This is a genomic window from Streptomyces sp. Je 1-79 (assembly GCF_025195125.1).
Taxonomy (GTDB): Bacteria; Actinomycetota; Actinomycetes; order Streptomycetales; family Streptomycetaceae; genus Streptomyces.
Genome location: NZ_JAMGSL010000012.1, coordinates 1 through 112,925, shown reverse-complemented (window position 1 = coordinate 112,925; position 112,925 = coordinate 1). Strand labels below are relative to the sequence as shown.

The 112,925-nt window shown below is 71.2% G+C and carries 106 protein-coding genes, 3 tRNA genes and 2 pseudogenes (1 of these 111 running past the window's edge); 71 read left to right on the top strand and 40 right to left on the bottom strand.

Annotated elements, in window-relative coordinates:
• Together M5362_RS24530 and M5362_RS24525 are read right to left on the bottom strand one after the other, a co-directional pair.
• A protein-coding gene (locus M5362_RS24530; RefSeq protein WP_260229887.1) for a hypothetical protein crosses the window boundary here: on the bottom strand, window positions 1-352 show its 5' portion. The gene continues 128 nt to the left of window position 1, outside the view; 352 of the gene's 480 nt are visible here — the first part of the coding sequence; the start codon lies at window positions 350-352; its stop codon lies off the left edge, out of view.
• 49 nt (window positions 353-401) lie between these two features.
• Window positions 402-464: transfer RNA gene (locus M5362_RS24525), tRNA-Ser, on the bottom strand.
• A 316-nt stretch (window positions 465-780) separates the two neighbouring features.
• Here M5362_RS24525 and M5362_RS24520 point away from each other — a divergent pair.
• From M5362_RS24520 to M5362_RS24505, 4 genes are all read left to right on the top strand, one after another.
• Window positions 781-1,062, top strand: coding sequence for a hypothetical protein (locus tag M5362_RS24520; protein ID WP_260230023.1), 282 nt, complete (start codon window positions 781-783; stop codon window positions 1,060-1,062).
• A gap of 353 nt (window positions 1,063-1,415) precedes the next feature.
• Complete coding sequence (locus M5362_RS24515) at window positions 1,416-2,378, top strand: hypothetical protein (RefSeq protein WP_260229886.1); 963 nt, start codon at window positions 1,416-1,418, stop codon at window positions 2,376-2,378.
• Between the two features lie 322 nt (window positions 2,379-2,700).
• Entirely contained in the window at window positions 2,701-4,344 is a 1,644-nt protein-coding gene (locus M5362_RS24510) for a cell wall-binding repeat-containing protein (RefSeq protein WP_260229885.1), read from the top strand.
• A gap of 42 nt (window positions 4,345-4,386) precedes the next feature.
• Entirely contained in the window at window positions 4,387-4,773 is a 387-nt protein-coding gene (locus M5362_RS24505; RefSeq protein ID WP_260229884.1) for a hypothetical protein, read from the top strand.
• Between the two features lie 8 nt (window positions 4,774-4,781).
• On the opposite strand, the gene M5362_RS24500 is transcribed toward M5362_RS24505, so the two are convergent.
• The 4 genes and pseudogenes from M5362_RS24500 to M5362_RS24485 all read right to left on the bottom strand — a co-directional run bounded on the left by M5362_RS24500 (window position 4,782) and on the right by M5362_RS24485 (window position 7,937).
• A complete protein-coding gene (locus tag M5362_RS24500) occupies window positions 4,782-5,156 on the bottom strand; it encodes a hypothetical protein (RefSeq protein WP_260229883.1) in 375 nt (124 codons plus the stop codon).
• 26 nt (window positions 5,157-5,182) lie between these two features.
• A pseudogene (locus tag M5362_RS24495) lies at window positions 5,183-5,542 on the bottom strand (transposase); the annotation flags it as partial.
• A pseudogene (locus M5362_RS24490) lies at window positions 5,535-6,908 on the bottom strand (cell division protein FtsK); the annotation flags it as partial. The pseudogenes M5362_RS24495 and M5362_RS24490, both read right to left, overlap by 8 nt.
• Window positions 6,909-7,001: 93 nt before the next feature.
• On the bottom strand, window positions 7,002-7,937 hold the full coding sequence (locus M5362_RS24485) for a DUF2637 domain-containing protein (protein WP_260229882.1): 936 nt from the start codon (window positions 7,935-7,937) through the stop codon (window positions 7,002-7,004).
• Window positions 7,938-7,998: 61 nt separating this feature from the next.
• Here M5362_RS24485 and M5362_RS24480 point away from each other — a divergent pair, with 61 nt between their 5' ends.
• The 4 genes from M5362_RS24480 to M5362_RS24465 all read left to right on the top strand — a co-directional run bounded on the left by M5362_RS24480 (window position 7,999) and on the right by M5362_RS24465 (window position 10,278).
• Window positions 7,999-8,139, top strand: coding sequence for a hypothetical protein (locus M5362_RS24480; RefSeq protein ID WP_260229881.1), 141 nt, complete (start codon window positions 7,999-8,001; stop codon window positions 8,137-8,139).
• Between the two features lie 234 nt (window positions 8,140-8,373).
• The gene (locus tag M5362_RS24475) at window positions 8,374-8,805 is read left to right on the top strand and encodes an SMI1/KNR4 family protein (protein ID WP_260229880.1); all 432 of its coding nucleotides are present in this window, start codon (window positions 8,374-8,376) and stop codon (window positions 8,803-8,805) included.
• Between the two features lie 273 nt (window positions 8,806-9,078).
• The gene (locus M5362_RS24470; protein WP_260229879.1) at window positions 9,079-9,375 is read left to right on the top strand and encodes a hypothetical protein; all 297 of its coding nucleotides are present in this window, start codon (window positions 9,079-9,081) and stop codon (window positions 9,373-9,375) included.
• A gap of 591 nt (window positions 9,376-9,966) precedes the next feature.
• Window positions 9,967-10,278 (top strand): tyrosine-type recombinase/integrase, encoded by a 312-nt coding sequence (locus M5362_RS24465; RefSeq protein ID WP_308354906.1) that lies wholly within the window; start codon window positions 9,967-9,969, stop codon window positions 10,276-10,278.
• 71 nt (window positions 10,279-10,349) lie between these two features.
• Here M5362_RS24465 and M5362_RS24460 read toward each other — a convergent pair.
• The 7 genes from M5362_RS24460 to M5362_RS24430 all read right to left on the bottom strand — a co-directional run bounded on the left by M5362_RS24460 (window position 10,350) and on the right by M5362_RS24430 (window position 17,567).
• Window positions 10,350-10,422, bottom strand: a tRNA-Arg gene (locus M5362_RS24460).
• Between the two features lie 275 nt (window positions 10,423-10,697).
• A complete protein-coding gene (locus M5362_RS24455; RefSeq protein ID WP_260229878.1) occupies window positions 10,698-11,522 on the bottom strand; it encodes an ABC transporter permease in 825 nt (274 codons plus the stop codon).
• The gene (locus M5362_RS24450; RefSeq protein WP_260229877.1) at window positions 11,519-12,532 is read right to left on the bottom strand and encodes an ATP-binding cassette domain-containing protein; all 1,014 of its coding nucleotides are present in this window, start codon (window positions 12,530-12,532) and stop codon (window positions 11,519-11,521) included. The genes M5362_RS24455 and M5362_RS24450 overlap by 4 nt, the downstream gene beginning before the upstream one ends.
• Before the next feature lie 349 nt (window positions 12,533-12,881).
• A complete protein-coding gene (locus tag M5362_RS24445) occupies window positions 12,882-15,134 on the bottom strand; it encodes an MMPL family transporter (protein WP_260229876.1) in 2,253 nt (750 codons plus the stop codon).
• 259 nt (window positions 15,135-15,393) lie between these two features.
• Complete coding sequence (locus M5362_RS24440; RefSeq protein ID WP_260229875.1) at window positions 15,394-15,957, bottom strand: hypothetical protein; 564 nt, start codon at window positions 15,955-15,957, stop codon at window positions 15,394-15,396.
• A gap of 107 nt (window positions 15,958-16,064) precedes the next feature.
• Window positions 16,065-16,901: a DUF4097 domain-containing protein gene (locus M5362_RS24435; protein ID WP_260229874.1), complete on the bottom strand. Its 837-nt coding sequence runs from the start codon at window positions 16,899-16,901 to the stop codon at window positions 16,065-16,067.
• Between the two features lie 129 nt (window positions 16,902-17,030).
• Window positions 17,031-17,567 (bottom strand): hypothetical protein, encoded by a 537-nt coding sequence (locus tag M5362_RS24430; protein ID WP_260229873.1) that lies wholly within the window; start codon window positions 17,565-17,567, stop codon window positions 17,031-17,033.
• Between the two features lie 296 nt (window positions 17,568-17,863).
• Between M5362_RS24430 and M5362_RS24425 the strand changes: the two genes are divergently transcribed.
• Complete coding sequence (locus M5362_RS24425; RefSeq protein ID WP_260229872.1) at window positions 17,864-19,627, top strand: class I adenylate-forming enzyme family protein; 1,764 nt, start codon at window positions 17,864-17,866, stop codon at window positions 19,625-19,627.
• On the opposite strand, the gene M5362_RS24420 is transcribed toward M5362_RS24425, so the two are convergent.
• A complete protein-coding gene (locus tag M5362_RS24420; RefSeq protein ID WP_260229871.1) occupies window positions 19,614-20,888 on the bottom strand; it encodes a M6 family metalloprotease domain-containing protein in 1,275 nt (424 codons plus the stop codon). The two genes, M5362_RS24425 and M5362_RS24420, sit on opposite strands and share 14 nt — an antisense overlap.
• 322 nt (window positions 20,889-21,210) lie before the next feature.
• Between M5362_RS24420 and M5362_RS24415 the strand changes: the two genes are divergently transcribed.
• Window positions 21,211-21,885 (top strand): TetR/AcrR family transcriptional regulator, encoded by a 675-nt coding sequence (locus tag M5362_RS24415; protein WP_260229870.1) that lies wholly within the window; start codon window positions 21,211-21,213, stop codon window positions 21,883-21,885.
• 131 nt (window positions 21,886-22,016) lie between these two features.
• Window positions 22,017-23,528: an MFS transporter gene (locus M5362_RS24410; protein ID WP_260229869.1), complete on the top strand. Its 1,512-nt coding sequence runs from the start codon at window positions 22,017-22,019 to the stop codon at window positions 23,526-23,528.
• Window positions 23,529-23,669: 141 nt separating this feature from the next.
• On the opposite strand, the gene M5362_RS24405 is transcribed toward M5362_RS24410, so the two are convergent.
• Window positions 23,670-24,173 (bottom strand): MarR family winged helix-turn-helix transcriptional regulator, encoded by a 504-nt coding sequence (locus M5362_RS24405; RefSeq protein ID WP_260229868.1) that lies wholly within the window; start codon window positions 24,171-24,173, stop codon window positions 23,670-23,672.
• 105 nt (window positions 24,174-24,278) lie between these two features.
• Between M5362_RS24405 and M5362_RS24400 the strand changes: the two genes are divergently transcribed.
• Entirely contained in the window at window positions 24,279-25,067 is a 789-nt protein-coding gene (locus M5362_RS24400) for a dioxygenase (RefSeq protein ID WP_260229867.1), read from the top strand.
• Between the two features lie 55 nt (window positions 25,068-25,122).
• On the opposite strand, the gene M5362_RS24395 is transcribed toward M5362_RS24400, so the two are convergent.
• Complete coding sequence (locus tag M5362_RS24395) at window positions 25,123-26,145, bottom strand: questin oxidase family protein (protein WP_260229866.1); 1,023 nt, start codon at window positions 26,143-26,145, stop codon at window positions 25,123-25,125.
• Window positions 26,146-26,233: 88 nt separating this feature from the next.
• A complete protein-coding gene (locus M5362_RS24390) occupies window positions 26,234-26,773 on the bottom strand; it encodes a GNAT family N-acetyltransferase (RefSeq protein ID WP_260229865.1) in 540 nt (179 codons plus the stop codon).
• 147 nt (window positions 26,774-26,920) lie between these two features.
• Between M5362_RS24390 and M5362_RS24385 the strand changes: the two genes are divergently transcribed.
• Window positions 26,921-27,928, top strand: coding sequence for an RNA polymerase sigma factor RpoD/SigA (locus M5362_RS24385; protein ID WP_260229864.1), 1,008 nt, complete (start codon window positions 26,921-26,923; stop codon window positions 27,926-27,928).
• 79 nt (window positions 27,929-28,007) lie between these two features.
• Here M5362_RS24385 and M5362_RS24380 read toward each other — a convergent pair whose 3' ends face one another.
• Window positions 28,008-28,970: a YafY family protein gene (locus M5362_RS24380; protein WP_260229863.1), complete on the bottom strand. Its 963-nt coding sequence runs from the start codon at window positions 28,968-28,970 to the stop codon at window positions 28,008-28,010.
• Window positions 28,971-29,032: 62 nt separating this feature from the next.
• Here M5362_RS24380 and M5362_RS24375 point away from each other — a divergent pair, with 62 nt between their 5' ends.
• A complete protein-coding gene (locus M5362_RS24375; protein WP_260229862.1) occupies window positions 29,033-30,574 on the top strand; it encodes an MFS transporter in 1,542 nt (513 codons plus the stop codon).
• An 89-nt stretch (window positions 30,575-30,663) separates the two neighbouring features.
• Here the strand turns inward: M5362_RS24375 and M5362_RS33040 are convergent, their stop codons facing one another.
• Window positions 30,664-31,842: a hypothetical protein gene (locus tag M5362_RS33040; RefSeq protein ID WP_261366359.1), complete on the bottom strand. Its 1,179-nt coding sequence runs from the start codon at window positions 31,840-31,842 to the stop codon at window positions 30,664-30,666.
• 278 nt (window positions 31,843-32,120) lie between these two features.
• Here M5362_RS33040 and M5362_RS24365 point away from each other — a divergent pair, with 278 nt between their 5' ends.
• Together M5362_RS24365 and M5362_RS33195 are read left to right on the top strand one after the other, a co-directional pair.
• Entirely contained in the window at window positions 32,121-33,218 is a 1,098-nt protein-coding gene (locus M5362_RS24365; protein WP_260229861.1) for a glycosyltransferase, read from the top strand.
• A gap of 7 nt (window positions 33,219-33,225) precedes the next feature.
• Window positions 33,226-34,848 (top strand): glycosyltransferase family 39 protein, encoded by a 1,623-nt coding sequence (locus tag M5362_RS33195; protein WP_308354905.1) that lies wholly within the window; start codon window positions 33,226-33,228, stop codon window positions 34,846-34,848.
• 130 nt (window positions 34,849-34,978) lie between these two features.
• Here M5362_RS33195 and M5362_RS24355 read toward each other — a convergent pair whose 3' ends face one another.
• The 3 genes from M5362_RS24355 to M5362_RS24345 all read right to left on the bottom strand — a co-directional run bounded on the left by M5362_RS24355 (window position 34,979) and on the right by M5362_RS24345 (window position 38,177).
• Window positions 34,979-35,755, bottom strand: coding sequence for a DUF6227 family protein (locus M5362_RS24355; protein WP_260229860.1), 777 nt, complete (start codon window positions 35,753-35,755; stop codon window positions 34,979-34,981).
• A gap of 134 nt (window positions 35,756-35,889) precedes the next feature.
• Complete coding sequence (locus M5362_RS24350; protein WP_260229859.1) at window positions 35,890-36,972, bottom strand: P1 family peptidase; 1,083 nt, start codon at window positions 36,970-36,972, stop codon at window positions 35,890-35,892.
• Window positions 36,969-38,177, bottom strand: a complete 1,209-nt coding sequence (locus M5362_RS24345) for a low temperature requirement protein A (protein WP_260229858.1) — start codon at window positions 38,175-38,177, stop codon at window positions 36,969-36,971. The genes M5362_RS24350 and M5362_RS24345 overlap by 4 nt, the downstream gene beginning before the upstream one ends.
• A gap of 214 nt (window positions 38,178-38,391) precedes the next feature.
• On the opposite strand from M5362_RS24345, the gene M5362_RS24340 reads away from it, so the two are divergent.
• The 9 genes from M5362_RS24340 to M5362_RS24300 all read left to right on the top strand — a co-directional run bounded on the left by M5362_RS24340 (window position 38,392) and on the right by M5362_RS24300 (window position 48,779).
• A complete protein-coding gene (locus M5362_RS24340) occupies window positions 38,392-39,816 on the top strand; it encodes a NarK family nitrate/nitrite MFS transporter (RefSeq protein WP_260229857.1) in 1,425 nt (474 codons plus the stop codon).
• A 211-nt stretch (window positions 39,817-40,027) separates the two neighbouring features.
• On the top strand, window positions 40,028-42,307 hold the full coding sequence (pflB, locus tag M5362_RS24335) for a formate C-acetyltransferase (RefSeq protein WP_308354904.1): 2,280 nt from the start codon (window positions 40,028-40,030) through the stop codon (window positions 42,305-42,307).
• An 84-nt stretch (window positions 42,308-42,391) separates the two neighbouring features.
• Window positions 42,392-43,249, top strand: coding sequence for a pyruvate formate-lyase-activating protein (gene pflA / locus M5362_RS24330; RefSeq protein WP_260229855.1), 858 nt, complete (start codon window positions 42,392-42,394; stop codon window positions 43,247-43,249).
• A 67-nt stretch (window positions 43,250-43,316) separates the two neighbouring features.
• Window positions 43,317-44,414: an MFS transporter gene (locus M5362_RS24325; RefSeq protein ID WP_374214520.1), complete on the top strand. Its 1,098-nt coding sequence runs from the start codon at window positions 43,317-43,319 to the stop codon at window positions 44,412-44,414.
• Window positions 44,411-46,729: a molybdopterin oxidoreductase family protein gene (locus M5362_RS24320; protein WP_260229854.1), complete on the top strand. Its 2,319-nt coding sequence runs from the start codon at window positions 44,411-44,413 to the stop codon at window positions 46,727-46,729. The genes M5362_RS24325 and M5362_RS24320 overlap by 4 nt, the downstream gene beginning before the upstream one ends.
• Window positions 46,730-46,737: 8 nt before the next feature.
• Entirely contained in the window at window positions 46,738-47,334 is a 597-nt protein-coding gene (locus tag M5362_RS24315) for a 4Fe-4S dicluster domain-containing protein (RefSeq protein WP_260229853.1), read from the top strand.
• Window positions 47,334-47,990: a Rieske (2Fe-2S) protein gene (locus M5362_RS24310; protein WP_260229852.1), complete on the top strand. Its 657-nt coding sequence runs from the start codon at window positions 47,334-47,336 to the stop codon at window positions 47,988-47,990. Before M5362_RS24315 ends, M5362_RS24310 begins: the two co-directional genes overlap by 1 nt.
• Window positions 47,987-48,430: a hypothetical protein gene (locus M5362_RS24305; protein ID WP_260229851.1), complete on the top strand. Its 444-nt coding sequence runs from the start codon at window positions 47,987-47,989 to the stop codon at window positions 48,428-48,430. The genes M5362_RS24310 and M5362_RS24305 overlap by 4 nt, the downstream gene beginning before the upstream one ends.
• A 127-nt stretch (window positions 48,431-48,557) precedes the next feature.
• Window positions 48,558-48,779, top strand: coding sequence for a hypothetical protein (locus M5362_RS24300; protein ID WP_260229850.1), 222 nt, complete (start codon window positions 48,558-48,560; stop codon window positions 48,777-48,779).
• Window positions 48,780-48,798: 19 nt separating this feature from the next.
• Here M5362_RS24300 and mscL read toward each other — a convergent pair whose 3' ends face one another.
• The 6 genes from mscL to M5362_RS24270 form a co-directional block, all read right to left on the bottom strand.
• Window positions 48,799-49,317 (bottom strand): large conductance mechanosensitive channel protein MscL, encoded by a 519-nt coding sequence (gene mscL / locus M5362_RS24295; RefSeq protein ID WP_261366358.1) that lies wholly within the window; start codon window positions 49,315-49,317, stop codon window positions 48,799-48,801.
• 135 nt (window positions 49,318-49,452) lie between these two features.
• Complete coding sequence (locus M5362_RS24290) at window positions 49,453-49,830, bottom strand: hypothetical protein (RefSeq protein WP_308354903.1); 378 nt, start codon at window positions 49,828-49,830, stop codon at window positions 49,453-49,455.
• A gap of 375 nt (window positions 49,831-50,205) precedes the next feature.
• Window positions 50,206-51,057, bottom strand: a complete 852-nt coding sequence (locus tag M5362_RS24285) for an S-methyl-5'-thioadenosine phosphorylase (protein WP_260229848.1) — start codon at window positions 51,055-51,057, stop codon at window positions 50,206-50,208.
• Between the two features lie 76 nt (window positions 51,058-51,133).
• Window positions 51,134-51,463 carry an FmdB family zinc ribbon protein gene (locus tag M5362_RS24280; protein WP_260229847.1) on the bottom strand — a complete coding sequence of 110 codons (330 nt, stop codon included), beginning with the start codon at window positions 51,461-51,463 and terminating at the stop codon, window positions 51,134-51,136.
• A gap of 68 nt (window positions 51,464-51,531) precedes the next feature.
• Window positions 51,532-52,755 carry an MFS transporter gene (locus tag M5362_RS24275; RefSeq protein ID WP_260230020.1) on the bottom strand — a complete coding sequence of 408 codons (1,224 nt, stop codon included), beginning with the start codon at window positions 52,753-52,755 and terminating at the stop codon, window positions 51,532-51,534.
• A gap of 486 nt (window positions 52,756-53,241) precedes the next feature.
• The gene (locus tag M5362_RS24270) at window positions 53,242-54,804 is read right to left on the bottom strand and encodes a potassium/proton antiporter (protein ID WP_261366372.1); all 1,563 of its coding nucleotides are present in this window, start codon (window positions 54,802-54,804) and stop codon (window positions 53,242-53,244) included.
• A gap of 271 nt (window positions 54,805-55,075) precedes the next feature.
• Between M5362_RS24270 and M5362_RS24265 the strand changes: the two genes are divergently transcribed.
• The gene (locus M5362_RS24265; protein WP_260229845.1) at window positions 55,076-57,799 is read left to right on the top strand and encodes a penicillin acylase family protein; all 2,724 of its coding nucleotides are present in this window, start codon (window positions 55,076-55,078) and stop codon (window positions 57,797-57,799) included.
• A gap of 6 nt (window positions 57,800-57,805) precedes the next feature.
• Here the strand turns inward: M5362_RS24265 and M5362_RS24260 are convergent, their stop codons facing one another.
• Window positions 57,806-58,402, bottom strand: a complete 597-nt coding sequence (locus tag M5362_RS24260; protein WP_260230019.1) for a 5-formyltetrahydrofolate cyclo-ligase — start codon at window positions 58,400-58,402, stop codon at window positions 57,806-57,808.
• Window positions 58,403-58,506: 104 nt separating this feature from the next.
• Between M5362_RS24260 and galU the strand changes: the two genes are divergently transcribed.
• The 8 genes from galU to M5362_RS24220 all read left to right on the top strand — a co-directional run bounded on the left by galU (window position 58,507) and on the right by M5362_RS24220 (window position 65,054).
• The gene (gene galU / locus M5362_RS24255; protein ID WP_260229844.1) at window positions 58,507-59,433 is read left to right on the top strand and encodes a UTP--glucose-1-phosphate uridylyltransferase GalU; all 927 of its coding nucleotides are present in this window, start codon (window positions 58,507-58,509) and stop codon (window positions 59,431-59,433) included.
• A 103-nt stretch (window positions 59,434-59,536) separates the two neighbouring features.
• Window positions 59,537-60,853, top strand: a complete 1,317-nt coding sequence (glp, locus tag M5362_RS24250; RefSeq protein WP_374214522.1) for a gephyrin-like molybdotransferase Glp — start codon at window positions 59,537-59,539, stop codon at window positions 60,851-60,853.
• A gap of 57 nt (window positions 60,854-60,910) precedes the next feature.
• The gene (gene moaC, locus M5362_RS24245; RefSeq protein WP_260229843.1) at window positions 60,911-61,402 is read left to right on the top strand and encodes a cyclic pyranopterin monophosphate synthase MoaC; all 492 of its coding nucleotides are present in this window, start codon (window positions 60,911-60,913) and stop codon (window positions 61,400-61,402) included.
• An 80-nt stretch (window positions 61,403-61,482) separates the two neighbouring features.
• The gene (locus M5362_RS24240; RefSeq protein ID WP_260230017.1) at window positions 61,483-61,998 is read left to right on the top strand and encodes a molybdenum cofactor biosynthesis protein B; all 516 of its coding nucleotides are present in this window, start codon (window positions 61,483-61,485) and stop codon (window positions 61,996-61,998) included.
• Window positions 61,995-62,618: a GNAT family N-acetyltransferase gene (locus M5362_RS24235; protein ID WP_260229842.1), complete on the top strand. Its 624-nt coding sequence runs from the start codon at window positions 61,995-61,997 to the stop codon at window positions 62,616-62,618. Before M5362_RS24240 ends, M5362_RS24235 begins: the two co-directional genes overlap by 4 nt.
• 142 nt (window positions 62,619-62,760) lie before the next feature.
• On the top strand, window positions 62,761-63,864 hold the full coding sequence (gene glpR / locus M5362_RS24230; protein ID WP_260229841.1) for a gephyrin-like molybdotransferase receptor GlpR: 1,104 nt from the start codon (window positions 62,761-62,763) through the stop codon (window positions 63,862-63,864).
• 94 nt (window positions 63,865-63,958) lie between these two features.
• Window positions 63,959-64,032: transfer RNA gene (locus tag M5362_RS24225), tRNA-Ala, on the top strand.
• A 311-nt stretch (window positions 64,033-64,343) separates the two neighbouring features.
• On the top strand, window positions 64,344-65,054 hold the full coding sequence (locus M5362_RS24220) for a DUF4232 domain-containing protein (RefSeq protein ID WP_260229840.1): 711 nt from the start codon (window positions 64,344-64,346) through the stop codon (window positions 65,052-65,054).
• Window positions 65,055-65,173: 119 nt separating this feature from the next.
• On the opposite strand, the gene M5362_RS24215 is transcribed toward M5362_RS24220, so the two are convergent.
• On the bottom strand, window positions 65,174-66,079 hold the full coding sequence (locus tag M5362_RS24215; RefSeq protein WP_260229839.1) for a serine protease: 906 nt from the start codon (window positions 66,077-66,079) through the stop codon (window positions 65,174-65,176).
• A 98-nt stretch (window positions 66,080-66,177) separates the two neighbouring features.
• Window positions 66,178-66,666: a GNAT family N-acetyltransferase gene (locus M5362_RS24210; protein WP_260229838.1), complete on the bottom strand. Its 489-nt coding sequence runs from the start codon at window positions 66,664-66,666 to the stop codon at window positions 66,178-66,180.
• 50 nt (window positions 66,667-66,716) lie between these two features.
• Between M5362_RS24210 and M5362_RS24205 the strand changes: the two genes are divergently transcribed.
• On the top strand, window positions 66,717-67,514 hold the full coding sequence (locus M5362_RS24205; RefSeq protein ID WP_260229837.1) for an exodeoxyribonuclease III: 798 nt from the start codon (window positions 66,717-66,719) through the stop codon (window positions 67,512-67,514).
• Window positions 67,515-67,526: 12 nt separating this feature from the next.
• Here the strand turns inward: M5362_RS24205 and M5362_RS24200 are convergent, their stop codons facing one another.
• Window positions 67,527-68,144, bottom strand: a complete 618-nt coding sequence (locus M5362_RS24200; RefSeq protein ID WP_260230016.1) for a MerR family transcriptional regulator — start codon at window positions 68,142-68,144, stop codon at window positions 67,527-67,529.
• Window positions 68,145-68,335: 191 nt separating this feature from the next.
• On the opposite strand from M5362_RS24200, the gene M5362_RS24195 reads away from it, so the two are divergent.
• From M5362_RS24195 to M5362_RS24175, 5 genes are all read left to right on the top strand, one after another.
• Window positions 68,336-69,862: an NAD(P)/FAD-dependent oxidoreductase gene (locus tag M5362_RS24195; RefSeq protein WP_260229836.1), complete on the top strand. Its 1,527-nt coding sequence runs from the start codon at window positions 68,336-68,338 to the stop codon at window positions 69,860-69,862.
• Window positions 69,863-69,870: 8 nt separating this feature from the next.
• The gene (locus M5362_RS24190; RefSeq protein ID WP_260230015.1) at window positions 69,871-70,830 is read left to right on the top strand and encodes an alpha/beta fold hydrolase; all 960 of its coding nucleotides are present in this window, start codon (window positions 69,871-69,873) and stop codon (window positions 70,828-70,830) included.
• The gene (locus M5362_RS24185) at window positions 70,827-71,717 is read left to right on the top strand and encodes an SDR family oxidoreductase (protein ID WP_260229835.1); all 891 of its coding nucleotides are present in this window, start codon (window positions 70,827-70,829) and stop codon (window positions 71,715-71,717) included. Before M5362_RS24190 ends, M5362_RS24185 begins: the two co-directional genes overlap by 4 nt.
• A 109-nt stretch (window positions 71,718-71,826) precedes the next feature.
• On the top strand, window positions 71,827-72,015 hold the full coding sequence (locus M5362_RS24180; protein WP_260229834.1) for a hypothetical protein: 189 nt from the start codon (window positions 71,827-71,829) through the stop codon (window positions 72,013-72,015).
• 99 nt (window positions 72,016-72,114) lie between these two features.
• Window positions 72,115-72,621 (top strand): GNAT family N-acetyltransferase, encoded by a 507-nt coding sequence (locus tag M5362_RS24175; RefSeq protein ID WP_260229833.1) that lies wholly within the window; start codon window positions 72,115-72,117, stop codon window positions 72,619-72,621.
• Here M5362_RS24175 and M5362_RS24170 read toward each other — a convergent pair.
• Complete coding sequence (locus M5362_RS24170) at window positions 72,615-75,899, bottom strand: S41 family peptidase (RefSeq protein WP_260229832.1); 3,285 nt, start codon at window positions 75,897-75,899, stop codon at window positions 72,615-72,617. The two genes, M5362_RS24175 and M5362_RS24170, sit on opposite strands and share 7 nt — an antisense overlap.
• Window positions 75,900-76,053: 154 nt before the next feature.
• Here M5362_RS24170 and M5362_RS24165 point away from each other — a divergent pair, with 154 nt between their 5' ends.
• Both M5362_RS24165 and M5362_RS24160 read left to right on the top strand, forming a co-directional pair.
• Window positions 76,054-76,626, top strand: a complete 573-nt coding sequence (locus tag M5362_RS24165) for a TetR/AcrR family transcriptional regulator (protein ID WP_260229831.1) — start codon at window positions 76,054-76,056, stop codon at window positions 76,624-76,626.
• Between the two features lie 127 nt (window positions 76,627-76,753).
• A complete protein-coding gene (locus M5362_RS24160) occupies window positions 76,754-78,916 on the top strand; it encodes an MMPL family transporter (protein ID WP_260229830.1) in 2,163 nt (720 codons plus the stop codon).
• A gap of 172 nt (window positions 78,917-79,088) precedes the next feature.
• Here M5362_RS24160 and M5362_RS24155 read toward each other — a convergent pair whose 3' ends face one another.
• Window positions 79,089-79,988, bottom strand: a complete 900-nt coding sequence (locus tag M5362_RS24155) for an endonuclease/exonuclease/phosphatase family protein (RefSeq protein WP_260229829.1) — start codon at window positions 79,986-79,988, stop codon at window positions 79,089-79,091.
• A gap of 59 nt (window positions 79,989-80,047) precedes the next feature.
• Window positions 80,048-80,407, bottom strand: coding sequence for an SsgA family sporulation/cell division regulator (locus tag M5362_RS24150; RefSeq protein ID WP_260229828.1), 360 nt, complete (start codon window positions 80,405-80,407; stop codon window positions 80,048-80,050).
• Between the two features lie 133 nt (window positions 80,408-80,540).
• On the opposite strand from M5362_RS24150, the gene M5362_RS24145 reads away from it, so the two are divergent.
• Genes M5362_RS24145 through M5362_RS24120 form a run of 6 tightly spaced genes read left to right on the top strand, consistent with a single transcriptional unit; the run spans window position 80,541 to window position 85,828 of the window.
• The gene (locus M5362_RS24145; RefSeq protein WP_260229827.1) at window positions 80,541-81,608 is read left to right on the top strand and encodes an energy-coupling factor ABC transporter permease; all 1,068 of its coding nucleotides are present in this window, start codon (window positions 80,541-80,543) and stop codon (window positions 81,606-81,608) included.
• 1 nt (window position 81,609) lies between these two features.
• Entirely contained in the window at window positions 81,610-82,374 is a 765-nt protein-coding gene (gene cbiQ, locus M5362_RS24140) for a cobalt ECF transporter T component CbiQ (RefSeq protein ID WP_260229826.1), read from the top strand.
• Window positions 82,371-83,123: an energy-coupling factor ABC transporter ATP-binding protein gene (locus tag M5362_RS24135; protein ID WP_260229825.1), complete on the top strand. Its 753-nt coding sequence runs from the start codon at window positions 82,371-82,373 to the stop codon at window positions 83,121-83,123. Before cbiQ ends, M5362_RS24135 begins: the two co-directional genes overlap by 4 nt.
• Window positions 83,124-83,168: 45 nt before the next feature.
• A complete protein-coding gene (locus M5362_RS24130) occupies window positions 83,169-84,383 on the top strand; it encodes a serine hydrolase domain-containing protein (RefSeq protein WP_260229824.1) in 1,215 nt (404 codons plus the stop codon).
• A gap of 56 nt (window positions 84,384-84,439) precedes the next feature.
• Window positions 84,440-85,210: an SDR family NAD(P)-dependent oxidoreductase gene (locus M5362_RS24125; protein WP_260229823.1), complete on the top strand. Its 771-nt coding sequence runs from the start codon at window positions 84,440-84,442 to the stop codon at window positions 85,208-85,210.
• A gap of 45 nt (window positions 85,211-85,255) precedes the next feature.
• The gene (locus M5362_RS24120) at window positions 85,256-85,828 is read left to right on the top strand and encodes a GNAT family N-acetyltransferase (protein WP_260229822.1); all 573 of its coding nucleotides are present in this window, start codon (window positions 85,256-85,258) and stop codon (window positions 85,826-85,828) included.
• Between the two features lie 25 nt (window positions 85,829-85,853).
• On the opposite strand, the gene M5362_RS24115 is transcribed toward M5362_RS24120, so the two are convergent.
• Together M5362_RS24115 and M5362_RS24110 are read right to left on the bottom strand one after the other, a co-directional pair.
• The gene (locus M5362_RS24115) at window positions 85,854-86,069 is read right to left on the bottom strand and encodes a MerR family transcriptional regulator (protein WP_260229821.1); all 216 of its coding nucleotides are present in this window, start codon (window positions 86,067-86,069) and stop codon (window positions 85,854-85,856) included.
• Window positions 86,066-86,791 (bottom strand): hypothetical protein, encoded by a 726-nt coding sequence (locus tag M5362_RS24110; protein ID WP_260229820.1) that lies wholly within the window; start codon window positions 86,789-86,791, stop codon window positions 86,066-86,068. Before M5362_RS24110 ends, M5362_RS24115 begins: the two co-directional genes overlap by 4 nt.
• A 330-nt stretch (window positions 86,792-87,121) precedes the next feature.
• Here M5362_RS24110 and M5362_RS24105 point away from each other — a divergent pair, with 330 nt between their 5' ends.
• Entirely contained in the window at window positions 87,122-87,853 is a 732-nt protein-coding gene (locus M5362_RS24105; RefSeq protein WP_260229819.1) for a response regulator transcription factor, read from the top strand.
• Between the two features lie 165 nt (window positions 87,854-88,018).
• On the opposite strand, the gene M5362_RS24100 is transcribed toward M5362_RS24105, so the two are convergent.
• Together M5362_RS24100 and M5362_RS24095 are read right to left on the bottom strand one after the other, a co-directional pair.
• Entirely contained in the window at window positions 88,019-89,098 is a 1,080-nt protein-coding gene (locus M5362_RS24100) for an NAD(P)-dependent oxidoreductase (protein WP_260229818.1), read from the bottom strand.
• Between the two features lie 5 nt (window positions 89,099-89,103).
• The gene (locus M5362_RS24095) at window positions 89,104-90,054 is read right to left on the bottom strand and encodes a ScbA/BarX family gamma-butyrolactone biosynthesis protein (RefSeq protein ID WP_260229817.1); all 951 of its coding nucleotides are present in this window, start codon (window positions 90,052-90,054) and stop codon (window positions 89,104-89,106) included.
• 204 nt (window positions 90,055-90,258) lie between these two features.
• Here M5362_RS24095 and M5362_RS24090 point away from each other — a divergent pair, with 204 nt between their 5' ends.
• Window positions 90,259-90,906, top strand: a complete 648-nt coding sequence (locus M5362_RS24090) for a ScbR family autoregulator-binding transcription factor (RefSeq protein WP_260229816.1) — start codon at window positions 90,259-90,261, stop codon at window positions 90,904-90,906.
• Window positions 90,907-90,913: 7 nt separating this feature from the next.
• Here M5362_RS24090 and M5362_RS24085 read toward each other — a convergent pair whose 3' ends face one another.
• A complete protein-coding gene (locus tag M5362_RS24085) occupies window positions 90,914-91,507 on the bottom strand; it encodes a ScbR family autoregulator-binding transcription factor (protein ID WP_260229815.1) in 594 nt (197 codons plus the stop codon).
• 467 nt (window positions 91,508-91,974) lie between these two features.
• Between M5362_RS24085 and rfbA the strand changes: the two genes are divergently transcribed.
• From rfbA to M5362_RS23980, 21 genes are all read left to right on the top strand, one after another.
• On the top strand, window positions 91,975-92,847 hold the full coding sequence (gene rfbA, locus M5362_RS24080; RefSeq protein ID WP_260229814.1) for a glucose-1-phosphate thymidylyltransferase RfbA: 873 nt from the start codon (window positions 91,975-91,977) through the stop codon (window positions 92,845-92,847).
• Between the two features lie 338 nt (window positions 92,848-93,185).
• Complete coding sequence (locus tag M5362_RS24075) at window positions 93,186-93,398, top strand: ferredoxin (protein ID WP_260229813.1); 213 nt, start codon at window positions 93,186-93,188, stop codon at window positions 93,396-93,398.
• Window positions 93,391-94,626, top strand: coding sequence for an NAD(P)/FAD-dependent oxidoreductase (locus M5362_RS24070; protein ID WP_260229812.1), 1,236 nt, complete (start codon window positions 93,391-93,393; stop codon window positions 94,624-94,626). The genes M5362_RS24075 and M5362_RS24070 overlap by 8 nt, the downstream gene beginning before the upstream one ends.
• Before the next feature lie 78 nt (window positions 94,627-94,704).
• Window positions 94,705-95,982, top strand: a complete 1,278-nt coding sequence (locus M5362_RS24065) for an activator-dependent family glycosyltransferase (protein ID WP_260229811.1) — start codon at window positions 94,705-94,707, stop codon at window positions 95,980-95,982.
• A 23-nt stretch (window positions 95,983-96,005) separates the two neighbouring features.
• Window positions 96,006-97,169 carry a DegT/DnrJ/EryC1/StrS aminotransferase family protein gene (locus tag M5362_RS24060; RefSeq protein ID WP_260229810.1) on the top strand — a complete coding sequence of 388 codons (1,164 nt, stop codon included), beginning with the start codon at window positions 96,006-96,008 and terminating at the stop codon, window positions 97,167-97,169.
• Between the two features lie 7 nt (window positions 97,170-97,176).
• On the top strand, window positions 97,177-97,755 hold the full coding sequence (locus M5362_RS24055) for a dTDP-4-dehydrorhamnose 3,5-epimerase family protein (RefSeq protein ID WP_260229809.1): 579 nt from the start codon (window positions 97,177-97,179) through the stop codon (window positions 97,753-97,755).
• A 40-nt stretch (window positions 97,756-97,795) separates the two neighbouring features.
• Complete coding sequence (gene rfbB / locus M5362_RS24050; protein ID WP_260229808.1) at window positions 97,796-98,785, top strand: dTDP-glucose 4,6-dehydratase; 990 nt, start codon at window positions 97,796-97,798, stop codon at window positions 98,783-98,785.
• On the top strand, window positions 98,778-100,097 hold the full coding sequence (rfbH, locus tag M5362_RS24045) for a lipopolysaccharide biosynthesis protein RfbH (RefSeq protein WP_260229807.1): 1,320 nt from the start codon (window positions 98,778-98,780) through the stop codon (window positions 100,095-100,097). The genes rfbB and rfbH overlap by 8 nt, the downstream gene beginning before the upstream one ends.
• Before the next feature lie 149 nt (window positions 100,098-100,246).
• The gene (locus M5362_RS24040; RefSeq protein ID WP_260229806.1) at window positions 100,247-101,659 is read left to right on the top strand and encodes an NDP-hexose 2,3-dehydratase family protein; all 1,413 of its coding nucleotides are present in this window, start codon (window positions 100,247-100,249) and stop codon (window positions 101,657-101,659) included.
• Between the two features lie 29 nt (window positions 101,660-101,688).
• On the top strand, window positions 101,689-102,678 hold the full coding sequence (locus M5362_RS24035; protein ID WP_260229805.1) for a Gfo/Idh/MocA family protein: 990 nt from the start codon (window positions 101,689-101,691) through the stop codon (window positions 102,676-102,678).
• Window positions 102,679-102,797: 119 nt separating this feature from the next.
• Window positions 102,798-104,384 (top strand): MFS transporter, encoded by a 1,587-nt coding sequence (locus M5362_RS24030; RefSeq protein ID WP_260229804.1) that lies wholly within the window; start codon window positions 102,798-102,800, stop codon window positions 104,382-104,384.
• Window positions 104,385-104,501: 117 nt separating this feature from the next.
• Window positions 104,502-104,873, top strand: coding sequence for a dehydrogenase (locus M5362_RS24025; RefSeq protein WP_260229803.1), 372 nt, complete (start codon window positions 104,502-104,504; stop codon window positions 104,871-104,873).
• Window positions 104,870-105,442, top strand: coding sequence for a nuclear transport factor 2 family protein (locus M5362_RS24020; RefSeq protein WP_260229802.1), 573 nt, complete (start codon window positions 104,870-104,872; stop codon window positions 105,440-105,442). The genes M5362_RS24025 and M5362_RS24020 overlap by 4 nt, the downstream gene beginning before the upstream one ends.
• A gap of 2 nt (window positions 105,443-105,444) precedes the next feature.
• The gene (locus tag M5362_RS24015; RefSeq protein ID WP_260229801.1) at window positions 105,445-105,942 is read left to right on the top strand and encodes an ester cyclase; all 498 of its coding nucleotides are present in this window, start codon (window positions 105,445-105,447) and stop codon (window positions 105,940-105,942) included.
• 73 nt (window positions 105,943-106,015) lie between these two features.
• Window positions 106,016-106,417: a nitroreductase family deazaflavin-dependent oxidoreductase gene (locus M5362_RS24010; protein WP_260229800.1), complete on the top strand. Its 402-nt coding sequence runs from the start codon at window positions 106,016-106,018 to the stop codon at window positions 106,415-106,417.
• 11 nt (window positions 106,418-106,428) lie between these two features.
• A complete protein-coding gene (locus M5362_RS24005) occupies window positions 106,429-107,019 on the top strand; it encodes an NADPH-dependent FMN reductase (RefSeq protein ID WP_260229799.1) in 591 nt (196 codons plus the stop codon).
• Window positions 107,020-107,064: 45 nt separating this feature from the next.
• Window positions 107,065-108,381, top strand: a complete 1,317-nt coding sequence (locus M5362_RS24000; RefSeq protein WP_260229798.1) for a cation:proton antiporter — start codon at window positions 107,065-107,067, stop codon at window positions 108,379-108,381.
• 130 nt (window positions 108,382-108,511) lie between these two features.
• Window positions 108,512-109,171: a hemerythrin domain-containing protein gene (locus M5362_RS23995; RefSeq protein ID WP_260229797.1), complete on the top strand. Its 660-nt coding sequence runs from the start codon at window positions 108,512-108,514 to the stop codon at window positions 109,169-109,171.
• Between the two features lie 121 nt (window positions 109,172-109,292).
• The gene (locus M5362_RS23990; RefSeq protein WP_260229796.1) at window positions 109,293-110,483 is read left to right on the top strand and encodes an acyltransferase; all 1,191 of its coding nucleotides are present in this window, start codon (window positions 109,293-109,295) and stop codon (window positions 110,481-110,483) included.
• A gap of 147 nt (window positions 110,484-110,630) precedes the next feature.
• Complete coding sequence (locus M5362_RS23985) at window positions 110,631-112,331, top strand: NAD(P)/FAD-dependent oxidoreductase (protein ID WP_260230014.1); 1,701 nt, start codon at window positions 110,631-110,633, stop codon at window positions 112,329-112,331.
• Between the two features lie 41 nt (window positions 112,332-112,372).
• On the top strand, window positions 112,373-112,918 hold the full coding sequence (locus tag M5362_RS23980) for a flavin reductase family protein (RefSeq protein ID WP_260229795.1): 546 nt from the start codon (window positions 112,373-112,375) through the stop codon (window positions 112,916-112,918).
• Window positions 112,919-112,925 lie beyond the last annotated feature (7 nt).

The following is a 112,925-nucleotide window of genomic DNA, read 5'->3' as shown; positions in this document are numbered from 1 at the left end:
CGTAGTTGGAGGGCTCGATGCCCCATGCCTCCACCAGGCTCCATCCGGCGTGCACCTCTGCGGTGCTCCCGTCCGTGGACGTTACGCGTAGCCAGGCTGTGCACTGGTCCGAGAAGTCGTAGGGCAGGTAGGCGGTGCCGCCTGTGCCCTTCAACTCGTCGACCTGGTTCTTCCACTGCTCCAGCAGGCGCGCCAGGCTGGCCCCCAGGTGTCGCGATGCCGTGGGGGACTCGTCGATCGCGAGGTAGTACGAATCGCAGGCGTGGCGGTACGAGCCGAGGCGCAGCCAAAGGTCTTTGTGGTCGCCCTTCTTGGTCAGGCGTTCGAACCGGAGAGGGACGGGAATCGTCACTTGCACACCGCTTCCGTGAGAGCCGCTGTTCAGGTGCCCTTTTCCCTTGTGCCCCCGGCAGGATTCGAACCTGCGACACCCGCTTTAGGTGAGCGGGAGGGCGTACCGGGGCCTGATCTGCACGGTTGCAGTGCTGGCCGATCCACCGAGCAGACTCCCTAGACGCCCCTCATTCCCCGTGAGTCCCCGCACTATCTGGCACGAATGTGGCAAGGGACTCCTTCGTCCCGAAGCAACTCGGGTGAGGGCGCTCCCTTGAGGTTGCTGTGCCTCTCACCTGCGCGCTGATGGTCCGCCGACGTCCGAACTCGTCCGCCGGTGTTCGTCTGCGTTGTCACGCAGATAGACACTCACCGCGGTTGGTCCTCTTACGCGGGAACCTCGATGCAGACGTGCCGAACTGCCAGTACGGTCGACTCGTGATCAACATGAACGTGCGTGGAGACCTGGGAAAACCCATAGCTCGTGCCCAGGTCGGACTGGAGTGGACAGACCTCTTTCCTGCGCTGGACCCGGTGAACTTCCCGATGTTGTGGGCCCTGAGTCCCTACGGGGATGCCATTTTCAATGAGCGGCAGGTGCCGTTGCTGCTGGCTGAGCTTGACCGACTTCCCGAAGCCTACGGCGGTGAGTGGGTGGACCAGGCTCGGGAGTTGTGCCAGGTCGTTCAAAATGGAACACACCGGTACCTTTGGTTCGTCGGGGACTGAGCGGTCTTGAAATCCGCGATCAGCTTCGCGGGCGGATCCGGGCCATCGCCAGAGACTTTCCGCAGCTGACAAAGCTGCACGTGAGAGGGGCTGCCGAGTAGGTCGGCAGCCCCTTCGACGTGTCCAGCTGTCCCACCGTGTCCCACCCAGTCCCACTGTGGATCAGTGCGTGTGGTCAACCTGTGGTCAGCCGAATGCGGGCCGACTTCGACCGAATCGATGGGGAAACCCTCCGCCCACTGCCATGATCCGGGTTCATGGGGGGATGGATGAGGCGCCGCTGGGGAGCTGAGGCCCACCGAGCCCAGCGCCGGAGTAAGGCCGACAAGGGCATCCAGGAGCTTGCCGCCAGCATGGCCAGGTTGGGCTTGAGCGAGCGCGTTCCGCCGCGGATTCGTGTTGCCCTTCGGCGGTGGTACGGGGCAGATTTCACGGGAGTCACTGCCAAGGCTCTGATGCTTGTCATCGGTTTGACTTGGCCGCTGGTCGTCGCTCGCACCTCTGTGAACGGATACTTGCATCGACAAGAGATACCGACGCAGGGATTCAAGAAGGTCTGGACCGATCTACTTGAGATGGACCCGGTTTCCTTCGGGCTCACAGCGCTTGCCATGGCGCTTCAAGTCATCGTGTTCGCACTGCTCTTCACACTGATCCTGGTGCTACCGAGTGTGGCACTCTGGCGTGTGATGTGGGGGTCATCGAGGCTGCTGTACGCGCCCGCTGAGCACGTTAGACGTTACGTTCTAGTCGCTCGTGTTCGGGCAGCAGTTCTGGCTTGCGCCGATGCTTACGGCGCCAGCGGCGAGAAGAAGTTGTACGCCCTGCATCGTGTGGGGGTCGAAGTGGGCACGGTGGCACACGAAGTTACCGTGGCCCGCCGCGCGTGGGGGTCGGTCCCCAACGGGTCCGACCGGCACCGGTTACTGAAGGAGCACGCCGGACTCGTTGTCGCTGCGCTCTTCGCAGCAGAGTCGCGAATCGACCACGACCCGGACCAGGCGGTAAAGGATCTGGCTCGGATGCTAGTCAGGATTGCGGATCGATACGCGGCGGGGAGGCTCGGAGCGCTCCTGGACGAGGAACAACTTGCCGGCCTTACGCCGATCGCAGACCGGGAACCCTTGCGACTGGCCGTCACGGCGGTGGTGGTCGCCGGCATTGGGGTGGGTGTCGCCCTGCTCGATCTGCCTGGTGTGGCTGAGACGTACTTGATTGGCGGCGCTGGCGCCGCTGTAGTGGCCATTCTCTACGGACGGCGAGCCCACCGCGGCCTCGACGTGTTGGACGCGGTCCGAGGTATCCAACGGCCTTGAGCAGACCTGCGGGTCAGGTTGAAGGCTCGTGGTGATGTTCCCTCCGGGAGGCGGTGCAGCGTCACGGCCGCCTGACCGCTGAGGTAGGCGTGACACCGAACGAGGGGCAGTGGCGTGTGTTGTCGGAGTCGTTCAGGTCGGTGATCAGATGAACAGCGCGTCTTCAGTAGGCCACCCGTAGATCGTCCTGTCAGGCCGCTCGCTGTGCCGCGGCTCATCGCCCCGGACATCGACTGTTCATCCAAACGTCGTTGGTGAGCAGGCGACTCTCCGCGAGAGTTCCACCCGGGATCTTCATCACCGATCCCGGGGAGGGACACACATGCGAAAGTCAGCGGCGATCCTGGGCACCTCACTCATTGTGGGGCTGCTCATCCTGCCACCTCAGATGGTGTGGGCCGCCGAAGGCCCACACTCCGCCGCGACCGCGCGGAACTCCGTCAGCGCGGTCACCGCCGAGCCGGTCACCGTCAGCAGAGTGGGCGGTGTCAACGCGGTGGACACCGCAGTCAAGATCTCGCAGCAGCACTGGAAATCCGTCGCCGCTGCGACCGGGAACGCCGCCGATGCGGTCGTCGTGGTGAGGAAGGACAGCTACTACGACGGAGTGCCGGCGATCCCGCTGGCCAAGCACAAGAAGGGGCCGCTGCTGATGACGAGTGCCACGGCACTCGACTCACTGACAGCCGACGAGATCACGCGAGTCCTCCCCGCCGGGAAGACGGTGTACATCGCCGGCGGGACCGGGGCGGTGAGCGCCGAGGTCGAGACCGCCATCAAGGGCCTCGGGTACGCGACCCGCCGTTTCGCAGGAACGGACCACTACGACACCGCACTCAGGATCGCACGCGACGGCATCGTCACCCCCCGACACGTCGTCATCGCCTCGTCGAACGACTGGAAGGACCCGATCAGCGCGGCGGCGGCGGTCGCCGCCGCCGACGGTGCCATCGTCCTGTCCAACGGGGGCTCGCTGGCGACCGGCGTGACAACCTGGCTCAACGGTCTGCCGGCTGATGTCACGAAGAACACCGTCGGGGGTCCGGCGAGGAACGCCTACCCCAGTACCGACGGAGCCATCGTCGGCACGGATGCCTATGAGACCAACGCCATGGTCTCGGAGCGGTTCACGCCGAACCCGGGACGCGTTGGCCTCACCACGGTGAGCAGCTTCACCGACGGCCTCGGCGGAGGTGCCTATGCCGCTACCGTCGGGATGCCGATGCTGCTCAACCCGCCGGCCGCCCTTGAGCAGGCTCCCGAGTGGTTCGCCACCGACCACAGCGCCACCGCGCGCAACGTGACGCTCTTCGGCGGCACCACCGCCCTGACCGACACCGTGGCGGCACAGGCGAAGACCGCGGCCACGGAGACGTTCCTGACGGGTGAGGTCGTGCCGCCGGGTGCCACTCCCAAAAGCCGGGAAGAAGTGAACCAGCTGGCCATCACTCCGGACTGGGCTCTGGAGGGTCAGTCCGCCGCGTTGGCGACCCAGGGATACACAGGCGGCATGAACGACGCGGAGTACGATTTCTGCAAGTGGCCGAGCAGGTGGAGCATCTGCGACAACGCGAGGAAGTCCGCGAACCTGGCCGAAGCCTGGTCCAACGCCGAGGGTATGTCCAGCGGGGCGTGGCCCGGGAGCGCGGGCAACGGCGGCAGGAAGGACGCCTACCGCCACTGCATCTGGAACGTGCACATGACCATGCAGATGGGTACGAAGACGGCAAAAGGTTTCGCGGACCGTCACGAGCTGGGGCCGAAGCCGCCCGCCATGACCGAAGCCGAAGCGCAGCGGCACCACCGCATGGACTACCACAACAACGCGAAGGGACGCTTCTTCGGGGAAGAGGCGAAACTGCAGATGCGGGACCCGGGGCTGACCTTCGACCAGGCGTACGCTGCTGCGAGGTTCTGGTGTCTCCTGTCCGTCAACGACGGCGACCTTCACTACCTGAAGCCCTGATACGGAGGCCGGACGATGCACTCTGCGCGTCGAGTCACGCTGGTGACCGCACTTCTCGCGCTCGCGGGGCAGACATTCCTCACCGCCGTGTACCTTGTGTGGTTCTTCCCGGTCTTCTCCGGAGGGATTGGCCCGGACGGAACCGCGAGCGGCTCAAGGCTGCCAGTTCTGGTGTCCCTAGCGGTCGGTGTCGTGGCGGTGGCGCTCGGTGGGTGGTGCCTGCGCGGCGTGACGCGCGCGCTGAAGGGGACGGCGACAGCGGACCGTGAGCTGTTGGTGGCGGCGGCGGCCCAGCTCATCACGGTGGTGGGGTCGTTGGCGGTGGACCTGACGCCGCTGGCCGCCACGGCAGCACTGTCACTGCCGCCCCTGCTCGCCGGCCGCTTCTTCGAGCGCCGGTACATCAGGCGGGGCGTCCAGGGCGCCTAGGCCGTGTTTTAGAAGTCGTAGATCTTCCGCGGTGGCCGTCCGGGGTAGTGGCGGCAGGCCAGCCAGATCTTGAGCTCGCGGGCGATATCGCCGATGCTGGTCGCTGTGGTGACCTCGTGCTCGCTGCGGCTGGCGTCACGCAGGACGATCTCGTAGCCGCCTTCTTCTAGGACGGCCACCGAGGCATACCAGACGGGGTCATCTTCGTCCGGCTGGATGACGACGAAGGTGTTGTCGGAGTCGTTGAGGTCGCTGATCATCATGAACAGCGCGTCCTCGGACGGGTCGTCGATGCGGTCGCCGTCCTCGCTGTCGGCGCCGTAGTACCGAGCCCCCATCGGTTGTTTCTCCCTCGCCCCGCTCAGTCTGGTCGCGGTCAGCATGGCATGCGGGGCTGACACTCCGGCTCTCACATCCACTCGCCGATCGCGGCGATCAGGACGGTGGCCTCGAAACGGACGGCGAGTTTGTCGAACCTGGTGGCGACCGCCCGGTTGCGCTTGAGTCGGTTGATCCCGCACTCGACCGCGTGCCGGGCCTTGTAGTCCTCGCGGTCGAAGGCCGGAGGCCGCCCGCCGGCCTTCCCGCGTCGCTTGCGGTTGGCGGCCTGGTCGGCTGGTTCCGGGATCGTGCATCGGATGCCGCGCCTGCGCAGATAGGCCCTGTTGGCCTTGGATGAATATGCCTTGTCACCCCGCACTCGCAGAGGGCGGGCACGGGGCCGGCCAGGCCCGACGCGAGGGACCCGGATGCCTTCCAGGACGGCTTCGCCGCCGCATCTCCTCACGGACCTGCCGAAGATCGGCGATGGCGTACTCGATGTCCGCGTCCTCCTCGCCGGCCCGGTGCCGGTAACCGACCCGGTCGCCGACTGCGTCCAAGTCACCGGTGCCCTTGAGGTCGTACGTGTGCAGCTCCGCCCGCACATCGAGCGCTGCGATGAGGAGCAGAAGACGGAGGAGAAAGGTCTTGCCCATCCGGGGGATCGCACCGATCACGCCGGCGATGAACATGAGCGTGATGCCGACCCACCGGCCCCGCTGGTCCGTCCCCCAGTCGATCGGCCGGAAGAGGTCCACCGTCCCCGACTTGGCGAGCGGCCAGGGCGCCTGCCGGGTCTTCGACAGGTCCTGGTCACCGACCCACAGCCGGAGGCGCCCGGTGTGCTCGTCTGCCGTAGCCTCCGGCCAGACGCAGCCGAGTGGGCGGCGCAGACCGGAGGCCAGGCGCTCGCGTCGGTCGGCGACGTCGGTCACGGTGACGCCGTACGGGAGATCTCCCTCGGCGAGCCACCCGGGACCGTCCCGCGTGATCGGGGCGGTGAAGGTGAAGCCGGGACCGCCCTTCGCCTGGTCCTGGTTGATCGCCGGAATGCCGAGGGAGCCCAGGGCCCGGAGGACGATGTCGCTCGTGAGCTTCGTCGCCTTCGGGATTTCCACGGCCCTGTTGATGACCGGAGCGTCGGCCGACTGTCCGAGCCGACCGAGCACCATCACGCCGACCGTCGTGGCGAGCACCGTCAGCCAGGTCGGTGCGAGGACGTACAGGGCCACGGCGACAATCGGGCCGACGACAGCCGCGACGATCGAAACGAGAGTCCGCCACCGGACCCGGCGGTCCCGCTGCCGGGACAGCTTGAGGTAGTCGCCGACGTCCTCGCGCCTGGCGGCGTCCAGCCGTAGTGGATCCCCCTCGGCGTCCGACACCCACCGCATCGAGTTGCCGAGAAACCGGGCGGCTCCGAACGGCGCCTGCACGGTGAGCCGGAGCGCGTACCAGGGCGTTCGTACGGCGTGATACGCCGCGACGTGCCAGGCGTACGCCGCGACACCCTTCCCCGCGGTCTTGAATTCATCCCAGGATCGTGCCCACGGGGGGATGACGGGGCGCCGCTTCGAACCGAGGACGCGATCCATGAGGCCGGGGCCCGACCGTCCGCCGGGGCGGTCCACCATGATCACGGCGGTCGGGTCGGCCGACTCGTCCGGTCCGGCCGGAGCCGACTCAGCGGAACGTCCGGTACCCGACTCTCCGCCCTCCGGGGCTGCTGCCGACTCCGGGGAGTCGGCAGCGATCTCCTTCTCCAAGCGCGCGAAGAGCTCACGCTCGTGAGCGTCACCGCTCTCGTGTTTCACTGACGTTCCTTCCTGTCCTATGGGAGGCAGCCGGACCCCGGCCCTACCCGCCAAAGCAGCGGTCGGGGCCCGGCGAAAGAGTCGGGGCGGTCGTCAGACGCCGGCGGGGTCGGGCAGCACCTGTTCCTCGCGCTCGGTCCTGAGGACGTCCCGAAGCTGACGGGACCGGTCCTGGCTGCACCCGACGGCCTTGCGGATCCGCTCGGCGTCCAGGTGCTCGTACGACCAGTCGGCCGTCAGGGAACGGGCCTTGGAGAGCGCTTCGTCCCAGCTCATGCGGGGACTGTTCTTGTCGCGTGCGGCGCGGCGCCGGGGCTTCGGAGGCTCGGTCTCCTCGTCCTCGTTCTCGTCCTGGGCCGCATCGGGGTCGAGTTCGCCCATCCGGAGAAGCACGAGGTCGCGGCGCGGCGCCTTCGAGCGCCACCGGCGGCCGTACTGCTCGCGCAGCTCGGCGCGGGCCAGCAGGCGCCTCTTCTCCTCGTGCAGGGCCTCGCGGTAGTCGGTCAGCTCCCAGAGCACCATGCGGCGCCAGAGGGCGAGCGTCGCGCGGGGCGCGAAGAGCCAGCGGGAGCGTCGGATGCGCTCCATCCGGCGGCCGGTGGCCGCGCCGATCCGCACGGCGTACGCGTGGGCGACGATCTCGCTGAGGACGACCCAGAGAAGCGGCATCGTCCCGTGTGCGATCCGGGCCGAAGTCGACGAGCCGGCCGCGATGTTCAGCCAGCAGGTGACCACCGTCAGAGCCCACGGCACCACGCGGACCCAGGCCAGCGGCATACCGAACCGGATGAGCAGGAGGTTCGCCGCGGTGAAGACGGGGATCGCGAAGTCGATGCCGATCGGGAGCATCCAGGGCTGTGTGAAGCCCCAGCGTTCCGCCGCCTCCGAGACGGAGTTGAACGAGGAGGCCAGGCCGAGGCCGCCGACTCCGGCGCCGGCGGGGGCAACCGCGCTGAGGAGTACCCGCTCGCTCCTCGAGAGCGGCGGGAGCTGCGTAGGCGTCGCGGTGCGCGGGTCGGGCTCGTTCACGCGGCCTTCCTCGCCCACAGAGCCCGGGTCTTCACGGTCCGGTTCTTCGGCGGTGTACGCGGTGATCATCTACGGCACTGCCGTTCTGGGTTCGCTCGTTGGGAACCCGAAGAACTGGGTGGGTGGTGTCCTCGCGATCACGATGATCGTGGCCGCCGTACATGCCGCCATCCTCGACGCGGACTGGAAGCAAGGACGGTAGTCGGTCGCGACAACCTTCCTCGTCGGGCGGACACGCCTCGGGCACACCGAATCGCGTCCGCCTCAGTGAACTTCTGATCCGTAGCTCTAGTAAGAAGGGTCAGCAACGTCCATTCCGGCCGCTACCGGACCCGGGAGGGGCGCTACCGGACGGCGGAGGTTGTTGGGGTTGGTACGACGCTGCTGTACAGGGCCCGTTGTCGGGGCAGTCAGACTTCCGACTTAAGCTGCGTCTATGTGGAAGGAAGCCGCCGCCGAAGCCTTGCCCGGCGTCGAGTTCAGGGCACCCGTTGACGCGACGGCTCTAGCCGAGGCGGAGCGGCGCCTTGGCCGAGGCTTGCCGGCGCAACTGACCGCTCTGTTGATGGAGACAGACGGGATCGTCGGCGGGTACGGGAAAGACGTCGTCTGGTCCCTGGATCGGATTGTGGAGCAGAACCTGCTGTTCTGGGCCCCCGATACGTTCCCGGGCCTGTACATGCCCTTCGACCCACTGCTGTTCTTCGGCGACAACGGTGGGGGCGACCAGTTCGCCTTCGTGCTGACGCCGGAGCGTCCCGACATTTTCGTCTGGGACCACGAGGATGACAGTCGGCTGTGGGCTGCAAACGAGCTAGAGGACTACCTGCACCGTTCCCTCGCGGGCGATGGCGACTGGTACCGGTAGCCACCCTCCACGTCCCTAGTTTGGAAGATCTCGTATGCAGATCCGGGCTCACCTGCACCTTTGCTGACCTGGGCAGAAGTGGCGATGTCGCTGCTACTCCCGCGATTCCCCATCCAGCTCCGACCGATCGGGCACGCACGGGGCACGTGGCGACTTCAGCCGCACGGTCCACGTGGGGCTTAAAAGCGCCCCGCCGCTCCCCGAACCCCTGCATGGCCACGCCCGCTGGGACCTCCCTCCCGAGGGTCCCGGGCGGGCGATACAGTGCGCGCCGTGGACATACCCGACTGGTTCGTCTGGATCGCCCTCGGCCTGGCCGTCTTGCAGGCCCTCGCTCTCGTCCCCGTTATCCGCCGGCTGCGCGGACCCGACCCCGCGGTGCGCTCAAAGGCGCGTCTCGACCTGCTGGATACCGTCGGCAGCATGCTGTTTCTCATCGGCCTGCTACTGAGCCTCGTGGTGGCGGAATCCTGGTTCTGGCTCTCCCTCGCCGGCTTCGCGCTCGTGACCGCCGTCTACGCCGTGAAGGGCGTCCACCTGCTCCGCGCCCGCCGCCGCCCCACGGGCTGATCCGGAAGACAGGCTCACCCCACCACCTCCCCCAACTCCCATCCCGTCTGCCGTCGACCCACACGTACGTGGAGCGGGCGCGGTGCCGGGCGTCCAGGTGGAGCGCGCCACTGTACGAACGACCTGGACGCCCGGTGCCGCGTCTGCTCGGCTTGTCCTGGGTCGATGGCAGACGGGATGGGGGTTCCCCGCCTCAGCCCTCCACGGCCGGCACCCGCGTACGGTACCCCCGCCATCCCGGAGTCGGAGCGCCCCCGCCGGAGGCATGTCGGTGACAGTTGGAACCGCGGGCGGTTGGGGCTCGGACTCATGCCCTTGGGCCTATCCCGTCTTGCAGGGGCGGGCGGCGGCGCAGCGGGGGCGGAGCGGGCCGAAGGCAGGAGCGTCGCGCGGAGCGGAGCCGGGAAGCCCGCCCGGCGGAGCGGAGCGCAGCCGGGTGCTTGATGAGGTAGAGAAACCTGTAAAGCTCCCCCCGTTGGTCCTCGGCTACGCCGTGGTGAGTGCGTCGGCGATGGCCTGCATGTCGCCGAGCCGGTCCCGGACCTTGTTCACCACCTGGAGCACTTCGCGGGTGCCGGGCAGGACGGCCACGTGTTCAGGGGCCCGCGGGGAGGTCTCCTGAGGCGGAGCAACTTCCGGGACGACTGGACCGCTGCCCGCGCCGAGGCCGGCGTCTCCGATGGCGTCCACTTCCACGACCTCCGGCACACCGGGAACACCCTGGCGTCTAGTGCCGGGGCCAGCACGCGGGAGCTGATGACGCGGATGGGGCACAGCACGACGCGGGCCGCGCTGATCTATCAGCACATGACGAGTGACCGTGATCGACACATCGCGGGGAAGCTCGAGGAGATGATCCGGCAGGCTCGGGAGAGCAGTGATCCGCCAACTTCTGGCACGTAGGTGGCACGGCCGTGATCATGCGGAAGGGCCAGCACCGGGGAAATGCGCCCGTGTGCTGGCCCTTCTTTCTGTGCCCCCGGCAGGATTCGAACCTGCGACACCCGCTTTAGGAGAGCGGTGCTCTATCCCCTGAGCTACGAAGGCGAGGCGTGGTGCCCCGGGTCTGGCTTCAGGTGGGGCGGGGTGTCGTGCCTGGCCCCGGCCCTCCTGTGGGATTGCCAGGAGAGGTACCGGGGACAGCCTAGCGGACGGTGGTGGTGATCCGCTGAGGTGATCGGTGGTTGCGTGGATGGGGGCCGTGGTCGTGGGTCTCGGGCTGGGGCGTCGTGGGGTTTCTGCCGTGCGGTGACGGTCACGGGCCGAGGGGCCGCCCCCGGGTTCGGCCGGGAGGGCCCCTTCGGTCGTGGCCGTTCGGCGGGTCAGCGGGTGACCTCGCGGTTGAAGACCGCGCGGGACCAGAAGTAGCCGAGCACCGCGAGGGCCGTGCACCAGGCCAGGGCGATCCAGCCGTCGTTGCCGATCGGGGTGCCGAGCAGGAGGCCGCGCAGGGTCTCGTTGATCGGGGTGAAGGGCTGGTACTCGGCGAACCAGCGCAGGGCCGTCGGCATCGAGTCCGGCGTGACGACCGCGCTGCCCAGGAAGGGCAGGAAGGTCAGCGGCAGCGGGGCGTTGCTCGCCGCCTCGACCGTCTTGGCGCCCATGCCCATCGCGGCGGACAGCCAGGCCATGCCGAAGGCCAGGAAGAGGAGCAGGCCGGCCGCGGCCAGCCATTCGACGACCGAGGCCGTGGGACGGAAGCCGATCGCGAGGGAGACGCCGGTGATCAGGGTGAGCACCGCCGCGACCTGGAGGACGCTGCCCAGGACGTGGCCCGTGAGGATGGAGCCGCGGGAGATCGACATCGTACGGAAGCGGTTGACGATGCCTTCCGTCATGTCCGTGCAGACCGACACGGCCGTCGCGACCGCCCCCGAGGTCGCGGACATCAGGATGATGCCGGGCACCAGGTAGTTGATGTAGTCGCCGCGGTCGCCGCCCGCCCCGATGCCGGCGCCGAGGGCGCCGCCGAAGACGTACACGAACAGCAGCAGCATCAGCAGCGGCATCACGAGGATCGAGATCGTCATCGACGGGTAGCGCTGCATGTGCTTGATGTTGCGGCGCAGCATCGTCATGGAGTCGCGCAGGGCGTACGAGCGGGTGGCCTTGGCGGGCTTGGCCGGGGTGAGGGTGGCGGTGCTCATCGGGTCGACTCCTTCTGGGCGGTGGCGGACGGGGCGGGGACGGTGGGGGCGGCGTTCTGGCTGCCGGTGAGGGTGAGGAACACGTCGTCGAGGTCCGGGGTGTGCACGGTCAGCGACTCGGCCCGCACCCCGGAGTTGTCGAGGGCGTCGAGTACGGCTCGGAGATTGGCGACCGAACCGTCGCTGGGGATCTGCAGGGTGAGCGACTCGTCGTCGCGCGTGGCGACTCCGAAGATCGCGGCCGCCGCGGCGAGCTGGGCCTCGTCGGCGAACTGGACGCGGACGTGGCCGCCCGGGATCAGCCGCTTCAGCTCCTCCGCCGTGCCCTCGGCCACGAGCTTGCCGTGGTCGAGGACCGCGATGCGGTCGGCGAGGTGGTCGGCCTCCTCCAGGTACTGCGTGGTGAGGAAGATGGTCACGCCCTGATCCGTGACGAGGTCCCGGATGAGCTCCCACATGACGCGGCGACTGCGCGGGTCGAGGCCGGTGGTCGGCTCGTCGAGGAAGATGATCCGCGGCCCGCCGACCAGCGTCATCGCCAGGTCGAGCTTGCGGCGCATGCCGCCGGAGAAGGTGGCGACGTTCTTGCGTGCCGCCTCGGTCAGTTCGAACCGCTCCAGGAGTTCGGCGGTACGGCGCCGGCCCTCGCTGCGGCTCAGGTGGTGCAGGTCGGCCATGAGGAGCAGGTTCTCCTCGGCGGTGAGCAGCCCGTCGACGGCGGCGAACTGTCCCGTGACGCCGATCTGGCGCCTTACGGAGTCGGCGTCGGCCGCCACGTCGTGGCCCCCGACCCGTGCCTCGCCCGCGTCGGCCGTGATCAGCGTGGAGAGGATCTCGACGGTGGTGGTCTTGCCCGCCCCGTTGGGACCGAGCAGGGCGAAGATCGTGCCCTCGGGGATCCGCAGGTCGATGCCGTCGAGCACCACCTTGTCGCCGTACGACTTGCGAAGGCCGATCGCGGAGATCGCCGCGGAGCGCGTGCTGATGGCCGCTGTGGTCGCGGTGTTCATGGTGGGCGGGCCTTTCTCTTCCGGGAATCCAAGGGCGGGGCCGGCGAGGCCTGGCGCGCCGAGTGGCGCCACTGCTGTGCCGTGCTTGCGCCATCATCGTGGCACAGTTGTGGCGCCATGTCGAGGCCGTTGTGGCGCCATTGGTGCCACCGCGGGCCTCAATCCGTGTTGTTAGGGGTGTTGCCATGTGGTGCTGCGCCTCTGACCTGCTGTTCTGTGCTTGCTTAACTTGGCGCCGCTTTGTTCGTGTGTTGCTGTGGGGCCGCCCGGCGTTCGCCCCGTAGCGCGGACAGGCGCCTCCGTACCGGCCTGTGCCGGTACGGAGGCGCCTGGGGCTGCGGGGGTCGGCTCAGCCGACCAGGGTGCGCTCCCGGTCTGTCTGCCGGGCGTTCTGCGCCTGGCCGAGCTTCTCGCCCTCGACGTCCACCCGGGGCAGGATCCGGTCCAGCCACTTCGGCAGCCACCAGGCGGACCTGCCGAGCAGGGCGAAGAGCGCCGGAACGATCGCCATGCGGACGACGAACGCGTCGAAGAAGACGGCGATCGCGAGGGCGAAGCCGATCATCTTCACGAAGTCGTTGTCCTCCACGATGAAGCCGGAGAAGACGCTCATCATGATGACCGCGGCCGCGCCGACCACCCGGCCGCCGTGGCGGAAGCCGTCGACGACCGCTTCGGCCGGGCGCGCCCCGTGGGCGTACGACTCGCGCATCCGGCTCACCAGGAAGACCTCGTAGTCCATCGCCAGGCCGAAGACCACACCGATCATGAAGATCGGCATCGTGCTCATGATCGGGCCCGGTGCGTCGATGCCGAAGACGTCGGCGAGCCAGCCCCACTGGAAGACCGCCACGACGGCGCCGAGCGCCGCGGCCACCGAGAGCAGGAACCCGAGGGCCGCCTTCAGCGGAACCAGGACCGAGCGGAAGACCACCATCAGGAGCAGGAACGCGAGGCCCACCACCAGCCCCAGGTAGGGCAGCAGCGCGTCGTCCAGGGTCTGCGAGAAGTCGATGAACATGGCCGTCTGGCCGGTGACGAGGATCCGGGCTGCCGTGCTCCGCTCCAGGTCCTCCGCGGCGGCGCGGAGGTCGCGGACCAGCTCCTCGGTCTTCTTCTCGGTCGGGCCGGTCTCCGGGATGACGTTGAGGATCGCGGTGTCGCCCGCCTTGTTGGCGGTGGCCGGCGAGACCGACGCCACGCCGTCCGTCTTCCTGAGCGCCGCACCGATCTCGTCGCCCGCCGCCCTGGCGTCCACCGCCTGCACGGTGACCGTCAGGGGGCCGTTGAACCCGGGTCCGAAGGACTCCGACAGCAGGTCGTACGCCCTGCGCTGGGTGGTCTCCGTCGACATCTGGCCCTCGCCCGGCAGACCGAGCTCCAGGCTCGCGGCGGGCACGGCGACCGTGCCGAGGCCGATCACGCCCACGAGCAGGACGGCCACGGGGTGGCGCAGGACGTAACTGGCCCAGCGGGAGCCCAGGTTGGGACGGGTCTTCTTTGCCAGCTTCGCCGTGTGCTTGGCGGCCCTGCGCTGCTTGCGCTCGGACAGCGGCTTGACGGCGTACCGCAGCCGTCCCTTCCGGGCCATCACCTTGACCGGCGCGAAGCCGATGAGGGCGGGGACCAGGGTGACCGCGACGAGTACGGAGACGGCGACGGTACCGGCCGCTGCGAGGCCCATCTTGGTGAGCATCGGGATGTTCACGACGGCCAGCCCCGCGAGGGCGACGATGACCGTGAGCCCGGCGAAGACGACGGCCGAACCGGCCGTTCCGACGGCCCGTCCCGCCGCCTCCTCCGGCGTACGCCCCTCGGCCCGCTCGGCGCGGAACCGCGACACGATGAAGAGCGCGTAGTCGATGCCGACCGCGAGACCGATCATCATCGCGAGGGTCGAGGTGGTGCCGGACAGGCCCAGCGTGGAGCCGAGCGCCGTGATGCCCGAGATGCCGATGCCGACGCCGATCAGCGCGGTGACCAGCGGCATTCCCGCCGCGATCATCGAACCGAAGGTCAGGACGAGGACGATCGCGGAGACCAGGATGCCGATCTTCTCGCCGGTGCCGCCCATCGCCTGCTCGATCTTCACGGCGTCACCGCCGGCCTCGACCGTGAGCCCCGACTTCTCGGCCCCTGCCAGGGCCGCGTCGAGCGCGTCGTGGGCCTTGTCGCCGACCTCCATCGCCGGGACCTTGTACGTCACCACCATGTAGGCGGTCTTACGGTCCTCGCTGATGCTGACGTCGGGGTACGTGTACGGGTCGGCGACGCGCACCACCTGCGGGGACGAGGCCGCAAGGTCGGCGACGAGGCGCTCGACCGCGGTCCGTTGCGGGGCCGTCGTGATCTTCGAGCCCTCGGGCGCCCGGACGACGACCCGCGCGCTGGCGCCGTCCGCGCTCGCGTCCGGGAACTTCTCCGTCAGCAGGTCGAAGGCCTCCTGCGACTCGGTGCCCGGCATCGAGAACGTGTCGGCGGGCGGCGCCGGCGCGGACGAGGCGGCGAAGCCCATGCCGCCGAAGGCCAGCAGCCAGAGGACGAGCGTCACCCCCCGGCGGCGGAAGGCGAGTCGGCCCAGTCTGGAAAGGAACGTAGCCACGGAGGGGCTCCCGTCAGGTCTGTGGTGGTTTTTTGGGGGCGGTCGTTCTCGCGGCGCGGGGTGGGCGGGCGTTCCGCGCCGGGGCAGTACGGCATGGCGCCTCGGCGGCGTCGAACTCCCGCCGGGGTGCTGGGTGTCGGGTGCTGGGTGCCGGGTGCTGGTGGGTGTGGGTGCGCGAGGGCTGCGGGGGGCGCATCGCCGTCAAGGGCGGCCGCGGTCGCCGGGAGCCGCTATGGCGCCACTGACCCCGAGGGCCGGTTCAGGAGGCGGTGGTGAGCAGTTCGCGGCGGGCCGGGGACCGGCTGAGGTCCAGGTCCAGGCGGGGAATGACGTCCAGGCGCGGGGCGGGGTCCAGGTGCGGGACGGCCGGGGTGGGCTGCTTGCTGCTCGTGGCGAAGACGTACAGGCGCAGCGCCAGGAAGCGGCCGATGCCGGCGAGTGCCGAGGCCGAGAGGTAGACGGTCTGCTCGACGGCGAGACCGGGTGCGTCGGCGAGCGCGTGCAGGAGCAGCATCGCGAGGGTGGTCACGGCGAAGGCCGCCGTGGCCGTCCCGGCGGACTGCAGGTGGTGGCGGAGCCCGCAGCGGAGCAGGCCGCGCCGGGCAGGTCGCTGCTCCGACGCGAAGGTGAACCGGGCGTGCAGCTCGGTCGCGAGGACCGTCGAGACCACCGCGATCAGCGCGTTGGCCAGGGTGAAGGGCAGGAAGGCGGCGAGCAGGGCGACGGCCGCGCTGGAGGCGAGGCCCACTCCGCCGCCGAAGATCACGAACCGGACGAAGGAACGTACGGCGCCGGGGGTGCTGGTCTGCGGTGTGCGGTCCATCGAACTCTCCGTCCCCTCTGTCCGACTCGGTTGGATCCGATGCCGATGCCGATGCCGATGCCGACGCCGACTCCGACGGCGGCGAGGTGCTTCGGCGGCGACTCCGTCTACGCGCGGCGGATGACGATGTCCCCGACGCTCGTGCGGCCCCGGACCTCGACCGTCTCGTCGGACTGCGCCGGGCCCTCCGCCGTCCCCAGTTCGTTGCGTACGCGGCCCGCCGTGGACCGCACGTCGAGCCAGGCCGCGGTGCCCTCGGCGATGCCGATCTCCAGGCCGCCGGCGGAGGAGTTGAGGGTGATCCGTCCGCGTACGACCTCGTCGAGGCGGATGGCGCCGCTGGCGGTCTTGGCGGTGACGGAGGATTCCGCTCGGACGACGCTGATGGGCCCGTTGGACGAGTTCACCCGCAGCTCGCCGCCGATCTCACCGATCATGGTCTCGCCGTTGAGGTTCTTGATGGTCGCCGCACCGTCGATCCGGCCGATCCGGACCCGGCCCGCTCCCTGGATCTCGGTCTCGCCCGTCGTGCGGTCCACCAGGACGTCGCCGTGCGAGGTCTTCAGCCGTACGGCCGCGGCCTCTTCCAGCTGGATGTCCCCGGCGGCCGTCGTGAGGCGGCAGTCCCCGAACCGCCCCTCGCCGACCAGCTCGCCGAGGCCCGTGGTGCCGGTCAGCTCCGAGCCGGCGGGCAGTTCGACGGTCACGTCGACCGAACCGACCTTGCCGAAGAGCGAGCGCTTCTTGGGGCCCTTGACCAGCAGCTTGCCGCCCACGCAGGTGACGTTGGTGTCCTCGGCGGCCTGGACGTCCAGCTTGTTGCCGGGGTCGCTCGGGGTGACCTCGACGACGGTGTCGGTGCGCTTGCCCGCGACGATCCGGGCCCGCCCGATCTCGATCTCGACGGTGGCGGAGAGAGGCTCAGGGGTTTCGAACGTAGGCATGGCTGTGCCGTCCTTTGACTGAGTGGAGTGGTGGAGGCGAGTGGGTGCGTGGGTGACGTGCCTCGGTGCGGCTGTGGCCGGAAGCGGTTACGGGTGGGGCCAGCGGATCCAAGCGGGTTACCGGTGGGGCTAGCGGACCCAGCCGGTGAAGCCCTGTCCGGCGGCGGGGCTCGCGGGTCCCGTGCTCTTCCGGCCGCGGCCGGTGGTGTCGGGCTCCAGGGCGGCGGCCACGGCCCGAACCAGCCAGGCGTTGACCGACAGGCCCTCGCGGCTCGCGGCCTCCTCGACCCGGATCTTGAGCTGGGCCGGCGGCCGGAAGTTGATGCGTGAGGTGGCGCCGCCCTCCTCGGTCTCCACGGGGGGCGCCACCGGGGGCGGCGGTGCCTGCACGGGAGCGCCGGGCTCGTCGAAGAGGTCGGCGGTGGGGGGTGCCGTCACCACGAACTCGGGGTTCAGGCCGCGCAGTCGTACGTCGACCGAGCCGGGCGCGAGGTCACGGGTGACCTCGTCCATCGCATCGGACAGGGCGTTGAGCAGCGTCAGACGGGCGGCCGACTCGAGCTGACCGGTGAGCCGGTCGGCCAGCGCGCGGGCTTCGTCGCCGCCCGCCTCGGCCGCCACACCGAGCTCGTGGCGGAGGTTGTCGACGTAGGGAGTGAGGTCCATGACGCAATAGTGGCACCATCGTGGCGCCATTGCAAGTTCGATGGCGCCATCGTGCGCCGACGTTGCGCCACCGTGCCGCCGACGTGGTGCCATCGCGGGAGTCGGAGGCATCGAGAGGCGGAGACGGAGGCGGAGACGGAGGCATCGAGAGGCGGAGACGGAGGCGGAGACGGAGACGGAGGCGGAGGCATTCGAGAGGCGGAAGGGCGGGCGGGGTGCGGGGCCGCGTCGGTGGGGTGGGAGGGTGGGCAGTGCGTCCGAGCAGGCCGCGCAAGCGCTGAGAGAAGGTGGTCGTCGTGGGTGGCGTCGTCGATCGGCTGGCCGCGCCCGGGGCGCCCTTCGCCGTGGAGGGCGGGGTGTACGTCGAGGGGCCCCGCACGCTGCGGGAGTTCGTCGAGGCCACCTGGGCGTACGGAGACCGGCCCTTCCTCGTCTCCGAGGACGGGGTGCTCGGCTACCGCGAGTTCTTCGACGCCGCCTGCGGGCTCGCCCGGAGCCTCGTCGACCAGTACGGGCTGCGGCCGGGAGACCGTGCCGTCGTCGCCATGCGGAACCATCCCGAGTGGCAGATCGCGTTCTGGGCCGCCCAGCTCGCCGGCCTCGTCGCCGTACCCCTCAACGCCTGGTGGACCGAGGACGAGCTGGCGTACGCCCTCGACGACTGCACGCCCCGCATCCTCCTCGTCGACGGGGAGCGGAAGGAGCGCGTACGGGCGTGGGCGGTGAGGCACCGTGTGCCCGGCATCGTCTTCCACGGCGAGGCGGGGGACGGGTTCCAGAGCTATGTGCGCGACACCGACTCCCTCCTCGGACCGCCGCTCGTCGACGTCCTGCCCGAGCAGGACGCCACGATCATCTACACCTCCGGCACGACCGGCCGCCCCAAGGGCGCCGTCGCCACCCACCTCGCGCAGGCCGGGGCCGCGATGAATCCGCGGTACTACGCCGCCGCCTCCGCCCTCGGGCGCGGCACCGTTCCCGGACAGGGCCCCGCGCCGGTCTCGCTCACCACGTTCCCGTTCTTCCATGTGGCGGCGTTCACGTCGTTCTACTCCGTCATGGCCGCCGGCGGAACGCTCGTCCTCATGCGGAAGTGGGACGCGGCCCACGCGCTCGAACTGATCCGGCGCCATCGCGTCACCCACTACGCCGGTGTCCCGACGACCGCCCTCCAGCTCCTCGACCTCGCCGAGCGGACCGGCGACCGGCTGGAGAGCCTCACCATGCTCAACACCGGAGGCGCCGCCGCGCCGCCGGAGATCGTCGCGCGCATCACCGCCGCGTACGGGGAGCGCGTCGAGCCCCGCAACGGCTACGGGCTCACCGAGACCTGCGGCGGCGTGTTCGCGAACTTCGGGGCCGAGTACCGCGCCCATCCGCGCAGCGTCGGCCGGCCGACGCCCGCCACCGAGGTCCGCATCGACCGTCCCGACGGGGAGGGCGTGGGCGAGCTGTGGCTGCGGGGGCAGTCCCTCGTGCGCGGGTACTGGGGCGACGAGGCCGCCACGCGGGAGGCCTTCACCGACGACGGATGGTTCCGCACCGGCGACCTCGCCCACCTCCGCGACGGGCGTGTCACCCTCGTCGACCGGCTCAAGGACATGGTGGTCCGGGGCGGCGAGAACGTGTACTGCGCGGAGGTCGAGGCCGTCCTCCACGAACATCCCGAGGTCCTCGACGCCGCCGTACTCGGCCTCCCGCACCCCACCCTGGGGGAGGAGGTCGCCGCCGTCGTACGGCTCAAGGAGTCGTCGGGCGCCACCGCCGACGACCTGCGGGCCCACGTCGCCGCGCGCCTCGCCGCGTTCAAGGTGCCCGCCCATGTCTTCGTACGGGACGTCGAGCTGCCTCGCAACGTCACCGGGAAGGTGCTGAAGCGGCAGCTGAGGGAGCAGCTCGGAACCACGGAAGCACCGGGGGGCGACGGGCGTGCGGCGGAAGGGCCGGGGGCCACCACGGGTGCGGCGGAAGCGCACGAGGCCGCAGGGACGCACGGGACCACAGGGGCGTACGGGACCGACGTGCGGGACGCTGGAGCCGAAGCGGTCACGAGCGCGTGATGCGGACCCGGTAGGCCCCCTGCTCGTCCTCGTCCACCACCGTGATCCGGATGCCGTTCGTCCGGTCCGTGAAGGTCTCGCCCGGGCGGTACGGCGCGTCGGACAGCTCCGCGTGGACGTTCGGGCGGCGCGTGCAGCCGCCGCTGTCCTGGTCGCTGTCCGCCACGGTCACCGGGCCGTGCCCGGTGTCGACGTCCGACTCCACCCGGTAGATCAGGACGCCCGGCTCGCACACCGCCTCGTCGTTGCCGTCCCGGGTGCGGACCTCGACCGCGTACCCCGACTTCTCGGAGAGCGGTGCGAAGGCCAGTTTCGGCCCGCCCTCCGTGGCCAGCGGGGTCAGGAGGTACTCGCTCGTGCCCAGCCGGGACGCGCAGCGGACCTGCTCGTTGTCGAGCCAGCCCAGCTTCCACTTGTGCCAGCCGAGCAGGTCGTTGTTGGCCCCCCAGTCCTCGGACATGATGTCCCAGTGCCCGACCGTGCCCCCGCCGTCCACGGTGTAGAGGTCGGGCAGGCCGAAGACATGGCCGTTCTCGTGCGGCAGGACGCGGTAGCCGGTCTCGGCGTACGTCCCCGAGCCGTCGTCCTGGCGGCTGTAGACGAAGGACGTGTTGGAGAGCGGGACCCCGTCCGCGTACGGCGCCTCGTCGTTCCCCGAGAAGGTCACGGACAGGACGGTGTCCAGGGCCGAGGGCCCGGCGTTCGGGGTGATCAGGACGTTGACCAGGTCGTACGCGCTGAAGTCCACCTTCGGGTCGGCGGCCTTCACGATGTCCTCGACGAGGCCGCGGTACCCCGGTTCGTACGGTGAGCCGCGCTCTATCCCGTACGCCGAGAACGGCTGCGGCATCCGCAGCCAGTCGGGTATCGGGGCCTCGGGGTGGTAGTGCAGGCGCCCGTACGAGCTGGTGCTGAACCACTCGGCGGTCTGCGGGAAGAACTCGGCGTAGCGGTCGAGCGCCGAACCGTCCCCCGTCGCGTCGGGGAAGTCGACCATCAGGTTGAGGGCTCTGACCCGGCCCGTGGAGCGGGCGTAGCCGGGGGCGGTGGGCATCCCCTCCGACATCTGCACACCCATCGTCGTCGCGATCCGGCACGGGCCGAGCGCCGCCGCGTCCCCGGGGACGGTGGCCACCGGGCCCGCCGAGGCGGGAGGCGGGCCGGGGAGCGTGGAGCTGGCCGAGGCCAGGGCGGCGAGCGCGACGGCCGCCGCCGCCGCGAGGGCGACGGGTCTGCGTATGTGCCGGCGGGTGCGCTGCATGCGGTCGCCTCTCTGGTCAGAGCTGCTGTTCGATCAGCCTGTGTCGAGAGGTGCGTGGGCGCGCGCCGGGTGGCCCGATCGTGGGTATTCCACGAGACATCGAGGATGTGACGCAGGTCACATTGAAGCCGGGAAATAACCGGGGACTCCCTCCCCGTTTACGCCTGTGTTCGAGGAAGTGGGGACTTGGTCCCCGGATCACCGTCCCCGGGTCACCGTCCCCGCGTCACCGTCCCCGAGTACCGCAGACGCATCAGCTCACCGCAGACGCATCAGCTCACCAGAGACACATCAAGCCGGATCATCAGAAGGAGGCCGTGGCGTGACCACCGAAGCCGAGACCGCGCCCGCCCGTCGCGTCGTCCGCCCGCGCGCCGACGCGCTGCGCAACCGCGAGCGGATCGTGACGGCGGCCCGCGAGATGTTCGTCGAGTTCGGCCCCCAGGTGCCGCTCGACGAGATCGCGCGGCGCGCCGGGGTCGGCAACGCCACGCTCTACCGCAACTTCCCGGAGCGCGGCGACCTCATCCACGAGGTCGTCGTCTCCGTCACGTCCCGCACCACCGACCTGGCGGAGGAGGCGACCGCGGCCGTGGACGCGGGGGAGGCCGACGCCTTCGACGCGCTCCGCCGCTTCACCCACGGCGCCGCGGACGAACGCATCGGGGCCCTGTGCCCGATGCTCGACGGCACCTTCGACCAGCACCACCCCGAGCTGCACGCCGAACGCAAGCGGCTGGAGGCGGCCGTGCAGGGACTCGTCGACCGCGCGCACGGTACGGGCAGGCTCCGCACCGACGTCGGCGTCGGGGACCTGATGGTGGCCGTCTCCCAGCTCACCCGCCCGCTCCCGGGCACCGCCTGCCTGAACATGGACCGCTTCGTCCACCGCCATCTGCAGCTGTTCCTGGACGGCCTCGAAGCGCCCGCGCGCTCCGTGCTGCCCGGCTCGGCCGCCACTCTGGAGGATCTGCGGGGCGACTCCGACGAGTCGTGACCCCGGGCTGACCGTCCCACAAGCCAGAACGCACGTCGTCACGCGCGCACCGGCGCACTCCGCGGCGCGCTCTTGAAACCCCTGTACTTACGTCCAGTTTTTCCTTTACGTACCAAGAGGTGGCTCCCTCCATGTCCGAAACAGATCCCAGGCGCTGGAAAGCCCTGGTCTTCATCGCCCTCGCCCAGCTGATGGTCGTGCTCGACGCGACGATCGTGAACATCGCGCTGCCCTCCGCCCAGCAGGACCTGGGGATCTCGGACGGCAACCGCCAGTGGGTCATCACGGCCTACGCCCTCGCCTTCGGCGGTCTGCTGCTCTTCGGCGGCCGCATCGCCGACCTGTGGGGCCGTAAGCGCACCTTCGTCGTCGGTCTGATCGGCTTCGCCGCCGCCTCCGCGCTCGGCGGGGCCGCGACCGGCGAGGCGATGATGCTCGGCGCCCGCGCGCTCCAGGGCGCCTTCGGCGCGCTGCTCGCGCCCGCCGCGCTCTCGCTGCTCGCCGTGATGTTCACCGACGGCAAGGAGCGCGCCAAGGCGTTCGGCATCTACGGTGCGATCGCCGGTGGCGGTGGCGCCGTGGGCCTGATCCTCGGCGGATTCCTCACCGAGTACCTGGACTGGCGCTGGACCTTCTTCGTCAACATCCCCTTCGCGATCGTCGCCGCCGCCGGCGCGTACTTCGTGATCCGCGAGCCGGCCGGCGGCCGCAACCGCTCGCCGCTCGACATCCCCGGCGTGATCCTCTCCACCCTGGGTCTGGTCGCGCTGGTCTACGGCTTCACCCGCGCCGAGTCCGAGGGCTGGTCGGACGCCACGACGATCGGCATGTTCGTCGGCTCGGCCGTGCTCCTCGCCGCCTTCGTCCTGACCGAGGCGAAGGTCAAGTCCCCGCTGCTGCCGCTGCGCGTCCTGACCGAGCGCAACCGTGGCGGTGTGTACCTCTCGCTGGGTCTGGCCGTCATCGCGATGTTCGGCCTGTTCCTCTTCCTGACGTACTACCTCCAGGTCGTGAAGGGGTACTCGCCGGTCAAGACGGGCTTCGCGTTCCTTCCGATGATCGCGGGCATGATCGTCGGTTCGACCCAGATCGGTACGCGGCTGATGACGCGGGTTCCCCCGCGCTGGCTCATGGGCCCGGGCTTCCTGACCGCCGCCGTCGGCATGCTGCTGCTCACGCAGCTGGAGATCGGCACCTCGTACGCTGGTCTGATCCTGCCCGCACAGCTGCTGCTCGGCCTCGGCATGGGTACGGCGTTCATGCCGGCCATGTCGCTCGCCACGCACGGCGTCGACCCGCGGGACGCCGGTGTGGCCTCCGCGATGGTCAACACCTCGCAGCAGGTCGGCGGCGCCATCGGTACGGCCCTGCTGAACACGATCGCGGCCTCGGCCACGACCGCGTACATCGCCGACCACGCGGCCGGTGCCGCGAGCCAGGGCGCGCAGAAGCTGCTCCAGCTCCAGGGCATGGTCGAGGGCTACGCGGCGGCCATCTGGTGGGCCGTCGGCATCCTGGCCGTCTCGGCCGCGATCGCCGTCACGCTCATCAACACCGGGAAGCCGGAGACCGGCGTGGTCGCCGGCTCCGGTTCGGGCGAGGGCGCCGAGGACGAGGTGAAGATCCCCGTCATCGCGCACTGACACGCGGGCCCCGGGCGCGGCCGCTCACCAACTCTGCCGAGCGGCCCGCACCGGTCCTGCGTACGGTCCGCCTCGCGGGGGCCGCACCGGTCCTGCGTACGGTCCGCCCCGTGCCGCCTCCTGATCCTGCCCTGGTTCCGCTCAGCGGAGCCAGGGCAGGTCCGCGTCCTGGCCGGCCGGCTGGAGGCCCTCCGCCATCACCTTCATGATCTCGCCGAGCTGGGTCACCTGCTCCGGGCTGAGCCGGTCGAACATCGCCTGCCGTACGGCGGCGACATGGCCCGGAGCCGTCCGCTTCAGCACCTCGTAGCCCTCGTCCGTCAGGCGCGCGAACTGTCCGCGCTTGTCGGAGGGGCAGTCCTCGCGCAGCACCCAGCCGCTCTTCTCCAGGCGCGCGACGGCGTGGGAGAGCCGGGAACGGGTGATCTTGGCGTCCTTGGCGAGCTGGGTCATCCGCAGCCGCCGCCTGGGTGCCTGGGAGAGGTGGACGAGCAGGCCGTAGTAGACGTGCGGCATCCCCGCGTCGCGCTGCAACTGGCGGTCGAGGTGGTCCTCGAGGAGGGTGGTGGCGTGGAGGTACGCGCGCCAGACGCGCTGTTCCTCGTCGCTGAGCCAGCGAGGCGCGTCGTTGAGTGCGGTCGTCATGCGCCTATCGTACGACTCGTCCTTGAAAGTTGAACTACACCCCTTTAGGGTGTCACTCGACGGAGAGCTTGAACTTTCAAAGAAAGTCTGGAGGCGGTCGTCGCCATGGACGCCACGCTGGAACGGATGCCCGCCCTCTACCTCTCTCACGGCGCCCCGCCGCTCGCCGACGACCCGGTGTGGCCCGGTGAACTCGCCGCCTGGTCCGCCGGGCTGCCCCGGCCGAAGGCGATCCTGATGGTCTCCGCCCACTGGGAGGAGGCTCCGCTCGCCCTCGGCGCCACCGAGCCCGTGCCGCTGGTCTACGACTTCTGGGGCTTCCCCGAGCACTACTACCAGGTGCGGTACGGGGCTCCGGGCGCGCCGGAACTGGCCGCGTCGGTCCGCAAGCTGCTGGCCGGGCCCGGGACGCCGGTGCAGGACATCCCCGACCGGGGGCTCGACCACGGCGCGTACGTCCCGCTGGTGGAGATGTTCCCGGACGCCGACATCCCTGTCCTCCAGGTCTCCATGCCCACGCTCGACCCGCGGAAGCTGATGGACATCGGCCGCCGGCTCGCGCCGCTGCGCGACGAGGGCGTACTGATCGTCGGCAGCGGCTTCTTCACCCACAACCTGGCCGCCCTGCGGCACACCGGGGCGGGGGTGCCCGGCTGGTCGGCGGAGTTCGACGACTGGGGGCGCCACGCGCTGGAGGCGCGGGATGTCGACGCGCTCCTGGACTTCGAGCACACCTCCCCGGCGGGCCGCCTGGCCCACCCGCGCACGGAGCACTTCGCGCCGCTGTTCGTCACGCTGGGCGCGGCGGACGCGGCCGGTGACCTGGACGCCGGGCGGAGCGTGATCGACGGGTTCTGGATGGGGCTCGCCAAGCGTTCGGTCCAGTTCGGCTAGGCCCTGCCTGTCGTCGAAACGGTCCCGGGAGAGGGGGCCGTTTCGACGACAGGGCCTAGAAGACCGCGGGGTTGAGCTCGGTCGCGCGGACGGCGGCGGTCAGCGCCGTCGGGTCGCCGATGTCGAGCGCGGTGTCGGCGAACTTGATCGTGTGGTCGTCGCCGTGTGCCGCCGCCAGCTCGAAGACCTCACCGGGCGCGAGCGTCGTCCCGCTGTACGGCGCCGGCGCGCGCGGTGTGTAGGCCGCGGTCACGGCGGCGGAGGCGGCCCAGGCGGCCGCGAGGCTCGCCGGCCACAGCTCGCGCGGGAGCGCCGGGAGGGTGCGCAGGACGGCGTTGGGCGCGGTCGCCGCGTGGACCAGCATGATCGGCTCGCCGTGGCCGTGCGTGGCGTAGCGGTGGGTCGCCGCCGTGACCAGCTCGGTGAGCAGGGCGCGGGCGCCGCCGGGGTCGGCGGTCGCGCCCCAGCTCGGGAACGCGGTCAGCTGCGGCAGCCGGTCGCGCATCCCGCCCTCCTGCCGGGGGACGGGCGGTACGGCGTCGAGGGCGGCGGCCGCCGTGGGGGCGGGGGCGAGCGGGGCGATCTCGGGCAGCGGCTGGGCGCGGGCGGCCCAGTAGCCGAGCGCGTGGGCCAGCTCCGCGCGGCGGGGCGCCGTCTCCTCGGTCGTCAGGAGGGTGCGTACGGCGTGACCTGTACGGATCACGGGGTGGGTGGAGCCCCCCGCGATACCGGGGAGCAGCCGCGGCCACCACTCGGCGAGGACCTCGCGCCAGGGGCGTTGCTCCGTCTCCCGCTCGAAGAACCGGGCCCAGTCGGTGATCCGTGCCGTGTCGCCGAGCGCCTCGCGCCAGGTGGCGGTGGTGACGGGGGTGTGGGGCGCCGGCATGTCCTCCAGCTTGTGGCGGTACCGGTCGAGCCAGCGGTGCACGGCCCGCGCCTGACCGCGGTGCACGAGCGCCTCGACGGCCATGGGGGCGTGGTTGGTGAGCCGCCCGAGCCGTTCGGGGCCATGGGCGTGGAGGCGCTGGAGGGCTTCGTCGAGGGTGCCGGAGGTGTCACTGCCGTCGGTGTCGGTCATGGCCGTGACGGTAGGCGGACCCCCGCCCCGCCCGTAACGGTCGCGGGGCCTAGGCCCCGGGGCCGAGGCGCTTCACGGGACGCGGGACCTAGGCCCCCGGGCCGAGGCGTTTCTCGTACCAGGCCACGTCCCAGTACCGGCCGAACTTCCGGCCGACCTCTCCGTACGTACCGATGTGACGGAAGCCGAACCGCGTGTGGAGGCGGATCGAGGGTTCGTTCGGCAGGGCGATCCCGGCGTAGGCGCGGTGGACGTCCTCCTTCGCGAGGGCCTCGAAGAGCCGGTCGTAGAGGAGCGTGCCGATGCCGCGGCCGGCGGCGTCCGGGGAGACGTACACGGTGACCTCGACGGAGGTGGAGTACGCGGGCTTCGGGCGGAACGCGCTGCTGGTCGCGTATCCAAGAATTCGGTTTTTCGTTTCTTTTCGGACATCGCAGGCAACCAGAAGAGGGTACGGGCCGTCTTCAGGATGGGAGCGGAGCCAAGGAAGCCGCTGCTCCGGAGTGAAGGGTTCGGTGTCGAAGGTGATCGCGGTCTCGCGGACGTAGTGGTTGTAGAGCTCCGTGAGCGACGCGAGATCGCCTTCCGTGCCCGGCCTGACCTGCGCTTCTGTGGCTGCGGACGCCATGGGACCCCCCTCGGTGGCGGCACAGGGTACTGCATGATCGCGAAAATCGATGCGCCGCGTGGGAATTCTGTCCTGATTCCAGTCGTTGTTTCCGTCGGATGCAGGGCACCCGAAAGGTGTCGCGACCTACTCAGCAAGGGAGCACGCATGGCAACCCGTGCCGTCGCCCGTCGTCAGTCCTCCGCCACCGGCGGTAGTGGCAAAAGCCGGGCAAGCAGCGTTCGCGTCGTGGGCGGGGAGATCGCCGACCGCGACCTGGTCGGCATGTACCTCGACGAGATCGCGCGCACCCCTCTGCTCGACGCCGCCAAGGAGGTCGAGCTCTCCCAGACGATCGAGGCGGGCGTGTACGCCCGGCAGATCCTCGACGGCACGGCGGAGAGCGACGCGGCGGGCGCCTCCCGCGAGGAGCTCGAAGCGCTCTACGCGGAGGGCGAGCGCGCCAAGGACCTCTTCATCAAGTCGAACCTGCGGCTGGTCGTCGCGGTCGCCCGGCGCTATCCGCGCAGCGGGCTGCCCCTCCTCGACCTGATCCAGGAAGGGAACGCCGGCCTGGTGCGCGCGGTCGAGAAGTTCGACTACGCGAAGGGCTTCAAGTTCTCGACGTACGCCACGTGGTGGATCCGCCAGGCCATCACGCGGTCCATCGCCGACCAGTCGCGCACGATCCGGCTGCCCGTCCATCTGGTGGAGGAGCTCGGGCGGATCCGGCGTGTGCAGCGCGAGTTCAACCGGGAGAACGGCCGTGAGCCGGAGCCGGCGGAGATCGCGGCGGAGCTGGGCTCGACGCCCGAGCGGGTCGTGGACGTCCTCGACTGGGCGCGCGACCCGGTCTCGCTGAACATGTCGGTGGACGACGAGGGCGAGACGCAGTTCGGCGACCTCCTGGAGGACACGTCGGCGGTGTCGCCCGAGCAGTCGGTGCTGACGCTGCTGCGCAGCGAGGAGCTCGACGACCTGATCGACAAGCTCGACCACCGCACCGCCTCGATCATCCGGATGCGGTACGGCATCGAGGACGGCCGCGAGCGCACGCTGACCGAGGTCGGCAAGGAGCACGGCCTGACGCGTGAGCGGATCCGTCAGATCGAGAAGCACGCCCTCCTGGAACTGAAGAAGATGGCCCGCGACACGGGCTTCGACGCGGTGGCCTAGGGCGGCTTGCCGCACGGTGGCGGGGGCCGGCGTCCATCGGCGCGGGCCCTCGTCGGGGGCGTCCTGTGGATCATGCCCCCTAGGCCTGGCGGACCGAGGCCGACAGGCGGGTCGACAGGTCTTTCACGTACGTCACCAGTGAGTTCGGCGCGTGGATGGTGAACGGCGCGTCGGTCAGGGCCAGTCGGAGGGCCAGCCACTCCGTGGAGTCCGCCGTCCGGGTGCGCAGCCGGCAGGTGGCGGGGCCCGTCGGGGTCGGGACGAGGTGCGCCGGGAGCCTGGCCGTCACGAAGTCGGCGGGGGCGTCGAAGGTGACGTCCAGGTCCAGTTCCGGCTGGGCGCGGGACATCGAGCGCGTCATGAACTCCGCCGCCCCGCCCGCCGGCAGCTCCCGAGCGGGGAACCGCGCCCCCGTCGCGAAGGGGTCGGAGACCCGGTCCACCCGGAACGTACGCCAGTCCTCGCGCTCCAGGTCGTACGCCACGAGATACCAGCGCCGCCCCGTCGACACGAGCCGGTACGGCTCGACCAGGCGGCGTGACTCCGTCCCGTCCGCCGCGCGGTACCCGAAGCGCAGCCGCTCCTGCCCCGTCACCGCGCCCGCGAGCGCGGTCAGCGTCGAGGGTGCGACCGTCGCCCCGTCCCCGCGCGTCAGCGGGATCGTCGCGTTCTGCAGCGTGGAGACCCGGTGCCGCAGCCGCGAGGGCAGCACCTGCTCCAGCTTGGCGAGCGCCCGCACCGACGCCTCCTCCACGCCCTCGATGGCATGCCCGGCACCCGCCCGCAGCCCCACCGCGATCGCGACCGCCTCCTCGTCGTCGAGGAGCAGCGGCGGCATGGCCGTACCGGCGACCAGGCGGTATCCGCCCACCGCGCCCTTCGTCGCCTCCACCGGGTAGCCGAGCTCCCGCAGCCGGTCGATGTCCCGGCGGATCGTGCGCGCGGAGACCGAGAGCCGCTCGGCGAGCTCACTGCCCGGCCACTCGCGCGGCGTCTGGAGCAGCGAGAGCAGATTCAGGAGTCGTGCCGGAGTGTCCGTCATGCGTTCCAGCATGCGCCGCATCTAGGACATCAGCTGACCTATTTGGCTTCTATCTTCGCTCCATGAGTTCACACGAAGCCGCCGCCGTGCCGGGCGACGCGGCCACCGACCGCAGGCGCTGGATAGCCCTCGCCATCGTCATGACCGCCGCCTTCATGGACCTGGTCGACGCCACGATCGTCAACATCGCGATTCCGAGCATCGAGCGGGACCTCGGCGCCTCCTTCGGTGCGATCCAGTGGATCACCGCCGGCTACGCCCTCGCCTTCGCCGCGGGCCTGATCACCGGCGGCCGTCTCGGCGACATCTACGGCCGCAAGCGGCTCTTCCTCCTCGGCACGGCCGGCTTCACCGTCGCCTCCGCGCTCTGCGGCTTCGCCGCGAACCCGGAGATGCTGGTCGCCTCCCGCCTCCTCCAGGGCGCGGCGGCGGCGATGATGGTCCCGCAGGTCCTGTCGATCATCCACGTCACCTTCCCCGCCCACGAGCGCGGCAAGGTGTTCGGCATGTTCGGCGCGATCATCGGCCTCGGCGCGGTCTCCGGCCCCCTCCTCGGCGCGCTGCTCACGCAGTGGAACATCGCCGGCCTGGAGTGGCGGCCGATCTTCCTCATCAACCTGCCGGTCGGCATCGCGGGCCTGATCCTGGGCCGGAAGTTCATCACCGAGTCGAAGGCGCCGAAGGCGCTCCGCCTCGACATCGTGGGCGTGCTGCTCGTGACGCTCGCGCTGCTGATGCTGATCTACCCGCTGACCCGCGGCCGCGAGCTGGACTGGCCGCTCTGGGGCCACCTCTGCATGGCCGGCAGCCTCCTCGTCTTCGGCGCCCTCGTCGCCTACGAGAAGTACAAGGCGAGGAAGGACGGCTCCCCGCTGGTCGAGCTGTCCCTGTTCAAGGTGAAGAGCTTCGCGGCCGGTATCGCGGTCCAGCTGACCTTCGGCGTCGTGATGGGCATCTTCTTCCTGGTGTGGACGCTGTACATGCAGATCGGCCTGGGCTGGAGCCCGCTGAAGGCGGGTCTGACGGGCGTGCCGTTCTCCATCGCCGTCTCGACGGCGGCCGGTCTGTCGGTGCAGAAGCTCGTCCCGCGCTTCGGCCGCAAGGTCCTCCAGACGGGTGCGGTGACGATGGCCGCGGGCCTGCTGCTCTACCTGTGGGAGGCCGGCCGGTACGGGAACGCCATCGAGCCCTGGCAGATGATCGCGCCGCTCGTCGTCATGGGTCTGGGCATGGGCCTGATCGTGGCTCCGCTGACGGACGCGGTCCTCTCGGAAGTGCCGCGCGAGCACGCGGGTTCGGCCTCGGGGCTCATCAACACGACCGGGCAGATGGGCAACGCGCTCGGACTCGGGCTCGTGTCGGTCGTCTTCTTCGGGGTGATCGACGAGGAGCGTCTCGCGAGGGTGCCGGCCGAGGTCGGCGCGGCGTTCACGGACGCCTTCCAGAACGCGCTCGGGTGGGCGGTGGCGGTGCTCGCCGGAATCTTCCTGGTGATGTTCGCGCTGCCCGCGAAGCCCAAGCAGCACATCGAGGGCGCGGAGGACGACGTGGACGGCGACGGCGCGCAGTCCGAGCCCGGCAAGGAGCCGGTGCTCACGCACTGAGCGTGCGAGCGGGAAGAAGGCCCCCGAGAGGGGCCCCGAGGGGCGGTGCGTACCGGGTACGTACCGCCCCTCGGCGCTTGCCGCTCAGGTCAGGAGCGGTTCACTGCACCTCCGTGGTCCAGGGCGCGGGAGAACTTGGTATTGCGCAGCACCACCGGTGTCGGAGTCGTCTGCTGGGTCCAGGGCTCGTCCCAGACGAAGCTTGTTCCGCCGACGTCACCGTGCGTCTGCCACACCGTGTTGTCCGTGGTGAGCACCTTGACGTACGCGTTGGGTCCCCGGGCCTCGATGCCCACGGCGCACACGTTCGCCGGGTAGTTGGGGTTGGCGGGGTCCCCGTCGGCCGCGACCGCGTTGGTGAGGTCCTGCCAGACGATCGTCCCGCCGAGCGACGGACCCCGGCCGGCGAACACGTCGCCGCCGGTGAGGACGGCCTGGAAGTCCTCGGGCCCGATGAGCGGAGCGAAGACGTCGATGTCGGAGCAGGGGCCGGTGGCACCCGTGGCACCCGTGGCGCCGGTGGCTCCCGTGGGTCCGGTGTCGCCCGTCGCGCCGGTGGCACCCGTTGCGCCGGTGGCGCCGGTGGGTCCGGTGTCGCCGGTCGCGCCGGTGGCACCCGTGGCGCCGGTGGCGCCCGTGGGTCCGGTGTCACCCGTCGCCCCGGTGGCACCCGTCGCACCCGTCGCGCCCGTCGCGCCCGTCGCGCCCGTGGCGCCCGTGGCGCCCGTGGGACCGGTGTCGCCGGTCGCACCCGTCGCCCCGGTCGCGCCGGTGGCTCCCGTCGCGCCCGTGGGACCCTGCGGGCCCGTCGGGCCGGGCGGCCCGTCGTCGCAGTGGTCGGGACCGCCCTCGGGCACCGCCCGTACATGGCGGTCGACGTCGTCCGTGGGCGCCGCCCGCAGGTACCGCTCGGGGCCGCCGTCCAGCGCCTGACGCAGCTGGTCGTCCAGGAAGTGCTGGAGGTCACCGGCCGAGGGCGGGCCCGAGAGGCCACGCGGGCCGCCGTCGAAGTTCGGCGGCGGGCCGTCCTCCTGACGCGGTCCGTCGTTCTGGTGGTGGTGCGGGCGGTCGTCGCAGTCGTTGCCGCCGTTCGGGCCCGAGGCGCTCACGCCCGAGGGGCCGGAGGCCATGATCTGCGGCACGGCGACGGCCGGGCTCGCGAGGCCCGTGAGGACGAGAGCGATCGATGCGATGGCGCCGCCGTTGACCCAGGCGCGCCGACGGGGGAGGGGCCCAAGAGAGGACCGGGTCCTGGAATCAGGACTCATGAAACACAGCTCCTTCTTCATCCGGATCGAGTGATTCACCGGAAGCGAGTTCGAGCTTCCAAACAGATCATCGGATCGCGGATGCAAAGGCTTGATGGTTCTCCGGCACTCTCAACGCCTTGGCCTACCGTCACCATCCCCATGGGTGCGTACGCGGTGGCGAACCTGAAAGCGCCTGTCGGCGCGCCGTCCCCGGCGGTCCCGGCCCCGTGGTTAAGGTCGCCCCCCACCGACCCCCCGGAAGTGGTGTTGCCGTGAAGCCATCCTTCTGCTTGTGCATGATCGTCAAGAACGAGGCCCGGGTCATCGAACGTTGTCTCGATTCCGTCCGCGACCTGGTGGACACCTGGGTCATCTCCGACACCGGCTCGACCGACGGGACGCAGGAGCTGATCCGCAAGGCGCTCGACGGCATCCCCGGTGAGCTCCGCGAGGAGCCGTGGGTGAACTTCGGGCACAACCGGAGCCTGAACATCTCCCACGCCCGCGGCCGGGCCGACTACCTCCTGCTCCTCGACGCCGACCTCGTCCTGCGCCAGGACGCCCCGCTGCCCCCACTGACCGCCGACGCCTACATGCTGCGCCACGAGGGGGCGATGGAGTACCGCATCAAACGCCTGGTCAGGGGCGATCTCCCGTGGAGGTACGAGGGCGTCACCCACGAGTACCTCACCGCGGACCAGGACCACGTCCAGGAGAACTTCGACGCCCTCGTCATCGAGGACCACGCCGACGGGGGCTCGCGGCACGACAAGTTCGAACGCGACGCCCGGCTGCTCTCCGCCGAGCACGAACGCGACCCCGCCAACACCCGCACGGTCTTCTATCTCGCCCAGACCATGCGGGACATGGGCCGTACGAGTGAGGCGATCGACCTCTACGAGCGCCGCGCGAGCATGGGCGGCTGGATCGAGGAGGTCTACTACGCCCTGCTCCAGTCCGGGGTCCTCAGGGCGGAGGCGGGCGACTGGCCCTCGGCGGCGGACGCCCTGTCCCGCGCCTGGGAAGCCCGCCCGGAGCGCCTCGAAGCCTGCTACGAACTGGCGGCGCGGCTGCGCAAGATGAAGCGCCACCACAGCGCCCACGCGATCGTCTCGGCCACCGTCGACCGCGAGCCGCCGGACGACATCCTCTTCACCCAGCCGTGGGTGTACCGCTGGGGGCTGTTGTTCGAGTTCTCGATCACCGCCTACTGGGTCGGCGACCTCGCCGGGTCGCTCGCCGCCTGCGACCGGCTCCTGGCGATGCCCGACCTGCCGGAGGCGTACCGTGCCCAGACCGTGAAGAACCGCGAGTTCGCCGTACGAGGGCTCGGGCTCGCCCCGATCCCCGAGCCGGCCGGCGCGGTCCAGACGGCCAGCGCGCTGCGGGACTGAGGCCGCCATGGCGACCCCTCCCTCCGCTCCTCCCTCCGCTCCTCCGTCCCTCGCCTCCCCGGCCGGTGACCGCACGGCGCCCGTGGGCGTCCGGCGCCCGGGCGCGCAGCGGGCCGGCCGAGGGCGGCAGCTCGGCGTGTGGCTGTGGCCGACGCTGCTCACCTTCGCCCTGACGGTGTACGAGATCGGCCGGCCCCTGCTGTGGGAGGACGAACTCAACAGCTGGGACATGGCCCGCCGCTCCACCGGCCAGCTCCTCGACGCGGTCCAGCGGGTGGACGCGGTGCTCGGCACCTACTACGTCTTCCTGCACGGCTGGATGACCGTCTTCGGGGACTCCGCCACGTCGCTGCGCATGCCCTCGGCGCTCGCGATGGCGGGCACCGCCGGGTGTACGGCGCTGATCGGGCAGCGACTGTTCGGCCGCCGCGCGGGACTGACCGCCGGTCTGCTGTTCGCGCTCACCCCCGTCGTCACGCGCTACGCCCACGAGGCCAGGCCCTACGCCCTCGTGGTCCTGGCCGCCACCCTCTCGACCCTGCTGCTGCTCCGGGCCCTGGACCGCCCGGGGAGCCGTCGGCGCTGGGCCGCGTACGCCCTCTGCGTCGCGGCGGTGGGGCTGCTGCACCTGATCGCGCTGACCGTCCTGGCCGGGCATCTCGTCCTCGTCGCCCGCCGGGCCCGCGCGGAGCGGACGATCGCCCTTCGCTTCGGTCTCGCCGCCCTGGCCGGGACGGCGGCCGCGGGCCCCGTCGTCCTCCTCGGCCGGGCGCACGCCGGCCGCCAGATCTCCTGGATCCCGGGCCCGGACCTGTGGAGCCTGGTCACCTTCCTGCCGCAGTTGTACGCCTCCGCGCTGGTGGCAGGAGCGGTGACCGCCCTCGCGGTACTGGGCTGGGGAAGCCTCAGGGAGGAGCGAGGCCAGGCGGCGGGGGGCCCGGCGGTGCAGGGCCCCGGGGTTCAGGGTCCGGCGGCCGGGGACTCCGCGACGCGCGGCGCGCTCGTGGCCGTCTCCGCGCTCGCGGTGCTGCCACCCCTGCTGCTCTGGGCGGTCTCGCACGGCGACGTCTCGTACTTCTACTTCCGCTATCTGCTCTTCACCCTGCCCGCCTGGACCGTTCTGGCCGGGGCGGGGCTCCGGGGAACGCGCTCCCGGGGGGTGATCGCGGCGGTGCTCGTGGCGCTGGCCGTGCTCACGCTGCCCGAACAGCAGGCGGTGCGCAGGCCGTTCGCGCACTTCTGGCAGGGCATCGACTACGAGGGTGCAGCCAGGACCATCGAGAAGTACCACCGGCCGGGTGACGCGGTGGCGTACGACCGGGGCGACGACTACTGGCGCATGCTCGACGTGGGTGTCCGCTTCTACCTGCGGGACGAGCTGCGGCCGCGCGACGTCTTCCTCTCCACGGCGGCCGCCGACCGTGCGGACCTCTGGTCGACCGAGTGCCCCGACCCGACGGCCTGTCTGAAGGACGAGCGGCGGATCTGGCTGGTCGTGGCCGGTGACGCGGCCGATCCGCTGGACGCGCTCCCGGCCGCCCAGGCGCGGGCCCTCCGGGCGCGCTACACCGCGACCGGCACCGAGCGACTGACCGGCGTGACGGTGGCCCTGCTCGTGCGCGTGCCCTAGCCGCCGGGGAGCGCCAGGACGTCGGGGAGCGCCAAGCCGCGGGGGAGCGCCAGGCCGCCGGGGGAGCGCCAGGTCCGGGAGGGCGGCCAGGGGGCCGTCCTCCCGGGGTGCCGTCCTCCCGGACCGCGTCTCAGCGCACCCGGGCGCGGTGTTCCATCGCCTCGCGTGCCGTGTGCTCGTGTTCGTAGACCTCGCACATGTGGCGGCCGTCCGGCGTCGCCGTGTGCTCCACCTCCCACAGGCTCAGCTCGGTGCCGTCGAGGAGCAGGAACGCGTGCTCGTAGAGGGTGAACCCGGCGTCCCGGCCGCCCTCCACCGCGCACAGGCGGCCGAACGCCTGCGTGATGTGGTGGGCGTACGCCACGCGCAGCCGGCGCGCCGTCGCCTCTCCCGGCCGGTCCGCGTTCTCCGCGCGCCGCAGCACCCGGCGGGCGTGGTCCGGCGAGTCGTCCGAGACGTACATCCGGGGCTGCCGGGGTATCCGGCGGGACAGCAGGGCGCCCAGCAGCTCCAGCTCACCGTCCTCGTCGAAGTCCAGGTCGGCCGGGCGCTCCACACCCCAGCCCGGGGAGAAGCGGGCCGGCAGTCTGGACGCGGCGAGCCGGGCGTCCGCCTCCTCCGCGTACAGCTCGTGCTGCTCGGTGCCGTCCCGGCCGGAGTTGTGGACCAGCTCCCACAGACTGAGCGCCGTGCCGTCGGCCAGGAGATACGTGTGGCGGTACGTGGTGCGGTGCAGCGACGCGCTGTGGTGCGAGGAGTGCAGCGCGCTGGAGTGGGCGAACGCCGTGTCCAGGCGCTCGATCGTGCTGTCGGGCAGGTCGAAGGAGTTGAGCGCCCGGCCGAGGAGCCGCGCGAGGTGCGTCTCGGTCGTCTCGTACGGATCGTGATGATCCTGCGGATCGTTCAAGAGGGTCTCCAGGCCGTCGCCGCATGTCACTTGGTGCTTGCTTAACGTAGTCCCTGGGTCTGACATCGTGTCCGGGGTTCGGCAAAACGAAGGGGGCGTGCGGGAAGTTCCCGCGCCCCCGCCGCCTCTTCAGCTCAACTCCCCTTGTTGTAAGGAGAGTCGACAGCATCGCCAGCTTCGTACAGCTCGCGGTACGAGGGGAAGAGTCCGCCCGGTCCGTCCACGCCCTCGGCGGTGTCCCGGACCGCCCGCACGATCGCCCGGGTCACCAGGTCGGCGCCCGCTGCCAGGATTTCGTTGAGAGCGAGCGGACCGGCCTCCGGCGCCAGGTCGCGGGCGCAGGTCGCGAGGGCGAAGACGGTGTCCCCGTCGTTGAGGAGGTGCACCGGGCGGACGGCGCGCGCGATGCCGTCGTGCGCCGTGCCGGCGAACTTCTGTGCCTGCGCGCGGGTCAGGACGGCGTCGGTCGCGACGACCGCGAGGGTGGTGTTGAGGGGCGGCGGGGTGTTCCTGGCCACCGCCTCGGCGAGGCGCCGCCTCGCGTTCTCGTGGACGGCGGGGTCCGGATGGGCGGGGCGGCCCTGGAAGTACTCCCCGTACAGCGCGCCCGTCTCCGGGTCCACCGCCGAGCCGACCGCGTTGACGACGACCAGCGCCCCGACCGTGATCCCCGACTCCAGGACCGCGCTCGCCGTGCCGACCCCGCCCTTGAGCCCGCCGACGACCGCCCCCGTGCCCGCGCCGACCGCGCCCGTCTCCACGCGCGCGTGGAGCCCGGTCGCCGCGGCGGCCTCCACCGCCTCCCGCCCCGTGGCCGCTCCCGGCCGGGCCGTGAAGTCGCCGCCACGGCCCAGGTCGAAGACGCAGGCGGCGGGGACGACCGGGACCACGTGCGAGGGCTCGGGCCCCACCCGTACGCCTCGGCCCTGCTCCTCCAGCCAGGCCATCACCCCGGCGGCCGACTCCAGCCCGTACGCGCTGCCGCCCGTCAGGACCACGGCCTCGATCCGCTGGACGACGTTACGGGGGTCCAGCGCGTCGGTCTCCCGGGTGCCGGGGCCGCCGCCGCGCACGTCCACGCCCGCGACGGCGCCGCCCTCCGGCGCGAGGACGACCGTGGTCCCGCTGAGGGCCCCCGGCCCGGCCACGCGCGCGTGGCCGACCCGCAGCCCGGTCACGTCCGTCAGTGCGTCGTGCGGTGCCTCGTTCTTCGTCATGGTCCTTGCGTACCACGCCCGTTCGGCCGGTGGCCGGGGCCGGGGCCGTGCGACGTGGGGTTGCGGGCGGCGAGCGTCACCCCGGTCGCCACGGTCGCCGCGGCGACGGCACCGGCCGCCAGGACCGCCCAGTGGCCGGCGAACGTGCACATCAGGATCGCCAGCGACGAGACGGGCAGGACGAGCTGCTGCGCGATGCCGACCTTGAAGAAACGGGCGTGGAGCAGCCAGACGCAGAGCAGGAAGACCGCGGTGGGGATCGTCACCGCGGAGGAGGCGGCGAGCGTGGAGATGTGGGCCTTGCCCACGGTCTGTTCGACGGCGATCTCGATCCCGGCGCCGATGGCGGCGGCGGAGGCGAAGATGAGGTAGTGGCCGTAGCCCCAGACGAAGCCCTGCCGGTTGGAGCGGAGGCGGACATGGGCGGGGGCGGCGAAGTAGATCCACCAGGCGGCGTAGACGATCAGCAGGCCGCCGGCGGCGATCGGGAGCAGCTCGCCGAGGGCGTCGTACTCGCTGACCCCCGTCTTCACCGCGACCGTCGCCGCCGCGATCGTCTCGCCGAGCACGATGATCGTGAACAGGCCGTACCGCTCGGCGATGTGATGCGCGTGCCAGTGGGTACTGGCGGCCTTCTCCGCGAAGGCGGGGACGCCGAGTTCGGCGAAGATCATGACGAGGAAGATCCAGGGGCGGGCGGACTCGGGGGCCCAGAGGAGGGCGGTCCAGCCGATCTGGCAGAGGACCACCCCGCCCGCGTACCGGTGGCACATCGTGCGCTCGGTGGCCTCCGTCGCGTGGTGGGCGGCGCGCAGCCACTGGAAGGAGAGCGCGAGCCGCATGACCACGTAGCCGAGCACGGCGACGAGGAAGTCGTCCTCGAAGACGCGGGAGATCCCGGCGGCGAGGATGAGGACACCGGCGATCTGGACGAACGTGGCGACGCGGTAGAGGACGTCGTCGTTGTCGTAGGCCGAGGCGAACCAGGTGAAGTTCATCCAGGCCCACCAGATCGCGAAGAAGACCATCGCGTAGTGGAGGACGCCGTCGGCGGTGTGGTGCTCGGCCACCGCGTGCACGAGCTCGGCCCCGGCCTGGGCGACGGCGACGACGAAGCAGAGGTCGAAGAAGAGCTCGAGCGGTGTGGCGGCGCGGTGCGCCTCGGCGCGGGAGCGCGCGGTGAGGGGCAGAAACGGTTGGGTCATGCGCCCCAGAACACCAGAGCCGGGCCCCGGCGCGAGTGGTGGCACGCGGTACACCCCCAGGGGCGCCCGGCGGATCACGGCCGGACGCCCCCAAGGACCCGGGAGGGGCGGGACCTCCGCCCGCTCGGGTCGCGACCATGGCCTCTGACCTGCCCCCGAGGTGCCGGCGCAGCCTGGAGTGGTCAGGAAAGCCCCCGATCTCCAGGGAAGCGCCATGAGTTCCGTACTCCAGGACAGCAGAGCGGCGGCGAGCGCGCCCGCACCCTCGTACGACGCGGAGCAGTACCGCCCCGGCAGGCCGATCACGGACTGGGAGCCGGAGAACGAACTCTTCTGGAAGTCGATCGGGAAGCGGGTCGCGAGCCGCAACCTGTGGATCGCGGTACCGGCGCTGCTGGTGGCCTTCGTCGTCTGGCAGGTGTGGAGCGTCACCGCCACCAACCTGAAGGACGTCGGCTTCGGCTTCTCCACCTCACAGCTGTTCTGGCTGACGGCGATCCCCGGTCTGACGGGCGGCACCGCCCGGATCTTCTACACCTTCCTCGGCCCGCGGATCGGCCAGCGCCGCTTCACCGCGCTGTCGACGGCCGTGCTGATCGTGCCGCTGATCTGGCTGGGCATCGCCATCCAGGACCCGTCGACCCCGTACGCCGTGATGGTCGGCATCGCGGCCCTGTGCGGTATCGGCGGCGCCAACTTCGCCTCCTCGCTCGCGAACATCGGCTTCTTCTTCCCGAAGGCCAGGAAGGGCAGCGCGACCGGCATCAACGGCGGCCTCGGCAATCTGGGCGTCTCCGTGGTCCAGCTGCTGACGCCGATCGTCATCACCTGGTCGACGATCGCGATCGGCAAGGCCCAGCACAAGGCCGACGGAACCCCGGTCCACCTGCAGAACGCGGCGTTCATCTGGGTGCCCGTGCTGCTCGTCCTCGCCGCCGTGGCATGGTTCGGGCAGAACGACCTGAAGGTGGCCTCGACCCCCTTCAGCCAGCAGAAGGTCATCTTCAAGCGCAAGCACAACTGGCTGATGACCTGGCTCTACGTCGGCACTTTCGGCTCCTTCATCGGCTTCGCGGCCGCGCTGCCGATGCTGATCAAGACCACGTTCCCGGACTACTCCGTCGCCACCTACGCCTGGATGGGCCCGGCGGTCGGCGCCCTGGCCCGGTGGGCGGGCGGCTGGGTCGCGGACAAGCTGGGCGGCGCCCGGGTGACGGTCCTGTCCTTCGTCGGGATGGCGGCCTCGATCATCGGTGTGATCACCTTCCTTCCCTCGGGATCCGACACGGGCAGCTTCGCCGGCTTCTTCCTCTGCTTCCTCGCGGCGTTCTTCTTCTCGGGCATCGGCAACGGCTCGACGTTCCGTCAGATCCCGGTGATCTTCCGCGGCACCCACCTGAAGGGGCTGACGGAGGGCACCCCGGAGTACGCGAAGGCGCTGAAGCAGTCGGAGATGGAGTCCGGCGCGGTCACCGGCTTCACCTCGGCGATCGCCGCCTACGGCTTCTTCTTCATCCCGGCCCTCTTCGGCTCGGTGGCCGTGACCAGCGCGATGTGGGGCTTCGTCGCCTTCTACGCCAGCTGCACGGTCGTGACCTGGTGGTTCTACGCCCGCAAGGGCGCGGAGGCGCCCAGCTGACCGGCGCGACGGATCGGCCGGCCGGCGTACGGACCATCCGGCCGGCCGTACGGATCCGCTTAGGAGAAGGCCCCGCCCAGGCGGGGTCTTTCCGCATGCCGGGAACAGGACCAAAGGCCGTCGACCGGTGACCATTGCCGACCCGCTCGACCGATCGGAGGGCGTGCAATGGAGGTGAGCGACGACGCGATCGAATGATTCGAAGAAGGCGGTGCGGGCAGTGACGGCGACCCCTGCTGAGGCAACGGTGAACGAGACGGCCTGGAAGGGCTTCAAGGGCGGACTCTGGCGCGACGCGGTCGACGTCCGCGACTTCATCCAGCAGAACTACACGCCGTACGACGGCGACGACTCCTTCCTGGCCGGGCCCACCGAGCGCACCACCGCCGTGTGGAAGGCCATCACCGACCGCTTCCCCGAGGAGCGCGCCAAGGGCGTCCTCGACGTCGCGTACGACATCCCCTCCACCATCACCGCCCACGCCCCGGGCTGGATCGACCGCGACAAGGAGCTGATCGTCGGCCTCCAGACCGACGCCCCGCTCAAGCGCGCGATCATGCCGTACGGCGGCTGGCGCATGGTCGCCGGTGCCCTGGAGACCTACGGCTACCCGGTCTCGGCCGAGCTGGAGAAGGTCTTCACCGAGTACCGCAAGACCCACAACGCCGGCGTCTTCGACGCCTACACCCCCGAGATCCGCGCCGCCCGCAAGGCAGGCGTCGTCACCGGTCTCCCCGACGCCTACGGCCGCGGCCGCATCATCGGCGACTACCGCCGGGTCGCCCTCTACGGCGTGGACCGCCTGATCTCCTTCAAGAAGGAGGAGAAGGAGGAGCTCAACGCCCTCCCCGCGGGCGACCGGTCGCTGGAGGAGACCATCCGGCTGCGCGAGGAACTCGCCGAGCAGATCCGCGCGCTCGGCGAACTGAAGTCGATGGCGCGCTCCTACGGCCACGACATCTCCGGTCCGGCGACGACCGGCCGCGAGGCCGTCCAGTGGCTCTACTTCGCCTATCTCGCCGCCGTGAAGGAGCAGAACGGCGCCGCGATGTCCCTCGGCCGGACCTCCACCTTCGTGGACGTCTATCTCCAGCGCGACATCGAGGCCGGACTCCTCACCGAGGAGCAGGCCCAGGAACTGGTCGACGCCTTCATCATCAAGCTCCGTATCGTCCGTTTCCTGCGCACCCCCGAGTACGACGAGCTGTTCTCCGGCGACCCGACCTGGGTCACCGAGTCCATCGCCGGCATGGGCGAGGACGGCCGTCCGCTGGTCACCCGGACCTCCTTCCGCTATCTCCAGACCCTGTACAACCTCGGCCCGGCCCCCGAGCCGAACATGACCGTCTTCTGGTCGCCGCGCCTTCCCCGCGGCTTCAAGGAGTTCTGCGCCAGGGTCTCCATCGACACCTCCTCCGTGCAGTACGAGTCGGACGAGCTGATGCGGCCCCGCTTCGGGGACGACACCGCCATCGCCTGCTGCGTCTCGGCGATGCCGGTCGGCAGGCAGATGCAGTTCTTCGGCGCCCGCGTGAACCTCGCCAAGACCCTCCTCTACGCGATCAACGGAGGCCGCGACGAGAGGTCCGGCGCCCAGGTCGGCCCGGCCACCGGGGCGATCACCTCCGAGGTCCTGGACCACGACGAGGTGATGCGGAAGTTCGACGAGCAGATGGAGTGGCTCGCGAGCACCTACGTCCACGCCCTGAACGTCATCCACTTCATGCACGACAAGTACGCCTACGAGCGCGTCGAGATGGCGCTCCACGACCGGGACGTGCGCCGCACCATGGCCTGCGGCATCGCCGGTCTGTCGGTGGCCGTCGACTCGCTCTCCGCCGTCAAGTACGCCAAGGTCACCCCGGTCCGGGACGAGACCGGCCTCGCGACCGACTATCTGATCGAGGGCGACTACCCGGCGTACGGCAACAACGACGACCGTGCGGACGAGATCGCGGTCTGGCTGGTCGAGGAGTTCATGAGAAAGGTGCGCAGGCACCCGACCTACCGGAACGCGGAACACACCCAGTCCGTCCTGACCATCACCTCCAACGTCGTCTACGGAAAGAAGACCGGCAACACCCCCGACGGGCGCCGCGCCGGCGAGCCGTTCTCGCCGGGTGCCAACCCGATGAACGGCCGCGACACCCACGGCTATGTCGCCTCCGCCCTGTCGGTCGCCAAACTGCCGTACGAGGACGCCGAGGACGGCATCTCGCTGACCCACACGGTCACCCCGGACGGTCTGGGCCGCACCCCCGAGGAGCGGATCAGGAACCTGGCCGGTGTCCTCGACGGCTACATGGCGAGCGACGGCTTCCACATGAACGTCAACGTCCTCGACCGGGAGGTGCTGAGGGACGCCATGGAGCACCCGGAGAACCACCCGCAGCTGACCATCCGGGTCTCCGGATACGCGGTCAACTTCGTCCGGCTCACCCGCGACCAGCAGCTCGACGTCCTCAACCGCACCTTCCACGGCTCGCTGTAGGAAGCCCCCGACCGCGTGGCCCGGGGCCGGGCCGTCCCTCGGCCCCCGGAGCCGCGCGCCCCCTCGGCACGGAGAGGTCCCGCCATGACCACGATGACCACGACGAGCACCACGGCCCCGACAAGGACGACGCCCCCGACGTCCACGACGTCCACGACGTCCACGACCGCGCTCGCCCCCGCGACGCCCGCGGCCGCCGCCACCCGCCGCCCCTCCGAGGGCTCGGTGCACTCCTGGGACCTGTCGACCGGCGTCGACGGCCCCGGCATCCGCTTCGTCACCTTCCTCTCCGGCTGCCCGCTGTCCTGTCTCTACTGCCACAACCCCGACACCTGGCGCATGCGCCGCGGCACACGCACCTCCGCCGACGACGTGATCGCCGAAGCGCGGAAGTACACCCGCTTCATCGCCGCGTCCGGCGGCGGCGCCACCGTCTCCGGCGGTGAACCGCTCCTTCAGCCCGTCTTCGCCGGCGAACTGCTCCACCGGATGAAGCACGAGCTCGGACTCCACACCGCCCTCGACACCTCCGGCTTCCTGGGCGCTCGCGCCACCGACGCCCTGCTGCGCGACACCGACCTCGTCCTCCTCGACATCAAGTCCTGGGACCCGGACACGTACCAGAAGGTCACCGGCCGCCCCCTGGAACCGACCCTGGACCTCGCCCGGCGCCTCGCCGACCTCGGCCAGGAGGTCCACGTCCGCTTCGTGCTCGTCCCGGGCCTCACCGACGACCCCGACAACATGGAGGGAGTCGCCGCCTTCGCCGCCGGCCTGGGCAATGTCTCGCGCGTCGACATCCTCCCCTTCCACAAGCTCGGTGAAGCGAAATGGCGAGCACTCGCCATGCCCTTCACCCTCCACGACACCCCCTCGCCGACCGCGGAACAGCTCGCCGAGGCGCGGGCCCTCTTCCGGTCCCACGGGCTGAACGCCATCTGAGGGACACGCTCACCCGTCCGACCTGCAAAACGGGCTGATTCCCGGCATACCGCCCTAGCGTGTCCGCGTGACCGAGCCACCGCAGGGCCCCGCTCCCGTCCTCCAGACTCCCCCCGACGTGCGCCACCAGACCCCCTCCGACGTGCGCCGCCGGGCCACGCTCGCCGGAACCGCCGTCTCCGTACTGCTGATCGTCGCGATCGTCCTCGGCAGCCGGCTCCTGCGCGACTTCGACTCGGCGCTGCTCCCGTACGCCGTCGCCACCGTCTTCCTCGCCTTCGGCGTCGCCTACCGCTACACCGTGTGGATCTCCGCCCCCGGTGCCCGCCGGCTCTTCAAGCAGGGCTGGCGCTCCTTCTTCTCGGCCGCCAACTTCCGCAGGGCGCCCACCGCGCTGCCGAAGATGATCGCCACCTACCTCGGCTTCCAGAAGTTCCTCGGCGCCCGGTCCCACGCCCGCTGGGCGGCGCACCAGCTGATCTTCTGGGGCTGCATCCTGGCCGCCCTGATCACCTTCCCGCTCACCTGGGGCTGGTTCACCTTCACCTCGTCCACCGGCTCCGGCCCCGGCTACGAGATGAGGATCTGGGGCCTGAAGGTCCTCGGCTTCGACTCGCTCAACATCGTCGGCTGGCTGATGTTCCACGGCCTCGACATCGCCGCCGTCCTCGTCATCCCCGGCGCCTCCTACTTCCTGTGGCGCCGGATGAAGGACCGCGGCGCCATCACCGGCCAGCGCTTCGCCTACGACCTGGTCCCGCTGATCGCCCTCATCGTCATCTCCGTGACCGGGCTCCTGCTCACCTTCTCGTCGATCTTCCTGCACGGAGGCGGCTACGAGTTCCTGGCGATCCTGCACATGGTGTCGGTGGTCTTCACCCTCATCTACATCCCGTTCGGGAAGTTCTTCCACATCGTGCAGCGGCCCGCCGCCGTCGGCATGCAGCTCTTCAAGTACACCTCCCGCCGCAAGGACGGCGACGAGGTCCTCGCCTGCCGCCGGTGCCAGGAACCCATCGACACCGCCCCCTACGTCGAGAACCTCCAGGGCACCATGCGCGACCTGAAGCTCGGCTTCGACGAGGGGCCCGCGTACTGCCCCCGCTGCAAGCGCGTCATGCGCGGCAACGCCTACCTCACCCAGGTCAAGAAGGGCTTCAAGTGACCCAGCAGCACGTGGGCAGGGACCGGCCGCTCCCGCTCGACCCCTCGATCGCCCCGCCCGGCACCCGTAACTTCCGGGACGCCGGCGGCATCCCCGCCGACCGCTGGCACGCCGACCAGAACGGCGAGACGCTCGTCCCCACCCACTGCTGCTTCTGCGGTGTCCAATGCGGCATGTACCTCCGCGTCGACCACGGCGGCAAGGTCTTCGGCGTCGAGCCCCGCAACCACGACATCAACCGGATGCGGCTCTGCCCCAAGGGCATCAACGCCTACCAGCAGGTCAACCACCCCGACCGGCTCACCGCCCCCCTCATGCGCCGCAACCGCGACGAGGAGTTCCGCGAGGCGAGCTGGGAGGAGGCGCTCGACTTCACCGTCGCCGAGATCCGCCGCATCCAGGCCGAGTACGGAAACGACTCCTTCGGGCTGCTCGGCGGGGCCAGCCTCTACTCGGAGAAGACGTACCTCGTCGGCAAGTTCGCCCGCGTCGCCCTGAAGAGCCGGCACGTCGACTACAACGGGCGCCTGTGCATGGTCTCCGCCGCCGGCGCCAACAAGCTGTCCTTCGGCATCGACCGGGCGGGCAACCCGTTCTCCGACATCCTCCTCACCGACTGCCTCCTCATCGCGGGCTCCAACGTCGGCGAGTGCTTCCCCGTGATGACCCAGTACCTCTGGGGAGCCCGGGACCGCGGCGCCTCCCTGATCGTCGTCGACCCCCGCGAGACGGCCATCGCCCGCACCGCCGACCTGCACGTAGCCCTCAAGCCCGGCACCGACTCCGCGTTCTTCAACGCCGTCCTGCACGTGATCGTCGCCGAAGGCCTCACCGACGAGGCCTATCTCGCCGCGCACGCCACGGGGTGGGACGAGGTGAGGCGGACCGTCGAGGAGTATCCGCCCTCCCGCTCCGCCGAGATCTGCGGCGTCCCGGAGGAGCAGATCGTGCGGACCGCCCGGATGTTCGCCGGCGCGGGCCGGGCCATGGCCTGGCACGCCCGCGGCGTCGAACACCACTCCCAGGGCGTCGAGAACTGTCTGACGATCATCAACCTGTGCACCGCCACCGGGAACATCGGCAAGCCGGGAGCCGGCTACGGCACGATCACCGGCCAGGGCAACGGTCAGGGAGGCCGCGAGCACGGCCAGAAGTCCGACCTGCTGCCCGGCGGCCGCTCGATCACCAACCCCGAGCACCGCCGCCAGATCTGCGAGATCTGGGGCATCGAGGAGTCCGAACTCCCGCCCGCCGGAACCTCCATGATGGAGATGGTCTGGCAGATGCAGCGCGAGGAGATCCGCGGACTGATCGGCGTCTGCAACAACCCCTTCGTCTCCCTCCCCAACTACGCGACCGTCAAGAACGGCTACGACACCCTCCAGTTCCACGCCCAGTTCGACTTCTTCCTCTCCGAGACCGCCGCCAACGCGCACGTCGTCTTCCCCGTCACGGTCTGGGCCGAGGACGAAGGCGTGATGGCCAACGCCGAGGCCCGGGTCGTCAAGCACAACAAGGCGCAGGAGCCGCCCGCCGGGGTCCGCACGGACACCTGGGTGATCTGCGAACTCGCCAAGCGCCTGGGCGCGGGGGACAAGTTCGCCTTCCCCGACTCCCGCTCCGTCTTCGAGGAACTCCGCGTCGCGTCCGCCGGAACGGTCAACGACTACTACGGCATCACCTACGAACGCCTGGAGGAGACCGGCGGCATCGCCTGGCCCTGCCCCACCACCGACCATCCGGGCACCCCCCGCCTCTTCGAGGACGGGAAGACCTACCACCCGGACGGCAAGATCCATATGCAGGCCGTCGAATGGCACCCGCCCATGGACCCGTACAGCGAGGAGTACCCCCTCTCGCTCACCACCGGCCGCACCGTCGCCCACTTCCTCTCCGGCAACCAGACCCGCCGCCTGGGCGCCCTCGTGGAACAGACCCCCCGCCCCTGGGTCGAGGTCCACCCCTCCCACGGCTTCCGCAACGGCGAACCCGTCCGCGTCGTCACCCGCCGCGGCAGCGAGGTCTTCCCCGCCCTGGTCACCGAGGCGATCCGCCCCGACACCGTCTTCGTGCCGTACCACTGGCCGGTCCCCACCGCCGCCAACGCCCTCACCATCGACGCCCTCGACCCCCGTTCCAAGATCCCCGAGTACAAGGTCTGCGCGGCCCGGATCGAGGCCGCCGAACGGATCGACGAGGTTCCCGAACCCCCAACCGCCCCCGGGCAGCACGCCTACCCGGAGACACAGGTCTCCCGCACCGACCCCCTGCCGCCCACGTCCCCCCAGGGCCGTGGCACCGCGGAGAGGAGCTGACGCCGCTCATGATGGGCCGCACGATCTTCATCGACCCCGGGCGCTGCATCGGCTGCCAGGCGTGTGTCTCGGCCTGCCGCGAGTGCGACTCGCACCGCGGCAAGTCGATGATCCATCTCGACTACCCCGACGAGGGGCACTCCGTCGCCTCCCTCCCCACGGTCTGCATGCACTGCGAGGACCCGGTCGCCCCCTGCGCCGAGGTCTGCCCCGCCGACGCCATCCTCGTCACCCCCGACGGCGTGGTGCAGCAGGCCGACACCACCCGCTGCATCGGCTGCGCCAACTGCGTCAACGCCTGTCCCTTCGGCGTCCCGAAGATCGACCTCCAGGCGAAGCTGCAGATGAAGTGCAACCTCTGCTACGACCGCACCGCCTACGGTCTGGCCCCGATGTGTGCCACGGTCTGCCCCACCGGCGCCCTCTTCTACGGAACCCTCGAAGAGCTCCAGGCCGAGCGGCCCGGAGTCCAGGTCGCCGACTCCTTCACCTTCGGCTCGACCACCGTCTCCACGGGTGTGGCGATGGTCGTCCCCGCCGACAAGGTCCAGTGGCCGGTCCCCGGCGGGCTCCCCGTCGTCGAGATCAACGGAAGGGCCGTCTGATGAGCGTCACCGAGCAGCCCCCCGCCGACGGCCAGGGAGCGGCCGACGCCGCCCAGGAGGCGCTGCACGACCGCATCGCCGCCGACTCGCTCACCACCCGGCGCGACTACCTCCGGATCGTCGCCACCGTCTCGGGAGGCCTGGCCATCGGCGGCATCGGCGTCGCCGCCGGAATCCTGCACCGCCACGGCGACACCGACGGGGCACCCGAGCCGAAGAGGATCGCCGACCAGCTGCTGCCCGGTGAGTCCCTCGCCTTCCGCTACCCCGAGGCCGAGGACCGCGCGGTCGCGATCCGCCTGGAGGACGGCACCCTCGCCGGCTACTCGGCCGTCTGCACCCACCTCGCCTGCGCCGTGCTCTGGCGCAACGACCGCGGCAGCGAGGGCGAGCTGTACTGCCCCTGCCACGAAGGGGTCTTCGACGCCCGTACGGGAGAGGTGACCGCCGGCCCGCCGCCCCGGGCGCTGCCCAAGGTGCTCCTGGTGGAGGAGAGCGACGGCAGTGTCTGGGCCGTCGGCACGACCCGCTCCGGCGAGAGCGTCCAGGAGAGCCTGTGCCGCCAGCTCGGCGGGGACCGCCCCGACCTGGCCGAACGCCTCGGCTGCCCGGAGGTCTCGGCACGCGGAGCGGCCACGAGGAGCGAGCGCACATGACCGACGCCCCCTTCCCCCGGGACCCGGAGGTCCCCGGCCCCGCCCCGGGCACCCCCGGCCAGGACCCCGGCCCCGCTCCCGACCGGCAGCCGGCGCGCCCCGCCTACACCCCCGGGAGCGCGCAGCCCCGCCTGAACCGCCCGGTCCACGAGCGCTATCCGCAGATCCGTCCCACCAGCGGCTACGGCGACCCCCGGGTCCGGCACACCGGCCCCGGCCCGGGCGCCGGTACGGAGCAGGAGCCCGAGCGCTCGTCGAAGCTCAACGCCCGCCTGGTCCTGGCCCTCTCGGTCGTGGTCGGTCAGCTGTGGGGGCTGACGATCGTGGTCGACGAGTGGATGGCCGGCGACACCGGGACGGCCTGGTGGGGAGCAGGCTTTCTCGTCCTGTCGTTCCTCGTCGTACTGGGCCTGTGGGCGCTCGATCCCAAGGACCGCTGACGAGGCCGCTGACGAGGCCGCCGACGAGAGCGGCCGACGGGACCGCCGCCAGGACCGCCGACGGGACCGCTGTCAGGACCGCCGAAAGGCCGGGTTCACGGGCGGACACCCGGCGTACCCTTGACGTATGAGCACCGCCCCCGCCCACGGACCGCGAGACCCGAAGCAGCCCGGCCGTCAGTCGATGCCCGAGAACACCTCGAAGCCGAAGCTGATCTTCGACGATCCGCTGGACCAGCAGTCCGCGGACGATACGGACCGCGGGTGGGGCGAGCGGCCTCAGGGCGGCAGCGACAGCGCCGCCGATCTCGCGCGCTTCCTCGACGAGAAGCCGCCGCACCACCTCTGACGCCGGTGCGAGTCGCCGGCTAGGGGGTGGGGTGCGTCCCCGTACCCGAGCCGGAGCCGCTCCCCGTACCCGAGCCCGCGCCGCTCCCCGAGTCGGTGCCGGAGTTCGGGCCCCGCTGGGCGACGAGCAGGTCGCGGATCTCCTTGAGGACCTCCAGCTCGCTGATCTCCATCGTCTCCTGGACGCTTTCCTTCGCCTTGTCGTGGGCGGCCCGCTTGGCCAGGTACTTCGCCATGGGCAGCACCATCAGGAAGTAGACGACCGCCGCCGTGATCAGGAAGCTGAGGACGGCGCTGAGCACAAGGCCCCACATGATCGGGATGCCGGAGACGGCGTTCCCCGCGTCGTCCACCACACAGGGACCCTTGAGGCAGGACCGGTAGCTCTCCAGGTCCTTCGTGCCGAAGGCGCCGACCAGCGGGTTGATGACACCCTTCACCACGGAGTTCACGATGTTGGTGAACGCGGCACCGATGACCACCGCCACCGCGAGGTCGATCACATTGCCACGCATGAGGAAGGCCTTGAAGCCCGCCATCACGCTTTCCTTCTTCGGGGTCACCCGGTCGCCTTTCGTCGCTGGTGCAGGTAGCGCCGCCATTAGGCCGCGCACGACGCAGAGGCGTCCAATCCGTACACACGGAACGGTTACTTGACTGGCACTCCGTGCGAATCAGCACAAGGTCACCGCCAGTTGGGAAGTGACCCCCGCGCCCGCCAGAGCCGTCGCCGTCGACCGTGGAACGGTGAGTACGACCAACGCCCCGCCGTCCGGACGAGTCTCGCCCGTGCGCGGCACGTCGTCCACTCGGGCCCCCTTGGCGACGACGCGCGCCTCACCGCCCCCGCCCATCGACGCGTGGGGAGCGGCGATCACGTCCACCAGGTCGCCGGGCCGCAGCAGCCGCACGGCGGCGGCGTCGGCGATCCGTACCGGCGCCGACACCATGCGGACCACGGGCGCGCGGTGCGGCTCCCGTACCGCCGTGGGCGCCGGCGGGTCAGCGGAGACCTCGCCCCCGCCCGCCACCGCCAGCGCGGCCGCGCTCATCGCGAGGATCGCCGCCGGTGCCCGCCGTCGACGCCGCAGCGCCCGTCGCAGCCGCTGGCGCCCGCCCCGCACCCGCAGCGGTTCGAACGGCGGGACACCGCACGTCGCGGGAACGGGGGAGAGGTCGGGGTACGGAAGAGGGGCCAGGGAAGAGGCCGGAGAAGGGGTCGAGGAAGAGGCCAGGGGAGGGGCCAGGGAAGAGGTCAGGGAAGGGGAAGGTCGGGTCGTCATGGCAGCACCGCCTGTCAGGAAGGAGTCGTACCGTCCTCCGGCCGTCCGGAGAACCGCTCCCACCATCCCGGCTCCGCGGGCATCCCGCTCCGGCCTGTGGACCGCCCTCCCGCTGTGGACAACTCCCTCACCCTCAGGGGGGATTCACGGCAGCTCGATCCCCAGGTCCCAGCCGTCGTGCGCGTGCGTGCACAGGCAGTCCCGGTCCGCCGTGTCCGGCAGCGCGCCCACCGCGTCGAAGAGCAGCTCCCGCAGCCGTCCCACGTTCTCGCCGAAGACCCGCATGACCTCGGTGTGCGAGACCCCCTCGCCGGTCTCCGTCCCCGCGTCCAGGTCCGTGACCAGCGCGAGCGAGGTGTAGCAGAGGCCCAGCTCCCGGGCGAGGACCGCCTCCGGGTGCCCGGTCATGCCGACCACCGACCAGCCCGCCGCCGCGTGCCAGCGCGACTCCGCGCGGGTGGAGAAGCGCGGCCCCTCGACGACGACCATCGTGCCGCCGTCCACCGGCTCCCAGCCCCTGCCCCGGGCCGCCTTCAGCGCCACCCGCCGCCCGTCCGGGCAGTACGGGTCGGCGAAGGTGGTGTGCACGACCTTCGGCACCGCCCCGCCCCAGGCCTCCGGAAGCGGCTCCCCGTCGAAGTACGTCTGGGGCCGCGTCTTCGTGCGGTCGACCAGCTGGTCCGGTACGACGAGGGTCCCGGGGCCGTACTCCGCCCGCAGGCCGCCCACCGCGCACGGGCCGAGCACCTGCCGTACGCCCACCGAGCGCAGCGCCCACAGGTTGGCGCGGTAGTTGATGCGGTGCGGCGGAAGCGTGTGGCTCCGGCCGTGCCGGGGCAGGAACGCGACCCGCCGCCCGGCGACCTCGCCCAGGAAGAGCCTGTCGCTCGGGGTGCCGTACGGGGTGTCGACGGACACCTCCGTCACGTCCTCCAGGAAGGAGTAGAACCCCGAGCCGCCGATCACACCGATGTCCGCAAACGCCTTGGTCGCCATGCCGGTCACATTAACGGCCCGGGAAACGCCGGAAGCCCCACCGCGCAACGCGATGGGGCCTCGGGAAGAGCCTGGGTCAGGCGGCCGAGCTGGAGCTCGACGAACTCGACGTCGAGGACGTGGACGAGCTCGACGACGCGGCCGGCTTCGCGTCCGAGGACGACGAGGACGCGGCAGGCGACGAAGCGGACTTCGACGCCGACGAAGCGGGCGAGCTGGAGCTCGACGAGCCGCGGCTGTCGTTCCGGTAGAAGCCGGAACCCTTGAAGACGATGCCGACCGCCGAGAACACCTTCTTCAGGCGTCCCTTGCAGCTCGGGCACTCGGTCAGCGCGTCATCGGTGAACTTCTGCACCGCCTCGAGGCCCTCGCCGCACTCGGTGCACTGGTACTGGTAGGTCGGCACTTGTCTTCCTCCTGGCACTCACACTCATCGAGTGCTAACGACGATCCATAGTGACGTATTCCGCGGCGTCAGTCCACCGTCACCGGCACTCGGTGACCGATACCACGTGCCATGACCCGTACCGACGCCTGGGGGGTCAGCCGCGAGCGCAGGGCGAGAAGCGTGGCCAGCGCGAGCGCCGTGCCCACCAGCGGCACCAGGAATCCGGTGCTCGCGCCGTGCTCGTCGGCGAGGCGGCCGGCGACCGTCACGGCCGCGGCCTGGCCCAGCGCCACGGCGCCGGTGAGCCACGTGAAGGCCTCGGTCCGGGAGGAGGCGGGGACCAGGGTCTCGACGATGGTGTAGCCGGTGATCAGGGCCGGGGCGATGCACAGACCCACGATCAGGCCGAGCGCGCCGAGCAGCAGCACGGAGTGGGCCGACCAGAGCAGCGAGGCCGCCGCGGTCAGTCCGGCGTAACCCAGGATCAGGCGCTTGCGCGGGCCGATCTTCCAGGCGACGGCGCCGCAGGCGATGCCCGCGAGCATGTTGCCCGCGGCGAAGGTCCCGTACAGCAGCCCGTTGACGCCCGGGTTGCCGATCTCCTCGGAGAACGCCGTCAGCGAGACCTGCATGCCGCCGAAGACCGAGCCGATGCCCAGGAACGCGATGGCCAGAACCCGTACGCCCGGGATGGACAGGGCGGAGACGCGCGGCCCGGCGGAGGCGGCGGCGGCGAGCCCGTGGGCGGGCTGGGTGCGCCGCTGGGCGGCGAAGAACAGGCCGCCGAAGAGCGTGAGCGCCGCCTCGGCGATCAGGCCGGCGGCCGGGTGGACGCCGGTGCAGAGCGCGGTGGCGAGGACGGGGCCGACGACGAAGGTGAACTCGTCGGTGACGGATTCGAAGGCCGCGGCCGTCGGCATCAGCGGCGAGTTCTCCAGCTTCGCCGCCCAGCGGGCGCGGACCATCGGCCCGACCTGCGGGACGGAGGCACCGGCCGGTACGGCGGCGAGGAACAGGGCCCACATCGGGGCGCCGGCCAGGGCGAGCACGACCAGCAGGGAGACGGCGGTGGAGTGGATCAGGACGCCGGGGACCAGGACGGCGCGCTGGCCGAAGCGGTCGGCGAGCTTGCCGCTCTGCGGGGCGAACAGCGCCATCGAGACGCCGGTGACGGCGGCGACCACGCCGGCGCTGCCGTACGAGCCGGTGGTGTGCTGGACGAGCAGGACGATGCCGATCGTCAGCATCGCGAACGGCTGCCGGGCGGCGAAGCCGGGGAGCAGGAAGGACAGCGCTCCGGGCGTGCGCAGGAGCTGCCCGTAGCCGGCACGCTTGCCGGTCTTGTCGGGCTTCCCGGTCGTACCGGCCGCACCGGTCGTGCCGTTCCCGCCGGGCTTCCCACTCGTACCGGCCGTAACGGTCGTGCCGCTCGTGCCGTTCCCGCGGAGCTTTCCGGTGGTACCGGCCGTCCCGGTGGTACCGGTCGTGCCGTTTCCGCCCGTGGTCCGCTCAGCCGTGCCAGGCGTGTCAGAAGTGACCGTGGACACCACGGTCCTTGCCTTTCTGCCGCCTGGTAGCGCGCCCGTGCACGGTGGTGCGGGCGCCGCCGAGAGCTGTCCTCATGCGCGGAACTGCGGTAGATACCGGGCCTCACTGCGGAGGACGTCACGGCCGCCATACGGTCGCGCCAGCTCTGCGTCAGGCAGAGTTGGTTCGATCAAGTGTGCCTTCATGGTACAGGGAAGGGCGTCTTCCCGCCTGGGAAAACGCCCTTCCTCTTGAAACTACGCCTGTGATTAACCGGACGTTCGCTTGGTGAAGGGCAGATGCGGCCAGTGCGTGGGCCCCTTGGGCTCGGACACGGCCGTCGATCCGCCCGTCCCCAGCCATCCGGCGAGCTTTCCGCCCTGCCCGACGGCCCGCAGCCGCCGCTCCGTGGCGTCCCGCACCGGATCGGTCGCGACGACGAGCAGTTCGTCCCTGTGCCGCAGTACGGTCGCAGGTCCCGGGACGAAGCTCTTCTCCTCGCGTACGACCAGGGTGACCGCGGCCCCGGGCGGAAGGCGCAGCTCCGCGACCTCCACGCCGTGCATCTTCGAGCCCTCCGGGATCGCGACGGAGAGCAGGTGTCCGCGCAGCCGCTCCAGCGGGGCCGACTCGACGCCCAGGTCGGCGGCCTCCGAGGAGTCGCCCAGCTTCAGCGCCCTGGCCAGCCAGGGCAGCGTCGGGCCCTGGACGAGGGTGTAGACGACGACGAGGACGAAGACGATGTTGAAGACCCGTTCGCTGCCGTCGATCCCGGACACCATCGGGATCGTGGCGAGAATGATGGGGACGGCTCCCCGCAGACCGGCCCAGGACATCAGGGCCTGCTCCTGCCAGGGGATAGGGAACGGCAGCAGGCTGACCCAGACCTCCATGGGCCGCGCCACCACCGTCAGGACCAGGCCGATGATCACCGCGGGCCAGAAGTCGTCGGCGAGCTTGGAGGGGGTCACCAGCAGGCCGAGCAGGACGAACATGCCGATCTGGGCGATCCAGCCGAGTCCCTCGGCGAAGCCGCGGTTGGCCGGGGCGTGCGGCAGCTTCGCGTTGCCCAGGACCATCGCGGCCAGGTAGACCGCGAGGAAGCCGGAGCCGTGGGCCAGGGCGCCGGCCGCGTACGCGGTGACGGCGATGGCCATGACGGCGATCGGGTAGAGGCCGGAGGCCGGCAGGGCGACGTGCCGCAGCCCGAAGGAGCCGAGGAGGCCGACACCGAGGCCGACGGCGGCGCCGATGGCCAGCTCCATGGCGATGGTGCCGACCAGGACGTACCAGCTCTCGATCGGGCCGACCGTCGAGAAGGCGACGACCATGATGACGACCGGGGCGTCGTTGAAGCCGGACTCGGCTTCGAGGACACCGGTGACCCGCGGCGGCAGTGGCACCTTGCGCAGGACGGAGAAGACGGCGGCGGCGTCCGTGGAGGAGACGACCGCGCCGATGATCAGCGCCTGCTGCCACTCCAGGCCGACCAGATAGTGGGCGGCCGAGGCCGTGATGCCCACGCTCACCGCGACGCCGACGGTCGACAGTACGACCGCCGCGGGCAACGCGGGTTTGATCTCCTTCCACTTGGTGCCCAGGCCACCCTCGGCCAGGATCACCACCAGTGCGGCATAGCCGATCACCTGGGTCAGCTCGGCGTTGTCGAAGGCGACGTTGCCGATCCCGTCCTGCCCGATCGCGACCCCGATCCCGAGGTACAGCAGCAGGCTGGGGAGCCCGCTCCGGGACGAGATCCGCACCGCCGCGACAGCGATGAGCAGCACGAGCGAGCAGATGAGCAGGAGTTCATTGAGCTGGTGGACAGTCAGTGGCCGATCCTTTCCCCTCGCGTGCAGCCGGATCGTTCCTCCAGCGGCCGGTACTTCGTTACCTTACCTAATCTTTAACGCTTTCTTGACGCCCTCCTTGCATCTCCTGGATCGCCGGTGCGATCTTGGGCGACCCCCTCGGTGACCCTGGGCCGCCTTCCTCGGTGCGCCTTCGACCGCCTCCTTGGTGACACCGCGTCCGGGCCGTCCGGACGCTGCGCCTAAGGTTGCTCTCGTACTCCAGGACCACCCTGCCCCTCGAAGGACAGCGATGCCCTCCAACACGACCGCGCCCCCCGCCAAGAAGAAGGGGCGACGCGCCCGCCTGATCGTCCTCGTCCTGGTCCTCGCACTGGTCGCGGGCATCGGCTGGGGCGGGTACTGGGGCGTCAGCACCGTCCGGGCCTCGTTCCCGCAGACGACGGGCGAACTCCGGCTCGACGGCCTCTCCGGCGAGGTCGAGGTCAAGCGCGACGCCTACGGGGTGCCGCAGATCTACGCCGACACCGAGGCCGACCTCTTCCGCGCGCAGGGCTTCGTCCAGGCGCAGGACCGCTTCTACGAGATGGACGTGCGCCGTCACATGACGGCGGGCCGCCTCTCCGAGATGTTCGGCGAGAGCCAGGTCGACACCGACGCGTTCCTGCGCACCCTGGGCTGGCGCCAGGTCGCGCAGCAGGAGTACGACAAGGTCCTGTCGGCGGAGACGAAGAAGTACCTCCAGGCCTACGCCGAGGGCGTCAACGCCTACCTCAAGGACCGCGACTCCTCCGACGTCTCCGTCGAGTACGCGGCGCTCGCCTTCTCCCACGACTACGAGATCGAGCCCTGGACCCCCGTCGACTCGGTGGCCTGGCTCAAGGCGATGGCCTGGGACCTGCGCGGCAACATGCAGGACGAGATCGACCGCTCCCTGATGACGAGCCGGCTGAGCGAGCGGCAGATCAAGGACCTCTACCCGGGGTACCCGTACGAGCTGCACCAGCCGATCGTGCAGAACGGCGCGGTCGACAAGGCGACGGACGAGTTCGACCCGAAGGCCAAGGCGAAGAAGAACGACGACACGAGCGGGACCACGCCCAACGGCGCGATGGAGGGCATGCAGTCCCAGCTCGGCTCGCTCGCCGACGCGCTCGACGAGATCCCCGCCCTGCTCGGCCCCAACGGCAACGGCATCGGCTCGAACTCGTGGGTCGTCTCCGGGCAGTACACGACCTCCGGCAAGCCCCTGCTCGCCAACGACCCGCACCTCGCCCCGATGCTGCCGTCGCTCTGGTACCAGATGGGCCTGCACTGCCGCTCGGTCTCGGCGACCTGCCGCTACGACGTCGCCGGCTACACCTTCTCCGGCATGCCGGGCGTCGTCATCGGGCACAACGACTCGATCGCCTGGGGCTTCACCAACCTCGGCGCCGACGTCACCGACCTGTACCTGGAGAAGGTCGGCGACGAGGGCTACGTCGTCGACGGCAGGACCAAGCCGTTCACGACCCGCGAGGAGACCATCAAGATCGCGGGCGGAGGCAGCCGGAAGATCACGGTCCGCTCGACCGGGCACGGCCCGCTGGTCTCCGACCGCTCCTCCGAGCTGGAGAAGGTCGGCCAGAAGGCCCCCGTCGGCAACGTGGCCCCCGACCGCGGCACCGGCTACGGCGTCTCCCTCCAGTGGACGGCGCTGCAGCCCGGCAAGTCCATGGACGCGGTCTTCGAGCTCAACCGCGCCAAGAACTTCAAGGAGTTCCGCGCCGCGGCCAAGGACTTCTCGGTCCCGTCGCAGAACCTGATCTACGCCGACGCCGAGAACATCGGCTACCAGGCGCCCGGCCTGATCCCGCAGCGCGCCAAGGGCGACGGCTCCGTCCCGGCGCCCGGCTGGGACTCCTCGTACAAGTGGAAGGGGTACGTCCCCTACGCCGAGCTGCCGTACGAGCAGAACCCCGACCGCGGCTACATCGTGACCGCCAACCAGGCCGTCGTCGACGCCGACAAGTACCCCTACCTCCTGACGCAGGACTGGGGATACGGCTCGCGGAGCCAGCGGATAAACGACCTCATCGAGTCCAAGATCAAGGACGGCGGGAAGATCTCGCCGGACGACATGCGGACCATGCAGATGGACAACCGCAGCGAGATCGCGACCCTGCTCAACCCGCTCCTGCTGAAGATCGACATCTCGGACCCGTACGTCCGCGAGGCGCAGAAGCTGCTGGAGGGCTGGGACTACACCCAGGAGCCCGACTCGGCCGCCGCCGCGTACTTCAACGCGGTCTGGCGCAACGTCCTCAAGCTCGCCTTCGGCGACAAGCTGCCCAAGGAGCTGCGGGCCGAGGGCGACTGCATCCGAGTCCGCCCGGCCGACTCGACCGGCCTCCCGGTCGACGAGCAGAACAAGCGGGTGAACGAGTGCGGCGAGCGCGACGGCGACACGGCGCAGCCGGACGGCGGCGACCGCTGGTACGAGGTGGTCCGCCCACTGCTCAAGCAGGAGAACAGCGCGTGGTGGACGACCGAGGCCAACCGCACCGACCAGGCCACCGAGAACCGTGACCAGCTGCTCGCCCGCGCCATGGAGGACGCCCGCTGGGAGCTGACAGCCAAGCTCGGCAAGGACGTCTCCACCTGGAGCTGGGGCCGGCTGCACCAGCTGACCCTGCAGAACCAGACCCTCGGCACCGCCGGACCGGGCTTCGTGCAGTCCATGCTCAACCGCGGACCGTGGAACCTGGGCGGCGGCGAGGCCGCGGTCAACGCGACCGGCTGGAACGCGGCCGGCGGCTACGAGGTCGTCTGGGTGCCGTCGATGCGGATGGTCGTGAACGTCGGCGACTGGGACCGCTCCCGCTGGATCAACCTGTCGGGCGCCTCCGGCCACGCGTACCACGACCACTACACCGACCAGACCGACAAGTGGGTCGCGGGCGAGCTGCTCGACTGGTCCTTCGGCAAGGCGGCGGTCGACGCCTCCACGAAGGAGACGCTGCTCCTCAGGCCGTAGCGGGCCTCAGAGGCGCTCGAAGCGCCTGACCCCGTCCGGGGTCACCACCGCGTGCACGGGGTGGTCGTGCGGTTCCTCCGGGACCCGCGCGACCACCTCGTCCGCGTACAGGAGCACCACGAGCGCCGGGTCCGCGCCGGCCCGCGCGAGCCGGGCGAGGACGCGGTCGTACGAGCCTCCGCCCCGGCCCAGCCGCATCCCGCGGCCGTCGACCGCGAGGCCGGGCAGCAGGACCGCGTCCGCCGCGCACACGGCCTCCGGCCCGAGCCGCGGACCGGTCGGCTCCAGGAGGCCCCGGCCGGCCTTCGCCAGCCGCTCCGCACCCTCGTACGCGGCCCAGTCGAGATCGTTGTCGGGCAGCAGTACGGGGAGCAGGACGCGGGTGCCCCGCGCGCGCAGGGCGTCCAGCAACGCGCGCGTGCCCGGCTCGCGGCCCACGGAGACATAGGCGGCGACGGTCGAGGCGTCCGCCAGCTCGGCCAGCTCCCGCGCACCCCGCGCGAGCAGCTCGCCCGCCGATTCGACATCATGGCTGGTCAGCCGGGCGCGGGCGGCGAGCAGTTGGCTGCGCAAGGCGGCCTTGTCGGACATGTCGGCCGTCATCGGGGCATCACGTGGGCTCACTAACCTCTCGTAACTGTCGTTATGCACAGGAAGTTAATCGGAGCCCCATCTTCCTCTCATTCCGAACGGCTATGGTGCTCCGCATGACTCAGTCGCCTCCCAGGATCAGCAAGGCTGTCATCCCGGCCGCCGGCCTCGGCACGCGCTTCCTCCCGGCCACCAAGGCCACGCCGAAGGAGATGCTGCCGGTCGTCGACAAGCCCGCGATCCAGTACGTCGTCGAGGAGGCCGTCGCGGCCGGACTCTCCGACGTCCTCATGATCACCGGTCGGAACAAGCGTCCCCTGGAGGACCACTTCGACCGGAACTATGAGCTGGAGGAGGCGCTGGCCCGCAAGGGTGACGAGGAGCGTCTGTCCAAGGTGCAGGAGTCGAGCGACCTCGCCACCATGCACTACGTGCGCCAGGGCGCCCCGCGCGGGCTCGGGCACGCCGTGCTCTGCGCCGCGCCGCACGTCGGCGACCAGCCCTTCGCCGTGCTGCTCGGCGACGACCTGATCGACCCGCGCGACCCGCTGCTCTCCCGGATGGTGGACATCCAGGAGCGCGAGGGCGGCAGCGTGATCGCCCTGATGGAGGTCGAGCCCGAGCAGATCCACCTCTACGGCTGCGCGGCGGTCGAGGCGACGGCCGACTCGGACGTGGTGAAGGTGACCGATCTGGTCGAGAAGCCGGAGCGGGACGAGGCGCCCAGCAACTACGCGATCATCGGCCGCTACGTCCTGGATCCGGCCATCTTCGACATACTGCGTGAGACCGAGCCGGGCCGCGGCGGCGAGATCCAGCTGACCGACGCCCTGCAGAAACTGGCCAAGACGTACCAGTCGGCGCCCAGCGGCGAGGGCAAGATCGGGGGCCCGGTCCACGGCGTGGTCTTCAAGGGCCGGCGCTATGACACCGGTGACCGCGGGGACTATCTGCGTGCCATTGTCAGACTGGCGTGCGAACGTGAAGACCTGGGACCGGACTTCCGGACCTGGCTCCGCAGTTACGTCAGCGAGGAGATGTAGCACCTTGAGCAGCAGCACGGCACCGGTGTCAGGCGATCCGGTCGACCCGTCGGGCGAGCCGGTCGACGGCGGGTCGGGGGGCCCGGACGACGTGTCCGGCGGCGTGTCCGGCGATCCCTGTGCGGGTCCCTCCCGTGGCCTGTGGTCGGTGGACGAGCACCTGGACGACATCCTCGGGGCGATCACCCCGCTCGAACCCATCGAGCTGCAACTGCCCGACGCCCAGGGCTGCGTCCTGGTCGAGGACGTCACGGTGCCGGTCGCGCTGCCCCCGTTCGACAACAGCTCCATGGACGGCTACGCGGTCCGGGTCGCCGATGTCGCCGGTGCCACCGAGGAGTTCCCCGCGGTCCTGACCGTGATCGGCGACGTGGCCGCGGGCGCCGGCGGCCTGCCGGACGTCGGCCCCGGCCAGGCCGCCCGGATCATGACCGGAGCCCCGCTGCCCCCCGGCGCCGAAGCCGTCGTGCCGGTCGAGTGGACCGACGGCGGTACGGGCGGGGGAGCGGCGAGCGGGATGCGCGCCGCCAGCGCCGCCCCCGAGGGCGCGGGCGGCGAGGTCCGCGTCCACCGCTCAGCCGAGGCACGCGCGCACGTCCGCGCGGGGGGCAGCGACGTCCAGGCCGGCGATCTGGCCCTGGAGGCGGGCACGGTCCTCGGGCCGCCGCAGATCGGCCTCCTCGCCGCGATCGGCCGCGCCACCGTGCGCGTGCGGCCCCGGCCGCGGGTCGTCGTCATCTCCACCGGCAGCGAACTGGCCCAGCCCGGTGAGGAACTGGGCGAGGGGCAGATCTACGACTCCAACAGCTTCGCGCTCGCCGCCGCCGCGCGCGACGCCGGCGCCATCTCCTACCGGGTCGGCGCCGTCACCGACGAGGCCGAGACGCTGCGCGCCACGATCGAGGACCAGTTGATCCGCGCCGACCTCCTCGTCACCACGGGCGGCGTGAGCGTCGGCGCGTACGACGTGGTCAAGGAGGCGCTGACCGCCGCCGGCCACTTCGAGGGCCAGGTCGACTTCCGCAAGCTGGCCATGCAGCCGGGCAAGCCGCAGGGCTTCGGGACGATCGGCCCCGAGCACACCCCGCTGCTCGCCCTGCCGGGCAACCCCGTCTCCTCGTACGTCTCCTTCGAGCTCTTCGTGCGGCCCGCGATCCGGGCCCTGATGGGTCTCGGCGACCTCCACCGGACCCGGGTCCGGGCCACGCTCGCCGCCGACAAGCCGCTGTCGTCCCCCGAGGGCCGCCGGCAGTTCCTGCGCGGGACGTACGACGCCGAGTCCGGCACCGTCACCCCCGTGGGCGGAGCGGGCTCCCATCTGATCGCGGCGCTCGCGCACGCGAACGCGCTGCTCGTCGTCCCGGAGGAGACCATGGAAGTGGCGCCCGGCAGCGCGCTGGACGTGGTCCTCCTCGGCTGAAGAGGGCCTGGTGGCGGTACCGTGGCGTCCCACACAGCGACCGGGAGTGCCACAGCAATGAGCACGCAGCAAGGACTCACCCACATCGACGAGGCGGGGGCGGCCCGCATGGTCGACGTCTCCGCGAAGGACGTCACGGCGCGGACCGCGCGCGCCAGTGGCCGTGTCCTCGTCTCGCCGCGCGTGATCGAGCTGCTGCGGGGCGAGGGCGTCCCCAAGGGAGACGCCCTCGCCACCGCCCGGATCGCCGGGATCATGGGCGCCAAGAAGACCCCCGAGCTCATCCCGCTCTGCCACCCGCTGGCGGTATCGGGCGTGACGCTGGACCTCACGGTCGCGGACGACGCGGTGGAGATCCTGGCGACCGTGAAGACCACGGACCGCACGGGCGTCGAGATGGAGGCCCTGACGGCCGTGACGGTGGCCGCGCTGACGGTTGTCGACATGATCAAGGCGGTCGACAAGGGCGCGGTCATCTCCGACGTACGGGTGGAGGAGAAGACGGGCGGCAAGTCGGGCCACTGGACCCGGGAAGGGGCCGAGTCGTGACGCGCGGCGGCCGGGTGTCCGGGGCCCACGAGCACGAGAAGCACGCTCCCGCGGACGACACGGCCCAGGCGCCGGCCGTCCTGGACGCCGGTGCCGGCGGAGCCCTCCGCTCCCCCTACTCCGCCCTGGTCGTCACCGCCTCCAACCGCGCCGCGGCCGGCGTGTACGAGGACAAGGGCGGCCCGCTGATCGCCGAGGGGCTGACCCGGATGGGCTTCGCGGTCGACGGCCCGCAGGTCGTGCCGGACGGCGCGCCGGTCGAGGCCGCGCTGCGGGCCGGGGTCGAGGCCGGGTACGACGTCATCCTCACCACCGGCGGCACGGGCATCTCGCCCACCGACGCCACACCCGAGGTCACCCGCCGGGTCCTCGACCGGGAGATTCCCGGCATCCCCGAGGCGATCCGCGCGTACGGCAGGGAGAAGGTGCCCACGGCGGCGCTCTCCCGGGGCCTCGCGGGGGTCGCGCGCGGCACGCTGATCGTGAACCTGCCGGGTTCGGCGGGCGGGGTCCGCGACGGCCTCGCCGTCCTGGAACCGCTCCTCGTGCACGCGGTCGACCAGATCCGCGGCGGCGACCACCCGAGACCGTCATGATCCCGACCTGGCCCGTGGTCCTCGCCGACGGAGACGTCGTGCTGCGCCCGATAAAGATGCGCGACCAGCGGGCCTGGCGCGAGGTGAACCGGCGCAACCGGGACTGGCTGCGCCCCTGGGAGGCGACCATCCCGCCGCCGGCGCCCGGTGCTCCGGTCGCGCAGCGGCCGACGTACCGCCAGATGGTCCGCCACCTGCGGGCCGAGGCGAACGCGGGCCGGATGCTGCCCTTCGTGATCGAGTACCGCGGGGAGCTCGTCGGCCAGCTGACGGTCGCGGGGATCACCTGGGGCTCGATGTGCTCGGGCCATGTCGGCTACTGGGTGGACAGCGCGGTGGCCGGCCGGGGCGTCATGCCCACGGCGGTCGCCCTCGTGGTCGACCACAGCTTCCGCGCGGTCGGGCTGCACCGGATGGAGGTCTGCATTCGGCCGGAGAACGGCCCCTCGCGACGGGTCGTCGAGAAATTGGGATTCCGGGAGGAGGGGCTGCGCCCGCGCTACCTCCACATCGACGGGGCGTGGCGGGACCATCTCGTCTTCGCGCTCACGGCCGAGGAAGTCCCCGAGGGGCTGCTGCGGCGCTGGCACCAGGCACGTCCCTCACGTCCGGCCCAATGAAATAAATGTTCGAATTCAGTCGCCAGTTGACCGCCAATCGATCTGAACAATCACAAAAAAGTTCAGTGATATCAGCCAGATCGTGCGACACACCGGGCCAATTGGCCGATGCCCGTAACGGAACCCCTCTACGGTGTGAAGCGTGAGCAGCAGCGGCCTCATCTACGCAGTCATCGTCGGGGCCTGGGCCGCCTACTTGGTGCCGATGTGGCTCCGCAGGCAGGACGAGCTCAACGAGGCCCGCCCGACGGAACGCTTCAGCACCGCCATCCGGCTCCTGTCCGGACGGGCGGGAATGGAGCGCCGGTACGCCAAGGAGCTGAAGGACCGGGAGCCCGACGTGGACCCGGACGGGGAGACGGAGCATCTGAGCTCGGTCGACGTCCGGGCCTTCTCCGCGCCCGCGGCCAGGACGGAAGCCCGCCTGGAGCTCCCGGAACCGGCCCCCGCGCCCGACGACCGCACCCGCGAACCGGCGCCCGACCGCACCCGCGAACCGGCGCCCGACCGCACCCGCGAACCGGCGCCCTCTCGGAGGCCCTCGAAGGCGGCCGCCGAGCGCGCCCGCCGGGGCAAGGTCCTCGCCCGGCGCCGGCGGACCACGGTCGTCCTCTTCCTCGCCTTCACCCTCGGCGCGGTCGTCGCCGCCGTCGGCGGTCTGACGTTCCTGTGGGCGCCGGCCGTCCCGGCCGTGCTGCTCAGCGCGTACATCGTGCATCTGCGGACGACGGAACGCCGGCGCTTCGTGTATGTGATGGACCGTCGACGCGCCGAGGCGGCGGCCGCGCGACTGCGCGAGAACCGTCCGCGCCGCCCGGCCGCGCCCGCCGAGCCCGAGGACGAGCCGGCCCGACCCGAGCCCGAACCCGCCCCCGCGGTCTCCCCGCAGGAGGCCGGCCGCCGCGCGCTCGTCGAGCAGACGGACCACGCGGAGTGGGTGGACCAGCAGCGCGAACGCGGCCCGGCCCGCGGCGACAGCTGGGACCCGGTCCCCGTCCCGCTCCCGACGTACGTCACCGCCCCGGTCGCCCCGCGCGCCACGAGCGGGATCGACATCACGGACCCGGAGACCTGGAGCTCGGCCCGCTCCTCCACGGCGGCCCCGGAGCCCACGTCGCCCGCCACCCCGGACCCGGCCCCGCGCCAACGCACGGGCCCGCCCCGCGGTGCCCGCCGCGACCACGGCCGCACCCCGCTCTTCGACCAGTACGCGGACGACGACCGCCCGCGCGCGGCCAACGAGTGACCCGGCCGGGGGCTCCCCGGAGCCCTCGGCTGACCTGCGGGGGAACGGATTTCCTTGCACCCCGATCGGGATGCTAATGTTTCACACGTCGCAAGGGCCTGTGGCGCAGTCTGGTAGCGCACCTCGTTCGCATCGAGGGGGTCTGGGGTTCAAATCCCCACAGGTCCACAAGCGAAGACGGAATCCCGTCCGATCGAAAGATCGGGCGGGATTTCGGCGTTTCGGGGGGAAGTTGGGTGGCGGCGCCGGTGGCCGCCCGCGTGTGCTGGTCCTGCACCGGGCCGTGGCGCGTGGAGCGTCCCATGCCGGCGTTCGGGGTCCGGGCATTCCCGCAGGCCAGGAGGGGTGGAACGTCCCAGCGTCCCGGATCGGCGGGGAGTTCTGGCAGCTGGGACGGGTGGGCCGGAAGAGTCGAGCCCAGGCCGCCGGAACAGGCGGCGACAGCTCGGCCACCGCGCCGTCCTCCACGGGGAGTTCCCATGCGTTCGTACCGCACCCGCACCACCGTCCTCGCCGCCGTCACCGCCGCGCTCGCCCTCGGGCTCACCGCCTGTGGTGGTGAGGCCGGCCCGGCGGCGCAGGGCCCGAAGGCCGCCGCCTCCACCTCCACCTCCGCGCCGCAGAAGGGCACGGAGGCAGGGGCGGCCGGCACGGAGGCGGGGACGGCGGGCGGGGCCGGTGCCTCCGCCGGAGCGGGCACCGGCGGCTCGGGGATCCCCGCCGCGCGGACCGGTTCCCAGAAGAAGCCCGGCGGCGCGGCCCCGGCCTGCACCGTGCACGACGTCAAGGTCTCCGCGGCCGCCCAGGAGGGCGTGCCGACCACGCACATCACCCTGACCGCCACGAACGTCTCCGGCCGCGCCTGCACCCTGCTCCGGTACCCGCTGATCGCCTTCGGCGACATCCAGACCGCCGAGGACGTCCCGTCCGTGGCCAAGAGCCGGCCGGCCACCCCTGTCGTCCTCGCCCCCGGAGCCCCGGCCTACGCCGCCGTGCGGATCAACGACGGCAGCGTCGACGAGGAGAACCGCGCCGTCACCTCCTTCCACGTGAACCTCTTCGCCGCCGACGGCCCGGCCGAGGGCAGCGAGGTCGTCACCGCGCCGGCGGGCGGGATCGCCGTGGACGACGCGGCCGCGAGGACGGGCTTCTGGACGCCGGAGCTGCGCAACGGCGCCGACGAGTTCTGAATCCGCCGTACGCGGGTCGGTGCCGGGCGCGACGCCCTTCTTCCTGCCGTCGCTCGCCGTACGCGGTCATGACGCACGCAGGCCCCGCCCGATCGCGACCGGGCGGGGCCACCCGCGTGTCAGGACGCCTGAGCCCGGTCGTACAGGGCCTTCGCGTCGTTGCCGAAGTACGGGCCGAACATGCGGTTGGGCAGGAACGTGTAGCCGAAGCTGTTCACCGAGACCTGGAGGCCGGTGCCCGTCGCCTCGCTGAAGCCGGAGAACCACGGGCCGCCGCTGGAGCCGCCCGTCATGTTGCAGCCGAGGCTGTGGTCCTGGGAGAGCAGGAAGTCCTTCGACGAGTTGCCCGCGCAGTGGATGAGCTTCGAGCCGTCGTAGGGCGACGCGGCCGGGAATCCGAAGGCGTACATCGGCTTGTTGTAGCCGCCGTTGAACTGGATGCCCTGGGCGCCGGTGACCGAGGTGAGGGTGCGGCCGTTCAGGGGGGCCACGACCGCCGCGCCCACGTCGTAGTTGATGTCCTCGCTCGCCTCCCACTGCGGGGTGGTGAGCGTCTTCGTCGCCGTCCACTGGCCGTAGGGCGCGTTGCCGTTGTCGTATGCCGGGACGAAGACCCAGTTCGTGTGCCACGCGCCCTGGTACTTCACGCAGTGGCCGGCCGTGATCACCGTGCTCTGGTTCTGGCTGGTGACCGCGTTGCCGGAGCAGGAGGCCGTACGGCCCTGGAAGGTGAAGAAGACCCGGCCGGACGTCTTCACGACCGCGCCGCCGCCGGTCCAGGGGCCGCCCGGCTGCGGGAAGGCCGTGGGGGCGATCGTGGTGGGGGTGGACGAGTCGGCGACCCGCTTGAGGGCCGTGAGGGCACCGGGGGTGACCTCGAGGTCCAGCGGGACCGCCGAGCGCATCCGCTCCGCGGTCCAGAAGGCGGGCTGCTCCGCTGCTTGCGCGGTGGTCGCGGTCAGGGCTCCGGTCAGCAGGGCTCCGACCGACAACAGGACCGCTGCGACTGTGCGATGGCGTCTCACGCATGTCTCCTTCTGCCGAGGCAGGTGGGGGATGAGAACGGTGCGGATCGACGTGCGTGGGCAGCGTGCCAGACGGTGCGAAGAATGTCAGGGGCGCGTCAGATGTTTTCGGTCAGCGGCTTCGCGTAGCAGCGGCTGTTGTCGTAGTCCCGGTAGTAGCCGAACTTGGCGCAGGGCTCGTAGCCGCTGGACGCGTACAGCGCCATCGCCTCCGGCTGCGCGGTGCCGGTCTCCAGCACCATCCGCGTCCGCCCGGCCGCCCGGGCGTCCTCCTCCAGGGCCGCGAGGATGCGACGGGCCAGGCCCAGCCCGCGCGCCTCGGCGACCACGAACATGCGCTTGAGCTCGGCGTCGCCGTCCGAGTACCCCTCGTCGTTCTTGTCCTGGGTGCGCCAGCCACCGGTCGCGACGGGGCGGCCCTCGGCGTCGTACGCGAGGAGGTAGAGACCGCGGGGCGGTACGAACATCCCGGGGTCGAGCGGTGTGTCGTCACCCTCACCGCCGTAGCGGGCCGCGTACTCCAGCTGGACGGCGTCGTTGAGCTTGACCGCGTCGGGGTGGTCGTAGGGGGTCGGATGTATACGCATGCGAAGCATTGTATGCGTATACGGCACGCGGGTGTCGGTATCCTCCCCGGATGCTCACTGTGACGTCCGTCAATGTCAATGGTCTCCGTGCCGCAGCCAAGAAGGGCTTCGTGGAGTGGCTCGCCGGCAGCTCCGCCGATGCCGTCTGTCTGCAGGAGGTGCGCGCCGAGGAGGCTCAGCTCCCGGCCGAGGTCCGGGCGCCCGACGGATGGTTCACCGCGCACGCGCCCGCCGCCGCCAAGGGGCGTGCCGGTGTCTCCCTCTACACCCGGCGCGAGCCGGACGCCGTGCGTGTCGGCTTCGGGTCGAGCGAGTTCGACGGCAGCGGCCGGTACATCGAGGCCGACCTGCCCGGCGTCACCGTCGCCAGCCTCTACCTCCCCTCCGGTGAGGTCGGCACCGAGCGGCAGGACGAGAAGATCCGCTTCATGGACGAGTTCCTGCCGTATCTGAAGGGGCTCAAGGAGCGCGCCGCCGCCGACGGCCGCGAGGTCGTGGTCTGCGGCGACTGGAACATCGCCCACCGCGAGGCCGACCTGAAGAACTGGAAGGCCAACCAGAAGAACGCCGGCTTCCTCCCCGAGGAGCGGACGTGGCTGAGCCGCGTCTTCGACGAGGCGGAGTACGTGGACGTCGTCCGCGCCCTCCACCCCGAGCAGGACGGGCCGTACTCCTGGTGGTCCTACCGCGGACGCGCCTTCGACAACGACTCCGGCTGGCGGATCGACTACCAGGTGGCCAGTCCGGGCCTGGCCGCCAAGGCCGTGAAGGCGTACGTCGAGCGGGCCGCCACGCACGCGGAGCGGTGGAGCGACCACGCGCCTGTCACGGCGGTCTACGAGCTCTAGCGGGGGCCGGGATCAGGGCTCGCGCAGCCGGCGGTCCATGGCCATCGAGAGCTCCGCCTCGACCACGCTCTTGGCGAGCGGGCGCAGCCGCTGGATGTCCTTCTCCTCCGCGTGCTCGCGCAGGAGTTCGGTGAAGAGGCCGGCCAGCGCCTCCGCGTGTTCGCGGACCGCCCGTCCCGCCTCCAGGACGGCGGCGAGCGGGATGCCCTCCTTGACCAGGGCGGCGGAGACGTCGAGCAGCCGGCGGCTGATGTGGACGATGGCGTCGCCGTCGGTGGCGAGATAGCCGAGGTCGAGGGCGGTCAGCAGGTTCTCGGGGGTGACCTCGCCCGCGAAGTAGTCGGCCAGCTCCTGGGGGGTGAGCCGGACCGGCTCCTCCTCGGTCGGTTCGCCGAGGCCGAGGACCTCGCTGACGTCCTTGCCGCTCTCGAAGGCGGTGTTGAGGTCGGCGATGCCGTTGAGGGTGTGGCCGCGTTCGAGCAGGGCGGCGATCGTACGGAGTTTGGCCAGGTGGTGGTCGTCGTACCAGGCGATCCGGCCCTCGCGGCGGGGTGGGGAGATCAGCCCGCGCTCGCGGTAGAAGCGCAGGGTGCGCACGGTGATGCCGGCCGCCTCCGCGAGCTCGTCCATGCGGTACTCGCGTACGCCCTTCACGTCTTCCGATCGGTCTGCCACGCCCGCCAGCCTATGTTGTACCGCCGGTAACTTTCCCTCGTCCGACCCCTACCGCTCGGTATGCCGCTGCTCTACAGTCCCGACTGTGCCAGTGATTGCTGGCGGAATCTTGGTCGTAGGCACGGGCCGGGCGCACAGGAGGCGGCATGGCGAAGCACGAGCACGTACGCGTGGTGGTGATCGGATCGGGGTTCGGTGGACTCGGAGCGGCCGTCCGGCTGCGCCGCGAGGGGATCACCGACTTCGTCGTCCTGGAGCGCGCCGACTCCGTGGGCGGCACCTGGCGCGACAACAGCTATCCGGGCTGCGCCTGCGACGTCCCGTCCCACCTCTACTCCTTCTCCTTCGCGCCCAACCCCGACTGGCCCCGCACCTTCTCCGGACAGCGCCACATCCGCGCCTACCTGGAGCACGTCACCGACACCTTCCGGCTCCGCCCGCACCTGCGGCTGAACCACGAGGTGACATTGATGCGGTGGGACGCCGAGGAGCTGCGCTGGGAGATCGAGACCAGCCAGGGCACCTTCACCGCCGATGTGATCGTCTCGGCGACCGGGCCGCTCTCCGACCCGAAGATCCCCGACATCCCGGGCCTGGCCGACTTCCCCGGCAAGGTCTTCCACTCCGCGCAGTGGGACCACGACTACGACCTGGCCGGCAAGCGCGTCGCCATGGTCGGCACCGGCGCCTCCGCCATCCAGATCGTGCCCGCGATCCAGCCCCAGGTCGGGAAACTGACGCTCTTCCAGCGGACCCCGCCGTGGGTGATGCCCCGCATGGACCGCGCCATCACCGGCGCCGAGCGCTGGCTCCATCGCACGCTGCCCTGCACCGGGACCGCGCGCCGCGGGCTGCTCTGGGGCATCCGCGAACTCCAGGTCAGCGCCTTCACCAAGCGCCCGGGCGAGCTCGGCCTCGTCGAGTCGCTCGCCAAGGCCAACATGGCCAAGTCGATCAAGGACCCGGAGCTGCGGGCCAAGCTGACCCCCTCGTACCGCATCGGCTGCAAGCGGATCCTGCTCTCCAACGCGTACTACCCGGCGCTCGCCCAGCCCAATGTGGACGTCGTCGCCTCCGGCCTGCGCGAGGTGCGCGGCTCGACGGTGGTGGCCGCGGACGGGACGGAGACCGAGGTCGACGCGATCGTCTTCGGTACGGGATTCCACGTCACCGACATGCCGATCGCCGACCGGGTGGTCGGCGCGGACGGCGTCCGGCTCTCCGAGGCGTGGAAGGGCGGGGTGCAGTCGCTGCGCGGCGCCACCGTCGACGGCTTCCCCAACTGGATGACGATCATCGGACCCAACACGGGGCTCGGGAACTCCTCCATGATCCTGATGATCGAGTCCCAGCTGAACTACATGGCCGACTACCTCCGCCAGCTCGACGTCCTCGGAGGGCGCGCCGCCCTCGCCGCCCGGCCGTCCGCCGTCGGCGCCTGGAACCGCAAGGTGCAGGACCGGATGGAGCGGACCGTCTGGAAGGCGGGCGGGTGCGACAGCTGGTACCTGGACGCCAACGGCCGCAACACGACGCTGTGGCCGGGCACGACGAGTGAGTTCCGGCGCGAGACGCGGCGGGTGGACCTCGCGGAGTACGAGGTGCTGAGGCCCGCGGAGAAGACGCCCCCGGCGGCCCCCCGCGCCTCCCGCAAGAAGGAGACCGTGAAGTGAGCAGCCGCCTGCCCGGCCCCCGTACGGCTTCCGGTACGGCCCCGGCCCCGCTCCCGCACCCGCGCGAGGTGATCGCCGTCTCGGCCGACGGCGCCCGCGTCCATGCCGAGGTGTACGGCCCCGAGGGCGCCCCGGCCGTCGTCCTGGCCCACGGCTGGACCTGCTCGATCGCCTTCTGGGCCGAGCAGATCCGCGACCTCGCCCGCGACCACCGGGTCATCGCCTACGACCAGCGCGGTCACGGCCGCACCCCCGTCCCGGCCGGCCCGTCCGGATACTCGACGCGGGCGCTCGCCGACGACCTGGAGGCGGTGCTCGCCGCGACCCTCGGCCCCGGCGAGCGGGCCGTCCTGGCCGGGCACTCCATGGGCGGCATGACGCTGATGGCGGCCGCCGCCCGCCCCGCGTTCCGGGAGCACGCGGCCGCGGCGCTGCTCTGCTCCACCGGACCGTCCCGGCTCACGGCCGAGTCCCTCGTCGTACCGCTCCGGGCGGGCGGCCTGCGGACCCGGCTGACCCAGGGGATCCTGGGAGCGAGGGCGCCGCTCGGCCCGGTCACTCCGGTGTCCCGGAGGATCCTCAAGTACGCGACGATGGGCCCGGGTTCGCCGGCCGAGCGGGTCGACGCCTGCGCCCGGATCGTGCACGCCTGTCCGCGCCGCGCGCGGGTGGCCTGGTCGCACGTCCTCGCCGGGCTCGATCTCGACGCGGACGTCCGCCGGTTGGAGCTGCCCGTGGCCGTGCTCGTCGGCACGGCCGACCGGCTCACGCCGCCGGTGCACTCCCGCGCCCTGGTCGCCGCGCTGCCGCGGTGCGTGGGGACCGAGGAGCTGGCGGGGGTGGGCCATATGACGCCGGTGGAGGCGCCGGAGGCCGTGACGGCCCGGATCAGGGAACTCGTCACCACGTACCTGGACGTACAGCCGCAGCAGGGGCGGCAGCAGGAACAGAAGGAGGGCGCAGCATGAGCAGGGTCAGCCTGGAGGGTCAGGTCGCGGTCGTCACCGGAGCGGCGCGCGGTGTCGGCGAACTCCTCGCCCGCAAGCTCTCCGCGCGCGGGGCGAAGCTCGCGCTGGTCGGTCTGGAGCCGGAGGAGCTGAAGCAGGTCGCCGGCCGGCTGCACACCGAGGCGGACTGGTGGCACGCGGACGTCACCGACCACGAGGCGATGGCGCGGGTGGCCGAGGAGGTCAAGGAGCGCTTCGGCAAGGTCGACATCGTCGTCGCCAACGCCGGTGTCGCCGCGGGCGGTCCGTTCGTGGACTCCGACCCGGCCGCCTGGCGGCGGGTCATCGAGGTCAATCTGATCGGCGGCGCCGTGACGGCGCGCGCCTTCCTGCCCGTCCTGATGGAGTCGCGCGGCTACTTCCTTCAGATCGCCTCGCTCGCGGCCATGACCCCGGCGCCGATGATGACGGCGTACTGCGCGTCGAAGTCCGGCGTCGAGGCCTTCGCGCACAGCCTGCGCGCCGAGGTCGGCTACAAGGGGGTCAAGGTCGGCGTCGGCTATCTCTCCTGGACGGACACGGACATGGTCCGGGGCGCGGACCAGGACGACGTGATGAAGGAGCTGCGGCAGCGGCTGCCCTGGCCGTCGAACCGCACGTATCCGCTGGGCCCGGCCGTGGACCGGATCGTGGCGGGTGTCGAGCGGCGCTCGGCGCATGTCTACGCCCAGTGGTGGCTGCGCGGGATGCAGGCGTCGCGCGGCTATCTGCCGGGGATCATCGCCACGGTCGGACAGCGCGAGATGAGGCGTTTCGAGCCCCGGCTCGCCGGTGTCTCCAAGGGCCTCGTGGGGGCGGGAGGGGCCGCCGACGAGCAGGCCAGGACGGGGAACCCGGCCGGGCGGTGACAGGGAGTATCTGATCGAAATGCGCGGAATGTTCCGTCGTGCCACGCTGGTCGAGGCCCAAGGGGCGACACGCCCCGTTCCCCTCACACCCGTCTAGGAGTGAATCTTCATGGGCATGCGAGACCAGTTCGAGGACAAGACGAAGCAGGCCGCCGAGCAGGCGAAGCAGAAGATGGGCAGGGCGAAGGACGAAGCGTCCGAGCGCGCCTCCCGTGGCCAGGGCCGGCCCTCCGACGAGGAGCAGCGCCGGTCCCAGCAGGAGGCCCAGGACCGCTTCGACCAGGACTACGACGCCTGACGTCTGTCCTCGCGAAAGGCGCACCCGGGACGCCGGGTGCGCCTTTTCGCGTCCGCATAATCCCGGCGGCCGGACGCACGCGCCCCGTACGGTGACCCCATGCCCGAACTGCAGCTGCTCCGAGCCGACCACGCGCCCGCGCTCCTCGCGTTCGAGCGGGAGAACCGCGCGTACTTCGCCACGCATGTGCCCGACCGGTCGGACGCGTACTTCGAGGAGTTCGCGGCGCGGCATCGGGCCCTCCTGGACGAGCAGCGGACCGGCGGGATCCTCTTCCACGTGCTCGTCGGGGACGGTGGCGAGATCCTCGGACGGTTCAACCTCGTCGACGTGGACGGCAGCGGCGCCGAACTCGGCTACCGGGTGGCCGAGCACGCCACCGGGCGCGGGCTCGCGACCCGTGGCGTACGGGAGGTGTGCCGGCTGGCCGCCGAGGAGTACGGGCTGCGGCGGCTGATCGCCAGGGCCGCGCTCGACAACGCGCCGTCCCGCGCGGTGCTCGCCCGGGTCGGGTTCGGGGCCGTGGGCGGCGTGACGCTCGACGACGGCCTGCGGGGCATCGCCTACGAGCTGGACCTGGGCGCGCTGGTCCCGTCCCCCTACTGAGCCCCCCTCGGCGGGAGCTTCGGCCGCGAGCGGTCCGGGACGTCGGCGTAGCCGGGCGGGGCCGCCGCCGGGGTCTCGGCCAGCAGGGCGAGCGCCACCTCGACCGCGTCGTCCAGCTGGGCGTGCCGGCCCTCGGCCCAGTCCAGCGGGGTGCGCAGGATCGCCAGGTCCGGGTCCACGCCCTGGTTCTCGACGGACCAGCCGAACTCGGGGAACCAGGCCGCGTTCATCGGCACCGTGATCTGCGTGCCGTCGCCCAGCCGGTGCCGGCCCGTCATGCCGACCACCCCGCCCCACGTCCGCTGGCCGACCACCGGCCCGAGCCCGAGCAGCTTGAACGCGGCCGTGATCATGTCTCCGTCCGAGGACGTGGCCTCGTCCGCGAGGGCGACGACCGGACCGCGCGGGGCGTTCGAGGCGTACGACACCGGCTGGGCGTTGCGGGTCAGGTCCCAGCCGAGGATCTTGCGGGTGAGCTTCTCCACGACCAGCTCGCTGATGTGGCCGCCCGCGTTGCCGCGCACGTCCACGATGAGCGCCGGCCGGGAGACCTCCATCCGCAGGTCGCGGTTGAACTGCGCCCAGCCCGAGCCGCCCATGTCGGGGATGTGCAGATAGCCGCACCTGCCGCCGCTGACCTCCCGTACCACCGCGCGCCGCTTGGCCACCCAGTCCTGGTAGCGCAGCGGCCGCTCGTCGATCAGCGGCACGACCGCGACCCGGCGCGAGCGCCCCTGGCCCGCCGCCGGCTGGAAGGTCAGCTCGACCGTCGTACCGCCCGAGGAGGACAGCAGCGGATACGGGCCGGTGACCGGGTCCACCGGGCGCCCGTCCACATGGGTGAGGACCGCGCCCTCCCGGATGCCGGTGCCCGCGAGCGGCGAACGGGCCTTGGAGTCCGAGGAGTCGCCGGGCAGGATCCGCTTGACCATCCAACCCTCGTCCCGGGGGACGAGGTTGGCGCCCAGCAGCCCCATCGGCCGCTGGTAGTGCGGCGGTCCCTCGTTGCGCCGCGCGGGCGTCACGTAGGCGTGCGAGGTGCCCAGCTCGCCCATGACCTCGCGCAGCAGATCGGCGAAGTCGTCGGGGGAGGCGACCCGTTCGACCAGGGGGCGGTACTGGTCGAGGACGGCGGGCCAGTCCACGCCGCACATGTTCGGGTCCCAGAAGTAGGCGCGGACGATCCGGCCCGCCTCCTCGTAGGCGCCCCGCCACTCCGCCTCCGGGTCGACCTCGTGCAGGATCCGCCGCAGGTCGATGTAGACGGTCGAGTCGCCGTCCCCGGCCTCGGTCGCGGGCACCGCCCGCAGCTCGCCCTCGTCGACCACGACGAGCCGTGAACCGTCGCCGCTGAGCGCGAACCAGTCGAGGTGCTGGACCAGTTCGGTCTTGCGCGCCTTGGTGATGTTGAAGTACTCCAGCGTCGGCCGGCCCGTGGTGTCGGCCGGATTGGCGAAGGTCTCGCCGAGCGCGCCGGAGATCGGCCAGCGCAGCCAGACGAGCCCGCCGCCGCTGACGGGGTACAGCGCCGAGTACTTGGACGCGGAGACCGGGAACGGGGTGACCCGGTCCGCGAGCCCCTCGACCTCCACGATCGTGGTCCCCTCCCCGGCCTCGCCCTCGGCCTCCGCCGGGTCGAGCCCGCCCGCCGCAGGCCGCCCGTCCGGCAGCAGCGCGAAGGGGGAGGGGGTCGCCGAGGACAGCGGTACGAGATAGGGCCGGCAGCCCAGCGGGAAGGAGAGGTCGCCGGTGTGCACGTCGTACACCGGGTCGAAGCCGCGCCAGGAGAGGAAGGCGAGATAGCGGCCGTCGCGGGTGAAGACCGGGTTCTCGTCCTCGAAGCGGCCGTTGGTGACGTCGACGACCGTCCGTGCGCCGGGGCCGGAGATCCGGGCCATCTTGATCTGCCGCAGCGAGCGGCCGATCCCCGGGTGCGACCAGGTCAGCCAGGCCCCGTCGGGGGAGAAGGCGAGATCGCGCACCGGGCCGTTGATCGAGCGGATCAGCTCGGTCGACTCGCTGTTGGAGTCCTCGGACGCGTCGATGAGGAGCAGCCGGCCGTCGTTGGAGGCGATCGCGAGGCGCTCGCCGTCCGGGTCGGAGATCATCTCCTCGACCCGGCCGAGCTCGCCCACGGCCAGGCGGCGCGGCTCCCGTTCCCCGCTGGCCCGGGGCAGGTAGGCGATCTCGATGGCGTCCTCGCCCTCGGCGTCGGTGACGTACGCGACCTGGTCGCCGCTGCCCAGCATCTCCGGCAGCCGGACCCGTACCCCCGGGGTGTCGGTGATCGTGCGGGCCGGGCCGTCGCGGTGGGTGAGCCAGTACAGGCTGCCGCGTACCGAGACGGCGCTCGCCCGCCCCGTCTCGTCGACCGAGAGGGCGTCCACGTGGTTGGCGGCCGGGACCTGGTAGTGCCGCCGTCCGGCGCGCGGGCCCCCGAGCCGTACCTCCAGCTTGCGCGGGGAGGCGTCGGGGACGGTCAGGTCGTCGACGATCCACAGGTCGCCCGCGCACTGGTAGACCACCCGCCGCCCGTCGCTGGAGGCGTGCCGGGCGTAGAAGGCGTCGTGGTCGGTGTGGCGGCGCAGGTCGGTGCCGTCGGGCAGGCAGGAGTAGAGGTTGCCGACGCCCTCGTGGTCGGAGAGGAAGGCGATCCGGCCCGCCACGAACATCGGTGCGTCGAGGTGGCCGCCGATGTCCGGCAGCAGCTGCTCCCCGTGGAGCCAGAGCCGTCCGGTGGCCCCGCCGCGGTATCGCTTCCAGGCGGCCGGCTCGTGCGGGGGCTTTCCGGTGAGGAGGAGCGTGCGGCGCTCGGTGCCCGAGGCGAGGTCGACGTCCGCGACGGCGATGTCCGAGACCGGGCCCCAGGGCATCCGGCCGCCGGGGGAGCCGTCGGTGGGGACGGTGTAGGCCCAGGAGTAGTACGAGAAGGGCTGACCGTGCGAGGAGACGGCGAGGATGTCGCCGTCCGGGGACCAGGAGCAGACCCGGGTGTCGGTCGAGCCCCAGTAGGTCAGCCGCCGCGAGGGGCCGCCCTCGACCGGCGCGAGATGGATCTCGGGGTCGAGGCTGCGCCAGGTCGTGTACGCGATCCGGCTGCCGTCGGGCGAGAAACGGGGGTGGCCGACCCGGGTGCGGTCGACGGTGACCCGCCAGGCCCGGCCGGGGCTCTGACCGTCCGGCACGAGGGGTGCGACCCAGAGGTCGTCCTCGGCCGCGAAGCACAGCAGGTCGTCGTGGAGGTGCGGGTAGCGGAGATACGCGGCGTCGTCACTCACCTCCTCATGCTTTCCACCCTGATGGGGTGCGGCAACTCGTACGGGTGTGTGGGCCCGGTGTGGCCCACGACACGTACGAAACGGTTTCGTTTCGCTAAGGGGTCGGGTACCTTCGTGGTGTACGAAACCGTTTCGTTCGGATGGGAGACCGGTCATGGCCCGCAGCAGGCTCACCCCAGAGCGTGAGTCCGAGCTGTACGGAGCCGTGCTCGACCTCCTGCGCGAGGTCGGCTACGACGCCCTCACCATGGACGCCGTCGCCGCCCGCACCCACTCCAGCAAGGCCACCCTCTACCGCCAGTGGGGGAGCAAGCCCGAACTGGTCGCCAGGGCACTGCGCCACAACAAGCCGCCCGGTCTCGACGAGATCGACACCGGCACGCTGCGGGGCGACTTCCGGGCGATCCTGGAGCGTACCGACGACTGCCAGATGGAGAAGGACTCCGCGCTGATGCGGGGTCTGGCCCATGCCGTCCACAACAACCCCGATCTGCTCCAGGCGCTGCGCGAGCTGTTCATCGATCCCGAGATGAGGGGCTTCGACGTGGTGCTGCGACGTGCGGTGGACCGGGGAGAGGTCAGCGCCGGCAACCCGGCTCTGAAACTCGTACCGCACATGCTGATCGGAGCGTTCATCGCCCGGCCGCTGATCGAGGATCAGCCGGTCGACAACGCCTTCCTCAGCGCGTACGTCGACGCCGTCGTGCTCCCCTCACTCGGCGTCTGACCCGCACCGGCTCCCCGGCCGGTACCACCGACACGTCCTCACCCGCACCCCCTGACGCTGCGCACCGCTCACGCCGTCGGGCCGGCTCCCCATGCCCTGTCCCACCACGAATTGGGAGTACGCCCCCGTGGCCACGTTCCTCTACAAGCTGGGTCGCTCCGCCTTCCGGCGCCGACGGCTCGTCGCCCTGCTCTGGGTGGCGCTCCTCGCGCTCGCCGGAGTCGGCGCCGCCACCGCGCCCGCCGCGACCTCCAGCTCCTTCTCGATTCCCGGCACCGAGGCCCAGAAGGCCTTCGACCTCCTTGAGCAGCGCTTCCCCGGCGGCAACGCCGACGGGGCCACCGCCCGCGTCGTCTTCAAGGCCCCCGAGGGCCGGAAGATGACCGACCCGGCCAACAAGGCCAAGGTCCAGGACGTCGTCGCCGAGCTGAGGTCCGGCTCCGACGAGGTCGCCGCGGTCACCGACCCGTACACCGCCAAGGCGGTCTCCCAGGACGGCTCGACCGCCTACGTCTCCGTCAGCTACAAGGTCTCCGGCATGGAGCTGAGCGACGCGACGCGCGAGGCCCTGCAGAAGACCGGGCACGACGCGCAGGGGCAGGGGCTGACCGTCGAGATCGGCGGTGACGCGCTCCAGACCATGCCGGAGACCGGCGCGGGCGAGATCGTCGGCGTGGTCATCGCCGGCATCGTGCTCGTCATCACCTTCGGTTCGCTGGTCGCCGCCGGACTTCCGCTGCTGACCGCGATCATCGGCGTCGGCATCGGCGTCTCCTCGATCACGGCGCTCGCCAACGTCCTGGACCTCGGCTCCACCACCTCCACCCTCGCGATGATGATCGGCCTCGCGGTCGGCATCGACTACGCCCTCTTCATCGTCTCCCGCTACCGCGCGGAGCTCACCGAGGGCCGCGAGCGCGAGGAGGCCGCGGGCCGCGCGGTCGGCACGGCCGGCTCGGCCGTCGTCTTCGCCGGCCTGACCGTGGTCATCGCCCTCGTCGGCCTCGCCGTCGTCAACATCCCGATGCTGACGAAGATGGGCTTCGCCGCGGCCGGCACGGTCGTGATCGCCGTCCTGATCGCGCTCACCCTGATCCCGGCGCTGCTCGGCTTCGCCGGCTCCAGGGTCGTGGGCCGCAAGGAGCGCAAGGGGCTGAAGAAGCCCGACGACAAGCCCAACATGGGCACCCGCTGGGCGCGGTTCGTCATCCGCCGCCCGGTCATGGTCCTGCTCGTCGGCGTCCTCGGCCTCGGTGCGATGGCCGTGCCCGCCGCCTCGCTGGAGATGGGTCTGCCGGACGACGGCGCCAAGCCCGCCTCCGCCACCGAGCGCCGGGCGTACGACCTGCTGTCGGACGGGTTCGGCCCCGGGTTCAACGGCCCGCTGATGGTCGTCGTCGACGGCGACAAGGCCGTGGCCGACGCCACCGTCTCCACGATCAAGGGCCTGGACGGCGTCGTGGCGGTCACCCCGCCGACGCCGAACAAGGCCGGCGACGCCGCGATGATCACGGTGATCCCGAAGGACCGCCCCTCCTCGGTGGAGACCGAGAACCTGGTCCACGACATCCGGGACTCGACCGGCGACGACGTCCTCGTCACCGGCGCCACCGCGATGAACATCGACTTCTCGCAGAAGATGAACGACGCGCTCGTGCCCTACCTGGCGCTGGTCGTCGGCCTCGCGTTCCTGCTCCTGATGGTGGTCTTCCGCTCCATCCTGGTTCCGCTGAAGGCGGCCCTGGGCTTCCTGCTCTCGGTGGTCGCAGCCCTCGGCGCGGTCGTCGCGGTCTTCCAGTGGGGCTGGCTCGGCTCCCTCTTCGGGGTCGAGCAGACCGGCCCGATCATGTCGATGATGCCGATCTTCATGGTCGGTGTGGTCTTCGGTCTCGCCATGGACTACGAGGTCTTCCTCGTCACCCGGATGCGCGAGGCGTACGTCCACGGTGAGCGGCCCGGCGAGACGATCGTGACCGGCTTCCGGCACAGCGCCCGGGTGGTCACGGCCGCCGCCGTGATCATGATCGCGGTCTTCTCCGGCTTCATCGGCATGACCGACCAGATGATCAAGATGATCGGCTTCGGTCTCGCCGTCGCGGTCCTCTTCGACGCGTTCGTCGTCCGGATGGCGATCGTCCCGGCGGTGCTGGCGCTGCTCGGCCACAAGGCCTGGTGGCTGCCCAGGTGGCTGGACCGGGCGCTGCCGAACGTGGACGTGGAGGGCGAGGGCCTGGTCACGAAGGACGCCGACGGGCCGCACGACCCGGAACGCGAACTGGTGAAGGTCTGAGCCCCTCGAACCCCGGGGCGGCTCCTTGAGCGGAGGAGTACGCCCCGGACCGCGCCGGGACCTGTGGGGACGGGGAGCCGACGCGGCGCCGCGCCGTCATCGTGTCGAGACCGACACGGTGACGGCGCGGGTGTTTTCACGGGTGCTTCCGTGCCGTCAACGGCCGGGCGGCTCAGGCCGCCGGGGGAGTGATCGCCAGGCTCTCGATGACCACGTGGTGGTCCGAGCGCGGGGTGTCGGCCACCAGGCACCACCGCCGGGTCTCGCTGCTGAAGAGGTAGTCCAGCTTCCAGCCGCCGTCGTGGGTGTCCCGGCCCGTGCGGGCCGCCCCCTGCTGGTCGCACTCCTGGTAGCCGGGGGTCCCCACACCCTGGGAGTACAGCCCGGCCGGCCAGATCCAGGCGTCGGGGTTGCCGGGCCGGTCCGGCGGGTTCGCGTTGAAGTCGCCGCCGAAGGCCACCTTCGGGAAGCCGGAGACGACCTGCTTGATCTCCGCGAACTGGTCGTCGCGGTAGTCCCAGTCCGGGTGCTCCGGGTTGGCGTCCTTCGTCGACGCGTGCACATTGCAGAGCCGGACGTCGAAGTACGTCGCGGTCGCGCACTGGAACGGCCGGTTCAGCCCGGTCCAGGGCTGCGTCGTCGGGTACTGCCGCGCGTCCGCGAGACCGGCCCTGACGACGATCGCGGTGCCGGCGAGGTCGTTCGGGTCGGAACCGGCGCCGGTCGCGCAGGGGCTCGGGGTCCGTACGCCCTGCTGCGACCAGTGGTACGGCACGAAGCTCTTGCTCCAGCCCGCGCCGAGCTTGGTCATCAGTCCGTCGAGGCCGCTCGCGCAGACCTCCTGGAGCAGCACGGCCTGCACGTAGTGGCTCTGCACGTACTGCTTCACCACGTCGGCCTTCTCGGCCGCGGTGCCGGTGTCCGTACAGCCCCACCGCTCGACGCCGCACATGTTCCAGCTCATGACCTGAAGGTTGGTCCCCGGCGGCGGTGTCGCCGCCGCGGGGGCGGCCTGCGCCGTCGCCCCGGACACCGACGCCCCGGTCAGGGCCAGAAGGGCAGCTCCGAGCATGCCCCGCAGTCTCTTCCTCAAGTGGATCCCCCATGATCGTCAGAGTGACGACCGGCACTCTACGGGGCGATCGAGGCGGTGACCGCGTAGGTGTGCTTCAGGAAGCGGAGGAGGGCGGTGGTGTCGAACTGGACGACCGCGACCCCGTCGTCCGTGTGGAACTCGACCACCGTCTGCACCCGGCCGCAGGGCCAGACGCCGACGTCGCCGCGGCGGGCCGGCGCCCGCATCCCCGTCTCGAGGAGGGCGCGCGTGAAGGACCATTCGATGTTGCCGGGGAAGACGAAGCGCACGGTGGCGGGATCGGACGCCGGGTCGTAGCGCAGGGCGACCGGGACGGGGCGGGAGAGCGGGGCGTCGCTGATGATCCTGCCTTTGGCGTGATCCTCGACTTCATGGCCTTCCGCGGTGGGGGACATAGAGCCACTCCTCACACTCGTCCTACTTATCCCCTAATGTCCCATATTTTCAGGCGTGCGCGCGGGGGAAGCCGCCTTTCTGTGACCTGTGCGCTCTTGCAACCGCTTTGCAGAAGCGCTCATCATTCGGGACGTGCATGTACCTGACGGATTCATCAACGCCCCCGTATCGGTCGCCGCCGGTGTCGTCGCCGCCGGCGCCGTCGCGGTCAGCCTGCGCGGAGCGCGCAGGGAGCTCGGGGGCACCTCCCGTGCCGAAGGCCACGCGGGAGAACGGGCGGCCCCGCTGGCCGGGCTCGTCGCCGCGTTCATCTTCGCCGTGCAGATGCTGAACTTCCCGGTCGCGGCCGGGACCAGCGGACATCTGCTCGGCGGTGCGCTCGCCGCGATCCTCGTCGGGCCGTACACCGGTGTCCTCTGCATCGCGGTCGTCCTGCTGATGCAGGGCATCCTCTTCGCGGACGGCGGCCTCACCGCGCTCGGCGTGAACATCACCGTCATGGGCGTGGTCACGGTCGTCGTCGCGTACGCGCTCTTCCGCGGCCTCGTCCTCGTCCTGCCGCGCACCCGCCGCTCGGTGACCGTCGCCTCCTTCGTGGCCGCGCTCGTCTCCGTACCCGCCTCGGCCGCCGCGTTCACGCTCGTCTACGCGATCGGCGGCACCACCGACGTACCGCTGGGCAAGGTGTTCGCCGCGATGGTCGGCGTACACACCCTCATCGGCATCGGCGAGGCCGCGATCACCATGCTCACCGTCGGCGCGGTCGTCGCCGTCCGCCCCGACCTCGTGTACGGCGCCCGCGGGCTCACCACCCCGCTCAAGCTGCGGGTCAACGGCGAGCTGGTCGACGCCGCGCCGGCCCGCGACTTCGCGCCCGTCGCCGCCCGCTCCCCGAAGAAGTTCTGGCTCGGCGGCCTGGCCGCCGCCCTGGTCCTCGCCGGCTTCGTCTCCTTCTACGCCTCCGCCAGCCCGGACGGCCTGGAGAAGGTCGCCGCCGACAAGGGCTTCGACAAGAACGTCGAGGAGCACGACGCCGCCGGCTCCCCGCTCGCCGACTACGGCGTCAAGGGCGTCGAGGCCGCCCGGCTCTCGGGAGGCCTGGCCGGTGTGATCGGCGTCGGCGCGACGCTCGCCGTCGGCACGGGCGCCTTCTGGCTGGTCCGCCGTCGCCGTACGGAAGCGTCCGGGGCGCAGGTCTGACATGGGCGCGGGGCACACGCACAAGCTCTACCGGCAGGGGAACTCGCCGGTGCACGCGCTGCCCCCGCACACCAAACTCGCCGCCGTCCTCGCCTTCGTCGTGGTCGTGGTCTCCACGCCCCGCGAGGCGGTCTGGGCCTTCGGCCTCTACGCCGTCCTGCTCGGCGCCGTGGCGGCCTCGGCCCGGGTCCCGGCCGGGTTCCTGCTGCGCCGGCTGCTGATCGAGATCCCGTTCGTGGCCTTCGCCTTCCTGATGCCCTTCGTGGTCCCGGGCGAGCAGACGGAGCTCCTCGGGCTCTCCGTCTCGGTCCCCGGCCTCTGGGGCGCCTGGAACGTCCTCGCCAAGGGCACCCTCGGCGTCGCCGCCTCCGTGCTCCTCGCCTCCACCACCGAACTGCGCGAGCTGCTCCTCGGCCTCCAGCGGCTGAAGCTCCCGCCGCTCCTCGTCCAGATCGCCTCCTTCATGATCCGGTACGGCGACGTGATCTCGGACGAGATGCGCCGGATGTCCATCGCCCGCCGCTCGCGCGGCTTCGAGGCGAAGGGCGTCCGCCAGTGGGGCGTCCTCGCCAAGTCCGCGGGCGCGCTCTTCATCCGCTCGTACGAGCGCGGTGAGCGCGTCCATCTCGCGATGATCAGCCGGGGGTACCAGGGCTCCATGCCGGTCATCGACGAGGTGACGGCGACCCGCGCCCAGTGGGCGCGCGCCGCCGCCCTGCCCGCCGCCGCACTGCTGATCTGCCTCCTGGGACGGACGCTCCGATGACCACTTCCCCTTCCCCCTCGCTCGAAGTCCACGGCCTCGCCTACGCCTACCCCGACGGCCACCAGGCCCTCTTCGGCGTCGACCTGACCGTCGGAAGGGGCGAGCGCGTCGCGCTCCTCGGCCCCAACGGCGCGGGCAAGACCACCCTCGTCCTCCACCTCAACGGCATCCTCACCGGCGGCGCGGGCTCGGTCCGCGTCGCCGGCCTGCCGGTCGAGAAGCGGAACCTCGCGGAGATCCGGCGCAAGGTCGGGATCGTCTTCCAGGACCCGGACGACCAGCTGTTCATGCCGACCGTCCGCGAGGACGTCGCCTTCGGCCCGGCCGCGGCCGGGCTGCGCGGCCCGGAGCTGGAGGCCGTCGTCCACCGCGCCCTGGAGCGCGTCGGCATGGCGGAGTACGCGGACCGGCCCCCGCACCACCTGTCGTTCGGGCAGCGGCGGCGCGTGGCGGTCGCCACCGTCCTCGCGATGGAGCCGGAGATCCTCGTCCTGGACGAGCCCTCCTCCAACCTCGACCCGGCCTCGCGCCGTGAGCTCGCGGACGTCCTGCGCTCCCTGGACGTCACCGTCCTGATGGTCACCCACGACCTTCCGTACGCCCTGGAGCTCTGCCCGCGCTCGGTGATCCTCAGCGAGGGCGTGATCGCCGGGGACGGGCCCACGGCGGAGGTCCTCGCCGACGGGGAGCTGATGGCCCGCAACCGGCTGGAGCTGCCGTACGGCTTCGTGCCGGGCTCCGTCGCCTGACCGTTGCGGACCCCGGAATCGGGGGTCCGGATCCGGCGTTGCACCATGGGGGCGCGACGGATCGGCAGCGAGCGAGAAGGAGTGTGGGACGTGGACGTCCGGGGCACGGTGACGGCTGGGTTCGAGCCGGTCAGGGACGCGTTCCTGCGCAACTTCGAGCACCGCGGCGAGCGGGGCGCGGCGGTCGCCGTCTACCGCGACGGCGTCAAGGTCGTCGACCTGTGGGCGGGCACCCGCGACGTGGACGGTCAGGTCCCCTGGGCCATCGACACCGCGCAGGTGGTCCGCTCGGCCACCAAGGGCGTCGCCGCCGCCGTACCGCTGCTGCTCCACCAGCGCGGCCAGCTCGACCTGGACGCCCCGGTCGGCACGTACTGGCCGGAGTTCAAGGCGGCCGGCAAGGAGCGGGTGAGCGTACGGCAGCTCCTCGCGCACCGGGCGGGAGTGCCGGTCCTGGACCGGCCGCTGACCCTCGCCGAAGCCCTCGACCCGGTGACCGCCCAGCGCGCGGTCGCCGCCCAGGCGCCCGTCTGGGAGCCGGGCACCGCCCACGGCTACCACGCGCACACCTTCAGCTGGCTGCTCAGCGGCCTCGTCCACCGGGTCACCGGCCGCACCATCGGCCGCTGGGTCGCCGAGGAGATCGCCCGCCCGCTCGGCCTCGACCTCTGGATAGGCCTGCCGGCCGACGAGGCCCACCGGGTGGGCCGCCTCGGCCCCGTCGAGGAGCTCGAACCGCCGGGCGGCGGCGCCCTGAAGCTCCGCCCCAAGCGCTCGGTCACCGAGGCCTACCGCGACCCGGACTCCCTCACCCGGCGCGCCTTCGGGGCGATCGACCCCAAGCCCGACGAGAACGAACCGGCCTACCGGGCGGCCGAACTGCCCGGCTCGGCCGGCGTCTCCACCGCCCGCGCCCTCGCCCGCTTCTACGCCTCGACCCTCGGCCCGGTCGACGGCGGCCCCCGCCTCTTCGCCCCGGCGACCCTCACGCTCGCCCGCACCGAGGAGTCCGCGGGCCCCGACCGCGTCCTGATGGTCGGCACCCGCTTCGGCCTGGGCCACATGCTCCACGGCCCGGCCTCCCCCCTCCTCGGCCCCACCTCCTTCGGCCACCCGGGCCGCGGCGGCTCCCTGGCCTTCGCGGACCCGGAGTCGTCGATCGCCTTCGGCTACGTCACGAACGGCATGCGCAAGACGGTGACGGCGGACCCCCGAGCCCAGTCCCTGGTCCGCGCGGTCAGGGCGAGCCTCGGCGACTGAGCCGGGTGTCGTCGTGTGGCTGGTGTGCGCGGGGCGGGGGGTGTTGTGATCGGGGCATGGACAGATTCGAGGGGTACGCGGCTCTGGTGACCGGTGGGGCACGGGGGATCGGGGCCGCCACCGTGCGCAGGCTCGTCGATGAGGGCGCGCGTGTGCTGGTCGCCGACCTGGACGAGGAGGTCGCGCGGGAGACGGCCGGCGCGCTGCCGGGGGCCCGGGCCGTACGGTGCGACGTGGGCGATCCGGAGTCCGTGGCGGCGGCCGTCGCGTACGCGGCGGAGGCCTTCGGCGGGCTCGACGTGCTCGTCAACAACGCCTTCGCCCCGGACCTGCCGGACGTCCGGCCCTTCGAGGACGAGCCCGAGGACAGGTGGCGGCAGCAGCTCGACGTCACCCTGATGGGCGCGGTCCGCTGCGCCCGGGCCGCGCTGCCGCTGCTCGCGGCGGGCGGGCGCGGGGCGATCGTCAACATCGGCTCGGTCAACGCCGAGGCGGACTTCGGCAACCACGCCTACAGCGCGGCCAAGGCGGGCCTCGCCTCCTTCACCCGGACCCTGGCCGGCGACGCCGCCCCGCACGGGGTCCGGGTCAACCAGGTCACCCCCGGCACGATCGCCACGCGCGGGTGGGAGTCCCGGGAGGAGAAGCTGGCCGCGCTCGCCGAGCGCGTCTACCCGCTGGGCCGGGTCGGCACCCCGGAGGACGTGGCCGCCGCGGTCGCCTTCCTCGCCTCCGGGGACGCCGCCTGGATCACCGGCACGACCCTCCGGGTGGACGGCGGCCTGCTGGCGGTGAACTCCCACTTCGCCGAGGTGCTGGGGGAGTGAGACGAGGCGGCGCGCGCACCGTGTGCGGCGTGCCATCGTGGAGGCATGGCCATCGAGGTGCGTCCCGCTTCCGTCTTCGAGGACGTCCGGACCCTGGTCGGACCGAAGTCGCCCGGGGCGAACGTCTGCTGGTGTCTGAGCTACCGGATCCCGTCGAAGCTCAACAACGAGCTCCGCGGGCCCGCGCGGGGCGAATACGTCGCCGAGCTCTGCCGTGGCCCTCTTCCCCCGGGGGTCGTCGCCTACGACGGTGACGAGCCCGTCGGCTGGGCCGCCGTGGCGCCCCGGGCGGACACCTCCTTCGCGCGGAGCCGCAAGATCCCGCACGTCGACGACCTGCCGGTCTGGTCGCTGTGGTGCGTCCGGGTGCGCCCCGGCCACCGCAAGCAGGGGATCTCGCACGCCCTGATCGCCGGCGCGGTCGAGTTCGCCCGCTCCCAGGGCGCACCGGCGATCGAGGCGTACCCCCTCGACAACGGGGACGCCAGGGTGGATCTGACCATGGCGTACGCCGGGCTGAGGAAGAACTTCGAGCGGGCCGGGTTCGTCCACGCCGCCGACACCACCTCGGTCCTCGCCGGACACCCGCGGGTCCTGATGCGGCTCGACCTGCGCTGATCAGCCCAGGCTCGGCCTGCGCCGATCAGCCCAGGGCCTGGCCGCGGCCGTTCCCCGCCGCGAGCGCGCGCAACTCCTCCAGGTCGTACTCGGCGCGCTGCGGGGTGCCGTGGCGGGTCAGCTTTCCGCGGCTGGCCCACTTCCTGATGGTCGCCGGCGGGACGCCCATGGCGAGGGCGGCCAGCTCGGTGGGGACGGTACGCGGTCTCGCCCGTCTGCCCGTCGGGCCGGCCGCGCTCACGCCCGGGCTCCGGGCGCGGCGAGGGCGAGCGGCGCGTCGGCCATGAAGCGCAGCCACTCCTGGGGCGGCAGCACGTGGCCGGACCGGCAGACGATCTGGCGGGGCACCCGGTCGGAGTCGGCGGCGGTGACGACTTCGAGGGTGTGGGAGCAGTCGCCCTGCGGGCAGTCGCCGACGGGCGTGCGCTGGACGGCCCCGGGCCCCAGCACGCTGTCGCAGTACTCGAGCAGCTGGCTGATCTCGTCGTCGAAGTCGACGGCGGCGGGGTGCGCCGAGAGCCACTCGATGTGACGGCAGAGGAAGTCCGCGAGGGCGGTCACCTCGCACCGGTGGGGCTTCGCCGAGCGGGCCTCGTCGACGACCAGCCACGCCCAGGAGGCCAGGGTCTCCGTCATCCGGGTGCGCAGCGCCATCGTGCTCTCGTCGAGCACGATGCCCCGCGCCGGCTTGGTGCCGCTGACCCGCACGCGGGGGCGGGGCGCCGTGGGGGTGAGCGCGTGGTCGCTCTCGCGGTAGGCGTCCACCAGCCTGCGCAGGTCGGCCCGGAGGACGTCCACACAGCTGGGGCAGAGCCGCGCCACGGGCGCCGGGCCGGTCCGTCCGGCGGCGGAGGGGCGACGGCAGCGCGAGGAGCCGCAGGCCGGCGCCGCCGAGGTGCGTTCCGAGCGGCTCCGCGGGCCCGTCGTGGGTCTCCTGCGCGGTCCGGACACGTGTATCGACATGAATCCCCCTCATGTACGGATGGTGGTGACCTTCCGGAGCCGGCGCGTCGGCTGTTCGGCGGCCGGCCGGTGCTGCTCGCCATTCTTCGCAGGGCGGGTTTCAGCCTTCAACGGACGCCGGGGCAGGGGTGTGTCAGGAGTCTGTCAGGTCGCGCGGGGAGGGCCAGGGCTTGGTCAGGAGTTCGTCAAATCCCTGGCGCCCCAAGGTTCCTGAATCCCTTGAAGACCGGTCGACCGGCTTGTACTGTGGCGTCCTAGAGAACCGGTTGACCGGTATGCAAGATGACGGCAACACGTTGACATGCTCTACCCACAGGGGGCATCGGAACCATGAACGTTCTGATCGTCGACGACGATGACGAGGCGGCCGACGAGCTCGACCAGGCACTGACAAGCCACGGATACCGCACCGAGAGGGCCTGCACGGGGGAGGCGGCACTTCGACAGCTGTCGGGCGGAACGACCCTGGTTCTCCTGGATCTCAGCCTGCCCGATCTCGCCGGCCACGAGGTGTGCCGTCGTATCCGGGAGAGCTCCTGCGTACCGGTCATCGCGATGAGCAACGACGACGACGAGCTGGACCGGGTCATCACCCTCCACATGGGGGCGGACGACATCATGCGCAGGTCCTACGGGCACCGCGAGCTGATGGCCCGCATCCAGGCCGTACTGCGGCGCTGCGGCTCGTGCCGGAAGGGCACCGCCGAGCATCCGGGCGAGCGGACGGTGAAGGGCCCGGAACAGCCGCCCGGGACCCGGTCGTTCCGGGTCGGGGAGCTGCAACTCGACGTGGGCGCACGCCTGGTCATGCTCCGTGAGCGTGAAGTACGCGTCACCCGGCGCGAGTTCGAGCTGCTGGCCGCGCTCATGGCCAACCCCGGCGTGGTGATGGAGCGCCGGGACATCATCACCCGGGTGTGGGGGGAGAACTGGTTCGGATCCACCCGCACCCTCGACGTCCACGTGGGCTCCCTGCGCGGCAAGCTGGGGCGCTCGGAGTGGATCCAGACCGTGCGGGGCGTCGGGTACAAGCTGATGGTGCCCGTGTCCCGGACGGCGTGAGGACGGGCTTCATCCCCCCGCCCGGCCCGTACGGGACCCGCCCCCGCCCGTACGGGGTCGCGCCCCGCTTCCTTACGTACGGAAGCGGGGCGCGACCCTCGCTGTATCGGCCCGGCTCCGGCGCGGCGCCGACCCGGCTCCGACCCGGCTCCGGAGACCCCCGGCTCAGCCCGTCGGCACGCCGGCGAGATGCTTCCTGTACCAGTCCGCGCACTCGGGGAAGCGCGCGGCGAACCCCGGGCCGGGTTCCACGCCGGTACGGCGCAGGATCCGGCTCGAGTCGTACCAGTGGTCCTGGGTCAGCAGGTCGTACTGGTGCGCGGAGAGCGCGGGCACGGCCCGTGCGGTGAGACGGCGGTGCTCCGCCGCGGAGACGTCGTCCGGAGCGGGCAGCCCCAGCCGAAGCGCCGTGGTGGCGACCAGGTCCGCCGCGGACTCGGGGCGCGGGTGTGCCACATGGAAGACACCCCCTCCGGCACCCCCTCCGATGCCCCCACCGGCACCCTCTCCGAGGCCGCTCCCCTCCCCCTCCGTGTCCTCGCCGACGAGCGCCGCGACCGTCGCGGCCAGGTCGTCCACGTGCACCACCGAGCTGTGTGCGGACGGCTCCCGCGGCCAGCAGGGCACCAGGTGCAGCAGCCGGGCGAGGGTGGGTACGAACCACCGGTCGCCCGGCCCGTAGACCAGGTGAGGCCGCAGGACGAGGCCCCCGGCCCGGAGCACGGCGTGCTCCGCCGCCAGCCGTGACGCGCTGGCGGCCGACTGCGGAGCGGGCACCGTCTCCTCTTCGGTCGGGCCGCGATGAGGGCCGGAACCGTAGACGGCAGCCGTGCTGACGTAGAGGAGACGGCGGACGCCCGCCCGCCGGGCCTCCTCCAGCAGGGCCAGGGTGCCGAGGTGGTTGATCTCCCGGCACCGGTCCGCGTCACCGCCCACGTAGGAGGCGGCGTGCACCACCGTGGTCGCGCCGGAGCAGACGCCCCGGAGCGTACGGGGGTCGGTGAGGTCCCCCGTCACGTACCGCAGACGGGGGTCGCGTGCCGGTGGTTCCGGCGGGCGGCGGCACAGGACGGTGACGGCCGGGGTTCCCGGGGCGCCCCGTGTCCCGGTGCCGAAGGCCGGGGCCCCGGGCGCCGTCGGGGCCGGCGCGTCGTCGGTCGTGGTGCGCAGCAGCGCCCGTACGACGGCGCCGCCGATGAACCCGGATCCGCCCACCACGAGGACGGAGTGTCGTGTACGTGTCAAGTAGTTCACCGTGGCGATCCGTCGAACAAGGTCACCCGGCAGGAGCCGACGAGGCTTCCGTCCTGGTGGAACTCGACGGACAGGTCGTAGGTGCCCGGTGCCGTCTCCTCGGGAGCGGAGGGGACGACGAGGCAGGGGGAGTCGAATTCGACGTATCTTCGGAAGTGCGCCGAGCAGGCCAGGAGCAGGCCGGCCGGCAGCCCGGTGGTGAGGATCGCCGCCTGGCGCGCCGCCTCCATGACGACCATTCCGGGGACGTGGTCCACGGGGTGGTCGAAGAGGATCGGATGCGAGGTGTCGAAGCGCAGCCGGCAGACCTCGCCGTCGACCCGGCTGAGGACGACGTCGGACGCGTTCCGCCTGCCGACCAGTTCCGGTGCGACCGGCGGGGGGATGTCCCGGCAGGGTGCGGCGCCCAGGCGTTCGCCACGGAGCCGCCGGTAGACCGCCGGGGGCACACAGCTCCCGGCCGAGCCGCCGACGCCGATGGGCTCTCCGTCGCGGTGCGCCTTGATCGAGCACGCGAACGAGGAGACGTTCCTTCCTCGCCGCACGATGTCGTGCAACGCCACCTCCAGGAGCACGTCGGCCGGGTGGTCGGACAGGCGCGCGCCCTCGGCGGTGACCGCGAACGAGTGAGTGGTGGTCAGGAAGTTGTGCCCCATGGGTATGCCCAGGCTCTGGTGGCCGAGGAGCATGCACGCCTGACGGATCGTCTCGGCGAAGATCATGGGATCGTGCCAGCGGCCCGAGACCGGACCGTAGTAGCTGTGCCCCCTCGGCCATTGCGCGCAGACCTGATGGAGAGCGTCGATGCCGTATCTGACACCTGTCACCAGCACTTCGGACACCGCTGAGCGGTGGACGAGAGTGCGAGGAACAGTTTGTTGGAAGAGCTCCGGGCTGCCATCCTGGCCGGCGAGCCCCGATTTTTCCGCATGGCGAAGTGCAGTCATGCTCAGTCCCCCTCGTTGAGCCATGCCTACCGATGAAGGCGGAGGGGCGGGACATCGGGTGGGCCGAGCCCGCATCCACCGTGGTGCCACGGCGGAGCATACTAGGTGACTGGTTTTTTTTCAGCCCTGAGTTTCGGGGCGTACAGTGCCTCGGAGAAAGCGCGTACAGGGGTGGAGCCGCCCCCGGCAGGAGAGGGATCGGTGATGGTGAGGGTCCGACAGGAGCGAGCCGAGGCGACGCGGCAGGCGATTCTCGACGGTGCGGCGACCGCGTTCGACAGCGCGGGTTTCGGGAGCACGAGCCTGACGGACATCGTGCGCCACGCCGGGGTCACCAAGGGGGCCCTGTATTTTCACTTCCAGTCCAAGGAATCCCTCGCGGAGGCGCTCGTCGAGGAGCAGTTCCTCGCGGTGAACCCGCCGTCGACCACCGTGCTCGGCGTGCAGAGCCTCATCGACCGCTCGCACCAGCTGGCCGAGGAGCTGCGGGTCAACGTGCGGGTGCGGGCCGGCGTCCGGCTGATCCTGGAGCGCGGTCTGCTCGGTGACGCGGACCCCGCCGCCTACAACGAGTGGAGCGAGCAGCTGCGCGAGGCCCTGGCGTTCGCCCAGGGGCGGGGCGATGTGAGGCCCGAGGTCAACGTCGCCGATGTGGCGGTCTACGTCGTCGGCGCCTTCACCGGTATCCAGATCACCTCGCACGTACGCACCGGGCGGGCGGACCTCCATGACCGGCTCGCCGACCTCTGGAGGCTCCTCCTGCCGACGATCGTCCCGGCGCGCAGGCTGCACAGGTTCGATCCGGAGGGCTCCGAGGAGCTGCGGGCCGGATTCGCCGCGATCGCCGACTGAGCCCGGGTCACAGCGGCCGGGCGGTGGTCCTGATCTGCCCGGCCGCGCCCGCCTCGGTCAGCTTCCACAGGTGGCTGAGCCACTCCTCGACGTCCGGCTGGGCGGTGCCCGTCCAGACGAGCGTCTCGACGCCGCACACCGCGGCGGCGACGACGGTGCGGATCGACAGCGAGCGTCCGGCGGGGAGCTCGCCGCACTTGCGGGCCTCGTCCACCAGCTGCCACAGGTGGGCGAACCAGATCAGATAGACGTTGCGGCTGCCCGCGTCGCGATCGCTGTCCGGGCGCTCCCGGGTGATGCGGACGCCGGCCCGCAGGAACACGTCCTCGCGCAGCAGCCGGTGGAGCGCGTGCGTCATGTCGACGATCACCTGGAGGCGGGAGGTCTCGGACGCGCGGCGCTGGGATACCGCCTGCTCCAGCGGTTCCATGCCCCGCAGTTGGACGGCGTCGGCCAGTTCGGCCTTCGTGGGGAAGTGGAAGAAGAGCGCGCCCTTGGTGACTCCGGCCGCCTTGCTGATGTCGGCCAGGCTGGCCTTGGCGAACCCGTGCTCGGCGAACTGCTCGGCGGCAGACGTGAGGAGGAGCTCTATCGTGCGCACTGATCGTTCGTGCCTTCCCATAGCCGCCCTTTTGCCTAGGAATGGACCGGCGAGCCCCCGCCCTGGACGCCCGCGAGGTACGGAACGGACACGTGGTCGCAGCGTCATGGTCACCGACTGCTTGCGAAGCAAGATTAAAAACCGGTCGATCGGTTTGTCAATAGCGCTACACCGTCGTGATCTCGAACTTCCTCTCGAACGTGGGTCGTTGATTTGCGACGCGTGTTCGTGTCACACTCTTCGCGGGTACCCCCTGCCCGGATTCGGCGGCGACAGCCCGACCGTCGGCGGGCAGTGGCCGTGACGCGGGAGAGGCCATGGAGCCGTCCGCGCGAAGTCCGGTTCCGTACCCCTCGACTCCTCTGCATCCCCGGCCCGGCGCCGGCCCCTCGGGTGGCCGACAGCGCCGGGCTTCCCCGTGCCCCTGACGTCCGGGGCACCACCTCGGCATCCTCCTGGAGGTACAGGTGAAAGGCATCATCCTGGCCGGAGGCAGTGGCACGCGCCTGCATCCCATCACCCTCGGCGTCTCCAAGCAGCTCCTGCCCGTCTACGACAAGCCCATGATCTACTACCCGCTCTCGGTCCTGATGCTGGCGGGGATCACCGACATCCTGGTCATCTCCTCACCGGAGGACCTTCCCGGATTCCGGCGTCTGCTCGGCGACGGATCGGCGCTCGGGCTGCGGCTCACCTACCAGGAACAGGATGAACCGAGGGGACTCGCGGACGCCTTCGTCATCGGCGCGGACCATGTCGGCGACGATTCCGTGGCGCTCATCCTCGGCGACAACATCTTCCACGGACCCGGATTCGGCGCACTCCTGGAGAAGCGGGCGCAGGAACACACCGACGGGGCCGTGCTGTTCGGATATCCGGTCAGCGACCCGCACCGTTACGGAGTCGGCGAGGTCGATGATTCCGGAAAGCTCCTTTCGATCGAGGAGAAGCCGGACAAGCCGCGCTCCAATCTCGCGATCACCGGTCTCTACATGTACGACAACGAGGTCATCGACATCGCCAAGAACCTCCGTCCCTCCCCGCGCGGCGAGCTGGAGATCACCGACGTCAACAACCGGTACCTGGAGCGCGGCAAGGCCGAACTCATCTCCCTGGGACGGGGTTTCGCCTGGCTGGACACCGGGACGCACGACTCGCTGACCGAGGCGTCGCAGTACGTGCAGATCCTGGAGCACCGCCAGGGGGTCCGTATCGCCTGCGTGGAGGAGATCGCGTGGCGGCAGGGCTTCATCGACCGGGAGAGCTGCCACCGTCTCGGGCTCAAGCTCGCCAAATCCTCGTACGGGCGATACGTGATGGACGTCGCCGCCTCCCACTGACCGCCGCCTCCCACTGACCGTATCCGGGCCGATCGCCACGCCGATTTCCAGGCCGAATGGCTCCGGGAAAAGGTCTGTTGACGTGTCGTCGTGAGTGTGTCACGCTATCCAAGGGGATTCGCGCTGCCCGGAATCGGGCGGCCTTCCTCATTCTCGGCCGACTCGCCTTTCACGGCGAGTGCGGCCTTTTTCATGCGCGTTCACGAGCCCATTCCGTGCCGATATCGCGCCCCTTTCCCTTTCCTTTCCGCGTCGCCCCACGCCGTTTTCACGGTCGTCCCGCGTCGTTCCGTAATTCCGTCAGCATCCGGTCGGCCACCTGCCGAGGAGTGGTGAAGTTGAAGCTCACTGTCGATCAACGCCGTTGCGAGGGCCACGGCATGTGCGAGGAGGCGGCGCCGGAGCTCTTCCGCCTCGACGGCAAGGGGGACATGACCACGCTGTACGACGTGGAGGCGGCCCTCCCCGCCGACCAGCGGGAGCCCGCGGTACACGCGGCCCGGCTCTGCCCCGTCGGCGTTCTCAAGCTCACCGGAGGCATCGATGGCTGACCGCCGGCTCGTCGTCGTCGGGGCGTCCCTCGCCGGTCTGCGCGCGGCGGAGTCCGCCCGCCACGCCGGCTTCGACGGCACCATCACGCTCATCGGCGCGGAACAGCACGTCCCGTACTACCGCCCGATCCTCTCCAAGATGTTCCTCGCCCTGGACTTCGAACTGCCGATGCCGGCGCTCGTCTACCGGCAGGAGGAGGAGCTGCGCAAGGAGCTGGGCGTCGAGCTCGTGCTCGGCGCCCCGGCGGACGGACTCGACACCGCGGCCCGCGAGGTCTCGGTCGGCGGTGCGACCGTCGGCTACGACAGCCTGGTCATCGCCACGGGGCTGCGGACCCGCCGCATCCCCGGGAGCGAGGCGCTCAAGGGCGTGCACACGCTCCGTACCGCCGAGGACGCGGCGGCCCTGCGGGGCGCGCTCCGCGAGGGCGGCCGGGTCGTGGTCGTCGGCGCCGGATTCATCGGCGCGGAGGCGGCATCGGTGGCGCGGGCCATGGGCCTCGACGTCACCCTCGTCGACGCGCTCCCCGTTCCCATGGCCGACGCGCTCGGCCCCGAGATGGGGGGCGTCGCCGCTCAGCTGCACGAGGCCGGCGGCGCCGCTCTGCGTACCGGTGTCACCGTGACGGGCCTGGCCGGCGACGGCCGGGTGGAGCGCGTCCTGCTCTCGGACGGCTCCGCCCTGGAGGCCGACCTCGTCGTGACGGGCATCGGCGGCACTCCCGCCACCGACTGGCTGGACGGCTCGGGTGTGAGCGTGCGGGACGGCGTGGTCTGCGACCCGACGCTCGCCACCGGAGTGCCCGGGGTGTACGCCGCCGGCGACGTCGCCCGCTGGACCAACCCCCTCTTCGGCCGCGACATGCGGTGCGAGCACTGGCTCTCCGCCTCGGAGCAGGGCTGGGCGGCCGGCCGCAACGCGGTGGACCCCGCGCACGCCGAACCCTTCGGACACGTCCCGTACTTCTGGTCCGACTGGTACGGCAACCGGCTGCAGTTCATGGGCGTGCCGGAGGCCGACGAGGTCGAGGTGTTCGGCAGCACGGAGGCGCGGGACTTCGTCGCCCTCTACCGCACGGGCACCCGGCTGACGGGCGCGCTGACGGTCAACCGCAAGACGTCCGCCCCCGCGCTCCGCCGGCTGGTCCGGTCGCGGGCGAGCTGGGACGAGGCCGTGCTCCTGGCCAAGGAGTCGACGTCGGCGACCGTGTCGCCCGCCGCCGGCTGACCGATCCGCAGGCCGACCCCACCCCGGCAGTCCGGTCCACCCGACCACCAGGACCCCTTGAAAGGGAGAACTACCAAGATGCGTGTTCTGATCGCGGTGATGCCCCTGGCGTCCCACCTCTACCCGAGCATTCCGCTGGCCTGGGCGCTGCAGAACGCGGGCCACGAGGTGCGCGTCGCCAGCAACGCCCACATGGGCCAGTACATCACCGCGGCGGGCCTGACGGCCGTGTCGACCGGTGAGGAGCCCGACTTCGTCTCGCCGCAGGTGGTCAACCCCGGCGCGCTGGAGAGCCTCACCCGGGCCCTCGGCTTCGAGTCGCCGAAGGACCGGCTGTGGGGTGCCGTCCGGCACTACACCCTGGGCGCCTTCGCCCGGTACTACGCCGGTGACCCGCTCAACGCCGGACAGCAGTCCATGGCGGACGAGCTGGTCGCCTTCGCGAAGAGCTGGAAGCCGGACCTGATCATCTGGGACCCGGCCTGCCTGCCCGCCCCGATCGCGGCCCGCGCCTGTGGCGCGGCCTCCGCCCGGCTCCTGTGGGGCCAGGACTACTTCGCCTGGATCCGCGACCGCCTGGTCGCCCGGCTGCGCGAAGGCGAGGCCGGCGTGACCGAGGACCCGCTGGTGCAGGCGATGAAGCCGATGCTGGACCGCTTCGGCTACGAGTTCGACGAGGAGATGCTTCTCGGCCACTGGACCATCGACCCGATCCCGGAGCTGATGCGTCTGGAGACCGAGACCGTGACCGTCCCGGTCCGCTGGCTTCCGTACAACGGCGGCGCCGCGCTGCCCGACTGGCTGCGCGAGCCTCCGGCCCGCCCGCGGGTCGCCCTCTCGCTCGGGCTGACCACGCACCGGCTGTTCCAGGAGATCGACGTCCCGATCTCCGGGCTGCTCGACATGGTCGCCGACATGGACCTGGAGCTCGTCGCCACGCTCGCCGACGAGCAGGTCGCGAAGCTGGGCACGGTGCCCGACAACGTACGCATCGTCGACTACGTGCCGCTCACCCAGCTCCTGCCGACCTGCTCGGCCATCATCCACCACGGCGGCTACGGCACCTTCGTCGCCGCGGCCACCGCCAAGGTGCCGCAGCTGATCGCGATGGAGGAGGGCGGCGACGCCCTGGCCACCGCCGAGTACATCGAGCGTCGGGGCGCCGGCATCGCCGTCGACAGCCAGGGCTTCTCGCTCGCCGACATGAAGAAGGGCCTCGCGCGGCTCCTCGACGACCCGTCCTTCCGCGACGGCGCCGACCGCGTCTACGCGGACATGCTCGCCGCCCCGAGCCCCGCCGACGTGGTGCCCTCCCTGGAGCGGCTGACCGAGCAGTACCGCAGCCGGCAGGCCTGACGGCAGGGAAGGGAGCGAGCGACATGATCAACGTCTTCCAACCGAGCCTCGGCGAGGAAGAGCTGGAGGCGCTCCGCGAGGTCTTCGCGAGCAACTGGCTGGGGTACGGACCGCGGGCCAAGGCCTTCGAGGCCGAGTTCGCCGAGCACATCGGCGCCCGGCCCGAGCAGCTGCTGCACATCAACTCCGCCACGGCGGGCCTCTTCCTGGCGACCGAACTGCTCGACCTCGGGCCGGGCGACGAGGTGCTGCTGCCGTCGGTCTCGTTCGTTGCGGCCGGCAACGCCGTCATGTCCACCGGAGCCAAGCCGGTCTACTGCGACATCGACCCCCGCACCCTCAACCCGACCGTCGACGACGTACGGCGGGCCCTGACCCCGGACACCCGCGCCGTTCTGCTGCTGCACTACGGCGGCTATCCGGGCGACGTGGCCCGGATCGCCGAACTCTGCCGCGAGCGGGGCATCGCCCTCGTCGAGGACGCCGCCTGCGCGGTCTCCTCCCGCGTCGGCGACGAGGCCGTCGGGACCTTCGGCGACATCGCCGTCTGGTCCTTCGACTCGATGAAGGTCCTGGTCACCGGTGACGGCGGCATGCTGTACGTACGCGACCCCGAACTGGCCCGGCGCGCCCGCCGGCTGGCGTACCACGGCCTGGAGCAGTCCAGCGGCTTCCAGAAGGCCCGGGTCTCCCACCGCTGGTGGGAGCTGGACGTGCGGGACATCGGCCGCCGGGTCCTCGGCAACGACATGACCGGGGCCATCGGCAGCGTCCAGCTGGGCAAGCTGCCGGGCTTCGTCGAGATCCGGCGGGAGTTCGCGGAGCTCTACGACCGGCTGCTCGCCGACGTACCGGGGCTGCTGCTCCCGCCGGAGCTGCCGGCCGGCCACACCACGTCGTACTACTTCTACTGGGTGCAGATCGACGCGGAGGTACGCGACAAGGTCGCCGCGGACCTGCTCGACCACGGGATCTACACCACGTTCCGCTACCCGCCGCTGCACCAGGTCGAGGCCTTCCGCCAGGAGGGCGGCGGACCCCTGCCGGCGACGGAGAGGACGGCCGAGACGACGCTGCTCCTGCCGCTGCACCACGGCATGGACGCGGCGGACGTGCACACCGTCGCCGACGAGGTGCGCAAGTCCATGGAGCGGCACACCGGACCGGACCGGCCCGGGGCGAGGTGAGAGGCGCGTGGAGATCGCCGGGACGGAGATCCCCGGGGTGTACACCCTCACCCCGGATCTGATCACCGATCACCGCGGGGCGTTCTTCGAGTCGCTGCGTGCCGAGGAACTGTCCCGGTTCCTCGGCAGGCCGTTCGCGCCGGCACAGATCAACTTCTCGTCCTCCCGGCGCAACACCCTGCGTGGGCTGCACAGCGTCACGCTGCCGCCGGGCCAGGCCAAGTACGTCACCTGTGTACGGGGGGCCCTGCGCGACATCAGCGTCGATCTGCGCGTGGGCTCACCGTCCTTCGGCCGGCACACGGTCCGCACCCTGGACGCCGAGTCGGGGGTGTCCGTCTTCATCCCCGAAGGTGTGGCACACGGGTTTCTCACCCTCGCCGACGACACCTGCATCAGCTACGTGCTGTCGACGGCCCATGTTCCGGGCACCCAGATCGACATCGATCCGCTCGACCCGGAGCTGAGTCTGCCCTGGGGGCTGACCGAGGAGCCGGTGATGTCCGAGAAGGACGCGCGGGCGATGAGTGTCCGGCAGGCGCTGTCGGCCGGTGTGCTGGCCCACTGGAGCGACGTGTGTCCATGACACCGGCGTGGCTTCCCCCGACAGTCAGGAGAGCGAACTCATGAGGATTCTGGTCACCGGTGCGGCGGGCTTCATCGGCTCCCACTTCGTCCGGACCCTGCTGCAAGACCGCTACGCGGGCTGGGAGGGCGCCGAGGTCACGGTGGTGGACAGCCTGACCTACGCCGGCAACCTCGCCAGCCTCCCGATGGGCGACCCGCGGCTCTCGTTCGTCCGCGGCGACATCTGCGACCTGCCCCTGCTGCTTCAGCTCCTCCCCGGGCACGACGTGGTCGTGCACATGGCCGCGGAGTCCCACGTCGACCGCTCCGTGGACTCGGCCGCCGAGTTCGTACGGACCAACGTGGTCGGCACCCAGACCGTCCTGGAGGCGGCCCTGCGCAGCGGGGTGCCCCGGGTGGTCCACGTCTCCACCGACGAGGTCTACGGCTCGATCGACTCCGGCTCCTGGACGGAGGAGTGGCCGCTGCTGCCCAACTCGCCCTACGCGGCGAGCAAGGCGGCGTCCGACCTGATCGTCCGCTCCTACTGGCGCACCCACGGCCTGGACGTGTCGATCACGCGCTGCTCCAACAACTACGGGCCGTACCAGCACCCCGAGAAGCTGATCCCGCTCTTCGTCACCAACCTGCTGGAGGGCAAGTCCGTACCGGTCTACGGCGACGGCGGCAACGTACGCGAGTGGCTGCACGTCGACGACCACTGCCGGGCGATCCACGCGGTGGCGGTCAAGGGCCGGGCGGGCGAGGTCTACAACATCGGCGGCGGCCGCGAGCACACCAATCTCGAACTGACCCACCGGCTGCTCGACCTGTGCGACGCGGACGCCTCGGCGATCCGCCACGTCGAGGACCGCAAGGCGCACGACGTCCGCTACTCGCTGGACGGCAGCAAGATCCAGGACGAGCTGGGTTTCACCCCGCAGATCCCCTTCGACCGGGGCCTTGCCGACACGGTGGCCTGGTACCGCGCCCACGCGGCCTGGTGGAAGGCGGCCAAATACGGCACGACGGAGGTGGCAGGTGTCTGATCAGGCGACGGTCCAGAGCAAGGACCAGATACTCGACGAAGTCCGCAAGTACCACGAGAACACCCAGGAGGCCCGGGTCTTCGTGCCCGGCGTCACCGAGATCTGGCCGTCCGGCGCGGTCCTCGACGCGTCCGACCGGACCGCGCTCGTGGAGTCGGCCCTGGCGATGCGGATCGCGGCCGGCCCCAGCGCCCGGCGCTTCGAGTCCGCCTTCGCCCGCAAGCTCAAGCGCCGCAAGGCACATCTGACGAACTCCGGGTCCTCCGCGAACCTGCTGGCGCTCGGCGCGCTCACCTCGCCGCTCCTGGAGGAGCGGCGGCTGCGCCCGGGCGACGAGGTCATCACGGTCGCGGCCGGCTTCCCCACCACGGTCAACCCCATCGTCCAGAACGGCATGGTGCCGGTCTTCATCGACGTGGAGCTCGGCACGTACAACACCACGGTGGAGCGGGTGGCGCGGGCGATCGGCCCCAAGACCCGGGCCATCATGATCGCCCACGCCATGGGCAACCCGTACGAGGTGGCCGAGATCGCCGAACTGGCCACGCAGCACGACCTGTTCCTCATCGAGGACAACTGCGACGCCGTCGGGTCCACCTACAACGGGCAGCTCACCGGGACCTTCGGCGATCTCACGACGGTCAGCTTCTACCCCGCGCACCACCTGACCATGGGCGAGGGCGGCTGTGTCCTGACCTCGAACCTGTCACTGGCGCGGATCGTGGAGTCGCTGCGCGACTGGGGCCGGGACTGCTGGTGCGAGCCGGGCGAGAACAACAAGTGCCTCAAGCGGTACAACTACCAGATGGGCACGCTGCCCGACGGCTACGACCACAAGTACATCTTCTCCCACGTGGGTTACAACCTGAAGGCGACCGACATCCAGGCCGCCCTCGGGCTGAGCCAGCTCGCGAGGCTCGACGACTTCTGCGCCGCCCGCCGCCGCAACTGGCGCCAGCTGCGCGAGGGCCTGGACGGGCTGCCGCACCTGATCCTGCCCGAGGCGACGCCCGGGTCGGACCCGAGCTGGTTCGGCTTCGCGATCACCGTGGACCCGGACGCGCCGTACAGCCGGGCGGAGCTGGTCGACCACCTGGAGTCCCGGAAGATCGGCACGCGGCTGCTGTTCGCCGGCAACCTCACGCGCCACCCGGCGTACATCGACGCGCCCCACCGGGTCGCCGAGCCGCTGGTCAACAGCGACATCATCACCGACCAGACGTTCTGGATCGGCGTCTATCCGGGGCTGACCGAGGAGATGCTCGACTACGTCGTCTCGGTCTTCAAGGAGTTCACCGCCTCCCGCGGCTGACGCGGCGGCCCGTCGTCGCCGGCGGGCCGATCCGTCCGTACGGCGCCTTCGCACCACCCCTTCGTACGCCCCCTTCGTACGCCCCCTCCGAACGATCCCTCCGGGCCCGACGGCGGTCCGGAGGGCGCCCCCAGACGAGGAGACCGCACATGCCGCACCCCGCCGACGTCCTGACCTTGTCGTCGCAGGCCTCGCCGGGTCTGCTGAGCACCCGCGCCGACGGCGCCACCGCACGCCGGTTCGCCGTCTCCGCGGCCGCGACCGAGGGCGTGGGACCGCGCACCGACGAGGTGGCCGCCTGGCTCGACGGGCACAGGCGGGCCACCGCCTTCCGCGTCGACCGCATCCCGTTCGCCGAGCTCGACGGCTGGTACTTCGAGAAGGACACGGGGAACCTGGTGCACCGCAGCGGCCGGTTCTTCACCGTGGAGGGCCTGCGCGTCTCGGCGGGGGAGAACCCCGCCCAGGTCTGGCACCAGCCCATCATCAGGCAGCCCGAGGTCGGCATCCTGGGCATCCTCGCCAAGGAGTTCGACGGGGTCCTGCACTTCCTGATGCAGGCCAAGATGGAGCCCGGCAACCCGAACCTGCTCCAGCTCTCCCCGACCGTCCAGGCCACCCGCAGCAACTACACCCGGGTCCACCGGGGCGGGGACGTGAAGTACGTCGAGTACTTCACCCGGCCCGACCGGGGCCGGGTCCTCGCGGACGTCCTGCAGTCCGAGCACGGCTCCTGGTTCTACCGCAAGAACAACCGGAACATGATCGTCGAGGTGACCGACGACATCCCCGAGGACCCCCGGTTCTGCTGGCTGACCCTGGGCCAGATCGGCGCGCTCCTGCGCCGGGACAACACCGTCAACATGGACGCCCGGACCGTGCTCTCCTGCCTGCCCTTCGCCGACGGCGAGCCCCAGGCCCTGCACTCGGACGTCGAGGTGCTGTCCTGGATGGCGGGGGAGCGCGCCCGGCACCAGGTCAGCGCGGAGCTGGAGCCGCTCTCCGGCATCCCCGACTGGACCCGCAACGAGCGGACCATCGAGCACGATCAGGGCCGGTACTTCCGGGTGGTCGCCGTCGCCGTGGAGGCCGGCAACCGGGAGGTCACCTCCTGGAGCCAGCCGCTCTTCGAGCCGGTCGGGCTCGGCGTGACGGCCTTCCTCACCCGGCGCATCAACGGCGTCCGCCATGTGCTGGTGCACGCACGGGTGGAGGGCGGCTTCCGCTACCCGGTGGAGATCGGCCCCACCGTCCAGTGCGTCCCCGGCAACCACGCCCACCTGAGCCCGGGGGAGCGCCCGCCGTTCCTGGACGCGGTGGTCTCGGCGGGCCCCGGGCAGATCCTGTACGAGGCCGTGCACAGCGAGGAGGGCGGCCGGTTCATCAACGCCGAGAGCCGCTACCTCCTCGTCGACGCGGACGAGTCCGACGCCCCGCTGACCCCGCCCGAGGGCTTCCGCTGGCTGACGCTGGGACAGCTGCGCACGCTCGTCCAGCACAGCAACTACATCAACGTGCAGGCCCGCACTCTGCTCGCCTGCTTCCTGGCGGTCCCGGCGTGAGTCCCGCGGTGCCCGCGGGGAGCGCGGACGTGCGCTTCGGCGTGCTGGGCTGCGCCGACATCGCGCGGCGCCGGGTGCTGCCCGCCCTCGGCCGGCTGCCGGGCGCGCGGGTCACGGTGGTGGCGAGCCGGTCCCGGGAGCGGGCGGCGCAGACGGCGCGGGACCACGGCGCCCGTCCGGTGACCGGCTACCGGGAGGTGCTGGACGCGGAGGACGTCGACGCCGTCTACGTACCCCTGCCGGCGGCGCTGCACGACCGCTGGGTGGAGGCCGCCCTGCTGGCCGGCAAGCACGTCCTGGCGGAGAAGCCGCTCACCACCGACCTCCTCCGGACCCGCGCTCTGTACGAGCTGGCCGAGTCCCGCGGGCTGGTGCTGCGGGAGAACGTGATGTTCGTGCACCATCCCCAGCACGCCGAGGTGGCCCGTCTGGTGGCCGACGGCCGGATCGGCGAACTGCGCTCGTTCCACGCCGCGTTCGCCGTGCCCCGGCGCCCCGAGGGGGACATCAGGCTCCGCCCCGAACTGGGCGGCGGCGCGCTGTGGGACGTGGGCGTCTACCCGGTCCGGGCCGCCGTCCGCTTTCTGGGCGGCGACCTCGACGTGGCGGGCGCGGTCCTCGCGCGGCGGCCCGGGGAGGAGGTCGACACCTCCGGAGCCGTACTGCTGCGCTCCGGGCAGGGCGTCGCCGCGCAGCTGACCTTCGGTCTGGACGACGCGTACCGCGCGGAGTACGAACTCCGGGGGAGCAGAGGGCGGTTGACGCTGACCCACGCCTTCACGACGCCCGCCGGGCACGTGCCCGTGCTGCGCGTCGAGGGCCCGGACGGCGTCCAGGACATGGCGCTTCCGGCCGCCGACCAGGTGGAGCGGAGCCTCGCGGCGATGGTCCGCGCCGTACGGGACCGGGACTGCGCGCCGGACGCCGGTTCCCTGCACCAGGCACGGCTGTTGGCCGAGGTCGTCGAGTACCTCGAAAAAAAACCGGGCGACCCGTCGTTCAATGCTCTCAGCTCTTGACCTCGACTGCGGTTGAGGTTCTACCGTCTCTCTCGTGCCCACCGAGCCACACGAGGCGTAGGGGCCATCCCTGTCGACGGTCACGCTCTGCACCGTCCGGATCTGGAGGAAGACCTTTCATGTCTGAAGAACAGCCGTCCAAGGCCGGGCGGGCGGAGTGGCTGGGGCTGGCGGTGCTGGCCCTGCCGACTCTGCTCGTCGCCATGGACCTCACCGTCCTGCACCTGGCGGTACCGACGCTCACCTCGGACCTGTCACCGAGCAACGCCCAGCTGCTGTGGATCATCGACATCTACGGGTTCCTGGTCGCCGGCCTGCTCATCGCCATGGGCAGCCTGGGCGACCGGATCGGCCGCCGGAAGCTGCTGCTCGCGGGCGCCGCCGCCTTCGGCGCCGCGTCCGTGCTGGCCGCCTTCTCGACGAGCGCGGAGATGCTGATCGCCTCCCGCGCCCTGCTCGGTGTGGCCGGCGCGACGCTCATGCCGTCCACGCTGTCGCTGATCCGCACCATGTTCACCGACCCCACGCAGCGGACCGCGGCGGTCAGCGTCTGGGCGTCCTGCTTCGCCCTGGGCAGCATGATCGGCCCGCTGGTCGGCGGCGCGCTCCTCAACTACTTCTGGTGGGGCTCCGCGTTCCTGGTCGCCGTGCCGGTCATGGTGGCCCTGCTCGTCCTCGGCCCGCGCCTGCTGCCCGAGCACCAGGAGCGGGGCGGCCGGGTGGACCTGGTCAGCGCCGCGCTGAGCCTGGTCGCCGTGCTCTCCGTGGTCTACGGGCTGAAGCAGCTCGCCGAGGACGGCTTCGAGGTCGTGCCGGTGGCCGTCCTGGTCGTCGGTCTGCTCGTCGGCGGTCTCTTCCTGCGCCGGCAGAAGCTGCTGACCGACCCGATGCTCGACCTCACCCTGTTCCGCGAGCGGAACTTCGGTGCCTCGCTCTTCCTGCTCACCACCGTCACCGTGATCATGGCGGGCATCCAGCTCTTCGTCCTGCAGTACCTCCAGCTGGTCAACGGACTCTCCCCGCTGTCGGCCGGTCTCTGGTCCATCCCCACGTCGATCGGCGTCATGATCGGCTCGATCGGCGGCCCGTCGCTGATCTCCAAGGTCCCGGTCAGCCGACTGCTGGCCGGAAGCATGGTCATCCTCGCCGTCGGCTGCGCCCTGCTCACCCAGGTCGACAACGCGTCGCAGCTCGCCCTCGTGGTCACCGGTTCGGCCGTGGTCGGCCTCGGCCTCGGCCCGATGGTGGCGCTCGGCACCGACCTCGTCGTGGGTGCGGCTCCGCCGGACCGCGCGGGCTCCGCCGCCGCCGTCTCCGAGACCGGTACGGAGCTCGGCGCCGCCCTCGGCATCGCGGTCCTCGGCAGCATCGGCTTCGCCGTCTACCGCGGCGCGCTGGGCGACTCGGAGCCCTCGGGCCTCTCCGCCGACCAGGCCGACACCGCTTCGGACACCCTCGGCAGCGCCGTGGCGCTCGCCGAGAACCTGCCCGGCGCGCTGGGCGGCCAACTGCTCGACGCCGCCCGCGCCGCCTTCATCGAGGGGCTGCAGATCACCTCGCTGGTCGGCGGCGTGCTCGCCCTCGTCCTGGCCGTGGTCGCCCTCGCCAAGCTGCGCGGGGCCACCGTGGCGCCGGCGGACGGCGCTCCCGCCGCCGAGCCGGTGGCGGGCGCGGTCCCCACGCCCACCGAGTCGAAGGCGGTCTGACGACCCGCCTTCAGCACACCGTCCCACAGGGCCGCCGGCGACCGCCGGCGGCCCTGTGCGCTCTCCCGCGGCCCGCAGCGCCGCACTCCAGATCGCCAATCCGAGGAAGTGGGATCGATGTCTGTGTCTCTTAACTCTCCCGTGGGCAAGTGGGCGGGAACGGTCACGCACGACGGGGAGGTGGACGAGTACACCGTCGTGTTCGAGGAGGACGGGTCGGTCGCCATCACCACGCGGAAGAGCGGCGGCTCCGGCACCTGGACCGCGAAGGGCGGCGGAGCCTTCGAGTTCACCGTCCGCGAGGTCTTCAACGCCGACGTCGGCCAGATCAGCCCCAACGGCCACCGCGCGGCGTACATCCAGATCGACCTCGCCGCCCAGCTCTCCGAGTCCGGCTTCACCGGCACCGGCAAGGCGGTCGTCCACGGCCCGGACGACTCGGTGATCTACGCGACCGACGCGGAGACCACGGCCCGGCCGCTCTCATGACCGGTACGTCCGTCCCGGCCGGCCTGGCGGGCACGGCCGCCCTGGTCGAGGGCTCGCCCCTGGCGGACCTGGCCGATCGCGCAGCCCTGGGAGACCTGGCCGAGGGGTACCTCGCCTCGCTCGACGAGGGCACCTTCGACGAGGAGTGGGCCCGCTCGTTCTTCACGGAGGACGTCGAGCTCGTCTACCCGGTGGGCAGCCACCGGGGCATCGCGGGGGTCCCCGGCTTCACCCGCCAGATCATGGACCGCTGGGAGAGCACGCACCACCAGGGCTCGCCGTCCCTGGTCGTCCTCGACGGCGACCGGGCCACCGTGAGCTGGAGCCTGATCGCCTCCCATCTGCACTTCGACTCGCCGCGCCCGCCGGCGGCCTCCCGCTACTTCCAGCTGGGCGGCCGTTTCGACGCCTCGGCCCGTCGCACCCCGCTCGGCTGGCGCTTCACGCGCATGCGCCTGCGGATCATCTGGAGCACCGGCCAGGTCCCCGCGGAGGTGACCTCGGTCGCCGCGGAGACCCTCGTCCCCGGCAGCGGTACCCGCACATCCACCCGACAGGAGGGCAACTGAGCATGACCAGCGCAGAGAAGCTTCGCGAAGTCGTCGACAAGGTCTACGACGAGGGTCTCAACGGCGGCGACCTCAGCGTCGCGGACCGTCATCTGACGGCCGACTTCCGCAACAACGGCAGCCACGACGACTCGATGCGCGGACCCGAGGCGTTCAAGCACACGATCAAGGTCCAGCGCGGCGCCTTCAGCGACGTCAAGTACGAGATCCTCGACTTCGTCGCGCAGGACGACAAGGCCGCCGTGCGCTGGGTGATGCGCGGCCGGCACACCGGTCCCTTCATCGGGATCCCGGCGACCGGCCTGGAGATCGAGCACCACGGGATGATCATCTTCCGCTTCGAGGGGGAGAAGATCGCCGAGCGCTGGGGCATCGTCGACAACTTCGCCCTCCAGCGCTTCCTGCAGTCCGGTGGCAAGCCGGCCGGTCCGCTCACCCCGGGCGGTCCCGGCGGTGCCGGTGGCCCCGGTGGCCCCGGTGGTGGCAAGCCCGCCGCCTGACGGCTCACCACCCACGGGCGGGTGCCCACCGCGCCCGCCCGTGGGTGTCATCCCCTGGACGAGGAGGGAATCAATGCCGATATCGAGGCGAGTGGCCCGCTTCAACCGACTGGTCGCGAACTACCTCGTGGGTCCCGTGCTGAGCCGGATGCCCGGCTTCGGCAGGATCCACCACCGCGGCCGCAAGTCGGGGCGCGTCTACACCACCCCGGTCAAGCTCTTCCGGCGCGGCGGGGACATCGTCGTCACCCTGCCATACGGCCCGGGCTCGGACTGGGTCAAGAACGTCCTGGCGGCCGGCGGCTGCGAGATCACCACGCGTGGCCGCCGGATCCGCGTGGTCGACCCGACCGTGTTCACCGACGACGGCAGGACCGCGATGCCCGCGCTGACCCGGCGCATCCTGTCCCGGGTCGACGCCACCGAGTTCCTCGCCCTGACGCCGGCCGACGTGCCCGCAGCGGCGAAGCGTTGAGGAGGCCGGACGTGTCCACGCAGTCGACCTCCCCCCGTCCGCTCCGCGTCGTGGTCGTGGTCGGGTCCGCCCGCGAAGGGCGGCTCGCCCCCGACGTCGCCACCTGGTTCGCCCAGCAGACCTCCGTACGCGACGACCTGCTCACCGATGTCGTCGACCTGGCCGACGCCGTACTGCCGGCCAGTCTCGTCCCGCACGCGCCGGAGACGGCCGCCCTGCGCCCCCGCCTGGCCGCGGCCGACGCGTTCGTCTTCATCGTCCCGGAGTACAACCGCAGCGTCCCGGGCCCGCTGAAGACGCTCGTCGACACCTTCAACGCCGAGTGGGAGGCCAAGCCGGTCGCGTTCGTCGGCTACGGCCTCGGCATGTCCGGCGGGGTGCGCGCCGTGGAGCACCTGCGCCAGATCTTCGGCGAGTTCCACTGTGTGACCATGAAGGACACCGTGATGTTCCCCCAGATCCTCGAACATTACGACCCCCAGGGCCGCTTCCCCGTCGACGCCGAAGGCGCCGCGGGCGCCGCCAAGCTCATGCTCGAACAGCTGGTGTGGTGGGGCCGGGCCTTGCGCGACGCGAAGGAAACCCACCCCTACCGGGGCTGACTCCCGCCCGGGCGAGCCCCGCCCCTCATACCCGTTGGAGGACCGATGGCAGCAGCCGCTGCTGTGAGTGATCCGCTTCCCCAGCTGCTGATCGTCATTCCGGCGGTGATCCTGGCCTGCAAGCTGGGCGCCGTTCTGGTGCGCCGGCTCGGACAGCCGCCGGTCGTCGGCGAGGTCGCCGTCGGTATCTGTCTCGGCCCGTCCCTGCTCGGCTGGATCTGGCCGGAGGGCCAGCACGCCCTCTTCCCCGCCGAGGTGCTGCCGTTCGTCGGCGCCCTCGGCAATCTCGGGCTGCTGGCCTTCATGTTCCTCATCGGACTCGAACTCGACCTGAAGCTCCTGCGCGGAAACAGCCGTACGGCGATAGCCGTCAGCCAGGCCAGTGTCGCCCTGCCGCTGGTGCTGGGGAGCCTGCTCGCGCTCACGATGTACGGGACGTTCGCGCCCGAGGGAGTGGGCAGGACGGCGTTCGTCCTCTTCATCGCCGTGTCGATGAGCATCACGGCCTTTCCGGTGCTCGCCCGGATCCTGACGGACCGCAACCTGTACCAGACCAAGATGGGCGCGCTGGCGATGGCGAGCGCCGCCGTCGACGACGTGACGGCCTGGTGCCTGCTGGCCGCGGTCGTCGCGGTGAGCACGAGCGGTTCGCCGCTGGAGGCGCTCACCACCGTCGGTCTCGCGGTCGGCTACATGGCCGTGATGCTCTTCGTCGTACGCCCCCTGCTCGGCCGGTGGGTGTCGCGGGCCGACCGCAAGGTGTCGGACGGCGCGATGATGGTCGTGCTCTTCAGCGGGCTCTGCCTGTCCGCGCTGGCCACCGAGGAGATCGGTGTGCACGCGCTGTTCGGGGCCTTCGTCTTCGGCGCCATGGTCCCCCGTGGTTCCCAGGTGGTCGAGCGGTGCGCGGCCAGGCTGCACGCCGTCGCCGTACCGGTCCTGCTCCCGCTCTTCTTCGTCGTCACCGGTCTGAAGACCGACGTCGGGCTGCTCGCCGGCTCGGCGCAGCAGTGGCTGTGGGCCCTCGCCGTCCTCGCGGTGGCCGTCTTCGGCAAGTGGGGGGCCGGTTCGGTCGCCGCCCGTGTGGCGGGTCAGAGCTGGCGTGACTCGCTGGCGATCGGCGCCCTGATGAACTGCCGCGGGCTGACCGAGCTGGTGGTGCTCAACATCGGTCTGGGCCTGGGTGTCATCGGCCCCGACCTCTTCACCATGCTGGTCCTGATGGCGCTGGTGACGACGGCGATGACCTCCCCGGCACTGAACTGGATCGGGGTGACCTCGCCCGCTTCGGCGACGGACGCGAAGGCGGAGAGCGGCAGCGCCGATCCCGGCCGGTCCAGGAAGCCTGCCGAGATCGGCTGAACTCCGCGTCCACAGGGCGGGATTGCGCCGGGAAACCGGCGTCGGGTTGCGAGCTCCGGTGGCATGATGGAGCTTGAATAAGATACCGGCCGCCCGGATTCGCAACGGTGGGAACGAAAGAGAGAGTGGTATGAGCCACCAGTACAAGCTCGACATGACCATGATGCTCGCCGTCCATGACGCCCTCCGCCGCGAGATGGAGCGCCTCGCGCGGGTCACCGCGACGGTCGAGGACGATCCGCGGCAGATCCTGAGCACGGCCGCCGGCTGGGAGCTCTTCAAGATCTTCCTGCACGCGCACCACCGTGCCGAGGACGAGAAGATCTGGCCGGTGATGCAGGCCGCCCTCGCCGCCCGGCCGGACGACCTCGCGCTGCTCGAGGCCATGGAGGCCGAGCACGCGATCATCGACCCGCTGCTGCTCGACATCGACGCCGCCCTGGCCGACCGCGAGGCCGGTCTGGAGCGCCTGCACGGCCTGGTGGACGCCCTGCACTCCGGGCTGACCGGACACCTCAAGCACGAGGAGGCCGAGGCGCTCCAGCTCATGGACACCACCATGAGCGAGGAGCAGTGGGACGCGTTCGGCGAGCGCCAGCGCGACCGCATCGGCGACAACGCCCAGCGCTACATGCCCTGGATCCTCGACGAGATGGAGGCGTCCCGCGCCGAGTTCATCCTCTCGCGCCTCCCCGGCCCGCTGCGCGCGGCCTTCGAGAACGACTGGCGCCCGACCTACCAGGCGCTGAACCTGTGGGGCGGCAAGGACGGCGTCACCGCCTCCGCCTGACGAAAGACGACCGGGACGGCGTTCCCGTATCCCCGAGCACCGCGTCGCGGCCTCCACCAGGCCGCCGCGCGGTGTTCGTCATGTCCGCACGGCGTGAGTCGGAGAGGGTGAGGAGACCCCCATGAGCACCACCATGACATCCCGCGTGAACGAGGCCACCGCGACGAGACGGCTGCCGAGTCTGGCGTCGCTCACCGGCCTCAGGTTCGTCGCGGCGATGGCGGTGTTCCTGAGCCACCTCTTCAACCCGCTGTTCACCCCCTTCGGCGGCGCGGGCGCCCGGCAGGCGGACTCCCTGTTCACCATCGCCGGCGGCCTCGGCGTCACCTTCTTCTTCGTCCTCAGCGGCTTCGTCCTGACCTGGTCGGTCCGCCCGGACGACACTCCCCGCCGCTTCGTCCGCCGCCGCCTGGTCAAGCTCTACCCGAACCACCTGGTCACCTTCGCCCTCGCCATGGCGCTCTGGGCGGCCGCCGCCGCGTCCGACGGCTGGCAGTACTGGCTCCCCAACCTGCTGCTGCTCCAGGTCTGGTTCCCCGACCCGGCCGTCGGCTTCAGCGTCAACGCGGCCAGCTGGTCGCTCGGCTGCGAGCTCTTCTTCTACCTCTGCTTCCCCCTGCTCCACCGGGTGGTCGGAAGGATCGACCCGGCGCGGCTGTGGGCCTGGGCGGCCGGCCTCGCCGCGGCCGTCATCGCCGTGCCCGCCGTCGCCACCACCGTGCTGCCCGACGGCCCGCCGATCCCCGGCCTGCCCGTCGGCGAGGTGCAGAACTGGTTCGTCTACCAGTTCCCGCCGGTACGGATGCTGGAGTTCGTCATGGGCATGGTGCTGGCGCGCATGGTCCTCACCGACCGCTGGATCCGCCTCGGCACGTCCCAGGCCCTGCTCGTGTGCGCCGCCGCCTACGCGGTCGCCCTCCACGTGCCGTACCTCTACAGCCTGAACGCCACCTGGGTGATCCCCGTCGGCCTGCTGGTCCCGGCCGTCGCCCGCGCCGACCTGCTCGGCCGCCGCTCGCCGTTCCGCGGCCGGGTGATGACCTGGCTCGGTGAGGTGTCCTTCGCCTTCTACCTGCTCCAGGCCGCCGTGCTCGGCATCGGCGTCGTCCTCCTGGAGGGCCACGGCCCGCTCGGCCTCGGCGCCGGACTCGTCTACTGCCTGGCCGCCTGGGCCGTCACCCTGACCCTGGCCCACGCCCTCTCCACGTACGTCGAGCGTCCGGCGATGACGTACTGGAGCAGGCCCCGCCCGGCCGGTCCCGGCTCCACCGGGCCCCGCTCGGCCGCGCCCCGTTCCGCCGGGCGCCGCTGACCCCTCGCTCGACCGGGTGCCGCCCACCGGCCGGCCCCGCTGCCCCTTCCCACGGGCCCCACCCCGCCGCCCCTCCGGGCGCGGGGGAGGGGCCCGTCCGCGTACCGGATCGCACTCAACGACGGGAGATTGCTCGTGGTCACGAAGATGACGGAAGGCGCGACGGACTCGGCTCGCGTACCCGAGGAGATGACGTTCGACGTCATCATCCTCGGATCGGGTCTGGCCGGCTCGGTGACCGGTACGGTCCTGGCGAAGAACGGCGCGCGGGTCCTGCTGGTCGACGCGGCCGCCCACCCGCGCTTCGCCGTCGGCGAGTCGATGACCCCGCAGCTCGTGGAGTGGATCCACATCCTCTCCGAGCGCCACGACATCCCCGAGCTGAAGAGCCTCGCCAGCGTCAAGGCGTCCACCCGGGACATCGGCCCGACCTTCGGCACGAAGGGCCACTTCGGGTTCATCAAGCACGAGGTGGGCCAGGAGCCCGACCCGCGGGCCGCCACCCAGCTGGCACTGCCCAAGATCTTCCACCAGAACAGCCATCTGCACCGCCAGGACAGCGACTCGTTCATGTTCCACGTGGCGCTCAAGTACGGCTGCACGCCCCGGCAGAACTGGCGCGCCACCGAGGTCGACTTCGACGACGACGGGGTGACCGTCACCGGCCGGAGCGCCGCGCCGAACGCCCAGCCCGAGCAGTACCGGGCCAAGTACCTGGTGGACGCCTCCGGCGTGCGCTCGCCGCTCGCGGACATGTTCGACCTGCGGGAGAAGCCGGCCCGCTTCAAGCACCACTCCCGCTCGCTGTTCACGCACTACGTCGGCATCAAGCGGTTCGACGACGTCAGCGGCCACCCCAAGCACCTGCGCCCGCCGACCGACTGGCACAACGGCACCCTGCACCACATGATCGAGCGCGGCTGGTTCTGGATCATCCCGTTCGACAACCACGGCAAGTCCCGCAACCCGCTGTGCAGCGTCGGCCTGACCGTCGACGAGCGCACCTACCCCAAGCCCAAGGACCTCACCCCGGAACAGGACTTCCAGCAGTTCCTCGACAAGTACCCGGCCGTCAAGCGCCAGTTCGAGGGCGCGACGCGGGTGCGCGAGTGGGTGTCCACGGACCGGCTGCAGTACTCCTCGAAGCGGACCATCGGCGACCGCTGGTGCCTGATGTCCCACGCGGCCGGTTTCATCGACGCGCTGTACTCCCGCGGTCTGTCCAACACCTTCGAGGTCGTCGACGCGCTGACCTCCCGGCTGATCGAGGCCCTGAAGGACGGCGACTTCTCCGCCGAGCGCTTCGCGTACGTCGAGCAGCTGGAGCAGGGCCTGCTCCAGTACAACGACGAGCTGGTCAACGCCTCCTTCATCGCCTTCTCGCACTTCCGGCTCTGGAACGCGGTGTTCCGGGTGTGGGGCTCCTTCATCACCCCCGGCACCATGCGGCTGACCCGGGCCCGACTCGCCCACGCCCGCGACGGCCGCAAGGAGCACTTCGCCGAGCTGGAGAAGGTCCCGTACCCGGGTCTGTGGTGGCCCCAGACCGACTCGTTCAAGAAGATCCTGGAGACCACCGCGGAGGCCTGCGAGAAGTACGAGGCGGGCGCGCTCACCGGTGACGAGGCCGCCGACATCATCTTCCAGACCCTCCAGGAATCGCCGATCGTGAACCCGGTCTTCGGCTGGAAGGACGAGAAGCAGCGCTTCATCTACCCGTCGGTCCCGATGATGGCCCGCTTCCTGTACTGGGCGTCGACGCAGGCGCCGGCGGAGATGAACGACGTCGGCCGGGAGTTCCTGCTCGGCATCGCCAAGGCCGGCACCAAGGTCCGCAAGCTCCTCTGAGCTCGTTGTCACCGATCCCAGCAGCCTCGAAGGGGACGTACATGTCCGCAGCGCGCACGCTGATGCACGAGCACGAGACACAGCCGATCGATCCGCGGGCCCTGCGCCGCGTGTGCGGCCTCTTTGTGACCGGGGTGACGGTCATAACGACGGCCGCGGACGGCCACGCCGAGGGCACGACGGTCAACTCCTTCACCTCGGTCTCCCTGGACCCGCCGCTCGTCCTGTTCTGTCTGCACCGGCAGTCCCGGTTGCGGAAGGTACTGGTCGAGAGCGGCGGGTTCACCGTCAACTTCCTCGCCGGCCGCCAGGAGAAGCTGGCCCGCGCCTTCGCCGGACGTCAGCCGGACGGCTTCCAGGACGTGCCCTGCCACGACGGCCAGACCGGGCTCCCGGTGCTGAGCGAGGCGCTGGCCTTCCTGACCTGCCGGACCGTCGACATCCACGACGGCGGCGACCACGACATCATCGTGGGCGAGGTCGTCGAGCTGGGCGTCCCGGAGCAGGGCGGCGACCCGCTGATCTTCTACGCGGGCGCGCTCGGAACCCTGGACGGCGAGGCGCAGGCTCCGAGGCAGGCGTCCTGACGTGCGT

Bases quoted from the DNA above. Each gene is read 5' to 3' on its own strand.
- M5362_RS24365 (WP_260229861.1), top strand. From the start codon at position 32,121: ATGATCGTCAAGAACGAGGCCCGGGTCATCGAACGTTGTCTCGATTCC.
- mscL (WP_261366358.1), bottom strand. From the start codon at position 49,317: ATGGCGGGCTTCAAGGCCTTCCTCATGCGTGGCAATGTGATCGACCTC.
- M5362_RS24510 (WP_260229885.1), top strand. From the start codon at position 2,701: ATGCGAAAGTCAGCGGCGATCCTGGGCACCTCACTCATTGTGGGGCTG.
- M5362_RS24435 (WP_260229874.1), bottom strand. From the start codon at position 16,901: ATGCCTACGTTCGAAACCCCTGAGCCTCTCTCCGCCACCGTCGAGATC.
- M5362_RS24395 (WP_260229866.1), bottom strand. From the start codon at position 26,145: ATGACCGACACCGACGGCAGTGACACCTCCGGCACCCTCGACGAAGCC.
- M5362_RS24090 (WP_260229816.1), top strand. From the start codon at position 90,259: ATGGTGAGGGTCCGACAGGAGCGAGCCGAGGCGACGCGGCAGGCGATT.
- M5362_RS23985 (WP_260230014.1), top strand. From the start codon at position 110,631: ATGACGGAAGGCGCGACGGACTCGGCTCGCGTACCCGAGGAGATGACG.
- M5362_RS23990 (WP_260229796.1), top strand. From the start codon at position 109,293: ATGAGCACCACCATGACATCCCGCGTGAACGAGGCCACCGCGACGAGA.
- M5362_RS24455 (WP_260229878.1), bottom strand. From the start codon at position 11,522: ATGAGCACCGCCACCCTCACCCCGGCCAAGCCCGCCAAGGCCACCCGC.
- M5362_RS24290 (WP_308354903.1), bottom strand. From the start codon at position 49,830: ATGAGCGCGGCCGCGCTGGCGGTGGCGGGCGGGGGCGAGGTCTCCGCT.
- M5362_RS24060 (WP_260229810.1), top strand. From the start codon at position 96,006: ATGATCAACGTCTTCCAACCGAGCCTCGGCGAGGAAGAGCTGGAGGCG.
- M5362_RS24105 (WP_260229819.1), top strand. From the start codon at position 87,122: ATGAACGTTCTGATCGTCGACGACGATGACGAGGCGGCCGACGAGCTC.
- M5362_RS24345 (WP_260229858.1), bottom strand. From the start codon at position 38,177: ATGACCCAACCGTTTCTGCCCCTCACCGCGCGCTCCCGCGCCGAGGCG.
- M5362_RS24165 (WP_260229831.1), top strand. From the start codon at position 76,054: ATGGCCCGCAGCAGGCTCACCCCAGAGCGTGAGTCCGAGCTGTACGGA.
- cbiQ (WP_260229826.1), top strand. From the start codon at position 81,610: ATGGGCGCGGGGCACACGCACAAGCTCTACCGGCAGGGGAACTCGCCG.
- M5362_RS24130 (WP_260229824.1), top strand. From the start codon at position 83,169: ATGGGGGCGCGACGGATCGGCAGCGAGCGAGAAGGAGTGTGGGACGTG.
- M5362_RS24520 (WP_260230023.1), top strand. From the start codon at position 781: ATGAACGTGCGTGGAGACCTGGGAAAACCCATAGCTCGTGCCCAGGTC.
- M5362_RS33195 (WP_308354905.1), top strand. From the start codon at position 33,226: ATGGCGACCCCTCCCTCCGCTCCTCCCTCCGCTCCTCCGTCCCTCGCC.
- M5362_RS24380 (WP_260229863.1), bottom strand. From the start codon at position 28,970: ATGACGGACACTCCGGCACGACTCCTGAATCTGCTCTCGCTGCTCCAG.
- M5362_RS24150 (WP_260229828.1), bottom strand. From the start codon at position 80,407: ATGTCCCCCACCGCGGAAGGCCATGAAGTCGAGGATCACGCCAAAGGC.
- M5362_RS24220 (WP_260229840.1), top strand. From the start codon at position 64,344: ATGCGTTCGTACCGCACCCGCACCACCGTCCTCGCCGCCGTCACCGCC.
- M5362_RS24475 (WP_260229880.1), top strand. From the start codon at position 8,374: ATGTGGAAGGAAGCCGCCGCCGAAGCCTTGCCCGGCGTCGAGTTCAGG.
- M5362_RS24185 (WP_260229835.1), top strand. From the start codon at position 70,827: ATGAGCAGGGTCAGCCTGGAGGGTCAGGTCGCGGTCGTCACCGGAGCG.
- M5362_RS24120 (WP_260229822.1), top strand. From the start codon at position 85,256: ATGGCCATCGAGGTGCGTCCCGCTTCCGTCTTCGAGGACGTCCGGACC.
- M5362_RS24065 (WP_260229811.1), top strand. From the start codon at position 94,705: ATGCGTGTTCTGATCGCGGTGATGCCCCTGGCGTCCCACCTCTACCCG.
- M5362_RS24070 (WP_260229812.1), top strand. From the start codon at position 93,391: ATGGCTGACCGCCGGCTCGTCGTCGTCGGGGCGTCCCTCGCCGGTCTG.
- M5362_RS24420 (WP_260229871.1), bottom strand. From the start codon at position 20,888: ATGCAGCGCACCCGCCGGCACATACGCAGACCCGTCGCCCTCGCGGCG.
- pflA (WP_260229855.1), top strand. From the start codon at position 42,392: ATGACCACGATGACCACGACGAGCACCACGGCCCCGACAAGGACGACG.
- M5362_RS24340 (WP_260229857.1), top strand. From the start codon at position 38,392: ATGAGTTCCGTACTCCAGGACAGCAGAGCGGCGGCGAGCGCGCCCGCA.
- M5362_RS24155 (WP_260229829.1), bottom strand. From the start codon at position 79,988: ATGCTCGGAGCTGCCCTTCTGGCCCTGACCGGGGCGTCGGTGTCCGGG.
- M5362_RS23995 (WP_260229797.1), top strand. From the start codon at position 108,512: ATGAGCCACCAGTACAAGCTCGACATGACCATGATGCTCGCCGTCCAT.
- M5362_RS24020 (WP_260229802.1), top strand. From the start codon at position 104,870: ATGACCGGTACGTCCGTCCCGGCCGGCCTGGCGGGCACGGCCGCCCTG.
- M5362_RS24180 (WP_260229834.1), top strand. From the start codon at position 71,827: ATGGGCATGCGAGACCAGTTCGAGGACAAGACGAAGCAGGCCGCCGAG.
- M5362_RS24125 (WP_260229823.1), top strand. From the start codon at position 84,440: ATGGACAGATTCGAGGGGTACGCGGCTCTGGTGACCGGTGGGGCACGG.
- M5362_RS24300 (WP_260229850.1), top strand. From the start codon at position 48,558: ATGAGCACCGCCCCCGCCCACGGACCGCGAGACCCGAAGCAGCCCGGC.
- M5362_RS24265 (WP_260229845.1), top strand. From the start codon at position 55,076: ATGCCCTCCAACACGACCGCGCCCCCCGCCAAGAAGAAGGGGCGACGC.
- M5362_RS24305 (WP_260229851.1), top strand. From the start codon at position 47,987: ATGACCGACGCCCCCTTCCCCCGGGACCCGGAGGTCCCCGGCCCCGCC.
- M5362_RS24235 (WP_260229842.1), top strand. From the start codon at position 61,995: ATGATCCCGACCTGGCCCGTGGTCCTCGCCGACGGAGACGTCGTGCTG.
- M5362_RS24500 (WP_260229883.1), bottom strand. From the start codon at position 5,156: ATGCTGACCGCGACCAGACTGAGCGGGGCGAGGGAGAAACAACCGATG.
- M5362_RS33040 (WP_261366359.1), bottom strand. From the start codon at position 31,842: ATGAGTCCTGATTCCAGGACCCGGTCCTCTCTTGGGCCCCTCCCCCGT.
- M5362_RS24260 (WP_260230019.1), bottom strand. From the start codon at position 58,402: ATGACGGCCGACATGTCCGACAAGGCCGCCTTGCGCAGCCAACTGCTC.
- M5362_RS24175 (WP_260229833.1), top strand. From the start codon at position 72,115: ATGCCCGAACTGCAGCTGCTCCGAGCCGACCACGCGCCCGCGCTCCTC.
- M5362_RS24025 (WP_260229803.1), top strand. From the start codon at position 104,502: ATGTCTGTGTCTCTTAACTCTCCCGTGGGCAAGTGGGCGGGAACGGTC.
- M5362_RS24450 (WP_260229877.1), bottom strand. From the start codon at position 12,532: ATGAACACCGCGACCACAGCGGCCATCAGCACGCGCTCCGCGGCGATC.
- M5362_RS24430 (WP_260229873.1), bottom strand. From the start codon at position 17,567: ATGGACCTCACTCCCTACGTCGACAACCTCCGCCACGAGCTCGGTGTG.
- M5362_RS24315 (WP_260229853.1), top strand. From the start codon at position 46,738: ATGATGGGCCGCACGATCTTCATCGACCCCGGGCGCTGCATCGGCTGC.
- M5362_RS24135 (WP_260229825.1), top strand. From the start codon at position 82,371: ATGACCACTTCCCCTTCCCCCTCGCTCGAAGTCCACGGCCTCGCCTAC.
- M5362_RS24000 (WP_260229798.1), top strand. From the start codon at position 107,065: ATGGCAGCAGCCGCTGCTGTGAGTGATCCGCTTCCCCAGCTGCTGATC.
- M5362_RS24410 (WP_260229869.1), top strand. From the start codon at position 22,017: ATGTCCGAAACAGATCCCAGGCGCTGGAAAGCCCTGGTCTTCATCGCC.
- M5362_RS24015 (WP_260229801.1), top strand. From the start codon at position 105,445: ATGACCAGCGCAGAGAAGCTTCGCGAAGTCGTCGACAAGGTCTACGAC.
- M5362_RS24405 (WP_260229868.1), bottom strand. From the start codon at position 24,173: ATGACGACCGCACTCAACGACGCGCCTCGCTGGCTCAGCGACGAGGAA.
- M5362_RS24010 (WP_260229800.1), top strand. From the start codon at position 106,016: ATGCCGATATCGAGGCGAGTGGCCCGCTTCAACCGACTGGTCGCGAAC.
- M5362_RS24210 (WP_260229838.1), bottom strand. From the start codon at position 66,666: ATGCGTATACATCCGACCCCCTACGACCACCCCGACGCGGTCAAGCTC.
- M5362_RS24200 (WP_260230016.1), bottom strand. From the start codon at position 68,144: ATGGACGAGCTCGCGGAGGCGGCCGGCATCACCGTGCGCACCCTGCGC.
- M5362_RS24400 (WP_260229867.1), top strand. From the start codon at position 24,279: ATGGACGCCACGCTGGAACGGATGCCCGCCCTCTACCTCTCTCACGGC.
- M5362_RS24285 (WP_260229848.1), bottom strand. From the start codon at position 51,057: ATGGCGACCAAGGCGTTTGCGGACATCGGTGTGATCGGCGGCTCGGGG.
- M5362_RS24375 (WP_260229862.1), top strand. From the start codon at position 29,033: ATGAGTTCACACGAAGCCGCCGCCGTGCCGGGCGACGCGGCCACCGAC.
- M5362_RS24040 (WP_260229806.1), top strand. From the start codon at position 100,247: ATGCCGCACCCCGCCGACGTCCTGACCTTGTCGTCGCAGGCCTCGCCG.
- M5362_RS24385 (WP_260229864.1), top strand. From the start codon at position 26,921: ATGGCAACCCGTGCCGTCGCCCGTCGTCAGTCCTCCGCCACCGGCGGT.
- M5362_RS24310 (WP_260229852.1), top strand. From the start codon at position 47,334: ATGAGCGTCACCGAGCAGCCCCCCGCCGACGGCCAGGGAGCGGCCGAC.
- M5362_RS24440 (WP_260229875.1), bottom strand. From the start codon at position 15,957: ATGGACCGCACACCGCAGACCAGCACCCCCGGCGCCGTACGTTCCTTC.
- M5362_RS24350 (WP_260229859.1), bottom strand. From the start codon at position 36,972: ATGACGAAGAACGAGGCACCGCACGACGCACTGACGGACGTGACCGGG.
- galU (WP_260229844.1), top strand. From the start codon at position 58,507: ATGACTCAGTCGCCTCCCAGGATCAGCAAGGCTGTCATCCCGGCCGCC.
- moaC (WP_260229843.1), top strand. From the start codon at position 60,911: ATGAGCACGCAGCAAGGACTCACCCACATCGACGAGGCGGGGGCGGCC.
- M5362_RS24390 (WP_260229865.1), bottom strand. From the start codon at position 26,773: ATGGCGTCCGCAGCCACAGAAGCGCAGGTCAGGCCGGGCACGGAAGGC.
- M5362_RS23980 (WP_260229795.1), top strand. From the start codon at position 112,373: ATGTCCGCAGCGCGCACGCTGATGCACGAGCACGAGACACAGCCGATC.
- rfbB (WP_260229808.1), top strand. From the start codon at position 97,796: ATGAGGATTCTGGTCACCGGTGCGGCGGGCTTCATCGGCTCCCACTTC.
- M5362_RS24110 (WP_260229820.1), bottom strand. From the start codon at position 86,791: ATGTCGATACACGTGTCCGGACCGCGCAGGAGACCCACGACGGGCCCG.
- M5362_RS24195 (WP_260229836.1), top strand. From the start codon at position 68,336: ATGGCGAAGCACGAGCACGTACGCGTGGTGGTGATCGGATCGGGGTTC.
- M5362_RS24030 (WP_260229804.1), top strand. From the start codon at position 102,798: ATGTCTGAAGAACAGCCGTCCAAGGCCGGGCGGGCGGAGTGGCTGGGG.
- M5362_RS24095 (WP_260229817.1), bottom strand. From the start codon at position 90,054: ATGACTGCACTTCGCCATGCGGAAAAATCGGGGCTCGCCGGCCAGGAT.
- M5362_RS24205 (WP_260229837.1), top strand. From the start codon at position 66,717: ATGCTCACTGTGACGTCCGTCAATGTCAATGGTCTCCGTGCCGCAGCC.
- M5362_RS24515 (WP_260229886.1), top strand. From the start codon at position 1,416: ATGGCCAGGTTGGGCTTGAGCGAGCGCGTTCCGCCGCGGATTCGTGTT.